Source organism: Psychrobium sp. MM17-31, assembly GCF_022347785.1.
Classification (GTDB): domain Bacteria; phylum Pseudomonadota; class Gammaproteobacteria; order Enterobacterales; family Psychrobiaceae; genus Psychrobium.
On the sequence record NZ_JAKRGA010000004.1, the window covers coordinates 1 to 114475 of the forward strand.

The following is a 114475-nucleotide window of genomic DNA, read 5'->3' on the forward strand; positions in this document are numbered from 1 at the left end:
TAGAGTCAACTGAAGGGCCGTCGGAGACTACGACGTTGATAGGCGGGGTGTGTAAGCGTTGTGAGGCGTTGAGCTAACCCGTACTAATGACCCGTGAGGCTTAATCATACAACACCTAATGTGTTTTGATGTCTCAGAAATTAACGAGATACTTGTTGTGTTGTAAAGAACAGACTATCAGTTTTCGAAATTGTAACTTATTAGACTGGTAACCATAGCAAATTGGTCCCACCTGATCCCATTCCGAACTCAGTAGTGAAACGATTTAGCGCCGATGGTAGTGTGGGGCTTCCCCATGTGAGAGTAGGACATTGCCAGTCACCTATTTAGAGAAAGCCGCTGCAGAAATGTAGCGGCTTTTTTGTTTTCTGTTTGTGAAACGACTTAGCGCCGAAACTCGGCAACATGCTCTTGCGTTGCTCTACTACCGACATCCATGTCGGCAAGCGATCGTTGCTCGCGAATCAACTTGGGCATACCTCGTTTCCTTGAAACTTATTCAAGGGACTTCGGCATGCAATATAGTTACGGTTCTTTCACAAATACTACAACACAGCGTGGGGCTTCCCCAACTTGGTAAACCGAGCTGCGTTAGTCCGCTGGACTAACGGTCTCGGCTTACCTGAGTAGGACGCCGCTCTTACGCATTTCTATAATTACTCAATGTATTATTCGCTCGAAGAATGAGTGACAGTTGCTTCTTCGCAGGTACTTAACTCTGTCCAGGAATTTTAGTTGTTAGCGGCCTTGAGCATTTCTAATGCGTTGAGTGGCTTACTTTGTCGTATTGTGCGTGTTGGTCTCACTGCCGTTCTGCGTTTGAAACCGAGCATTTCGTATAGCTCCCCTTGTTGAACACGCAGTTCAGCACTTGAAATGAGCCCTTGTCGTTGGTATTGCTTGAGTAAGGCATCAATGACAGGTTTGAGTTCTTGTTTCGACATACCTGCCTTGACGCGTTTTTCGCTAAAGAGTCTTAATAAAATCTCGTCTAAGCCGGTTAACAGTGCGTTCCTTGTTTTGTCGTTAAAGATCGAAGGGAAGACTAATTCTGAGTCTCGAATTAGTCCTAATGCTTGGGTGAGTTCCTCTACGATACAGGCGACGAGTTTGCCATGCATCCGAGCTTGGTCGACTGGAATGAAGATGTGGGCAGATGTAATAAAATTACTACGATCGGTTTTCACGTTCGCTAAGCAAATAGCACCGTGCAGGTATTCAACTGCTGATGCGCCTACTTCAGTTTCAACGAGCTCTGATAGGGCTGATTGTCGCGTGAAGTAATAAAAGACATTTGCATCGGACTTGTTATTTACACGCTGTATATCGAATTGCGTAATGTCTCTGAGTTGTTTTATGTGAGCGTTGAGTAATTGGTTGTGTAACTGTTTGTCACCAATTTGATGTTCGACGTAGATTTTAAGTGGTGTATTCCATTTTCTGAGGTTTTGGTTTGGGCTATCGCCGTATTCTGATCCTAAGCCAACTTCGAAAAAACTATCGCTGATATAGCCAAGATCTGGCCAAGCTTTAGTCTTTGCGTATAAGTATTGGGCGGGTATTAAGCTCAATACAACGGCTAATACGCAAGTGAAAACTTTCAATTTTTACCTCAGTAAATGGTGTGTGTTTGTGTTGAATTTACTTTTTATTTACTATGACGAAAATTAACACGTGGGGCAAATAATGAACACGCTTATTTTGATTACTTTTATTAGTACCTTGTTACCATTTTTAGCGAAAATTCCAGTAGCGCTTGCAATGCATCGAAAAGGTGGGTATGACAATCGCCATCCTAGACAGCAGCAATCACAACTCACTGGTTTTGGGGCACGAGCACTTGCTGCGCATCAGAATTCATTCGAAGCGTTAATCATTTTTGGGGTTGCGATGGCTACGGCGATGGCGACCAACACGACAAATGAGGTGGTCATCTATTTGGGAGTCACACATTTAGTGGCGAGGGTACTTTACTGTGTGCTGTATTGGTTTGATATCAACATTATCCGTTCCATAGTGTGGGGCATTGGAACCGTAGCTAGTTTTGCGATTATTTGGCAGTGTCTGAGCTTTTAGCTGTTTGTTCTGCATCTGCGGCTAATGCACGTTGTTGTTTGCGATAGAGGCTCATCTGTTCATAGAAATGGTCCCACACACATGGACAGCAGGCGCCACCGCCACAGCAGTCGTCATCAAGTGGTTTTTCAGGCTTTTCAATTAAATCAGTCATCATTACTTCTTCTTGCAACATTAATGAGTAGTTTAACACTGTTGTGCTGATAATAAAAAAGCCGCCACTACGTTTTGTAGGGCGGCTTTGGAAGCTAGTTAATCGCTTTAATTAGAGGCTTGGGCCTGCTGCTACTAATGATTTACCTTCTTCAGTATCAGTGAATTTCTCGAAGTTATTTACGAAGCGCTTAGCAAGATCTTGAGCTTTTTCTTCCCACTCGGCTGCATCTTGGTAAGTATCGCGTGGATCCAGGATATCACCTTCTACACCCTCAACGTTAGTTGGAACGCTTAGGTTGAAGTGAGGAAGTGTTTGACACTCAGCGTTGTCGATTGAGCCGTCTAGGATCGCATCGATAATAGCGCGAGTAGCTTTGATAGAGATACGCTTGCCAGTACCGTTCCAACCAGTGTTTACTAGGTATGCAGTAGCGCCTGCATCTTCCATACGCTTAGTTAAAACTTCAGCATATTGTGTTGGGTGAAGCGTTAGGAACGCCGCGCCGAAACACGAAGAGAATGTTGGCGTTGGTTCGGTAATACCGCGCTCAGTACCTGCTAGTTTCGCTGTGAAACCAGATAGGAAGTAGTAACGTGTTTGCTCAGGCGTTAATTTAGATACTGGTGGTAATACACCGAACGCATCAGCAGTTAAGAAAATAACTTTCTTAGCGTGACCTGCTTTTGATACCGGCTTAACGATGTTATCGATGTGGTAGATTGGGTAAGAAACACGAGTGTTCTCTGTTTTTGAGTTATCGTCGTAATCGATCTTACCATCGCTATCTACTGTCACGTTTTCTAATAGCGCATCGCGACGGATTGCATTGTAGATATCTGGTTCGTTTTCTTCGCTTAGGTTGATCGTTTTCGCGTAACAACCGCCTTCGAAGTTAAATACGCCGTTGTCATCCCAACCGTGCTCGTCGTCACCGATTAATTGACGCTTAGGATCTGTTGATAGGGTAGTTTTACCTGTACCAGATAGTCCGAAGAATACCGCTGTGTCACCGTCTTTACCAACGTTAGCACTACAGTGCATTGAGGCGATGCCTTTTAATGGTAATAGGTAGTTCATCATTGAGAACATACCTTTCTTCATTTCGCCACCGTACCAAGTACCGCCGATTAGCTGCATGCGCTCTGTTAGGTTAAAGGCAACGAAGTTCTCTGAATTTAAGCCCTGCTCTTTCCAGTTTGGATTCGTTGTTTTTGCACCGTTCATTACCACAAAATCAGGTACGAAAGTTTCTAACTCTTCTTCTGATGGACGGATGAACATGTTTTTAACGAAGTGAGCTTGCCATGCAACCTCAGTGATGAAGCGAACTTTTAGGCGCGTATCTTCATTGGCACCACAAAATGTGTCAACAACAAATAGGCGCTTGCCTGATAGTTGTGTTGAAACTAAACCTTTTAGTGAATCCCAAGTTTCAGGAGTCATTGGTTTGTTGTCGTTTTTACCTTGATCTGACCACCATACTGTGTCGCGCGTTACGTCGTCGCGAACAATGTATTTGTCTTTTGGCGAACGGCCAGTAAAAATCCCTGTATCTACTGATACTGCACCCGATTGCGTCACTACGCCTTTATCATAGCCAGAAAGTGTGGCTTTTGTTTCTTCTTCAAACAGTTGATCGTAAGAAGGGTTGTAAACAATCTCTTGGACGTCGTTAATACCATATTGAGTTAAATCGATAGTGGTATTGTTACCAGCTGTGGCGACGGTCATTTTTTAGCTCCTAAGGGTGGTAAGTTGTATGTAATGGTTACATCAAGGTTTGGTAATCTAGCCATTTGGCTGACGCGATTGTACAGGATCTTAGGGTGTGATTTAAACCACGTATTTAATAAAAATGTCATTAAGTGCTTTACACTGCTTAGGTAATTAGTCTAATGCCTTGTTTGGCTTGGGTTTGAGCTCGATAGCATACTCGAAAAAAATTAATGAAAGTCGAGGTGAAAGTCTTTCATTTTGGTGATTTTAAGGCGTAAAAAAGCCCGATTTTTAAATCAGGCTTTTAGATTGAGATGATAAATTTAATAGTTTGTTAACTGAGTGTAAATTTATTAGTGCAGTTGGTCGCTGTTTTCTGATGGATCGTGAAACAATTGAGCAACATCTTCACTGCCAAATTCGTATTTAGTATTACAGTAATCACAGTGCATTTGGATACTACCTTGCTCAGTAATAATTGCTTCTGCTTCTTCACGGCCAATAGAAATAATTGCCGAACCGCTGCGTTCAACAGAACATGTACAGTTGAAGCTAACATCTTGAGGATCGAAGATGCGCACTTCCTCTTGGTGATACAGACGAGTTAGGATTACTTGTGGCTCTAGTTCAAATAACTCTTCATCTTTAATGGTCGCACTAAGCTGATGCAGGTTATCGTAGCCGTCATCATCTGCTTGGCTTTCTTCTGGTAGGGCTTGCAGCATCATGCCTGCGGCGTTTTCTTCGTTAGCGAATAACCAAAAGTTAGTTTTTAATTGCTCAGATTGGGCGAAGTATGATTCTAGTACTTCCGCGATAGTGTCTTTATCTACCGCAACAATACCTTGGTAACGTTCACCTTGCTTAGGTGTGATGGTAATGACCATGTAACCTTTTTTGAACAAATCGGTTAGTTTATCAGTGGTTACTTCACCAGTGACATTGGCAACTGCACGTAGTTCTTGTTGATCATTACCATTGACAACCATCGCAGGAATTGGACCTTCGCCTTGGATTTGAACGGCGATATCTCCTTCAAATTTTAGCAATGCCGTTAACATTGATGTTGCTGCTAGCAATTGGCCAAGCAATGTATTCACCGCTGCCGGGTAGTCGTGATTGTTAATGATTTCGCGATAAGTGTTAGAGACTTGCGCAAGTTCGCCACGTACGTGGACGTTATCAAATAGATAACGGTTTAATTGATCGTTCATAGTGTTCCGGTGCTATTTAAAACTACTGGTTTTTAAATTGAATAATTTTTCGGCGTTGCTTTTTGTCTGGGCGCTTGTCTGGATGTGGATTATCGAGCGCATGAAGTTTACGTAGTTCGGCATTTTGCTGTCGTTTAGTGACACTTTGCGCTGTTTCTTCGTAAAGCGTTTGTGCGATGGGAGCGCCACGGCGTTGGTCACTTAACTGAAGAATTTCTACTTCTTTCACTTCATTTCCCTGACGCAGGGTAATCATTGCACCAACCTCGACGATTTTACTCGGCTTGCTGCGTTGATTGTTATAAGACACTTTACCCGACTGAATCATGTCACGGGCAATAGAACGTGTTTTATAGAATCTAGCTGCCCACAACCACTTATCTAATCGGACAGAAAGAGATGATTTTTCAGCTAAATTCATGGTGTTCCTACGTCATAAAAAGTTCCGCAAAAATTAACACAATTCGTGTTTTTTTTCTATGCTGATTTGGGGACGATAGATAGCGATTTCAATGGTTGTGACGCAGGCAATAACTTAGTATAGTGTTGTGTCTTTGATAATAATTCGCATATCCAGATTCTTCGTTATGCTAAGTTAGTAATTTTACTGTGATATTTAATGTTAACTATAAATAAAATAATCGCCTATTCGACGAAAAATCTTTCAAAAATTGTTGCCTTAATCACCAGTATCTTGATTATCTTGGCGATTTATTACGCGGCCAAATTGACTTGGTTGGTTTTGACTCCTAATTCTACGCATGCTCCATGGCAGCCGCCTTCGGTCACCCAAGGCGGCAGCGCAACTTCATCGATAAATTTTTCGAACTTTCATTGGTTTGGCAAACCTAATGCTCAGCCAGTTGAAGAGCAACCACAGCAAGAAATTACTGACGCGCCCAAGACATCACTCAATATGACGCTGACAGGCGTGGTAGCTAATAACGATGTGAAACGATCGATGGCGATCATTGAGTATCAAGCAAAACAAGATACTTACGTGATAAATCAGAAGGTCCCATCATCGCGTGCCAGTATTGCTGAAATTCATCACGATCGCGTGATACTTAAAAACAATGGTCGTTACGAAACGCTAATGCTTGACGGTTTTGATTATTCGAAGCCTAAGCCAGCAACTCAAACTAATCGTAAACAACTATCAGCTGGCCCGAAGAAACAATTGGGTAGTAAGTTTTCGAAAACGCGACAAGAAATTTTGGCAGATCCTGGAAAAATCATGGACTACATAGCCATTAGCCCTGTGAGCACTAACGGAAAAGTGAAGGGTTATCGATTAAACCCAGGTCGCAATCCTGAGCTGTTCCGCGCTTCTGGTTTAAAACCGCGAGATCTTGCCGTTGCTATTAATGGATACGATTTATCTGATCCAACACAGTCGATTCGCGTGATGAGTGAATTGCGCAACATGAATAATATTATGATCACCGTTGAGCGCGATGGTCAGTTAACCGATATAGAATTTGCATTGCCATAGCAATGCATCGCCAAGGAAATAATAACATGTCTGGAAAGAGACGCTTTTTCTCACCGAATAAATGTGCAGCCGCTATGTTAATGGCGAGTTTAATGGCACTGCCAGCAACTACTATTGCGAGCCAGTATTCAGCTAGCTTCAAAGGCACCGATATTAATGAGTTCATTAATACTGTTGGTCGCGCACTGAATAAAACTATCATTATTGAGCCAAATGTACGCGGTAAAATTAACGTTCGTAGCTACGAGACCTTTAACGAAGAGCAGTACTACCAATTCTTCTTAAGCGTGTTAGAGGTTTATGGCTATGCTGTGGTTGAGATGGATAACAACATTCTCAAAATTATTAAAGACAAAGAAGCGAAATCATCTGCCATTCCAGTGATTGGCCCTAATGACACAGGTGTTGGCGATGAAATGGTAACGCGTATTGTGCCTGTATATAACGTGCCTGTTCGTGATCTCACCCCTATCTTGCGTCAGCTAAATGATAACAGCGGCGGTGGTAATATCGTCGCGCATGATGCTTCTAACGTGATTATGCTGACTGGCCGTGCGTCAAAAGTGAATCGCATTGTGGAAATGATCCGCCGCGTTGATAAGCAAGGTGACCAAGAAGTTTCTATCGTTAAACTAAAATACGCTTCTGCACCTGAGCTAGTACGCATTATTGAAACCATTATTACCAATACTGGTGGCAGTAAATCTAAATCTGCCAATCAACTTACCCCGAAATTAGTCGCCGACGAGCGTACTAATAGTGTGGTAGTGAGTGGTGAAAAACGCGCGCGGGATCGTGCTGTATCTCTTGTTAAGCGACTTGATAATGAACAAGAAAGTTCGGGTAATACCAAGGTTGTTCACCTGCGTTATGCTCAAGCAAAAGAGGTGGTGAAAGTATTAACTGGCGTTGCTGATTCAATAAAGAATGGCACTTCTTCGAGTAAATCAAAATCTAAAAACTCCAAGCGTGACGTCAACATTCAAGCGCATGAAGATACTAACTCGTTGGTAATCACCGCTCAACCAGATGTCATGCGCAGTTTAGAAGGCGTTATTCGTCAACTTGATTTCCGCCGTGCGCAAATCAATGTAGAAGCTATTATCGTTGAGGTTAGTGAAGGCGACGGTATCGATTTGGGCGTGCAATGGGCAAGTGCTGATGGCGGCATGATCCAATTTAATAATGGTGGTGCAGGCGTTAGCCAGATTGCTGCTGGTGCTATTGCGGCTCGCGATGAAACCGTTCCAGGCTCTACCGTTCGTGATGCGAATGGTGGTGAGACGGTAAATAAAGAAGTCGTACAGCGTGGTGATTACACCTTACTGCAAAATGTTCTAGGCGGCGTAAACGGTGCACTGGCTGGTTTTGTAAAAGGCGATTGGGGCGCGGTTATTCAAGCGGTTAGTGCGGCTTCAACCTCTAATATTTTAGCAACCCCGAACATTACGACGCTTGATAACCAAGAAGCAGACTTTGTAGTTGGTGAAGAAGTGCCGGTAATTACGGGCTCAGCGGCAAGCAATAACAATAGTAATCCATTCCAAACTATTGAGCGTAAAGAAGTTGGTATCAAACTTAAAGTAACACCACAAATCAACGAAGGTGATGCGGTACAACTTAAGATTGAACAAGAAGTTTCTGGCGTTAAAGGCGGCACTGCTGGTACTGCAGTTGATGTTATTTTCTCAAAACGTTCAGTAACCACAACTGTAATGGTTGATGATGGTCAAATCGTAGTTATTGGCGGTTTGATTGATGAAGACGTGCAAGAAACAGAATCTAAAGTACCGCTACTGGGCGATATTCCTGTGTTAGGGCATCTATTTCGCTCGACTAAGAGTAGTAAGAATAAACGTAACCTAATGATTTTCATTAAGCCGACAATTATTCGAGATGCCGCAACTATGCAGCAATTAAGCTCTAGAAAATACAATATGATCCGTGCCGAGCAACTGTCTCAACGAGAAGATGGTATTTCATTAATGCCGTTTACCGACCAGCCAGTAATTAACGAAGATCCTGCTGATATTAAGTTGCCAAAATCATTGCAAGACTTTGTTGATGAGCACAACGAAAAGATGACTGGTAAGCCTACAGAGAAAAACGATGAATAATGACGTGCGAGAAGACGCAGAACTCATCGAAGCGGTAGATGCCAATGAGCAAGACGTTGTCGAGCAAGCTGATGAGATTGTAAGTGCTGGCGAATTTAGTTTTGCGTTCGCTAAGCGTCATCAAGTGTTGCTTGAGCGCGAAGAAGAACGCACTGCTATTTACTATAGTGATGCAACAGAATTAGCTGGCTTAATGGAAGCACGGCGTTTTGTGGGTCATGACGCGCAATTGATTAAACTCTCTTCTGATGATTTTGAGCGTGATTTAACGATCAAGTATCAACACGATACTTCACAGACTCAGCAGTTAGTTGAAGATCTCGGTAATGACGTTGACCTCTTTACCCTGGCCGACGAGCTAACCGAAACTCAAGATTTACTTGAGTCGGAAGACGATGCGCCGATCATCAAACTGATTAACGCAACGCTTAGTGAAGCCATTAAAGAAGGTGCCAGTGATGTTCACATTGAGACTTTCGAAAAGCAGCTGACTATTCGTTTTCGCGTTGATGGTATTCTGCGTGAAGTGCTAAAGCCTAATCGCAAATTGGCTTCTCTATTGGTTTCTCGTATTAAGGTTATGGCGCGTCTAGATATCGCTGAAAAGCGTGTGCCACAAGATGGTCGTATTTCGCTGCGCATTGCCGGTCGCGGTGTTGATGTGCGTGTATCGACAATGCCGTCGAGTCATGGTGAACGTGTGGTATTGCGTTTACTCGATAAGAACCAAGCGCGTTTAAACCTCAAAGATCTCGGGATGACTGAAAGCGTGCGTGAGCGCTTTAACCATCTTATTCACCGTCCACACGGAATTATCCTTGTTACCGGCCCAACAGGCTCAGGTAAGAGTACCACCTTGTATGCTGGTCTAACTGATTTAAACAGTAAAGATCGTAATATTCTGACTGTTGAAGATCCTATCGAGTACAACATCGATGGTATTGGTCAAACACAGGTGAATGCCAAGGTTGATATGACTTTTGCGCGTGGACTGCGCGCTATCTTACGTCAGGATCCCGATGTGGTAATGATTGGTGAGATCCGTGATTTAGAAACGGCGCAAATTGCAGTACAAGCCAGTTTAACCGGTCACTTAGTGATGTCGACGCTGCATACTAACACAGCTGTTGGCGCAGTAACGCGTCTGCAAGATATGGGTGTTGAAACCTTCTTATTATCTTCGAGTTTACTAGGTGTGTTAGCGCAGCGTCTTGTGCGTACTTTATGTGAAGACTGTCGCGAAGAGCACCATGCCGATGAAGCAGAATTAGCTTTATTGGGTAAATCAGAGCCAACCATTATTTATCGACCGAAAGGTTGTGAATCATGTAACTACACGGGCTATAAAGGCCGTACTGGTATTCACGAGTTACTTGAAGTTGATGATGTGGTGCGCGAAATGATCCACAACGGCGCCAGTGAATCTGAAATCGAGCGTCAGGCGCGTACCGTGAGTGCAGGTATTCGCGGCGACGGTGTATCTAAAGTGCTAGCGGGTATTACAACGCTTGAAGAAGTATTACGAGTAACAAGGGAAGAATAGCGTGGCAGCATTTGAGTACAAAGCGCTAAACAAGCAAGGAAAGCAGCTAAAGGGCGTATTAGAGGCTGACTCGTCGCGTCAAATTCGCCAGCAATTGCGCGATAAAGGTTTGATGCCGCTTGAAGTAAATCAAGTGGCTAGCGTGACGACTAAGAAGAAAAGCAGCTTGTTTGCTAAAAAAATTAGCGCCGCTGATCTTGCCCTTGTAACACGTCAATTGGCTACCTTAGTTCAATCATCTTTACCAATCGAAGAAAGTCTGCAAGCCGTGGCTGAGCAATGTGAAGAAGCCAAAGTTAAATCTATTGTGATGGCGGTGCGTAGTCGCGTAGTAGAAGGATATAGCCTTGCCGATTCGATGGCTGAATATCCCGATGTATTTGAAAAACTTTACACGGCGATGGTGGCTGCGGGGGAAAAATCGGGTCATCTCGATACCGTATTAAATCGTCTGGCCGATTACACTGAGCAGCGCCAAGCAATGCGCAGCAAGTTAATGCAGGCGATGATTTATCCTGTCATGTTAACTACAGTTGCTATTGGCGTTATTGCATTATTACTGGCGCTGGTGGTGCCACAAGTGGTGCAGCAGTTCGATCACATGTCACAGGATTTGCCTTGGGCGACTCAGCTGTTAATTACCTTAAGTGATTTTGTCCGCGACTATGGTTTGATAATCGTCGGTTTGATTATTGTTGGTATTGTTTTGTTTAAACAGCGCCTCAAAAATGAAGCATTTGAGCTTAAAGTTCACAAACGCATTCTTAGTATGGCGGTGATTGGTAAAGTGTCTCGTGGTGTTAACACCGCCCGCTTTGCTCGAACGTTAAGTATCTTAACGTCTTCGAGTGTGCCATTACTCGAAAGTATGAAAATTTCCGCTGAGGTATTGGCAAATCAACACATGCGAGCGGCAATTTTAGATGCAGCAAATTATGTTCGTGAGGGTTCAAGCCTGCGCGCGTCGTTGACCCAAACGAAACTATTTCCACCGATGATGCTCCATATGATTGCATCAGGTGAAAAAAGTGGTGAGCTTGAGCAAATGCTCGGCCGCGCCGCTGACAACCAAGATCGAGAATTTGAAGCAACGGCTAATATCGCCTTGGGTATTTTTACTCCGGCAATCGTTGTGACTATGGCAGTCATTGTATTTTTTATCGTGATTGCGATTTTACAGCCAATTTTGGCACTAAACTCGTTAGTCGGGGCTTAGTATTAAATGTTAGTAAGAGAGAGTATTATGAAAAACAACAAGCAAAAACAAGGCGGTTTTACGCTTATTGAATTAATGGTAGTTATCGTTATTTTAGGCCTGCTAGGCGCGATGGTAGTTCCTAGTGTATTTGGCAGTAAAGAAAAGGCTGACTTCCAAAAAGTACGTTCTGATATTGGCCAATACGAAGCGGCGCTTAAGCGTTACCGTTTGGACAACGGCAGTTATCCAACGACAGATCAAGGTTTGGAAGCGTTAGTGAATAAGCCAACAATCGATCCTATCCCGCGTAATTTTAGCGATGAAGGTTATGTTGACCGTTTATTTAACGATCCTTGGGGCAATGAATACTACATGTTAAGCCCTGGTGAGAACGGCAAAATCGACATTTACTCAGCGGGTCCTGACGGTGAAGAAGGTACTGATGATGATATCGGTAACTGGAACATGCACGACAAGCCACAAGAGCAATAAGTAGTTCATTGTGAATCGCGCCCCTATTTCAGCAACTAGACAACAAGGCTTCACCCTAATCGAGGTCCTTATTGTTGTGCTTATTATGGGGCTAGCAACTAGCTTTGTAGTGATGTCGGTTAGCGGCAATAGCCACAAAGAGCAAGTGAAACGCGCCGCGCTGAAAATGGCGGCATTATCGAATATTGCCCTTGATCAAGCTGTGCTATCGGGGCGTGATTACGGCGTGGTATTCGCGCGAGATAAATATCATTTTGTTGAATTAGTCGAACAGCGCTGGCAACCGGCGCAAGACGAGTTACTGCAAGAACAAGAGCTACAAGACATCTTTTTAGAAGCTGAAGTTGAAGGCTTTAGATGGTTACCCGATCAAGAAGACTTTTCATCGAGTGCGCTGTTTACCGAACGCGAAGTTGACCAAGAACAAGATGAAAAAGAAAAACCACATATCCCGCAATTACTTATTCTATCTTCTGGCGAAATGACGCCATTTCGACTGACGTTTGCTGTAGATCCTGAAAAGGTCTTTAACTTAGAAACCAGCGATGCAGAATATTTTGCCGTTGTTAAAGCAAATACGCTGGGCCTGTTGACGGTATTAGATTCCAATGATGAGGAATCTTATGAATAACAATCGAGCCTTTAAGCGCCAACGTGGTTTAACCCTAATCGAAGTGATGGCTGCCTTAGCGATTTTTGCTGTTGCTGCTTTGGCTATTGTTAATGCGGCCGGTGAACACATTCGCAGTTTGACCTATCTCGAACAAAAAAACATGGCGTTGTGGGTGGCTAATAATCATCTCACTCAACTATCACTAGAAGATAAGTTTCCACAGCTTGGTGAAAAGAAAGGCAATGTTGAGATGGCCAATGTCACTTGGTATTGGCAACAGAAGGTAGTGAAAACGCCAGATCCGAAATTTAGGGCAGTGACTATTCGAATTCTCAGTGAAGAAAAAGGCGAATATGCACTGGCTGAACTTACCACTTATATGGTGGCGAAATCATGAAAAAAAATGGTTTCACGTTAATTGAAGTACTTATTGCAATGGCCATTGTCGCCATCATTGGTGTTGCATCGGCACAGGTAGTGTCATCGGTGATTGACAGCGATCAAGCATCGCAAAAGGCAGATAAACGCATTACGCTATTGCAGCGTACCTACCAGACAATTCAGCGTGATATGTTGCAAATGGCGACGCGAAGCGTGCGAGTAAACGGTGGTAAGCCACAAAAACGCTATATTTTTGCGGGTGAAAACGTGCTTGAAAGCGATGAGGATGGCATCGTATTTACCCGTAAAGGCTGGCGAAATCCAGCGCAGATGTTCCCTCGCAGCAATTTACAAGGCGTCGGCTACCGGGTGAGAGATGGCAAGCTAGAACGCTTACACTTTCTCTACCCCGACCAAGCTGCGGGTGTCGAGCCGGAAGTAACCACTCTAATCGAAGGGGTTACTGGTTTTAAAATTGAATATTTTGATGCCAAGAAGTGGCAAAAAGAATGGCAAAAGCCAACGCTGCCTAAAGGCATAGCATTAGATATTACGACTGAGGCTTTTGGTGATATTCGCTGGCAATTTTTAGTGCCCGGTGGCCCAGTTGCTCAAACGGCGCAAGGTGGTAATCCTTGATGGCAACATTAGTGAATCATGGATTTAAGCGCCAACGCGGTGTTGCATTAATTACTGTATTGCTGGTGGTGGCCATAGTGGTGATCCTAGCGGCTAACATGACAGGACGACTGCAATTGCTAATGGGGCGCAGCATTAATATGCAAGCCGATCAGCAGGGCTTGTGGTCGGCAATGGCGGGTGAACAGTTAGTATTTAATGTGCTAGAAGAAGACCATAAGGACGATCCGCAAAAGGTTCACTTGTCGCAGTTATGGGCGCGTGAGGGCATGGTGTTTCCGTTAAGTGATGGCGCCTTGTCTGGAGAAGTTAGAGATTTACATAGCTGTTTTAATGTCAATGCATTAGGCGCTAAAAAAGAAGACAACCAGCAACAACAAAGAAGCCTGCCACAGCGCCAATTTGAAGTATTGTTAAGACAATTAGAAATTGAAGATTACGTTGCGGAAGTACTTTCGTATACCATTGCTGATTGGGTGGACGAAGACAGTCGCATCACGGGGAATTTCGGGGCAGAAGATGAGACTTATTCCAGTCGTCCCGTGCCTTACATAACCGCTAACAGCCCAATAGGGGATATTAGCGAGTTATTGGCTATCGAAGGCATGACGCCGGCGATATATCGTGAAGTGGCTCCGTATTTATGCGCGCTGCCAAATACAGAAAATAAGCTTAACGTTAATACGATTAAAGAAGAGCACGCTCAATTGCTGGTGGCGATGTTTGAAAACAAGATGACTGTTGAAGATGCTAAATCGCTCCTTAGCAGTCGTGATCCAGAAGGGTTTAAATCGGTTGATGATTTTTTTAATAGCCCAGAGATCACCAGCATGGGTAAGCTGGATGACAAACTCAAAGAACAATTTGATATAAAAAGCCAAGACTTTAAGGCGACATTGACTTATACGGTGGAAGATCAGAGTTTTACACTCAATAGCGTGTATCACCGAGACAACGGTGGCAAACTGCATGTGGTCTCACGGCAAATAGGCAATGATAAATAGATCATGAGGAATTTTTAGGTGAGTGAACGTTTAATAATACGTTTAGGCAGTAATGCAGAGGACGCTATCCATTGGCTCCACTATAACGACAAGGCGCAAGAGGTTATTGGCTCTGGATCGTTAAATAGTGCCAGTGAATTAACGCAACTTGCTGGACAGGTTGCCAATGTTAATGTCCAGGTGTTGGTACCTGGCAGTGACATTAGCTATTTTGAAGTGGAAGTGCCAAAGAGTAATCGCCGCCAAGCAATTGCGGCTATTCCATTTATGCTTGAAGATGAGCTGGCCAGTGATATTGATGCGCTACATTTCGTGTATGGCAATGTTAATGACAACCGTCAAAGCGTTTATGTGTGTGAGAAAAGCAAGCTAGCCAATTGGCTCGATTGGTTTGCTGAGGCTGAAATTAGCGTGACGCAGTTTACGCCGGATTATTTAGCGGTGCCGCTAGCTAAAGATGATAGCAATATCAGTGCGCTGCAGTTTGACGAGCAAATACTACTGCGTCTAAATGCGAATCACGGTCTGTGTATTAACGAACAGTGGCTAGAGGTTACCTTAACCATGCTTAGCGGCGAGGAAGAGACTTTGACGCTGGAGCATTACGACATAGCGCAGCAGAATCAACTTGAGTCTCATCAGTGGCATCCACAGCCATTAATGTTGCCAATGCAGCAACTGGCAATGTCGTTGGTTAAATTGCCGTTGAATTTGCTCGTTGGTGAATTTGCACAAAACAAAAAAAGCAATACGCAATGGAAGGTGTGGCGCGGCGTTGCTGTTGCGGCGTCTCTGTTGGTGGTGTTATTTTTCGTTGAACAATTTATTCGCGTCAATCAACTTGAGCAGCAACAAGCGCAGCTTAAACAGCAAACTGAAGATATCTATCGCAAACTCAACCCTAATGTTCGCAAGGTCATTAAACTCAAATCGCGGATGCAGCAAGAACTAAATCAGCTCGCCGGTGGCGGTGGCAGTAATGAACTCTTTGCGATGTTAGAGACCATGAATAGCGCTTTTAACTCGGTGCCTAGCGTTAAACCGAGCAACATCAAATTTGATCAACGTCGCAATGAATTGAGATTGCAGGCTGAGGCGAATTCGTATCAGGACTTTGAGAAATTTAAAGGCTTGTTAGAGCAACAATATACAGTGACAACAGGTGCCATGAATAACAATGGTAGCAAGGTCAATGGCTCGCTAGTGGTTAAGGGGTAGTTATGAAGGATTGGTTTAACGGTTTAGCACAACGCGAACAACGCCTTATTTTGGCAATGTTAGGCGTGGTGATTATCGCAATTGTCTTTTTCGCCTTGATTCAGCCACTGCAAGAGCGCGTAGCTCGCGCTGAATTAAGCGTAAAGCGTAATCAACAATTATTAAGCTGGGTGGAAACGAATGCGGCTAAGATAGTTCAATTGCGCGCCAAAGGTGGTGTGTCAGCATCGGCCAGTGGCTCCATTGAACAACGTATTAATCGCTCTGCGCGCCAATACAAAATTACCATTAATCGTTTACAGCCTCAAAACAAGAAAATGCAGGTGATGATCGATAAAGCGCCATTCAACAGCATTTTACAATGGGTGCAGGCGCTACAGCTCAAGCAAGGACTTACCATTGAAATTGCAGATATTCGTGCCGATGCTCAATCGGGATATGTCAAAACACGTTTGGTGGTGAGTCAGTAAGATGCTTAAAAAGTTAAAAATCGCCTTTGTTTTAGTATTGATTTACATGGTGTTTATGTTGGCTTTATTGCCAGCACGCTTTGTTACCTCGCACCTTGAGCAAAAGAATCTTATGCCACCACAAGTGGCTCTTGGAAATGTTACTGGCACTGTGTGGCAAGGCAACCTATCGTCACTAACCTATCAAGGCGTGGTACTTGATAATGTGAAATGGGAGTTATCGCCACTTTCAATTTTTACGGGCACGATTTCAGTGGACTTCAAAGCGGGTAAACCGCGGAGCGCGATTCGAGCGAGTGGCCAGCTCGCATTTAATAACGAGGGTTTAGCGGCGCATAATTTGTCCATTAAGACATCATTGGCCCCGTTATTACAAAGCTTTCCGTTGCCTTATGGATTAACGAGTACAGGTCGAGTGAATTTAAACATTGCGACTTATCAGCAAGATCAGCCATGGTGTAAAACACTTGATGGCGTGATTAAAGCCGATGATCTTTTGATTAAGAGCGCTTTTGGTCAACTTGCTGTGGCGAACGTGTCTGCCAAACTCAGTTGTCCAAATGGTGTAATGACCGCAGTTATGCAACCTTCGAGTAATAGCTTGGGAATCGATGGTGATATACAGTTAAACAAAGCACGACAATACAACTTGAATGCGAGAGTGCTACCGCCAGCAGATGCATCGCAGGATTACCTCAATGTGTTGAAATTCTCTGGTTCGCCAAATAGCCAAGGGCAGTACGTGTTTAAATACAGTGGCAAACTGTAGTTATCGGAGAGTGTGATGAGTGAGTCAAAATTACCGAAAATCTTGTCTGTGACTACGGCGGCACAAAGCCGGTTGTTTACCATTGAGCAAGTATCTCTTCGATTTTCTAATGGTGTTGAGCGTGAATACGAACGCATGAAGAGTAGTGGTCGTGGTGCAGTTATGGTCATTCCTTTTCTCGATGAGAAAACGCTATTACTTATTAAAGAATATGCTTGTGGCACACATCGCTATGAACTAGGCTTTCCCAAGGGGCTAATTGATCCCGGTGAAACACCAGAGCAAGCGGCCAACCGCGAGCTTAAAGAAGAAATTGGATATGGTGCGAAAAAGTTTACTGCGTTAAAACCGCTGGCGATGGCGCCAACTTATTTTGGTTCGACCATGCACGTGTTTATCGCGCAAGATCTTTATAAAGAGAGACTCGAAGGCGATGAGCCAGAAGAGCTTGAAGTGATAAAGTGGCCGGCAAATCAAGTTGATGAGCTATTGGCACATGAGGATTTTACTGATGGTCGTTGTGTTGCAGGACTACTAATGACCGATCGCCTGCTAGCACTCAGTAGCTAATAAAATGATAAGGGGATGTGATGGATTTAACCGAGTTAACCTTAGCGGTTGAGCAAATCGCCCGTGATGCTGGTGGTGAAATTAAGCGCATCTATGAGCAAGGGCAATTTGAAACCTTCACCAAAGATGACGAATCCCCTGTCACTAGCGCCGACTATGCCGCCAATGAAGTAATTGTCTCGGCGTTGCAATCATTAACACCAAACATTCCCATAGTTTCAGAAGAGTCAGACAAAGAAGCGATTAAAGAGCGTCGCAATTGGCAACGATACTGGCTTATCGATCCCCTCGATGGCACCCAAGAGTTTGTCGCTGGCAGTGGCGACTTTGCTGTTGCCATCGCACTTGTTGTCAACCACATACCGACCATAGGTGTGATATACGCGCCAATTCACGATCGCTGCTACTTTGCTATAAAGGGCGAAGGTGCATTTCGTCGCGATAGTGAAGGCTTGTCGCCAATTAAAGTTGATACTACGCCACGAGAAACTGTTCGTATCGCCGTGAGTCTTCGCCAAGCCAAAGCGTTGGTTGAATCTCGACTCAGTGAGTCTTTTACCTATGAGTATATTGCAATGGGGAGTGCGACCCTTAAAGCGTGTTTAGTGGCGCAAGGCGGCGCTGATATCTATATGCGCATTGGCCCAACAGGCGAATGGGATACGGGGGCTGCACATTGTATTGTCGCGGAGGCTGGTGGTGATATTTTTGATCTGTCAATTAACCGCTTAACCTATAATGAGCGTGAGACGCTTGCTAATCCAAATTTTGTGGTGTGTGGCAACCTCCGTTTACCATGGGCCGATATCGTATTAGATAGTTAACCAACGCGCTTTAATAATTTCGTCTAAACTTAAAGTTTAGGGGACGTTATTTAGGAGTGCGTTTATGACATCAATAACTCAATTTGAATCGCGTTTGAAAGTGATGCAAAACGAGCTCAATGACAAGCTCGCCAGTATCAAAGAAAATGTAACAAAAGCGGCTAACGCGGACTGGAATGAACAAGCACAAGAGCGAGAAAATGACGAGGTGTTAGACGCGCTCGGTAATGAAGTTAGGCGTGAACTCAATTTGGTCAATGGTGCATTACATCGCATTAAACTGGGCGAATATGAGTATTGCGATGACTGCGGTCAAAACATTAATCCATCCCGTTTGGAAATCCTTCCATTTACCCAATACTGCATCGATTGCGCAAACAAGCGAGACTGATTTGCAACTAGCCTTACTGCGCACGGACCGCGCAGTTTCGTCCCTGTGCTTTAGCGATGTTAAGCACATCATCGGCACTTGTGAGTAGCTGTTCACTACTGAGTTTAGGAAGTACTGAAGGCGCTGTTACACCGATACTGACGGACAGCGCAATATCATATCCTTTGTAGTTTACTGTTTGCTCGCTTACGTGTTTTACCAGTTTTTCGGCAAAGCGCAGGGCTGAATCTAACTTAGTGTTGGTGGCAATGATGGCAAACTCTTCACCATCGTAGCGGGCAAAAGTATCACTCTCACGCAGCGTTTCCTTCACCGATTCGGCAAAGGCTTTAAGCACTATATCGCCACATTCATTCCCGTATTTATCATTGATTTGCCTAAAATGGTCTAAATCAATTAGCAGCAGTGAAAAATCGCTTTTGTATCGTTGATATCGTTTGAGTTCGTTTTTTAGCGCTTCAAGCAGATGACGACGATTGCGAATGCCAGTGAGTGGATCATGCGTTGCAAAACGTTGTAGCGCATTACGCGCTTCTTTGTGTTGTTGAATCTCTTCTTTTAACACCCTTGTCCGATCTTCGATGATGAGATCGCGATTGGCTTTCTCAAATTCTAATTGTTTAACTAACCTTCGGATCCCTTTTAGCGATAGCAGGCTAATAGAGGTCATTAATAAGAAAATCGCAACGTGAATAAATAAATTTTGGCGGTGCAAGGGTTTCTCTTGTTCGAGGATTTCACTGATATCGTATGAAATAACAAGGCCGCCCAGTGTATTGTTGGGCTCTAATTGTGATTTTTGATGGCATGAGAAACAACTATCGTTGGCAACAAATGAACTAAAGTAGTGGAACTTGTTACCGATGATTTTTTGAAAATCTCGATTGGGACCAATCTTGTTTTCCAAGATCTGTTTTTGCCAGTCTTTAACCAGATTATCAGGATCCATCGGCTTGAGGCTAATTAGTGAAAGTGAAAACGACGGATCGAAAAAAGATTCGTTGAGTTGTTCAAGCATGCGTCCCACTGATATCTGTGTGAAAACTTTGCCGTCGTCTCGGGTAATAATTTTATGATCTGTATTGAGGTAAGGATTTTCTGGCGTATGTTCGGAGATGGGGACGTAGATTTGTTCGTGTTGTGTGGTCCAGTTGAGGAGAATTTCAACTAATCGTTTACCACCAACGCCTTTCGCTTGAAACGATTTTTCAGTGGATTGCGTAATGATCAACTGATTCCAGCAAAAAGAAATGCTGGTTAACACAAACCAAATTGATACTAATATAACAGTGGCAATGGGGGCTTTAATTAGCCTCATCATTGGTATGCTATCCGCGCTCACGAAATGTCCTTTTGTTATCTAACGTATTATTATAGTCATGGTTAAGGCTGTTTAGCGATGTAAAAATGACAATAATTTTTCCGTACTAAGTGGTAATTTTTGATCTTGTTCCCAATTAAACTGGGGATCGCCTTGTTAACGTCTTGCTATATCGATAGGTTCAAATTACAATAACGCGCTAAATTTTGTAAGCCCTGTTTTTAACAGGGCTTAATTTATGGTTTCAACGTAAGATTTTATGTAAGAAAACAAACTGCGACGCAGGTTGTTTAAGTACAACTATTAGGATAGTGGTAAATGAACGCAACAAATACTGAAAATCAGAGCGGATCGATGGATCTAGTCAAATGGATCCTTGTTATCGGTCTATTAGCGGGTGCCGTTGTTGGTAACTACATGTACGGCGAAGAAGTATCTGTGCTGTATCGCGCACTAGGCGTAGTGGCTGCTATCGGTGTTGCACTTTTTGTGGCAGCACAAACTGAAAAAGGGCGCGAAGCTGTTGCTTTCGCCAAAGAATCTCGCCTTGAAATTCGCAAAGTGGTTTGGCCAACGCGCAAAGAAGCTACTCAAACAACGCTTATTGTTTTAGCGGCTACTGGTGTAATGGCATTAGTACTTTGGGGTATGGATGGTTTGTTAGTGAGAATCGTCGGCTTTATCACAGGCATCGAGGTTTAAGATTATGTCAGAAGAAAAACCAAAATTCAGATGGTACGTTGTACAAGCTTTTTCAGGCTATGAGCAACGTGTACAAAAGACCATGATTGAGCATGTAGCTATTCATGGCATGGAAGATTTATTCGAAGAAATCCTTGTTCCTACTGAAGAAGTAGTTTCAATGAAGTCTGGTAAGAAAACTAAGAGCACGCGCAAGTTCTTCCCTGGTTACGTACTAGTGAAAATGGTGATGAACGAAGACAGCTGGCATTTAGTGAAAAACGTTCCACGCGTTATGGGCTTCATCGGCGGTACTAGTGACCGTCCTGCACCGATTTCTTCTAAAGAAGCTGAGCGCATTTTACAACGTCTTGAAGATTCGGCAGATTCTCCGAAGCCAAGCACGTTATTCGAGCCAGGCGAAATCGTTCGCGTTATCGATGGTCCATTTGCTGATTTTAACGCGACTGTTGAAGAAGTGGATTACGAGAAGAGCCGCGTGAAGGTATCTGTTCTTATCTTCGGTCGTTCTACTCCAGTAGACCTAGAATTCTCTCAAATCGAGAAGGACGCCCAGTAGCGTTGTTATAAGACTTAGTTACGGCGTTAAAAGTGCTCACTTACAGGAGTAGCTCCGCGCTTTTAACTTGTACTAAAGCCTTATAACTTAGCTCAAACGTTCTAATAGAATAAAAAGTTTAAAGTAGGTTGCTCACAAGTTTAATTATTATTGATTAAATAAGTAGCAATTTGCTTGGCAGGGCGACAGATTATCGCTATAATTCGCCGCCCTTAAATTAACGGGGAGCTGAAAATGACTCATTGTGAGTCACTAGTATGTGTTTGAACCCATAATAGGAAATATGAAAAATGGCTAAAAAAGTCGAAGCTTATATCAAGCTACAGGTTGCTGCAGGTGCAGCTAACCCGTCGCCACCGGTAGGTCCTGCTCTAGGTCAACACGGTGTGAACATCATGGAATTCTGTAAAGCGTTCAACGCAGCTACAGATTCTTTAGACAAGGGTGCTCCAGTACCTGTAGTTATCACTGTATACAGTGATCGTTCTTTCACGTTCGAAACTAAGACTCCACCTGCTGCTTACCTTCTTAAGAAAGCTGCTGGTATTAAATCAGGTTCTGGCCGTCCAAACACTGAAAAGTGTGGCACAGTAACTCGTGCTCAGTTAGAAGAAATCGTTGCTACTAAGCAACCAGATCTAACTGGTGCTGATTTAGAAGCTAATGTTAAATCTATTGCCGGTTCTGCTCGTGCAATGGGTCTGAACGTAGAAGGATAAGAATAATGGCTAAATTAACTAAGCGTATGAAGCTTATCCGTGAAAAAACTGATTCACTAAAAGCTTACGAAATCAACGAAGCTGTTACTCTTTTAAAAGAGTTAGCTACTGCTAAGTTCACTGAAAGTGTAGACGTTGCTGTTAACCTAGGTGTTGACCCACGTCGTTCTGACCAAAACGTTCGTGGTGCTACTGTATTACCACACGGTACTGGTCGCACTGTTCGCGTTGCTGTTTTCACTCAAGGTGCAAACGCTGAAGCTGCTAAAGAAGCTGGTGCAGACATCGTTGGTATGGACGATCTAGCTGCAGCTGTTAAAGGCGGCGAGATGGACTTTGACGTAGTTATCGCTTCTCCAGACGCAATGCGCGTTGTAGGTCAATTAGGTACTATCTTAGGCCCACGTGGTTTAATGCCTAACCCTAAAGTTGGCACTGTAACTCCTGATGTTGCTACAGCTGTTAAAAACGCTAAGTCTGGTCAAGTTCGTTACCGCAACGATAAGAATGGTATCATCCATACTACTATCGGTAACGTTTCTTTCGATAACGACAAGCTAAAAGAGAACTTAGAAGCTCTACTAATCGCTCTATCTAAAGCTAAGCCAAGTGGCGCGAAAGGTACTTACATCAAGAAAGTTTCTCTGTCTACGACTATGGGTGCTGGTGTTGAAATCGACCAGTCTACTATCGAGACAAAAGCTGTTTAATACTGCTAAGTATTAGAGTTAGGACGTGATCACAGAAGTTATCTTCTAAAACCTTGTTTTGAACAGGTGACTTCTGTATAATTTTGCGCCCTAACGGGTTGGGATTTGGCTAAAAATTATCGATTTTTAACCAAACTCCCGTCCAAGACCGTAGGTACAAATTTAGTAATAAATTTGTTTAATTGTTTGAAAGCCTTGATATTTATATCTAGGTTGTCAAAGGGCCTACGCAGACGGTGTGAATCCAAACATTCCTATGTTTTGTTTTTTTACCGTGTTCACGCTTTGTATATGGATACAAAGCTTTACTAAAGTTCCGAGTTTTCTCGGAGTGAACCAGGAGTTATGCCAATGGCATTAAGACTTGAAGACAAAAAAGCAATCGTTGCTGAAGTCAATGAGGTCGCTAAAGGTGCTCTGTCTGCAGTAGTTGCTGATTCTCGTGGTGTTACTTTAGGTGCAATGACAGCTATGCGTAAGCAAGCTCGTGAAGCTGGTGTACACGTACAAGTAGTACGTAACACTCTTGCTAAACGTGCTCTAGCTGGTACCGAATTTGAGTGTCTAACTGACACTTTTAAAGGTCCAACTTTAATTGCATTTTCTAGTGACCACCCGGGTGCTGGTGCTCGTATTTTCAAAGACTTCGCTAAAGCTGAAGAAAACTTTGAAGTACTAGCCGCTGCATTCGAAGGCGCTGCTTGTGACCCTGAAGTTCTTGCAACGCTTCCAACGAAAGACGAAGCAATTGCACGACTAATGAGCGCAATGAAAGAAGCTTCTGCTGGCAAACTTGTACGCACTATTGCTGCAATTCGCGATCAGAAGGAAGAAGCAGCAGCTTAATTACTCGTTATCGAGAATTAGTTACTGTTTTATTAATCAATTTATTAGAACGCACACTTCAATTAAGTGGTGTTCACAAACTTAGGAATGTATACCATGTCTGTATCTAAAGACGATATCCTAAACGCTGTTGCTGAAATGTCAGTAATGGACGTTGTAGAACTAATCGAAGCAATGGAAGAAAAATTCGGCGTTTCTGCTGCTGCAGCTGTAGCTGTTGCTGCAGGTGGTGCTGAAGCTGCTGAAGAGCAATCAGAGTTCGACGTAATCTTAGCATCTTTCGGTGACAACAAAGTTGCTGCAATCAAAGCTGTTCGTGGCGCTACAGGTCTTGGCCTTAAAGAAGCTAAAGCTATGGTTGAATCTGCACCAGTTGCAATCAAAGAAGGCGTTGAGAAAGCTGAAGCTGAAGAGCTTAAAAAATCTCTTGAAGAAGCAGGTCTTACTGTTGAACTTAAATAAGGTTAACCCTTATTTGAGTGCCGCTTAGTTAGCATATGCTAATTAAGCGTGAGGCTGGTGATTATTTAATCACCAGCCTTTTTGCGCTAAAAAACATGGTGGATTTCACACTACATACACCATGAGTTTTAAAGCACTTCTTTTACGATGTAAGACCTTGTTTTAAAGGCAATTGTTTGAGTTAGTGTCCAGTCCCTACCAGAGATTATTGGGTAGGTTCTTACCAAAGTGTTGTTATTTTCGAGGTTGTTTAGAGATGAGGCGTCAAGTTGTGCTCATCGAAGTCTAGGCAACAGTTGTCAAACGTCAGCTAATTTGAGGAAACCCATGGGTTACTCTAGTAACGAAAAAAAACGTATCCGTAAGGATTTTGGTAAGCGTCCGCAGGTGGTTGAAATTCCACAGCTTTTGGATATCCAAAAGGACTCTTTCGCCAGATTTATCACAATGGACTCTACCGGTGAGCTAGGTTTAGAAGCCGCTTTTAGATCTATTTTCCCTATCAAGAGCTTTTCTGGTTATGCAGAACTGCAATACGTGAGCTACAAGCTGGGTACACCAGTATTTGACGTTAAAGAATGTCAAATCCGCGGTATCACTTACAGCGCACCATTGCGTGTAAAACTGCGCCTTGTTTTATTTGATCGCGAAGCGCCTAAAGGCACGATCAAAGATATCAAAGAGCAAGAAGTTTACATGGGTGAAATCCCATTAATGACCGACAACGCGACTTTTGTTATCAATGGTACAGAGCGTGTTATCGTTTCTCAATTACACCGTTCTCCTGGTGTATTCTTCGACCACGATAAAGGTAAGACTCACTCTTCTGGTAAGATCTTACACAACGCACGTGTAATTCCTTACCGTGGTTCTTGGTTAGACTTCGAGTTCGATCCAAAAGATGCTGTATTCGTACGTATCGACCGTCGTCGTAAGCTACCTGCATCTATCATTCTTCGTGCTATGGGCATGGAGACAGAAGAAATCTTAGATTTATTCTTCGAAACTACTGGCTTTAAAGTTAAGCGTGGCAAGATCGTTATGGATCTTATGCCTGAGCGCCTGCGCGGTGACACTGCTGTATTCGACATCAAAGATGACGAAGGCAATGTAATCGTTGAAACGGGTCGTCGCATTACTGCACGTCACGTTCGTCAAATGACTAAAGCTAAGTTAACGGCTGTTGAAGTACCAACAGAGTACGTGATTGGTAAAGTAATTAACCGCACGCACGTAAACAAAGACACTGGTGAAGTTATCATCAACGCCAATGATGAAATTACACTAGAAAATCTAGCTGCATTATCTGAAGCTGGCATCAAAGAATTCGACACTATCTACTTCAACGATTTAGATAACGGTCCATTCATGTCTGACACCTTGCGTATCGATTCTTCAACTAACCGTTTAGAAGCGCTTGTTGAAATCTACCGCATGATGCGTCCGGGCGAGCCGCCAACTAAGGATGCTGCTGAAGGTCTATTCGACAACTTATTCTTCAACGAAGAGCGTTACGATCTGTCTAAAGTTGGTCGTATGAAATTTAACGCTCGCGTTGGTAGCGACGTTGATCTAAGCACTGGTACGTTAGATAAAGACGATATCATCGCTGTGATGAAGACGCTTATCGACATCCGTAACGGTAAAGGTGACGTGGATGATATCGATCATCTTGGTAACCGTCGTATCCGTAGCGTTGGTGAAATGGCTGAAAACCAATTCCGCGTTGGTTTAGTACGTGTTGAGCGTGCGGTTAAAGAGCGTCTATCTCTAGGTGATCTTGGCGATGTAATGCCACAAGATCTAATCAACGCTAAGCCTATTTCTGCAGCTGTTAAAGAATTCTTCGGTTCTAGCCAGTTATCTCAGTTCATGGATCAAAATAACCCATTATCTGAAGTAACTCACAAGCGTCGTATTTCTGCGTTAGGCCCAGGTGGTTTAACACGTGAACGCGCAGGCTTCGAGGTTCGAGACGTACATCCGACTCACTACGGTCGTCTATGTCCTATCGAAACTCCTGAGGGTCCAAACATCGGTCTTATCAACTCGCTAGCATCTTACGCGAAAACTAACGATTACGGTTTCTTAGAAACACCATACCGTAAAGTTGTTGACGGTAAGGTAACTGACGAAGTTGCATTCCTATCTGCTATCGAAGAAACAAACTTCGTAGTAGCACAGGCGTCAGCGGTTATCGATAAAGATAACAACCTAGCTGAAGACCTAGTTGCTTGTCGTCACAAAGGTGAGTCTACCTTTATGACAAGCGATCAAATCGATTATATGGATGTATCTCCACAGCAAATTATCTCTGTGGCAGCATCGATCATTCCATTCCTAGAGCACGATGATGCGAACCGTGCATTGATGGGTGCGAACATGCAACGTCAAGCCGTTCCAACATTAAAAGCTGATAAGCCGCTTGTTGGTACTGGTATGGAAAAAACTATCGCAGTTGACTCTGGTGTAACCATTGTTGCTAAGCGCGGTGGTGTGGTTGATTACGCTGATGCATCTCGCATTGTAGTTAAGGTTAACGAAGATGAGTTAGTTGCTGGTGAAGCAGGTATCGATATCTACAACCTAACTAAGTACACACGTTCTAACCAAAATACTTGTATCAACCAACGCCCAACGGTAATGGCTGGTGAAGTTGTGGTTAAAGGCGACGTAATGGCAGATGGTCCATCTACAGATATGGGTGACTTGGCACTTGGCCAAAACATGCGTATCGCGTTCATGCCTTGGAACGGTTACAACTTTGAGGATTCGATCCTAGTATCTGAGCGTGTTGTTCAGCAAGATCGTTTCACGACAATCCACATTCAAGAGCTAACCTGTATTGCTCGTGATACTAAGCTTGGTAGCGAAGATATCACTGCTGATATTCCAAACGTTGGTGAAGCGGCATTAGGCAAGCTAGACGAGTCTGGTATCGTTTATATCGGTGCTGAAGTTAAAGGCGGCGACATCCTAGTAGGTAAAGTAACGCCTAAAGGTGAGACGCAATTAACGCCAGAAGAGAAGCTACTACGCGCTATCTTCGGTGAGAAAGCATCTGACGTTAAAGACAGCTCATTACGCGTTCCTAACTCAGTTAGCGGTACTATTATCGACGTTCACGTATTTACTCGTGACGGCGTTGAAAAAGACAAGCGCGCGCTTGAAATTGAGCAAATGCAGCTTAAAGAAGCGAAGAAAGATTTATCAGACGTATTCACTATCTTAGAAGATGGTATTTTCGAGCGTGCTGAGAAACTTCTACTAGCTTCTGGCTTTAGCCAAGATCAGCTAAATGCTATGCCACGTCGTGAGTGGTTAGAGCAAACGCTATCTGACGAAGCTTCGCAAACTCAATTAGAGCAAATCGCAGCGCAACACGCTGAGACTAAAGCTGATTTCGACAAGCAATTTGAAAACAAACGCTTGAAGATCACTCAAGGTGCGGATCTGCAACCTGGTGTTCTTAAAGTTGTTAAGGTTTACCTTGCTGTTAAACGTCGTATCCAGCCTGGTGATAAGATGGCGGGTCGTCACGGTAATAAGGGTGTAATCTCTAAACTGTGTCCTGTAGAAGACATGCCACATGATGAGACTGGTCGTACAGTAGATATCGTACTTAACCCGCTGGGTGTACCGTCTCGTATGAACATCGGTCAGATCTTAGAAACTCACTTAGGTCTAGCAGCGCGCGGTATCGGTGACCAAATCACTGAAATGCTTGCAGAGCAACGCAAAGTTAGCGAATTACGTGATTACATCCAACGTGCTTACGCACTGGGTCAATGTGATCAGAAAGTTGATATCAGCGAGTTCAGCGACGAAGAAGTTATTCGCCTAGCGAAGAACTTACAAGGCGGTCTGCCAATGGCTACCCCTGCGTTCGACGGTGCAGCAGAATCTGAAATCAAAGAAATGCTAAAACTGGCTAAATTACCAGAGTCAGGTCAGCTAACATTATTCGACGGCCGTACTGGTGAACAGTTCGAGCGTCCAGTAACTGTTGGTTACATGTACATGCTGAAACTAAATCACTTGGTTGATGACAAGATGCATGCTCGTTCTACTGGTTCTTACTCACTAGTAACTCAGCAACCACTAGGTGGTAAAGCTCAGTTCGGTGGTCAGCGTTTCGGTGAGATGGAGGTATGGGCACTTGAAGCATACGGTGCTGCCTACACCCTACAAGAAATGTTAACTGTTAAGTCTGATGACGTTAACGGTCGTACTGAAATGTATAAGAACATTGTTGACGGCAAGCACGAGATGAATCCTGGTATGCCGGAATCGTTCAACGTATTGTTGAAAGAAATCCGCTCTCTAGCGATCAACATCGAGCTTGATGAAGAGTAAGCCCAAACTAGCTAATATAGTTTGAAATTCGAATTTATGGCACGCACTGGTGCGTGCCCTAACTCCACTAGGAGATAAAAGTGAAAGACTTACTGAAGTTTCTAAAACAGCAGAACAAAACCGAAGAATTTGATGCGATCAAAATCGGTCTTGCTTCTCCTGAACAGATCCGTTCTTGGTCATTTGGTGAAGTTAAAAAGCCAGAGACCATTAACTATCGTACCTTCAAGCCTGAGCGCGAAGGTTTATTCTGTGCGCGTATCTTTGGTCCAATCAAAGATTACGAGTGTTTGTGTGGTAAATACAAGCGTCTGAAGCACCGTGGTGTTATCTGTGAAAAGTGTGGCGTTGAGGTAACTCAATCTAAAGTTCGTCGTGACCGTATGGGTCATATCGATCTTGCTAGCCCTGTTGCTCACATCTGGTTCTTAAAATCATTACCGTCTCGTATCGGTCTATTACTAGACTTAACACTTCGCGATATCGAGCGCGTACTTTACTTCGAATCTTTCGTAGTAACTGAGCCGGGTATGACAGATCTTGAGCAATCACAGATCTTAACCGAAGAAGAATACTTAGACGCCTTAGAAGAGCACGGTGACGAGTTCGAAGCTAAGATGGGTGCAGAAGCGGTATTAGCGCTACTAAGCCAGCTAGATCTTGCTCACGAGATTGAAGAAATGCGCGAAGAGCTGCCTTCAATTAACTCTGAAACTAAGCGTAAGAAGATCACTAAGCGTCTTAAATTAATGGAAGCCTTCCACGAATCAGGTAACAATCCTGAGTGGATGATCATGACTGTATTACCAGTTCTTCCACCAGATCTACGTCCATTAGTACCACTAGAAGGTGGCCGCTTTGCAACGTCTGATCTAAACGATTTATACCGTCGTGTAATCAACCGTAACAACCGTCTAAAACGTCTATTAGACCTAGCTGCTCCAGACATCATCGTACGCAACGAAAAGCGTATGTTACAAGAGTCTGTTGATGCGCTATTAGATAACGGTCGTCGCGGTCGTGCTATCACAGGTTCTAACAAGCGTCCTCTGAAATCACTTGCCGATATGATCAAAGGTAAGCAAGGTCGTTTCCGTCAGAACTTACTTGGTAAGCGTGTTGACTACTCTGGTCGTTCGGTAATCACTGTAGGTCCTACTCTACGTCTACACCAATGTGGTCTACCTAAGAAGATGGCACTTGAGCTATTCAAGCCATTTATCTACGGTAAATTAGAATCACTAGGCATGGCGACTACCATCAAAGCTGCGAAGAAAATGGTAGAGCGCGAAGTAGGTGAAGTTTGGGATATCCTATCTGACGTTATCCGCGAACATCCAGTAATGCTTAACCGTGCACCAACACTTCACAGATTAGGTATCCAAGCGTTTGAGCCGGTACTAATCGAAGGTAAAGCAATTCAATTACACCCATTGGTTTGTGCGGCGTACAACGCTGACTTCGATGGTGACCAAATGGCGGTACACGTACCGTTAACAATTGAAGCGCAACTTGAAGCACGTGCGTTAATGATGTCGACTAACAACATCTTATCGCCAGCGAATGGTGAGCCGATCATCGTACCTTCTCAGGACGTTGTATTAGGTCTTTACTACATGACACGTGATTGTGTTAACGGTAAAGGCGAAGCGATGGCATTTAGCGATATCGACGAAGTAGAAAAAGCATACCGCACTGGTCACGCTCAACTACACGCTCGTATCAAAGTGCGTATCACTGAGTACGTTCGTGATGAGAACGGCGAATTACAAGAGACTGTATCACTACGCGATACAACTGTTGGTCGTGCATTATTCTCACGCATCATGCCAAAAGGTTTATCTTACAACTTGTTAGATGAGCCATTAGGTAAGAAGCAAATTTCTAAGCTACTAAACACTTGTTACCGTGAAGTAGGTCTGAAAGATACTGTTATCTTTGCTGACCAACTAATGTACACAGGTTTTGGTTACGCGACTATGTCTGGTTGTTCGGTTGGTATCGACGATATGGTTATTCCAGACGAGAAGAAAGCGTTAATCGAAGAAGCACAAGCAGAAGTTGCAGAAATCTCTGAGCAGTTTGCTCAAGGTCTTGTAACTGCTGGTGAGCGCTACAATAAAGCAATCGATATTTGGGCTGGTACCAACGAGAAAGTATCGAAAGCGATGATGGATAACTTATCGACTGAAACGGTTATTAACCGCGATGGCGAAGAAGAAACTCAACCGTCATTTAACAGCGTGTTCATGATGGCTGACTCGGGCGCTCGTGGTAGTGCTGCTCAGATCCGTCAGCTAGCTGGTATGCGTGGTCTGATGGCTAAGCCGGATGGCTCAATCATCGAAACGCCAATCATTGCGAACTTCCGTGAAGGTCTAAACGTACTTCAGTACTTCATTTCGACTCACGGTGCTCGTAAAGGTCTAGCGGATACCGCACTTAAGACAGCGAACTCTGGTTACCTAACACGTCGTCTAGTAGACGTTGCCCAAGATTTAGTTATCTCTGAGCAAGACTGTGGTACGCACGAAGGTCTAATGATGACACCATTAATCGAAGGTGGTGACGTTGTTGAGCCGCTACGCGAGCGTGTATTAGGTCGTGTAGTTGCAGAAGACATTATCAAGCCAGGCACTGAAGACGAAGTACTTGTTGAGCGTAACGTTATGCTTGATGAGAACCTAGTAGACATGCTTGAAGCTAACTCAGTTGACCAAGTGAAAGTACGTTCTATCATCACTTGTGACTCTGACTTTGGTGTATGTGCTAACTGTTACGGTCGTGACCTAGCGCGTGGTCACCTAATTAACATGGGTGAAGCCGTTGGTGTTGTAGCTGCTCAATCAATCGGTGAGCCGGGTACACAGCTAACCATGCGTACGTTCCACATCGGTGGTGCGGCATCTCGAGCGTCTGCAGAAAACAACGTTCAAGTGAAAAACGCTGGTACTATCAAGCTCCACAACTCTAAGCACGTTACAAACAGCGATGGCAAACTAGTTATCGTTTCTCGTTCTTCTGAGTTAACAGTTATCGATGAGATGGGTCGTGAGAAAGAGCGCTATAAAGTGCCTTACGGTACTATCTTAGAGAAAGGTGAAGATCAAACAGTAACTGCTGGCGAAATCGTAGCAAACTGGGATCCGCATACGCATCCAATCATCACCGAGGTACAAGGTAAGATCCAATTCGTTGACTTAATCGATGGTATCACCATGGATAAGAAGACTGATGATCTAACTGGTCTATCTTCAGTAGTAGTTATCGACGCTGCACAACGTACAGCCGCTGGTAAAGAAATGCGCCCAGCTGTAAAACTTGTTGATGACAAAGGCAACGACGTACTAATCGCTGGTACTGACGTTCCTGCACAATACTTCTTACCAGGTAACGCAATCGTTAACCTAGAAGATGGTGCAATCGTAAACGTTGGTGACGCGTTAGCACGTATTCCACAAGAAAGCTCGAAGACTCGTGATATCACGGGTGGTCTACCTCGCGTAGCCGACTTATTCGAAGCACGTAAGCCTAAAGAGCCTGCTATTCTTGCTGAAGTTAGCGGTACTATCTCATTTGGTAAAGAAACTAAAGGTAAGCGTCGTCTAGTTATCACCCCAGCAGATGGTGGTGAGCAGTACGAAGAAATGATTCCTAAGTGGCGTAATCTAAATGCGTTCGAAGGTGAGAAGGTTGAAAAAGGTGAGGTAATCGCCGATGGTCCTGAGTCACCACATGATATTCTTCGCTTACGTGGTATTACACACGTTGCGAACTACATCGTGAACGAAGTGCAAGACGTTTACCGTCTACAAGGTGTAAAAATCAATGATAAGCACTGTGAAGCAATCATTCGTCAAATGCTACGTAAGTGTACTATTACCTTCGCTGGTGACAGTAACTTCCTAGTTGGTGAAACACTTGAGTACTCTCAAGTTAAAGTTGCTAACCGTGAATTGGAAGAGCAAGGCAAAGAGCCTGCACGTTTTGAGCGTAACCTAATGGGTATCACCAAAGCGTCGCTTGCAACTGAGTCATTTATCTCAGCGGCATCGTTCCAAGAAACAACACGTGTTCTTACTGAAGCAGCAGTTAGCGGTAAGCGCGATGACTTACGTGGTCTGAAAGAAAACGTAATCGTTGGTCGTCTGATCCCTGCTGGTACTGGTTTCGCTTACCACGAGAAACGTCGTGCGGCGGCAGTAGAGCCTGAAGTGACTAAGATTGACACTGATGAAGCTGAAGCTAACTTAGCTGATTTACTTGGTAGCCTAGGTGGCGACGAGTAATTCTTACTAAGCTGTAGCTAAACAAAAACCCGTTGATGAAAATCAGCGGGTTTTTTTATGCCTGCCAATCCGTTAGAGTGGACTACACTCAAACTTCAAAATAATAAAAAGAATAGGATTATCACTTGAGTTTTTTAAGTTCACGGAAGATCAAACTCCCCTCAACAGCGCCAAGCGCTTTAGCTCTTAATCGTACAAAGCACGGCATCATGGAAATTAATGGCAATGACTTGTCCGATCTATTGTGGGGCAGTGGTTATGCTCACGCTGTCGATCGCTATACCCAATTACTTTTGATGCGAATTATTGGCCAAGGTCGTTTATGTGAGTTATTAGAGGACTCGGATGAAAATTTGGCAATTGATACCTTCTTTCGCAAAGCCAACTGGCACAATAATCTAACCGATGAAGTCGATAAGCTAGAGCCTTATGCTCGGGAAATGAGCCAGCGCTATTGTGATGGTATTAATGAAGGAGTTAAGCGCAAAGGCATGTCCATGCTAAAAATCCTTGGCTACAAGCCAGAATTATGGACTATTGAAGATTCTATTTTAATTTCTCGAATGACTGGCTACTTAACGCTGGCACAGTCACAAACGGAAATCGAACACTTCTTTGTCGAATGTGTCCAAGCTGGCGTTGACCATGCGCGACTCGCCGAGTTGTTTCCAATTGGCGATCAGCAAATCGATTTTCAATTACTCAATAAAATCCAGTTAACGGATTCAATTATTCCCTCCCATATTCTATGGAACAGTGTATTGCCACGAATGATGGCTTCCAACAATTGGGTAATTAGTGGCGAGCATACGTACAGTGGTAAGCCAATACTCGCTAATGATCCACACCTAGAAGTAAATCGCCTACCCAATGTTTGGTGTGAACAAATTCTCAATTGTCCTACTCAGCGCATTAAAGGTATGGGGATGCCGGGGCTCCCCGGAATCGTTATTGGCCGCTCCAACGAGCTTGCTTGGGGCGTCACTTATTCATTTATGGATAGTGTCGATAGCTGGATTGAGCAATGCAGGGAAGGTAAGTACCTTCATGATGATGGATGGCTAGACTTTGCTACGAGGAAAGAAGTAATAAGGCGTAAGAAACACCCTGAGCAGCAAGTAACTTTTTATGATAACAAGCACGGTGTGTTAGCTGGCGATCCTAATGTAGAAGGCCACTACTTAGCGACGCGTTGGAGCGGGGCAAATAGTGGTGCGCAATCTCTGCAAGCTGCCATCGAAATGTTTGAAATTTGTGATACCAAATCGGCATTATCGATTCTGGGAAAAGTCGAGTCAGCATGGAACTGGGTTGTCGCTGACAACGAAGGTAATATTGGTTATCAAATGTCTGGCTTAATGCCAAAGCGCCGAGATGGATGGAACGGATTTGTTCCTAGTGTTGGCTGGCATAGTGAAAATGATTGGCAAGGCTATGTGGATATCAAAGACTTACCTCGTAGCTTTAACCCTGCGTGCGGCTTCCTAGTTACTGCTAATAATGACTTGAACGAATACGGCAAAGCGTCTCCTATTAATATGCCGATGGGCAATTATCGCGCCAAACGTATTGCTGATCTGATTGAGAAAAACCAGCAACATGATGTTGCATTAAGTCAGCAAATTCAGCTCGATGTTTACTCTCAACAAGCTGAGCAGTTTTTAGCTATATTACGACCTTTAGTGCAATCTCAGTGTAATGATTCACCATTATCTAGCATCATCGCAGATTGGGACTGCTGTTATGATATGGAGTCTCGAGGCGCTGTGATATTCGAGGTTTTTTATCACAACTTGAGGCAGCAAGTTTTCGCTGGCTCTCAATTCGGGCTGGGAGCGAGCGTAGGAAACTATTTGGCCAGCGAAACCGGTGTTTTCATCGATTTCTACCAACAGTTTGATGGCGTATTACTCAATCCAGAATCGGCGTGGTATGAAGGCACAACGCAAGCCGACGTTTTTATCGCCGCGTTTAAAGCGATTAATTCCAATGAAGTAGATAAAACATGGCAGCAGGTGAATAGTGTCAGTTTTTCAAATATTTTAGTGGCCGATAAAATGCCGTCGTTTTTAGGTGCCACTACCAAGCCAATCCCATTACGTGGCGGCCGAGCAACGCCTTCTCAAGGACAAATTTATCGCAGTGCAAATAGGAAAACGAGCTTTGCGCCAACAATCCGCGTAATTGCTGATATGAATGAAGATGTCTTACACACTTCATTGGCAGGTGGACCGTCAGATGATTTCACATCAAAGTGGTACTGTAATGAACTCGACGACTGGCTTAACGGTCGATATAAGCAAGTAAAATAGCGTGAGCCCAGATTAAATAAGGAAATAGTGTGGAAAAATTAGCAAATCATTCATCGTTAATGATCAAACAGCAAAAAGAGTGGGGGGAAATCATTACCGGATTTGAAACCCTCAATAAATATGTCATTAGCGACGCAGCGGGTGGTCAGCTCTATTTCGCAGCCGAACAAAAAGGTTCGTGGTTGGCGCGCCAATTTTTTAAAGCCAGTCGTCCATTTACTTTGGCTGTGCTCGACGCCAATAGTCAAAAACAAATGACGGTTAGTCGACCATTTCGCTGGCTATTTCCTGAAGCAACGATTTACGCGCAAGACGGTAAAACCTTAGGGGTTGTGAAAAAACACTTTTCATTAATCAGTAAAAAGTACAGTCTATTTGACGCGCAAGGTCGCGTTATCTATACCCTTAAAGGACCGCTACTCAAGCCATGGACATTTAACATCCGCCAAGGCGAGCGTGATGTCGGAAAAATTACTAAAAAATGGAGTGGCTTACTCAAAGAGAGCTTTAGTGACGCTGACAATTTCGGGGTGATCTTTCCCGATGATGCGGATGTAGAAACCAAAGCTTTTATTCTTGGTGTGGTGTTCTTGATCGACTTTGTGCACTTTGAAAATAAAGGCGACTAGCGTCGCCTTATACATTCAACAATTATAAATGCTCAGTTAGGAAGGGAGGTAAAATATCAAACGCCGGCACATCTTCCGGAAGGACACTCCACTCAGGCGCATAAGCAGTGTAGATCAACATCGCCGGTTTTAATCCGCTTTGATCGTCCAGTGTCGATGCGGCAATGGAATAAAAACTACCCACTTCAATTTCCGCGCAAACTGTTACACCGCAGGTTTGGCAAAAGTTGTATCGCGTTTCTCGACCTGAATCACCTGTGCGTGTAAATACCGCTGGCAGTCCCTTGGTGAACGTAAAATTGTCTTTGTGTGCCCACACTCCGAACCATTTATCAGAGCCGGTGTGTAATTGGCATTGCTTACAATAACAAAAAACAGTGTTTAGAGGCTGTCCGGTAAAGGCGTATGTAATTTGCCCGCAGGCGCAACCACCTGTTTTATGCTTCATGGTTAACTCCGTTAAAACATCAAGAGTTACAAAACTATCAGAGACTCGAATTCTGCGCGAGAAATATTTTTATCTTCGAGACGATCGAATGCCTAAAAATACGATCTCCTTCACGCTCAAAACTGGTTATTTCTTGACTATTGCGCCCGATGAGCATAGAATTTCGCGTCCCCATTTTTTGGGGATAGATTTTTCACCTAACGGGCTCGGGAAACTGAGCTAAATTCAACTAACTAGGAGCTATAATGGCAACAGTTAATCAACTAGTGCGCAACGCTCGTACAAAGAAGGTATCAAAAACAAACGTACCTGCTTTAGAAGCTTGTCCACAACGTCGTGGTGTATGTACTCGTGTATATACTACTACACCTAAAAAACCTAACTCAGCACTACGTAAAGTAGCTCGTGTTCGTTTAACTAACGGATTCGAAGTAACTTCATACATCGGTGGTGAAGGTCACAACTTACAAGAGCACAGCGTTATCTTAATCCGCGGTGGTCGTGTTAAAGATTTACCTGGTGTTCGTTACCACACAGTTCGCGGAACATTAGACTGTTCTGGCGTTGCTGATCGTCGTCAAGGTCGTTCTAAATACGGTGCTAAGAAGCCTAAGGCTTAATTAGCTCTCCGCAGTAAGGCCAAGCAAACGAAACTTAAGTAATAACCTGTTTTGGGGTAACCTGAATCATATTGGAGAATTAAGATGCCAAGAAGACGCGTCATAGGTCAACGAAAAATCCTTCCAGATCCTAAATTTAAATCAGAGATCCTGGCAAAATTCGTAAACATCGTAATGGTTGACGGTAAGAAATCAACTGCTGAAAAAATCGTTTACGGTGCATTAGACATCGCTGCTGAGAAATCAGGTAAAGGCCATGTTGAATTATTTGAAGAAGCATTAGAAAACGTATGCCCAACGGTAGAGGTTAAGTCTCGCCGTGTTGGTGGTTCTACGTACCAAGTGCCTGTAGAAGTACGTCCTGTACGTCGTAACGCACTAGCTATGCGTTGGTTAGTTGAGTTCTCGCGTAAGCGTGGTGAAAAATCTATGGCTCAACGCCTAGCTGGTGAATTAGTAGATGCACTAGAAAACAAAGGTGCTTCTGTTAAGAAACGTGAAGACGTTCACCGTATGGCTGAAGCGAACAAAGCATTCGCTCACTACCGTTGGTAATAAAATTGGTGGCTGGCTAAGTAACTTAGTCAGCTACTTTTGTTTTGCACGTGCAAAACATTGCAGTATTAATCATTCAATCTAGTTTTAGCTAGAAAGAATAAAAGGGAAACTATTTTGGCACGCACTACCCCAATTGAGCTGTACCGTAACATCGGTATCGTTGCCCACGTTGACGCTGGTAAAACAACGACAACAGAGCGCGTTTTGTTCTACACAGGTCTTTCTCATAAGATCGGTGAAGTACATGACGGCGCTGCGACTATGGACTGGATGGAGCAAGAGCAAGAACGCGGTATTACTATCACGTCTGCTGCGACAACAACGTTCTGGTCAGGTATGGACAAGCAGTTCAAAGAACACCGTATTAATATCATTGATACTCCGGGACACGTTGACTTCACTATCGAAGTTGAGCGTTCTCTTCGTGTTCTAGATGGCGCTGTAGTGGTGTTTTGTGGTTCATCAGGCGTAGAGCCTCAGTCAGAAACCGTATGGCGTCAGGCTGACAAGTACGAAGTACCGCGTTTGGTATTCGTAAATAAGATGGATCGCACGGGCGCAAACTTTGAAGTGGTTGTAGACCAAATTCGAAACCGTTTAGGTGCGACCTGTGTACCTATGCACTTAAACATCGGTACAGAGGAAGACTTCAAAGGCGTTATTGACCTTATTAAGATGAAGGCCATTAACTGGAACGAAGATGATCAAGGTGCCACATTCAATTATGAAGAAATTCCAGCAGATCTTTTAGATCGCGCTCAGGAGCTTCATGAAGAGTTAGTTGAAGCTGCGGCTGAAGCTAACGAAGAATTGATGGATAAATACCTTGAAGAAGGCGAGCTGTCTGAAGAAGAGATTAAAGCTGGTCTACGTCAACGTACTCTTGCAAACGAAATAGTACTAGCCACTTGTGGTTCGGCGTTTAAAAACAAAGGTGTTCAAGCAGTACTCGATGCTGTAGTGGACTTCTTACCAGCGCCAACCGAAGTTAAGGCCATCACTGGTGTTGATATGGATGACAACGAAGTTGTACGTCCGTCAAGTGATGACGAACCTTTTGCTGCACTCGCATTTAAGATTGCTACCGACCCATTCGTGGGAACGTTGTCTTTCATTCGCGTCTACTCAGGTGTTGTTGAGTCTGGTGCTCACGTCTTTAATTCTGTTAAACAGAAACGTGAACGTCTAGGCCGTATCGTGCAAATGCACGCTAACGATCGCAACGAGATCACTGAAGTTCGAGCTGGCGATATCGCCGCCGCCATTGGTCTTAAAGATGTAACAACAGGTGATACTCTATGTAGCCCAGATCACAAAGTGATTCTAGAGCGCATGGAGTTCCCTGAGCCAGTAATTGCGATTGCTGTTGAACCAAGAACAACAGCCGCCCAAGAAAAAATGGGGATTGCGCTAGGTAAACTAGCCGCTGAAGATCCATCATTCAGAGTTGAAACGGACGCCGAAACAGGCCAAACCGTTATCTCTGGTATGGGTGAACTACATCTAGATATTATCGTAGATCGCATGCAGCGCGAATTCGGCGTTGATTGTAACGTCGGTAAACCTCAAGTTGCCTACCGCGAAACTATCCGTAACAGCGTTACTGCTGAAGGTAAGTTTGTTCGTCAATCAGGCGGCAAGGGCCAATACGGCCATGTTGTTCTGAAGATGGAGCCACAAGAAACTGGCGCTGGCTATGAATTCGTTAACGAAATCGTAGGTGGTGTTGTTCCTAAAGAATACATTGGCGCCGTTGATAAGGGATGTTCTGAAGCAATGAACCAAGGTGTTGTTGCTGGTTTCCCAATGCTAGATATTAAAGTGACTTTAGTAGATGGTTCATATCACGACGTTGATTCCAATGAGATTGCCTTTAAAGTGGCAGGCTCAATGGGCTTTAGAAATGGCGCGTTAGATGCAAACCCTGTATTACTTGAGCCGGTAATGAAGGTTGAAGTAACGACACCAGAAGACTGGATGGGTGATGTTGTTGGCGACTTAAACCGTCGTCGCGGCATGATTGAGGGGATGGAAGATGGTGTTGCTGGTATCAAACTAGTATTCGCTAAGGTTCCTTTGTCAGAAATGTTCGGTTATGCTACCGATCTACGTTCTGCAACTCAGGGCCGAGCTTCGTACTCGATGGAATTTTTCGAGTATGCTGAAGCACCAAAGAACATTTCTGATGCTGTAGTATCAGGAAAAAGATAAATAACTTATTAGTCGATTAAAACAATCGGCTTAACACACTATAAAGGTAATTGTCGTGTCTAAAGAAAAATTTGACCGCTCCAAGCCGCACGTTAACGTTGGTACTATCGGCCACGTTGACCACGGTAAAACAACTCTAACTGCTGCTATCACTAAAGTACTAGCTGAAACTTACGGCGGTGACGTAAAAGCATTCGATCAAATCGATAACGCTCCTGAAGAAAAAGCACGTGGTATAACAATCTCTACTTCACACGTAGAGTACGACACTCCAACTCGTCACTACGCACACGTTGACTGTCCAGGACACGCGGATTACGTTAAAAACATGATCACTGGTGCTGCTCAAATGGACGGCGCTATCCTAGTAGTAGCTGCGACTGATGGCCCAATGCCACAAACTCGTGAGCACATCCTACTTTCTCGTCAAGTTGGTGTACCATTCATCATCGTATTCATGAACAAATGTGACATGGTTGACGACGAAGAATTACTAGAATTAGTAGAAATGGAAGTTCGTGAACTTCTATCTGAATACGAATTCCCAGGTGATGACCTACCAGTAATCCAAGGTTCAGCACTTAAAGCTCTAGAAGGTGATTCAAACTGGACTCCTAAGATCGTTGAACTAGCTGAAGCGCTAGATTCTTACATCCCAGAGCCAGAGCGTGACATCGATAAGCCATTCCTACTTCCAATCGAAGACGTATTCTCAATCTCAGGCCGTGGTACTGTTGTAACTGGTCGTGTTGAGCGCGGTATCATCAACGTTGGTGACGCAGTAGAAATCGTTGGTATCAAAGAGACTTCAGAGTCAACTTGTACTGGTGTTGAAATGTTCCGTAAGCTTCTTGACGAAGGTCGCGCTGGTGAGAACGTTGGTGTTCTTCTACGTGGTATCAAGCGTGAAGAAATCGAACGTGGTCAAGTACTTGTTAAGCCAGGTACAATCACTCCACACACTAAGTTCGAATCAGAAGTATACGTACTAAGCAAAGATGAAGGTGGTCGTCACACTCCATTCTTCAAAGGTTACCGTCCACAGTTCTACTTCCGTACAACTGACGTAACTGGTGCTGTAGAGCTTCCAGAAGGCGTAGAAATGGTAATGCCAGGTGATAACCTTAAGTTTGTTGTTGAGCTAATCTGCCCAATCGCAATGGACGAAGGTCTACGTTTCGCTATCCGTGAAGGTGGCCGTACAGTAGGTGCTGGTGTTGTAGCACGCATCATCGACTAATATTTGGCATAGCCGAATATATCGATTAAAAAGGTCACTTCGGTGGCCTTTTTTTATGTTCAGGATGAACGGTATGCCGCGAAGCCATGGATGGCTAGGAGCGGTAATGCTCCTAACGCGCGCTAATCTGCGGCTCTCAAAAGTCAGCAATGGACGAATGTCTTAGGTTTGGTTATCTGAGATCGTGGTCGTACAGTAGGTGCTGGTGTTGTAGCACGCATCATCGACTAATATTTGGCTTAGCCGAATATATCGATTAAAAAGGTCACTTCGGTGGCCTTTTTTTATGCCTCGAGAAAAGTTCTACGCACGAAGCTAATCTGCCGCTCTCAAAAGTCAACAATGGACGAAGGTTAATATATCGTTACTTCAGATAACCACCTACACTTTGAATCGGAGTTGGATTGCTATCAACCGTAACCCATGCGGCGATTCCAGTGATAGGACTCGAGCTTATAGGTTTTGCTAACTTACTTGTAATAGAAAACGTACCGTTGCTTCTGTTAAGTGGTAACTGTTGAAAGCTTAATACGACGAAATCATGTCTTAATAATTTCCCCTCATTTTCACCACGCTTTATTTTGTCGAACAATCCAAATCCGAGTTGCGCAATGTTAAGTGTTAGCTTTTTATCACTTGGATGATGCTCTTCGAACTTTGCCTTAAAGGATTGTTCGTTGATTTCTAGAGAGAGTTCTCCAACTTTCACTGGTGATCTTATTGGTAGCGTCTGACCGTAGAACCATCCATTCCAACCTCGACCGTTTATTACAAAACCAGGTGTTGCGACAACATTAGTATTGCCAAGATCCTTATAAATACGTTGCCGTTGTGTGAATTCTCCTGACGCATAAGGATCCGGCCATCCTAAATTATCCCAATAATCAACGTGGAAATTAACTGGAATGGTGCGTTTCCAAAGTGCATCGTTGTCCATAAGTTTGCTTAGCCACTTTTCCGCCGGTGGGCAGCTACTACAACCTTGTGATGTGTAAAGCTCTAACAATTGGACCTGCTCAATACCACTGCGAAAAGTTTGTAACGTTTGCGCGATTGATAATTTTGAACAGGTTAACAATAGTATTAAAAATATTAGTCTCAATGTTAAGTCCTCCTGATTATCTTAAGGACAATAGCATGTAAGGTGAGTGGAAATTTCACAGCTTTATCACGCTGGCTACGAATATAGGATGATTGCGCCCTTGTTCATAACATACTAGTATAAATTTTATTCACGTAATCTTTTGGTAGTGGAGTTAAAATGGACTTGTCGAAAACCGCATTATTGTTGATTGGCTTTCAGAATGATTATTTTCACCCTAAGGGAATTTTACATAATGTATTCGAAAATAAAGTACAACTCGATGCTGTGCTCTCCAATACCTGCAAAATTATTGAAGCTTTCGCTAGCAGTGAAGCACTGATTATTGAAACGCCAATTAATTTTACCCCAGACTATAGCGAATTAGATGACCCTATAGGTATCTTAAAAATCATCAAAGATAACGGTGCTTTTGTTAAAGATGATTTTGGGTCACAGGCCATCCCAGCCATTCACGACAACGAAGCGTCAATTGCATGCCTTCCTGGAAAGAGAGGATTAAACTGTTTCTCAAATACCGCACTTGAGCAAATGTTACGTGAACAAGCGATTGAAGAAGTTATTATTGTCGGCGCTGTTACTTCGTTATGTATCGATACGGCGGGTCGTGAAGCGATGGACCTCGGGTTTAAAGTCACTATATTATCGGACTGTATATTAGGGAGAACAGACGTCGAGCAGCAGTTCTACTTAGAACACATTATGCCGCTGTATAGTAGGGTGCAAACTTCTCAAGAGTTAATTGAATCGCTGAGCAGTATTGATGAGTGTTAGCAATCATCTAAGTGTCAATGAACAGCTGGCACAGGCACAAAATAAGCTGATAGAACACCTTTCCCATTCTGAACGACGTTATTCAGAATTGGTTGATAATCTAAAAGATACGGTGTTCCAGATTAATAGCGACTATGAATGGACCTTTCTTAACATCGCTTGGGAGCGAGTCACGGGATATACATTAGCTTCCACCAAAGGCGAGTCTTTTTTCGCCCATTTTCATCAAGAAGATAGAAAGCAGTGCAAAACACTGATGAAACAAGTTGTATCTGGTGAATTGAGTGAGGTCTCAGTTCAGCTTCGTTTCTTTGCAAAAGATAACTCGCCACGCGTCATGGAATTATCCTGTCGCCCAATTAAAGATGAACTTGGTAATCACAACGGATTTTCAGGCACACTAAGTGATATCACACAACGCATAAACGCTGACAAGAAAATTCGCCATATGGCTTTTCACGATACCTTGACAGGACTCGCGAATAGACGATTACTGGTGCAAGATATCGAACGAGCCCTCGACCACGAAAATACTCTACAGTCTGTGCTCATTTATCTTGATTTGGATGGATTCAAAGGAATCAACGATACTCACGGTCACCTCGTTGGTGACTATGTGCTATCTGAAGTTGCGAGACGCTTGCGATATGAGTTCAAGGATTTAACGAGTTTAATCGCGAGAATTGGCGGCGATGAATTTGTTGTACACCTCCAGATTACTCAAAAGGCTCATAGTGAAACACAGAAGCAACTTGAGAAAATTACCGCATCTCTGCAGCAAACGATTAATGAACTCTATTGCTATAAACAACTCACCACTCAACTGACGTCGAGTATTGGTGTGGTTATTTTGCAAGACACTGCGATGAATCACGATAATGTACTAAGCTTGGCTGATGCGGCAATGTATCGCTCCAAGCTTGAGGGTAAAAATACGATTCGATTCTACGATAAAGAATTTGAAGCGCAGCAACGAGCAGAGCAAAAGTTTCGCAATGAACTCACCGAAGCGTTCGAGCAAGAACAGTTCGAGCTATATTACCAACCTCAAATCGACATCAAGCAAAATGAAATCGTCAAAGTTGAAGCCTTGATTCGTTGGCGTCACCCTGACAAAGGCATTATCTATCCGGACAACTTTATCGACCATCTCGAAGAGTCGGGGTTGATAATAGATGTTGGTGGCTGGGTTCTGGAGCGTGCGTGCTATCAGTTAGACCAGTGGCGCTCGATGGGAATCGACAATATTCGTGTATCTGTCAATGTCAGTGCGGTTCAATTTAAAGCGGGGGATTTTGTAGACCGTGTTCAGCGTAGTCTATCTAAATACAACATCCCGAGCCACTCGCTAGAAATCGAACTAACAGAGAGCGTCGCCATTGCCGATATGAACGATTCCACTGATAAGATGCACAAGCTTAACCAACTAGGCATTCTTATAGCACTTGATGATTTTGGCACTGGCTATTCGTCTCTGGCTTATCTCAAATACTTGCCGGTACAAACCATAAAGATCGATAAGTCATTCATTCATGGGGTGCCAGACGACGGCTACGATGCTGCGATTGTTGAGTCCACGATGTTAATGGCTAAATATCTCGGACTAAACGTGGTCGCGGAAGGTGTCGAAAACCCGAAGCAGCTCAACTTTTTGAAAAATCACGATTGTCAGCTTTACCAAGGTTATCTTCACAGCAAACCTTGTACGCCAGCAGAACTTGAGAACTTGCTCAAAGTTTCGGAACACGTTTAATCCATAATCTCAACCATATGTAAAAAGTCGTTGATTTAATCTGCAATTTACGTATACTGCGCGCCATTCGTTGTCTATATCACAACGCGTCGAAGCGAAGTTTGCTTTGATATTAAAAGACTTGCGTTTGCCAAAAAATGAGCATATAATTCGCGTCCACTTAATGACTAGTCATTTTTTAAATGGTTAATCTATTAAGTGCCCAATCTTTCTGAGATTGGTAACAACAGCGGCTCCGATAGGGAGTCGAACTTAACTAAATTAGCTTTCTCCTCTCTTATCTAAGAAAGGTAGATTAGCTTTTTTGTCGTGTAAATTTTGATTGGAGTTTGGTCTAATGCAGAACCAAAGAATCCGTATCCGCTTGAAGGCTTTCGATCACAAACTGATCGATCAGTCTACTGGTGAGATCGTGGAAACGGCTAAGCGCACTGGTGCTCAAGTTCGTGGTCCGATCCCTTTACCAACACGTAAAGAGCGTTTCACTGTATTGATTTCACCGCACGTAAACAAAGATGCGCGTGATCAATACGAGATCCGTACTCATAAGCGCCTAATCGACATCGTTGAGCCAACAGAAAAAACTGTTGACGCTCTAATGCGTTTAGATCTGGCTGCTGGTGTTGATGTTCAAATCAGCCTAGGTTAATCCTGGGACGGTAAGAGGTTATAACAATGGCTATTGGTCTAGTCGGTCGTAAAGTTGGAATGACTCGTATCTTCACTGAAGATGGCGTTTCAGTTCCAGTGACTGTTGTTGAAGTAGAGACGAACCGCGTTACTCAAGTTAAAACTCTTGAAAACGACGGCTACCGTGCACTTCAAGTAACTACAGGCGCTAAAAAAGCAAGCCGCGTTAACAAACCAGAAGCAGGTCACTTTGCTAAAGCTGGTGTTGATGCAGGCCGCGGTCTGTGGGAATTTCGTCTAGGTACAGACGAAGGCAATGATATCGAAGTTGGCGCTGAGCTAAACGTTGATGTTTTTGCAGAAAATACAAAAGTAGATGTTACTGGTACGTCTAAAGGTAAAGGTTTCGCTGGTGTTATCAAGCGTTACAACTTTGCTATGCAAGACGCTACTCACGGTAACTCTATTTCTCACCGTGCCCCTGGTTCTATCGGTATGTGTCAAACTCCTGGACGTGTGTTCAAGGGTAAGAAAATGGCCGGTCACATGGGTGCAGAAAGAGTTACAGTTCAGAGATTAGATGTTGTTCGCGTTGACGCTGAAAACAATCTTCTTCTGATCAAGGGCGCGATTCCTGGTGCAAACAACGGCACTGTTATCGTTAACCCTACTGTTAAACCATAGTTAGGAGATAGTAATGGAATTGGTATTGAAAGACGCGGGTAACGCTCTTGAAGTTTCAGAAGCTACTTTTGGCCGTGAATTTAACGAAGCTTTAGTTCATCAAGTAGTTGTAGCTTACGCTGCAGGCGCTCGTCAAGGTTCTCGCAAGCAAAAAACTCGCTCTGAAGTGAGTGGCGGCGGTCGTAAACCTTGGAAACAAAAGGGCACTGGTCGTGCTCGTGCTGGTACAATCCGTAGCCCAATCTGGCGCTCGGGTGGTGTTACTTTTGCTGCTCGTCCACAGGACCACAGCCAAAAAGTAAACCGTAAAATGTACCGCGCTGCACTACAATCAATCTTCTCTGAGCTAGTTCGTCAAGATCGCTTAGTAGTAGTTGAGAACTTCGCTGTTGAAACGCCAAAGACTAAAGAATTAGTTGCAAAACTAAAAGAATTAGAACTAAAAGACGTTTTAATCGTTACTGAAGAAGTAGAAGAGAACTTGTTCTTAGCAGCTCGCAACTTATACAAAGTTGACGTTCGTGACGTTGCAGGTTTAGACCCAGTATCACTAGTTGGCTTCGATAAAATCGTAGTTACTGCTGCTGCAGTTAAACAAATCGAGGAGATGCTAGCATGATCACTGAAGAACGTTTATTAAAAGTTCTAGTAGGTCCACATATCTCTGAAAAGAGTACGTTGACTGCTGAAAACAATAACACCATCGTTTTCAAAGTAGATAACACTGCGACTAAAGCTGAAGTTAAAGCTGCCGTAGAGAAACTATTTGAAGTTGAAGTTGACGCTGTTCGTACCTTAAATGTTAAAGGTAAGACTAAGCGTACTGGTGCTCGCATGGGTCGTCGCAACGACTGGAAAAAAGCTTACGTAACGCTCAAAGAAGGTAGTGATATCGACTTTGTTGGCGGTGCTGAGTAATCGAGGAGTATTAAGATGGCTATAGTTAAATGTAAGCCTACCTCTCCGGGTCGCCGCCATTTAGTTAAGGTAGTGAACTCAGAGCTGCATAAAGGTAAGCCTTATGCACCTCTTCTAGAGAGCAAAAGCAAATCTGGCGGTCGTAACAACAACGGTCGTATTACAGTTCGTCACGTTGGTGGTGGTCACAAGCATCACTATCGCGTTATCGATTTTAAACGTAATAAAGATGGCATCCCTGCAACAGTAGAGCGTTTGGAATATGATCCAAACCGCAGTGCAAACATCGCACTAGTACTGTACAAAGACGGTGAGCGTCGTTACATCCTAGCACCTAAAGGCTTAAAAGCTGGTGATACTATCGTTTCTGGTATGGAAGCTCCTATCAAAGCGGGTAACACTATGCCAATGCGTAGCATGCCACTAGGTTCTGTGATCCACAATATTGAAATGAAGCCTGGCAAAGGTGCACAAATTGCACGTTCTGCTGGTACTTATGCTCAGTTAATCGCTAAAGATGGCGCTTACGTTACTCTACGTTTACGTAGTGGCGAAATGCGTAAAATCTTAGCAGATTGTCGTGCTACCTTCGGTGAAGTTGGTAACGCTGAACATATGCTTCGTCGCCTTGGTAAAGCTGGTGCAAACCGCTGGCGTGGTGTTCGTCCTACCGTTCGCGGTGTTGCGATGAACCCAGTAGATCACCCGCATGGTGGTGGTGAAGGTCGTACCTCTGGTGGTCGTCACCCTGTAACTCCATGGGGCGTACCTACTAAAGGCTACAAAACTCGTAAGAACAAGCGCACTGACAAGTACATTGTCCGTCGTGCTTCTAAGTAATTTAAAGAGGAATTACTATGCCACGTTCTCTCAAGAAGGGTCCTTTCATTGACCTACACTTGTTAAAGAAGGTAGAGACAGCTGTGGAAGCCGAGAGCAAAAAGCCTATTAAGACTTGGTCTCGTCGTTCAATGATCATTCCAGATATGATTGGATTGACCATCGCTGTCCATAATGGTCGTCAGCACGTTCCAGTTTTCGTAACCGAAGATATGATCGGTCACAAGCTGGGTGAATTTGCACCAACTCGTACTTATCGCGGCCACGCTGCTGATAAGAAAGCGAAGAAATAGGGAGTAGAAGATGGAAGTTTTAGCTAAACATCGTTATGCCCAGATTTCTCCACAGAAAGTACGTCTGGTAGCAGATCAAATTCGCGGTCTATCAGTTGCAGAAGCAATTGACATCTTAACTTACAGCCCTAAAAAAGCTGCTACATTAGTTAAGAAAGTGCTTGAGTCAGCAATGGCTAACGCAGAGCACAATGAAGGTGCCGACATTGATGAGCTAGTAGTAGCTAAGGTTTTCGTAGACGAAGGCCCAACTATGAAGCGCATCATGCCTCGTGCTAAGGGTCGTGCAGACCGTATTCTTAAGCGTAGCAGTCACATTTCTGTGATTGTTTCAGATAGCTAGGAGTAAGCAATGGGACAAAAAGTACATCCTAATGGCATCCGCCTAGGTATCTCTAAGCCATGGAATTCTACTTGGTACGCAGAGTCTAAAGATTTTGCAGATAACCTAAAGGGTGATCATCTGGTTCGTAAGTTCTTAGAAAAAGAACTTGCTAAAGCCTCTGTATCTCGCATCGTTATCGAGCGTCCAGCGAAAAGCATTCGTGTAACTATTCACACTGCTCGTCCTGGTGTTGTTATCGGTAAGAAAGGCGAAGATGTTGAAAAACTACGCAAAGAAATCACCAAAATTACTGGTGTTCAAGCGCAAATCAACATTGCAGAAATTCGTAAGCCTGACCTAGACGCTAAATTAGTAGCTGAAGGTATCGCTAGCCAACTTGAGCGTCGTGTTATGTTCCGTCGTGCTATGAAGCGCGCTGTACAAAACGCTATGCGTCAAGGTGCTAAAGGTATCAAAGTACAAGTTGGTGGTCGTCTAGGCGGTGCTGAAATCGCACGTTCAGAATGGTATCGTGAAGGTCGTGTACCTCTACATACTCTTCGTGCAGACATCGATTACGCAACAGCTGAAGGTCTAACACAATACGGTATCCTAGGTATCAAAGTGTGGATCTACAAAGGTGACGTTTTAGGTGGTCTTCCACTTAAAGTTGAAGAGCCTAAGAAGCCAGCTAAGCGTAAGCCACGCAAATAGGAGACTGAATCATGTTGCAACCTAAACGTATGAAGTTTCGTAAAATGCACAAAGGCCGTAACCGCGGTGTAGCTAAAGGATCTGAAGTTTCTTTCGGTGAATTTGGTCTAAAAGCGGTTGGTCGTGGTCGTCTTACTGCTCGTCAAATCGAAGCTGCGCGTCGTGCAATGACACGTCATATTAAACGTCAAGGTAAAATCTGGATTCGTGTATTCCCAGACAAGCCAATTACCTCTAAGCCATTAGAAGTTCGTATGGGTAAAGGTAAAGGTAACGTTGAATACTGGATCTGTCAGATTCAACCAGGCCGCGTTTTATACGAAATGGAAGGTGTTCCTGAGTCTCTAGCGCGTGAAGCGTTCGAGCTAGCAGCAACTAAACTTCCTATGAAAACTACTTTTGTAACTCGGACGGTGATGTAATGAATACAGTCGAACTGAGAGAAAAGTCGGTAGAAGAGCTAAATGCAGAGCTTTTAAACTTGTTACGTGAGCAATTTAACTTACGTATGCAAAACAGCACTGGTCAGCTTGCTCAAACTCACTTGTTAAAGAATGTGCGTCGCGATATCGCACGTGTTAAAACCATTCTGAACCAGAAGGCAGGTTAATTATGAGCGATAAAATCCGTACTCTTCAAGGTCGCGTAGTTAGCGACAAAATGGACAAATCTATTGTTGTCCTAATTGAACGTCGTGTTAAGCATCCTATGTATGGCAAGTTCTTATCTCGCTCTACTAAGATCCACGCTCATGACGAGACTAACCAATGTAAAGAAGGCGATGTAGTGACTATCCGTCAAACTCGCCCTATCTCTAAGACTAAGTCTTGGACATTGGAAGCAATCGTTAAGCAAGCTTAATTATTAAGTAGTCTTAATTGCTAAAAAGCGACCTTCGGGTCGCTTTTTTTATACCTAGAGTTTTTCTCGTATGATTTGTAGTGATAACTAGATGACATTTTGGTCGAGCTGCCAATGCATCGCAAACTGATGAGCCCGCTCTCTCGGGAGCGCTTCAGCATAATACCACCCCTGTATCACATCTACTTTTAGTTCATTGACCCAATCTTTCTCATTGGCGTTTTCAACGCCCTCCGCCACAACCGTTAGATTAAGCTCTTTAAACATTTTCACTAATTGCCTATAGATGCTTCGGCCTTTATTGGTGGTGCAACGTTCTAAAAATGAGCGGTCAAGTTTAATGATGTTTAGATTGAGTTTAGACAGTATCGATAGATTGGAGTACCCCGTCCCGAAGTCATCTAACGCAACTTTGACACCAATGGCGTTTAGCTTGTCGATATGTTGGTTGATCATATTTGTGTTTTCGAGATAGTTAGATTCAATGATTTCGACGGTAAGCTGATTTGGGAACGCCGTGAAGTTATCGCAAATCAAGTCGATTAGCTCGCGATTGAGTAAGCTATCTGGGCAGAGATTAATACTGATCCGGGGTGAAAATTGTCTCTTGCGCCATTCTGTTAAATCTAACGCTGCTCTTTCTATCACCCAGCGATCGATCGTTTCCGAAATGTGATTTTCATATAAGGTTGTGAGGAAATATGGGTTTTTCACGTTACCTTCTTTATCACGGAGTCGCATTAGGCTCTCATAGCCATAGAGGCTATTTGTTGTCGTGTTGATTTGAGGTTGATAGTAGAGTACTAAATCCCCTTGGCTAATTTCTTCTAATGTGTGCACGAGAAAGGTATCGTCATCAATCGCTTGGTGTTTGTAATTAAAGTGGCGTGATTCATCCTTATTGGCGACTTGTTGTGGCAGTGACAGTGACTCGTCAAAATTGATAAGTGCTGTATCAACCGCTCGATAGCGATGGCTCATGTTGACAAAGGGAATATAAATAAGTGTATTAAGAGCGATTAGGCACAACTGAAAGAATATGACTAAGAAGCTTTCACTAATAATCCAGCTCTGTATAAAGAATGGCATACTCCAAGACACCGTACCTCCGTTATAGGGGAGCCAGCCGTTCGAGAGAAATTCGTAGGCGATGGTGTAATTTAAAATTGGACACAGAACAAATGGAATGAAGTAAATGGGGTTAAGTACAATTGGTAACCCATATAGGATCACTTCGTTCATATTAAAAAGTGTAAACGGAATGCTCAGCCGAGCGATGGAGTTTTCGTGATCTTTACGGCGCTTGATCAATATCGCGATGACCAAACCAAACATACCACCAACGCCACCAAGGAATACAAAAGTATCGAAGAAAGATATCATCGACATGTTTGGTAGAAACTCTTCATATAGAAAAGAATTGCCGAATAACGAATCAAAAGCGTTTGAACCATGTACACCGACTAACCAAAAAAGGCTAGTGAGCAATTGCCTAATTAACCCCTTCGCATATAAATCTCGCTCTTCTATGAAGTTACTAAAAGGCGAAAAAGTCCAATCTATAACCACAGCACCATACGGGATGACCAAGTAAAGAGTCGCAAAGACTAGAATAAAAGGCGTTACCATTTGAATGTTGATGCGTAGAAAACGGCTGATTCCGAATAGACTAACCGTTGTTAATTTTAGGACGCGGAAATAAAAGCGAAGTAAATAGCTACTAAGAGAAGGAATTAGAATCGCATAAATGGTGGCGTGAGAGGAATGAATAACGATGGCCCCTTGTTCAATTAATACGTAGTTGCCGTGGGTGAGAAAACACACTAAACCGAGCAAAGAGCCGCCTATCGGGTTAACGCCCAAATTTTTTGAGAGATAAAAGCCAATACTTATCACCATCATGATGGGGTAAATCATTAAAATGATTGAAAGCTCTTTACTGAAGGATTCGAGATTAATATTACTGAGCGCAAAATCTTGAACGGCGTAGGCATTGAAATGAGTCACTAAACTTTGCACCACTAAAAAGCTGGCCGTTAGTGTTAAGAAAGCAATAAGAGTAATGAAAGCTTCTCGTAAACTAAGCAGGTAGACGCTGTTGACCACCTTAACGAGATGAGCGTGCAGCATTGGCTTTAATCCTTTAACGATAATTTACCCTGTTAAATAATAGACGAAGATCCTATTGCTGCTTTTTTTCCTTAGAAGTTAGCCTTAATCAATTCGCTATATTGAGACTTTGTGATCTCCATCGTTCATTTAGTGCTGTATAATTTGTGTTCACTAATCGTCAAATCCCTTAACTGCTTGTTTATGAAATAGATCGGCTAAATATTGTACGGCTGCTGCTAAATTGAACTTAGCCTTTCTATATTTTTTTTACTTTGTTATACTATCGCGCCTCTTAATGGGAAGAGGTCCATATCAATCGGTATGGATTAGTTAAATTAGCGGAGCATATAACATGATCCAAATGCAATCTAAACTTGACGTAGCTGATAATTCAGGTGCACGTCGAGTACAATGTATTAAGGTTCTTGGCGGTTCACACCGTCGTTATGCGCGCGTTGGTGACATCATCAAAGTTTCTGTAAAAGAAGCAATTCCTCGCGGTAAAGTGAAGAAAGGTGATGTAATGAACGCCGTAGTTGTTCGTACGTCTAAAGCTATCCGTCGTGCAGACGGCAGTGCTATTCGTTTCGACAACAATGCAGCTGTAATGTTAAATGCTAACTTACAGCCTGTTGGTACTCGAATCTTTGGTCCAGTAACGCGTGAACTACGTACAGAGCAGTTCATGAAAATCGTTTCTCTGGCTCCAGAAGTACTGTAAGGAATAGAATCATGGCAGCGAAAATTCGTCAAAATGATGAAATCATTGTTTTAGCCGGTAAAGATAAAGGCAAGCGCGGTAAAGTTTTAAAAGTGCAAGCTGACGGTAAAGCAATTGTAGAAGGTGTAAACATCATCAAGAAACACCAAAAGCCAAACCCACAATTGGGCGTAGCTGGCGGTATTGTTGAGAAAGAAGCACCAATCCAAATGTCTAACATTGCACTTGTAGATGCCGATGGCAAAGCAAGTCGTGTTGGTTTCCGACTAGAAGACGGCAAAAAAGTACGTTTCTTCAAGTCTAATAATGAACTAGTTTAATTCGGAGTTAACGATGGCGAAACTGCATGGTTATTACAACGAGACTGTAGTTAACAAACTAAAAGAAGAGTTTGGTTACACCAGTGTCATGCAAGTCCCTCGGATTGAAAAAATCACCCTAAACATGGGTGTCGGTGAAGCTCTTGCTGATAAAAAAGTATTAGAGCACGCAGTTAAAGATATGACTGCAATTGCTGGTCAAAAACCAGTTGTCACTGTAGCTCGCAAATCAGTTGCTGGCTTTAAAATCCGTGAAGGCTACCCTATTGGTTGTAAAGTGACCCTACGTGGCGAACGTATGTGGGAATTTTTAGAGCGTTTAATCTCTATCTCAATTCCTCGTATCCGTGATTTCCGTGGTTTATCAGACAAGTCTTTTGACGGTCGTGGTAACTACAGCATGGGTGTACGTGAACAGATTATCTTCCCTGAAATCGATTACGATAAAGTAGACAAAATCCGTGGTATGGATATTACCATTGGTACTACTGCATCAACTAACGAAGAAGGTCGAGCTCTGTTAGCCGCATTCAACTTCCCATTCCGCAAATAAGGTGTAGGGTTATGGCAAAGCAATCAATGAAGGCCCGTGAGGCCAAACGCGCTAAATTAGTAGCGAAGTATGCTGAAAAGCGTGCTGCTCTGAAAGCGATTATCAGCAGCGTAACTGCTTCTGAAGAAGAAAAATGGGATGCAGTATTAACACTGCAATCTTTACCACGTGATTCAAGTAAATCTCGTGCTCGCAACCGTTGTAACGTTACAGGTCGTCCACACGGCTACCTACGTAAGTTCGGTATGAGTCGCATCAAGACGCGTGAAGCGGCGATGCGCGGTGAAATCCCTGGCTTGACAAAAGCCTCTTGGTAATCGGAGTAAGCTAATATGAGCATGCAAGATCCTATCGCGGATATGCTAACACGCATCCGTAATGGTCAGAAAGCAGCAAAAAATGCTGTTTCTATGCCATCTTCAAAGTTAAAAGTAGCTATCGCGAAATTACTTAAAGAAGAAGGTTACATCACTGACTACGCTGTTTCTGGTGAAGTTAAGCCAGAATTAGAAATCACTTTAAAGTATTTCGAAGGCAAACAAGTTATTGAAACTATCCAACGTGTGAGCCGTCCTGGTCTTCGCATTTATAAGGGCAAAGACGAGCTGCCAAAAATCATGGCTGGCATGGGCGTTGCTGTAGTTTCTACTTCTAAAGGTTTGATGACCGACCGTGCAGCGCGTAAAGCGGGCATGGGTGGCGAGATCATCTGTTACGTAGCTTAATAAGGAGTTTACAATGTCACGTGTCGCAAAAGCACCCGTTGCAATTCCTGCTGGCGTAGAGGTATCTCTAAACGGTCAGGAAATCACTGTTAAAGGTGGTAAAGGTTCACTAACTCGCGTTTTCAATGACGCAGTAGCTTTATCTGTTGAAGACAATGCTGTTACATTCGCACCTGCTGAAGGTTCGGTTGACGGTTGGGCACAAGCTGGTACAGCTCGCGCTCTAGTTAACAACATGGTTAAAGGTACAAGCGAAGGTTTCGAGAAGAAACTTGAGCTAGTTGGTGTTGGTTACCGTGCAAAAGTTGCTGGTAAATCAATCGACCTTTCACTTGGTTTCTCTCACCCTGTAGTTCACGAACTACCAGAAGGTGTGACAGCTGAGTGTCCAAGTCAAACTGAAATCGTTCTTAAAGGCGTTGACAACCAAGTTGTTAACCAAGTTGCTGCTAAGATCCGCGCTTACCGTCCACCAGAGCCATACAAAGGTAAAGGTGTTCGTTACGCTGATGAGCATGTACGCCGTAAAGAAGCTAAGAAGAAGTAGGTAAATACGATGGATAAGAAAACATCTCGTTTGCGCCGCGCTACTCGCGCCCGCGCAAAAATGGCAGAACTAAACGCTACGCGTTTAGTTGTACACCGTACATCTAGCCATATCTACGCTCAAGTAATCGCTGCAGGTTCTGGCGACGTAGTAGCTAGCGCTTCTACAGCTGAAAAAGCGATCCGTTCTGAACTAAAGAGCACTGGTAACGTTGAAGCAGCAACTCTTGTTGGTAAAACTGTTGCAGAGCGTGCTGTTGAAAAGGGTGTAACTGCTGTTGCATTCGATCGTTCAGGTTTCAAATACCACGGCCGCGTAGAAGCATTAGCAAATGCTGCTCGTGAAGCTGGTCTGAAATTCTAGGAGTTAGATCATGGCAAAGTTTGAAGAACAACAACAAAGCGACATGGCTGAAAAGCTAATCGCTGTAAACCGTGTATCTAAAGTAGTTAAAGGTGGTCGTATCTTTAGCTTCACAGCATTAACTGTTGTGGGTGATGGCGCTGGTAAAATTGGTTTTGGTTACGGTAAGGCTCGTGAAGTTCCTGCTGCAATCCAAAAAGCAATGGAAAAAGCTCGTCGTAATACAATCACGGTTAACCTAAAAGGTACAACCCTACAACACGCAATCAAAGGTAAGCACTCAGGTTCGAATGTTTACATGCAACCAGCTTCTGATGGTACTGGTATCATCGCTGGCGGCGCAATGCGTGCTGTATTAGAAGTTGCAGGTGTACAAAACGTACTATCTAAAGCTTACGGTTCTACTAACCCGATCAACATCGTTCGCGCAACGTTTAACGCTCTAGAAGGTATGAAAACTCCTTCTGCTGTAGCTGCTAAACGTGGTCTAAGCGTTGACGAGATCATGGAGTAAGAAATGGCTAAGAAAACAGTTAAAGTAACTCAGGTAAAAAGCTCAATCGGCCGTTTACCTAAGCACAAAGCTTGTTTAGCAGGTCTTGGCTTACGTCGCATTAATCACACTGTTGAACTAGAAGATACTCCTTCAGTTCGCGGTATGATTAATAAAGTTTACTACATGGTTAAGGTAGAGGATTAAGACATGCGTTTAAATACTCTTTCACCAGCTGCTGGCTCTAAAAAAGTAGCTAAGCGTGTAGGCCGTGGTATCGGTTCTGGTCTTGGTAAGACTGGTGGCCGTGGTCACAAAGGTCTTAAGTCACGTTCTGGCGGTAGTGTACGTCCAGGTTTTGAAGGTGGTCAAATGCCTTTAAAACAACGTTTACCAAAATTTGGTTTTACTTCACGTAAAGCATTGGTAACTGCTGAAGTACGTCTACACGAGATCGCTCAAGTATCGGGTGACGTAGTTGAACTAGCTAGCCTAATGGAAGCTAACGTTATTACTCGTAACATTAAGTTTGCTAAAGTAGTACTTTCGGGTACTATTGAGCGCCCAGTGACCGTTAAAGGTCTACGTGTAACTAAAGGCGCTCGCGCAGCTATCGAAGCTGCCGGTGGCAAAATCGAGGAATAATAGCTGATGGCTAAACCAGGAAAAGATATGCAAGGTGCACAAGGTGGTCTTTCTGAATTGAAGGCACGCTTGTGGTTTGTTTTTGGCGCGATTATCGTGTTCAGAGCAGGCTCATTTGTTCCAATTCCTGGTGTTGACGCCGCAGTATTAGCCCAGCTGTTTGAACAGCAACAAGGAACCATCCTGAGCATGTTTAACATGTTTTCAGGTGGGGCCCTTGAACGTGCCTCTATCTTCGCTTTAGGTATCATGCCGTACATTTCTGCAAGTATTATCATGCAGTTAATGACCGTGGTACATCCTGCTATGGCAGAGCTAAAGAAAGAAGGTGAAGCTGGTCGTCGCAAGATCAGTCAATACACCCGTTGGGGTACGCTAGTGTTGGCAACCTTCCAAGCAATTGGTATTGCTACAGGGTTGCCAAACCTCATACCAGGACTTGTAGCAGATCCAGGTTTCCAGTTCTACTTCGTAGCTGTAGTGAGCTTGGTGACAGGTACAATGTTCCTAATGTGGTTAGGTGAGCAAATCACAGAGCGCGGTATCGGTAACGGTATCTCAATCTTGATTTTTGCCGGTATCGTTGCCGGTCTGCCATCAGCACTAGGTTCAATGGTTGAGCAAGCGCGTCAAGGGGATCTAAATCCACTACTGGCATTATTATTGGCCGGAATTATGTTCGCCGTCACATATCTTGTGGTGTTTGTAGAGCGTGGACAACGTCGCATTGTGGTAAACTATGCGAAACGTCAGCAAGGACGTAAAGTTTTTGCAGCGCAAAGCACACATTTACCTCTGAAGGTAAACATGGCGGGTGTTATCCCACCAATTTTTGCATCAAGCATTATTTTATTCCCAGGTACTCTGGGTCAATGGTTCGGTCAAACTGAGGGTTTAACTTGGATGGCTGACTTGTCATTGGCAATTGCGCCAGGACAACCGTTGTATTCAATGCTTTATGCAGCTGCTATAATCTTCTTCTGCTTTTTCTACACGGCGTTGGTATTCAACCCACGTGAAACAGCTGATAACTTGAAGAAGAGTGGTGCATTTGTTCCAGGAATTCGCCCTGGTGAGCAAACATCGAAATATATCGATAAGATAATGACACGTTTAACCTTCGCAGGTGCGTTGTACATTACCTTTATTTGTTTGGTACCAGAGTTCATGACCATGTCTATGAATGTACAATTTTACTTCGGTGGCACATCGCTACTGATTATGGTTGTAGTAATCATGGATTTCATGGCTCAAGTTCAGACCCATCTGATGTCTCATCAGTATGATTCGGTCATGAAGAAAGCTAATCTTAAAGGTTAGCCTTTAAGATAGTATTATTGGAGTAATGATATGAAAGTTCGTGCATCAGTAAAGAAGATCTGCCGTAACTGCAAGGTCATCAAACGCCACGGTGTTGTACGTGTTCTATGTTCAGAACCACGTCATAAACAACGTCAAGGCTAATAAAATTTGAGCTTGCATCAAGCGTAGTTGTGCTTGGTGCAAGTTTTATTTGCAAACTGGCAGGGGTTCGAGTATCCTAACGGGCTTTTCGACCCCAGCCCATTAACTTAAGGAGTGCTATAGTGGCCCGTATCGCTGGCATTAACATTCCTGATCATAAGCATACAGTAATTGCACTGACGTCGATTTACGGCATCGGTCTTACTCGCGCACAGGCTATCTGTGCATCTACGGGTATTGCTGAAGATGTGAAGATCAAGGAATTAGACGAAACACAATTAGATACACTACGTAACGCTGTAGGTGAGTTCACTGTTGAAGGTGACCTACGTCGTGAAGTATCTATGAACATTAAACGACTAATGGATCTCGGTTGTAACCGCGGTCTGCGTCATCGTAAGAGCTTGCCTCTACGTGGACAGCGTACTAAAACGAACGCTCGTACTCGTAAAGGTCCTCGTAAACCAATTAAGAAGTAGGCGGGATAAATAATGGCTAAAACTCCATCACGTTCTCGTAAGCGCGTACGCAAGCAAGTCGCAGACGGCATGGCACACATCCATGCTTCTTTCAACAACACAATCATTACGTTGACTGATCGCCAAGGTAACGCTCTTTCATGGGCAACTTCTGGTGGTTCTGGCTTCCGTGGTTCTCGTAAATCTACCCCGTTCGCTGCACAGGTTGCTGCTGAGCGCGCTGGTGAAGCTGCGAAAGAATACGGTTTAAAGAACATTGAAGTATTCGTAAAAGGTCCGGGACCAGGCCGTGAGTCTGCAATCCGCGCATTAAACGCTGTGGGTTACAAGATCACTAACATCACTGATGTTACTCCTATCCCGCACAATGGTTGTCGTCCACCTAAGAAACGTCGCGTTTAAGACATTCTTAGGCCAGTAGGAGAAAGAACATGGCAAGATATTTGGGTCCAAAACTCAAACTAAGCCGTCGAGAAGGTACTGACCTTTTCTTGAAAAGCGGCGTTCGCGCAATTGATTCTAAGTGTAACATCGAGCAAGTTCCTGGTGTTCACGGTGCGCGCAGAACTCGTTTATCAGAGTACGGTATTCAATTACGTGAAAAGCAAAAAGTACGTCGTATGTACGGTGTATTAGAAAAGCAATTCCGTAATTACTATAAAGATGCAGCACGTCTAAAAGGTAACACAGGTGAAAACCTACTAGTTATCCTTGAAGGCCGTCTGGATAACGTTGTTTACCGCATGGGCTTTGGCTCAACTCGTGCTGAAGCACGTCAGTTAGTAAGCCACAAAGCTATCATGGTTAACGGTAAAGTAGTAAACATTCCGTCGTATAACGTTAAGCCTAGCGACGTTATCAGCGTTCGCGAAAAATCTAAGAAGCAAGCTCGTATTGCCGCTTCTTTAGAGTTGGCCGCACAACGCGAGCCAAGCGCTTGGGTAGAAGTTGACACCACTAAGTTCGAAGGTACTTTCAAACGCCTTCCAGAGCGCAGTGATTTGTCTGCGGAAATCAATGAACAGCTGATCGTCGAGCTTTACTCTAAGTAGAGCTAATAATAAGAGAGGACACAATGCAGGGTTCTGTTACAGAATTTCTAAAGCCACGACTTGTCGATATCGAGCAAGTCAGTGCTACACGCTCAAAGGTTATTTTAGAGCCATTAGAGCGTGGATTTGGTCATACACTAGGTAATGCGCTACGTCGCATTTTATTATCGTCAATGCCTGGTTGTGCCGTAACTGAAGTTGAGATTGACGGCGTACTTCACGAGTACTCTTCGAAAGAAGGTGTTCAAGAAGACGTACTGGAAATCTTACTAAACCTAAAAGGTTTATCAGTTAAGTTGGAAGGTAAAACTGAAGCTATGTTGACACTCACGAAGAGTGGAGCAGGCCCTGTGACGGCAGGTGACATCACCCACGACGGTGATGTTGAAATCGCAAACCCTGAGCATGTAATTTGTCATCTTTCTGAAGATGGTGAAGTTAACATGCGCATTAAGGTTGAAATGGGTCGTGGTTATGAGCCAGCAACAGCTCGTCAAACTGACGAAGACGAAGAGCGTCCAATTGGTCGTCTTCTAGTTGATGCTTCTTATAGCCCAGTTGTTCGTATCGCATACAACGTTGAAGCTGCTCGTGTAGAACAACGTACTGACTTAGATAAGTTAGTTATCGATATGACAACCAATGGTACTCTAGATCCTGAAGAAGCGATTCGTCGCGCTTCAACGATCCTTGCTGAGCAACTAGATGCATTCGTAGATTTACGCGATGTAACAGAAGTTGAAGAGAAAGAAGAGAAACCAGAGTTCGATCCGATCCTGCTGCGTCCTGTAGACGATCTTGAACTCACAGTTCGTTCGGCTAACTGTCTGAAAGCCGAAGCTATTCACTACATTGGTGATTTAGTACAGCGTACCGAAGTTGAGTTGTTAAAAACTCCTAACCTTGGTAAGAAATCGCTTACTGAAATTAAAGACGTCTTGGCTTCACGCGGTCTGTCTTTAGGTATGCGTTTAGAAAACTGGCCACCGGCTAGTATCGCTGACGCGCTATAATCAGCAGTCTAGTTAATTGTCGAACAAGATTTAGTTAAAAGGATAAGGTCATGCGCCATCGTAAGAGTGGACGTCAACTGAACCGTAACAGCAGTCACCGTCAAGCTATGTTTCGTAACATGGCGGTATCTTTGCTAGAAAACGAAGTTATTAAAACAACTTTGCCAAAAGCAAAAGAACTGCGTCGCGTAGTTGAACCATTAATCACACTCGCTAAGAGTGACAGCGTTGCTAACCGTCGTTTAGCATTTGCCCGCACACGTGATAAAGCGGTTGTAGGTAAATTATTTACAGACTTAGGCAAACGTTATGAAGATCGCCCAGGCGGTTATACTCGTATTCTTAAGTGCGGCTTCCGTGCAGGTGACAATGCTCCAATGGCATACATTGAGCTAGTTAACCGCCCAGTAGTTGAGAAAGAAGAAGAGTCTGCAGAAGATTAATTTCTTCTGATTAGATGATATCTAATCTCTAAAAACCCGGCTTTATAGCCGGGTTTTTTTATGCCCGAAATTTGTGTTAAGTTGCTTAAACTTCTCATACTCACGGAGCAAGACAATGATTGGATACGTAACCTTAGGTACAAATGATTTAGCCAAAGCCGTCGCCTTTTACGATGAGCTTTTTGCCACTATTGGCGCGGGACGTTTTTTAGAAACAGACCAATTTGTGGCTTGGGCACCTTCGCCCGATAAACCAGGTGTCTCTGTAACTAAGCCGTTTAACGGTGAAGCCGCTACGGTCGGTAACGGGGTAATGGTTGCGCTAGTGATGGACTCTCCAGAGCAGGTCGATGCATTTTATAACAAGGCTATTGAGTTAGGTGCAACCTGTGAGGGGAAAGCTGGCCCTCGTGACGATATGCCGGGCTTTTATGCTGGTTACTTCCGAGATTTGGACGGCAATAAATTGAACGCCTTTCATATGGCGATGTAGCTACCGCTGAGATAAAAATTTAAGACGAAAAAGCCGCCCGCTATTGCAAAAGAGTTCAATGCATTAGGGGCGGCTTTTTTATTGGCTTGTATAGGCTATTTAAAGAGACTTAACCCTCTTTAAGCCACATTGCTACGTCTTTAGCGTAATACGTTAAAATACCGTCTGCTCCGGCGCGTTTAAAGCATAATAATGATTCCATCGCGACTTCTTTCTCATTGAGCCAGCCATTTTGTGCTGCGGCTTTGTGCATCGCGTATTCACCACTGACTTGATAAGCAAACGTCGGCACACCAAATTCAGTTTTAACGCGGCGTACAATATCTAAATAAGGCATGCCTGGTTTTACCATCACAGTATCGGCGCCTTCGCTGATGTCTAATGCAATTTCATGCATGGCTTCATCTGAGTTAGCAGGGTCCATCTGGTAATTCTTCTTGTTACCGCCTTTAAGGTTGCTAGCAGAGCCTACAGCGTCTCTAAATGGCCCATAGTAGGCGCTAGCGTATTTGGCCGAGTAAGCCATAATTTGTGTGTTTACGTGGCCAGCTGCTTCTAGTGCATCACGAATGGCGCCGATGCGACCATCCATCATATCTGATGGTGCAACCATGTCTGCGCCCGCTTCTGCGTGAGATAGAGCTTGCTTTACTAACACTTCTGTCGTGATATCGTTTAGGACGTAGCCGTCGTCGTCGATAATGCCGTCTTGACCGTGAGTGGTAAAAGGATCAAGTGCAACATCAGTGATCACGCCTAGCTCCGGACAAACTTCTTTGATGGCACGAACTGCTTTTTGCGCTAGCCCTTGTGGATTGTAGGCTTCTTCGGCGTTTAAGGTTTTATGCGTTTGCGGCGTTACCGGGAAAAGGGCGATGGCTGGTACACCAAGTTCTACCAATTCTTGTGCTTCTTTAACCAGTAAATCGATAGACAAGCGATTTACACCCGGCATTGATTCTACCGCCTCGGTGCGATTTTTACCTTCAACCACGAACATCGGGTAAATAAGATCATCTACGCTCAGCGTATTTTCCGCCATAAGGCGGCGGCTAAAATCATGTTTGCGCAAGCGGCGCATGCGGCGCTTTGGATAAGCACTGTTGATAATGTTCATACTAACCCTTTTCTTTATTGGTTAACTGAGTCTTGAAACTCTTGGAATGTTTTAATGTTGTTTCGACCTGATTCTTTTGCGTGATAGAGCGCTTGGTCAGCTTGCTCAAAGAGCTGGCTATCGCCTGTTTGAGCATCTATGAATAACGTTGAAACACCGATACTTACGGTAACTTGTAAATCGATGGCTTCGGTTTTTATCACGGTGTCGGCAATTTTTTGGCGAATGACCTCTGCGACCTTACATGCGCCCGTTTGGTCGGTATTAGATAGCAATATTGCAAACTCTTCACCACCATAACGGCAGACATAGTCATTAGGTCGTTTGAGTATGCGGCTCGCTATTTGGGCAATTTTAATTAGTACTTGGTCACCTGCTAAATGGCCATGGGTGTCATTAACTAGTTTGAATTTATCGGCATCTAGCAATAGTAATGATAACGGCGTTTGTTGACGACGACTAAGGCGGTATTCGGCGAGTAAGCGTTGATCAAAGAACTTACGATTTTTAACACCAGTTAATGCGTCATTGGTGGCTTGCTCTTCCAGTTGGCGATTGGTTTCCTGCAGCTCACGCAAGGTTACATTGAGCTCGAATGTTCGTTCGTCAACAATGGCTTCCATTGTTTGTTGATCTTCTTCGTGTTGCTCTAGCTCATAGCGCGCTTGTTCGAGTTGTTCTTGGCACTCTTCTAACGCAAAGGCTTGTTTGTCATAGGCCTGTTCTTTTTGTTGTATTAGAGCACGCAGAACTAATGCGCCCCATAGAATAAATTGCAGGCTATAGACTCCTGACGCCAAGGAGATGACGATGGTCGGCATCGAAATAAGCCCAGAATAATATGAAGCTTTTAATAGCAAAGAAACTATAAACGCAAACCAAGCACCCAGAAGTAAAGGATGAATGTCCTTAGTTTTACGATGCAATATCGCCAATAAGCTCAGCATTAATAATAAAACTGCGATAAGCAATACAACTGAAATGATAACTGCGATGAACGTTGGAAGTGCAAATAGAATTGCTGAACAGATCAATATCGAGTGAGCTAACCATTTGAACGTTTTGTTGTAGTTTGAGTATTCGGCTAAAGCGACCGATGCTAGGTACTTAGTTAGCTTAATCGCACACCATGCCGTAAGTAGAAACAACGGTGGCATAATTAAATTTTGAATCCACGGTAAATTTCCCCATAGAAAAATCGACCCGATGCCTTCTAGCGATAAGATACTTAAGCCACCAAACAGCATGAAACCGAGGAAATATAGATAAACTGGTTGCTTCTCTCGGTAATGCAAACTAATGGTGGCAAGTATCATTATTAGAATGACGCCACAAATTATGCCCGTAAATACGCCGTGATTATGTACACTTTCAAAGCTTTCTGTGCTGTTGGTAATCGCTAACGGAATGACTGAAGCCGCTTCATCTTGATATTTTATATAAACCTCTATTGAGCTGCCTTGTGTTTTTGGCAGCGGGAAGAACATCGTTGGTGTTGCAATCGGGCGTAGATTTGTTGCTACAGAATCTCCCGCAATGTAACTTTTAACGCTGTCCTCTTTAACTATATAGATGTCCAATCGATCAACTAAAGGGTTGTCTATTTCTAGATATAGGGGCTGTGATTGGCTATGCGGCGGTAGCTCGACAGATAGTTTTAGCCAATAATGTCGCTCTATTAAACCATATGGCGTAAATTGCTCAGCACTGAGCCATTGTTCTGGAGCTAGTCGCTTTACTTGTATAAAGCTAAGCTCGCGATTGTCGCTAGCGTAGTATTGAACTGGAACATTATCGAGGTTGATACGCAAATTGTCTTTTGCAAGTACTAATTGAGGCATCAAAAGAACACATAATATAATAATGCGCATTAACGCGGTAATCATAGTGTTCCCTTACTTAAATTGAAAAAGGCTAGGCTGTTGTTATAGCAATTTTCTCGTAACAATGCGACAGCTTGATTACGCGCTGCCGCAACGGTATCGGCGATGTGATAGAGGTTTGCAGGTCTATTGTTGCGAGACTTAGGTTTGGGCTTAATGTTTCGCGGCATTAAGTACGGTGAGTCTGTTTCCAAAAGCAACCTGTTATCGGGAATTGACGGTACGCTTTCAAGCAAGTGCAAGCCACGGCGCTCATCGCAAATCCAACCTGTGATGCCAATATGGCAATCGAGTTCGATATAATCCAATAACTCTTGGTGTGAACCTGTAAAACAATGGACGACAACTTGTGGCAGTTGGCTGCGGTATTTACTCAATATTTCCATAAAGGCGTCGTGGGCATCTCTTTGGTGCATAACCACCGGCATTTGTAGTTCAACGGCTAGTTGAAGCTGGGCGTCAAATGCGGCACGTTGTTGATCACGTGGTGAGAAATCACGATTAAAATCTAACCCGCATTCACCCAAGGCGACAATTTCTGGTCTCGACGCTAATTCTGTTAGGGTATTAATGCTGTTATCGTCAAAGGTTTTAGCATCGTGTGGATGAATGCCAGCGGTAGCGTAGATTGTATTGGGGTAGTCTTGAGCAAATTTTAATGCTTCTAAACTGCCCTCGATGCTACAGCCTAGCGCAAGCATTTTGTCTACATCTGCAGTTATTGCTTGTTCGACAATTTCCTGTGTTTTGTCGCGCAAAGGGCTGGCACCAAAATTAACGGCAATATCAAAAAGTGGTGCCATAGACTGTGATGCCATGTTCGCTATGCCTCGCTTTGTTCGTCTTGCTCATCCTCACGGCCGCGATAGAGGGAGGCGACTACAATGCCGACTTCGTAAAGAAGCAGCATGGGAATGGCGAGCATTGATTGGGAAATAATGTCTGGCGGCGTTAACAACATGCCGATGACGAAAGCGCCTACGACGACATAAGGGCGTTTTTCACGTAATTTTTGCGGTGAGGTTACACCAGCCCAACACAGCAGAATAATTGCAATTGGGATCTCAAAGGCAAAACCAAAGGCGAAGAATAATTTGAGCACGAAGTTGAGATAGCTTTCGATATCGGTAGCAATAGTCACCTCATCAGGTGCAACGCTGGTAAAGAAGCCAAAGATCACTGGGAACACAAGGAAATACGCAAAGGCAATGCCCGCGTAAAACAAGATAGTGCTCGATAGTAACATCGGCAACACAATGCGCTTTTCGTGTTTGTAAAGCGCAGGGGCAATAAAGGCCCAGATTTGATGCAGTACAAAGGGAATTGCCAAGAAAAATGACAACATCATTGTTAGCTTAAATGGCGCAAAAAACGATGATGTCACGCCAGTTGCTATCATGGTAGTGCCTTCTGGCAGGCTGTCTTTCAGAGGCTGCGCGACATAGGCGTAAATGTCGTTGGCAAAATATACCAAGCAGAAGAATATCACCAAAATACTCGCCACAGCTTTGAGTAAGCCATTGCGCAATTCAATTAGATGACTAATGAGTGGTTGTTGCATTGATGACATGGCTATTCTTTAGTGGTCTTGGTGGTATCTACCGCAGGTTCTGACGATTTAGTATCGCCGTTATACGGTTGATTTACATCTTGTGCTGCTTGTTGCAATGTAGCGATTGACTCTTTGAGTTCGTCGGGAATGTCTTTGCTGTTGATGTCTTGATTGATGCTTTCGGCTTTCTTTAAATCGCTGTGCAGCTTTTCAATTTCTAGCTCTTGCTCTAATTCATTCTTAACATTTTGCGCTAAACGGCGCATAGTTCTTATCCAGCCGCTGACGGTTCTGACAGCGGTAGGTAAGCGCTCTGGGCCAAGGACAACTAATCCTATAATACCGATGAGAATAAGCTCCCATAACCCAATATCGAACATCGACTATTAAACCTGTTCTTTGTCTTTAGCTTTTGCTGGCTCTTGTTCGCTAGACTCTTTTACGTCTAGAGATTCTGTTTTCTTAGCGTCGTCTTCTTGCATGGCTTTTTTGAAGCCTTTCACTGAAGAACCTAGATCGCCACCTAGATTACGCAGTTTCTTGCTGCCAAAAATTAAAAGCACTAAAACGGCAACAATTAACAATTGCCAAATACCAATGTTTCCCATGGTGTCTCCGAATAATTATAATAAATTGTCACTTTGACATTTTACTCGCGTTTTACGCGAACTGTATAGCTGAACTTTATAAAAATTTAGCCAGTACCACAAATACTACCTTGTCCAATTGGTATTAATTGAGATATCGGTCTTTACTATGCCACGCTTTGATCCAACAAAACAGACTCAATCCACCGCTGATTATACAGGGAAGCTCTATTCCTTGATTGACATAAAGCAAGGTTGCGCTAATGCCGCTGGTGGCAGCAAGAATTTGCCAAAACTGGCTGCGCTGCGCCAATTGCTGGTTGCGCAGTAATCGTTGCTGATTTTGCTGCCAAATGGCTTGTTCTTTTTGGCTTCGCTTAAGGTTGTCGTATACCAAATTTGGCAGCTCTGGCATTTTTTCAACCCAGAATGGTGCATTGCTTTTTACCGATTGGTAAAGGGCTTTAGCGCCCATTTGTTCCTTAATCCAGTTCTCTAAGAAGGGCTTGGCGGTTTTCCACAGATCGAGCTCTGGATAGAGCTGACGTCCTAAGCCTTCGATATAGAGTAGGGTCTTTTGCAGTAGTACTAACTGAGGCTGTACCTGCATATTAAATTGACGCGCCGTGTCAAACAGGCTGACTAGCACATGACCAAAGCTAATTTCGGCCAGCGGTTTGGCAAATAGTGGTTCGAGTACCTGACGGATCGCAAACTCGAATTCATCGACATTGGTGTCACTTGGCACCCAACCCGAATCGACGTGTAAGGTGGCTACTTTGCGATAATCGCTATTGAAGAATGCAACAAAGTTTTCGGCTAAATAGCGTTGATCTTCTTTGTTAAGCGTGCCGACGATGCCACAATCGATACCGATGTATTGTGGATTTTGTGGATTTTCACGCGAAACAAAAATGTTGCCTGGGTGCATATCTGCATGGAAGAAACTATCGCGGAAAACTTGTGTGAAAAATACTTCTACGCCGCGCTCCGCCAGCAATTGCATATTGGTGTTTTGCGCATTGAGCTGTGCTATATCTGCCACTGGAATGCCGAAGATGCGCTCCATCACCAGCATATTGTCAAAACAGTAATCGCTGTAAGTCTCTGGAATATATAGGGCTTCAGAGTCTATAAAGTTATTACGCAGCGTTTGAGTATTAGCAAGCTCTTTGGACAGGTTGAGCTCGTTTAAAATGGTGCGGCGATATTCTTTGACGACTTCGACTGGACGGAGGCGGGCGCTTTGTTTTGGCAGAACTTTCGTTAGCAAGGTCGCAAAGGTAAGCATTAAGTCGGTGTCGCTTTCGATAATAGAAGCTATATTAGGACGAATTACTTTAACGACCACTTGTTGGCCATTGCTCTTGAGGATGGCGCAATGTACCTGCGCGATAGAAGCGCTAGCAAGAGGCTTTTCCTCAAAGTCATCAAACACTTCATCGATGGGACACTGTAAATTCTCGCTAATTAGTGCCATCGCCGCTTTAGACTCGAATGGCGGCACATTGTCTTGCAGTCGTCCTAGCTCTTTCGCTAGTTCATCTGATAGCAAGTCACGACGCGTCGACAGCATTTGCCCAAATTTTATATACACCGGACCTAAGGCTTCTAGGCACAAACGCAGGCGTTCAGCTTGTGATTTATCTTTGTGTTTATTGCGCAACCAAAAGAAACAGTGACGGCCAAACTTTACGTACCATGGTAGCAAGTGCCATGGCATAAATTCGTCGAGGCCATATTGCAGGAACTGTTTGTTGATGGTGTAAAAGCGGCGCAGGCTGTTGAGTGTCATGCACGATCCTTTAATGCTGCGATTTGTGCTGAGATTTTTTCGATATCGTGGCCAAGTTGTTCTACTTGGTCACTAAAGTGAATAAATTCGAGTTTTCCAACTAAAATATCGCCTTCGTGAACTAAGTAATCACTGACATTATTTTTAATACGTTGACTGTGTTTAGCAAAGGTTTGTCCGGCATTTTTAAGGCCTTGGCCCGTGCGATAAGCCATTACGTCGCCGACGTAGTGTGATAGGTGTTCTTGCCAGTCGATATCGAGTTTGGTGAGTAAGTCGGCGAAAGCTTGTAGAGCCTTGATATCGCCTTGGATAACTAGTTTATCGTCTTTGATAAGTTCGCTAATGTTGCCACTATTTTTCAATTCCAACAGGGCGCTAAAATTTAACGATAGTTGGGCGGCAATGTCACCTTCGTATTGCCCTAAGACTTCGACATCGCTGGTGGTAAAGTGAAAAAATAGCGGCTGTTTTAGTTCGCTAATATCTAGCCCAATAGTTTGTCCTAGCAGCGCTTTTTTGCGCAGGGCACTCTTTTCGTCAAGCGTTAGTAATTTATTAATGGACGCTTCGACGCCTGCGCAAATTAGGCTAGATAATGGCATAGACTTTCCTAGAATTTGTAACCGCGGTGCAAGGCAACAATACCACCAGTGAGGTTGTAATATTGTGCTTGTTCGAAGCCTGCATTTTCCATCATTCCCTTGAGGGTATCTTGATCAGGATGCATGCGAATTGATTCGGCGAGGTATTTATAACTTTCGCTGTCGTTAGCAACAACTTTACCCATGGTTGGTAGCAAGTTGAAGCTGTACATATCGTAGGCTTTTGAAAGTAATTCATTACTTGGTTTAGAGAACTCTAATACCAATAAACGGCCACCCGGTTTTAACACACGGTACATCGAGCGTAGCGCTTCGTCTTTATCAGTAACGTTACGCAAACCAAAAGCAATGGTGATTAAATCAAAGGTATTGTCAGGAAATGGCAGCGCTTGCGCATTGGCTTGCACGTATTCAACGTTAGAAACCACGCCTAAATCGCGTAGTTTATCGCGACCAACTTTAAGCATCGAGTCGTTAATATCGGCTAGGATCACTTGGCCTTTGTCGCCAACAATGCGTGAAAACTTCGCGGTTAAGTCACCAGTACCACCGGCTAAATCTAGCACTTTTTGTCCTGGGCGCACGCCAGAACAGTCGATAGCAAAACGCTTCCATAAACGGTGAACACCAAATGACATTAAGTCGTTCATGATGTCGTACTTGGCGGCAACTGAATGGAAAACATCGGCAACTTTAGCTTGTTTTTCAGATGTTTTTACTTGCTCATAACCAAAGTGCGTGGTGTCGTTAGCGTTTTGACTCATGGTGTTTACTCATAAAATAATTTAGGCGTTAGTGTACTCCAACGCCACGGCTTACGAAACACTCAAAATGAGAAAATTCCGTAGCTTTCAGCACATAATGCGCCTACAATCTGCGCCATTCTATTGCCATGAGTTTATCGCCGTGCAAAACGACCAATTTAAGCAAGGATTATTCTTTGCATTTGCCGCCTATTTTATGTGGGGTTTGGCACCAATCTATTTTAAAGCATTAGACGGAATCGGCGCCGTCGATATTCTGCTGCATCGGGTGGTTTGGTCATTTGCCTTTATCTTGTTAATCATCATGCTGGTAACGGGGTTTGGCAAGCTTAAGAAACTGTTTAAAGATCCGAAAAAACTCGTCTTACTCGGTGCTACCTCACTGCTTATTGCCTTTAACTGGCTACTGTTTATCTGGGCAGTAAATAACGATCATATGCTGGATGCGTCTTTGGGGTATTACATCAATCCATTGCTTAACGTCTTGTTAGGGACTGTGTTCTTAGGAGAGCGTTTACGTAAGTTGCAGTGGACGGCTGTTGCGATTGCCTTTGCGGCGGTGATGGTGGAAGTGATTGCCTTTGGCGCTATTCCTTGGATTTCACTGGCACTGGCCAGTTCGTTTGGTGTCTATGGCTTAATGCGTAAGAAGATTAATATTGATGCCATCAGTGGTTTATTCGTCGAAACCTTATTCTTGCTGCCGTTCGCATTGATTTACTTATTGCTTATCGACAGTAGCTCGCTGTCATTTATCGATGGCGACTGGGCCTTTATCGCGCTAATTGTCTCTGCTGGTATCGTGACTACTTTACCACTGTTATCGTTTTCGGCGGCTGCTATTAGAATTCCGCTATCAACCTTAGGCTTTATCCAATACATCGGGCCAAGTTTAATGTTACTGCTCGCGGTGTTTTATTACGGCGAAGCGTTCGAGCTGCAAAAAGCTTTGACCTTCGGTTTAATTTGGCTGGCGTTAGTGGTTTATACCTTTGACAGCGTTCAAGCTGGAGTGAAGGCGAGAAAACTGAGAAAGGCTGCAGCTAACGAGTGTTAGTTAGCTGTCAGTACGTGCTATTTCTTTTGCGCTTGCCACTCAAAAAAACGCTGTGGATAGTCGGTAAAAACACCGTCAGCGCCCATGGCTTCAAACTCACTAAATAGCCTTGGATCGTTAACGGTATAAATCAGTACTTTTAAGCCGCGCTGGTGTGCGTCGTCGATGATTTCTTGATTGACGGACTCACTACACAAGTTGATTGACCACGCTCCTAAATCTTGGGCGAATTTAGCGTAATCTATCATTACGCTGGCACAAAGGGCGCCTGTTTTAATGAGTGGTTGAGTTTCTTTGATGTCGCGCAGTGCGTGATGATAGAAGCTAGAGACCAAGAAATCGTCATAGTGCCAGCCACGCTCAATGAAGTATTCAATGAGTTTAATAGTTGGCAGCGCGCTGGCGCGATCTTTAAGTTCGATATTAATTACCGCACGACGATTAACCTGTTCGATGACTTCACTCAGTAGTGGAATGCCTTGCAAATTTGACGATTGAAAATCGCGTAATTGGCTTAGATCGTGTTGATAAATATGTCCTTGGCCATTGGTGGTGCGCTCTAGGTATTTGTCGTGAATTACCACTAACTCACCGCTATGCTGGCGAATATCTATCTCAATCCATTTAGCGCCTTGAGTAAGAGCAATTTCTATCGATTCCAGTGTGTTTTCTGGCGCATAACCACGGGCGCCGCGATGACCAATACAGAGCATTTTTAGTTACTCCTCGTTAAAAGGAAAATAAGTTGGCGCATCGCCAGTTTGCCAGCATGGGATTTTCTTCATCACATTGGCAAAAGGGGCTGATGATAAGAAGCCTTCTAACCACGGTTTAAGGTGAGGGTAGTGAGCACTATCAAACCATGCTTTGTCGACATGAGCGAATTGGCGCACGAAAGGAAAAATCGCAATATCGCCATAGCGCATGTTATCGCCAAATAAATAAGTACTCTTTGTAAGTCGCTGTTCTAACTGTTGTAAAAAGGCCTCGCCTTGCTGGCGGTAATCGGCTTGTGTGAGTTCAGGAAAACGGTCGAAATATTTGTATTTATCTAAGGCTTTTTTAAACACATTGTCGTTGCTATCAATTAGCGCGAGTTCATCGCTGCTTGGTACTGTTAGCGTCGGGTTCGAGCCGTGAGTAACTGCGTAATCCATCACTTCTAAGCTTTCTTCGATAACTTGGCCGCTCGTATCTATTAATACGGGAACTGTGCCTTTTGGTGAGGCGGCAAGCATTTCTGCGGGCTTATTTTTTAATATGAGTTCGCGAATTTCTACGCTGACATCGTTTAACGCAAGTGCCATTCGAGCACGCATAGCATAAGGACAACGGCGAAAACTGTATAAGATTGGATGTGATTGCATAATAAGATCTGAGAAATTGAACGCAGCGTAAGTTTATATCAATTGTTCCCTGTCAGACTAGAGAATATGAGGCGAATGTTAACTGGATGTAATTATTTGATTATTCGACTAATAGCGATTGATATGAGAACGAGAATAATTCACAATAATCTCATCTAATACTTTTTTATGGATAGTTTTTCGAATTGGACGCAAACATTTCATTAGATTCTTTATTGAGTATTATCGAGCAGAAAAGTTACGGCGTTGAATATCAGCCGATTATTTCGGTCGATGGACAGACGATCATGGGATATGAAGCGCTCTCTCGCTTTTATCACAATGAACAGCGTATTCCACCCGATTTGGTATACGCCACGCTTCACGATAGCCCATTTACTTTGCATCAAGTAGAGCTGGCGCAGAAGAAACTGCAGTTGGCACACGCCCCTAAAGACAAGCTGTTATTCGTAAACTTAGATCAGGATTCTTATTTTGCTGGTGGTAATAGCACAGAGCATGACAATGCTTATTTGGCGCTGTTTAGGGATTTTAATGGGCCGCTAGTTGTTGAGTTGATTGAAAATTCTGAAATCAATGACGCCAAAATGAGTTTGCAAATGATTGTCGAAATGGCCAATCATAAGATTAAAACCGCTATCGATGATGTTTGTAATGAGCACTCAATGTTATCGACACGGGTTCTGGAAGAAGTTGACTTCATTAAATTCGATCGTTTGGTGGTAAATAACCAACACAACCCAGTGTTTATGAAGCTTGTTGAGGCGCTAATTAGTTATGCCAAGAGTACTGATAAAAAAGTGATTTTAGAAGGGATAGAAACGCCAACCGATTTAGCATTTGCCAAATCGATTGGGGTGGATTTTGTGCAGGGGTTTCTATTTAAGACGCAGTTTATAAGTGTTCGAGGTTAACTCAACACTTCCAAGCGTGCGTAAGCCACCATTAGCCAGCGACTTTCGCCGTCGTCAAAGCTCACTTCAACCCGCGCTTGGGCGTCGCTGCCTTCGTAGTTGACGATAATGCCATCACCAAACTTGGTGTGGTTAACTCGTTGACCCAATGCCAAGCCCGTTTGATTAAACTGCTGTGGCGTTTGTTCAAAACGGTTATTGGCGGTTTGTGGTGCTGACACGCTGGTGGTCAATCGAATTTCGTCTTTAAGCTCGCTTGGAATTTCTCGTAAGAAGCGCGATGGTTTGTGGAATTTCTCTTGTCCAAACAAACGGCGTGATTCGGCGTGAGTGATGTAAAGCTTCTTCATGGCGCGAGTAATGCCTACATAAGCTAGGCGGCGCTCTTCTTCCATTTTGTCAGCTTCTTCCATGGTGCGCTGACTTGGGAACATGCCTTCCTCAACGCCTGCGATAAATACTAGTGGGAACTCAAGGCCCTTAGCGCTGTGCATTGTCATCAGTTGTACGGCATCTTCGTACTCGTCGGCTTGTGATTCACCCGCTTCAAGGGCGGCATGGGATAAGAATGCATTTAATGGCGTCATGTCTTCGGCGTCATCGGGAATGATGAAATCGTTCATGGCCGTTAATAGCTGATCCAAGTTCTCGATTCTGTCTTGGCCGCGTTCGCCTTTTTCGGCGAGATACATGGTGCGTAATCCGGTGTGCTGAATAACAAAGTCTGTCATCGAGCGCAGCGACATTTCAACGCTGTCATCTTCCAGCTGATTAACCAGCTCGATAAAGCCCTTAATAGCATTAGCAGCGCGTCCGGTTAAGATTTTCTCACGCAATAACAATTGGCTGGTTTGCCACAGCGTCATGCCTTGCTGTCTGGCGTTATGGCGCAGCTTTTCAAGTGTCGTCGCACCGATACCGCGCGCTGGAGTATTTACCACACGTTCGAATGCTGCATCATCATCGCGATTGGCAATCAGGCGTAGGTAGCCCAGAGTGTCTTTGATTTCTAAACGATCGTAGAAACGTAGGCCGCCATAAATACGGTATGAAAGCTTGTGAGCCAGCAGGGCTTCTTCAATCACGCGCGATTGAGCGTTGCTACGATATAGAATGGCGACTTCTTCGAGATTGCCACCGTGCTCATGCCATTCATTGATTTTGTTAGTAATAAAACGTGCTTCGTCGATTTCGTTAAAGGCGGCATACACTGAAATAGCTTCGCCTTTGTCACCATCCGTCCACAGCTTTTTGCCAAGACGCTCTTGGTTGTTGCTAATGACCGCATTGGCGGCGTCGAGGATGTTGTGAGTCGAGCGATAGTTCTGCTCTAACTTAATGGTTTGGGCTTGCGGAAAATCGGTGAGAAAACGCTGCAGGTTTTCAACTTTAGCACCACGCCAACCGTAAATCGATTGGTCGTCATCACCAACAATCATCAGGTTATTGTTGCCACTAGCCAACATCTTCACCCACGCGTATTGGATGTTATTGGTATCTTGGAATTCGTCCACCAAGATATTGGTAAAACGGCGCTGATAATGGGCGAGTACTTGCGGATTGTCGACCCATAACTCGTGGGCGCGAAGCAATAATTCGGCGAAATCTACAAGTCCTGCGCGATCACAGGCTTCTTGATAGGCTTGATAAAGATCTTTAAGGCGCTGCTCGTAAGGATCGCCGTAACTGTCGATGTGTTTAGGGCGCAGACCTTCATCTTTGTGGCTATTGATGTAAGAAATCACTTGGCGCGGTGGGTATTTCTTTTCATCGAGATTAAGCGATTTCAACAGGCGCTTAATCATGCGTTGCTGATCATCAGAGTCTATTACTTGGAAATTTTGTGGCAATTTGGCTTCTTGATAATGCATGCGCAGCAGGCGATGGGCGATACCGTGGAAAGTACCAATCCACATTTTACCTAGCTGATCACCAAGTAACGTCTCAACACGATGGCGCATCTCACGGGCGGCTTTGTTGGTAAAGGTTACCGCTAACATCGAAAAACTAGAGTGCTGCTCAACGCGCATTAACCATGCAATACGATGTACCAAAACTCGGGTTTTACCACTACCGGCGCCAGCTAATACTAGCTGTTTGCCCGGTTTCGCCGCCACCGCTTCACGCTGGTATTCGTTTAAGCCATCAAGTAAAAGTGAAACATCCATAAGCCATCAATCGCCGTAAAATACAATGGAGGCAACTATAACAAATACTGTATATAAATACACTTTCTTGTTGGTGCAAACGTTCTCGGAATTTAACTTGCTTTTAACATTGTGTTTTAGTAAATTTTCTTCCCTTCATATTACTGGCAAGGAAGTTAGGATGCAGAAGTTCCTATTCTTAATTTTTACACTTTTGTGTATTACACCCATTCAAGCGAAAAATATCCCAATTACTGAATTTAATAAGATGCCGATGGTCGCACAACCTTCGGTTTCTCCAGATGGTAAAAATATCGCGACTATTGTTAATAGTGAAGACAAAACCCAAGTTGCGATAATTCCTTTTAATGATCCCTCTAAAATGAGCATTATTGTTGCTTTAGGGGGGGATAAGTTCAGAATCGATAGTATCGACTGGGCAAATAACCAAAGAGTTCTAATTACAGTAAGTCAACCATTTAAGGCCTATAACCTGCAGCTTAGAACATCTCATATTTATTCTGCTTCACTCGATGGTAAAGATGTAATCGAGCTGAAGAAAAGATTACACCGAAAGGCGACAGCTGAAGAGTTTTATAGAAACTCTCCTAATTTATTGAGTTTATTGAAAGATGAGCCAAACCACATCTTGGTGACTATTAATGATATTCGAGACAATAATTATTCGTCGGTATTTAAAGTTGATATTCGTGATAGTAGTTACGAAAAATATTTACCAAATGGAAAATTGATTACTAGTTGGAATGTCGATTCTAAAGGTCAAGTATTAATGGCCTATGGAATTGATGATGATCGTACAACAGATAAGAGATATTTCTATACTAGAAAAGACAGTAAATCGGATTGGAAACTTATTAAGGTTTCGGAAGGCTATACGACAGAAACTTTTTCGCCAAAATTGTATGACCCTAAAACTAACAGCGTTATTGTGAAAAGCGATTATAAGCTGGGGAAAGATGCATTATGGCGTTACGATATTGTTTCTGGCGAATACTCATTATTAGGTGAAGCACCAGGAAATTATGATATTGAAGATGCCCTATTTGTTGAGGAAAATGGCGAACGAAAAGTAGTTGGTTTCAGCTATGTGGATAATTATTTAAAGCGAGTTTATTTTGATAAGTCTAGTGAAACTTTAAATAAGCAAGTTGCTGCTATTTTTAGCAAAAAAAGTTTGAAAGCTAGTTTGTATCATTGGAATAGTGATAAAACACGTTACATAATATCTACCATTAGTGATACTAAACCTACACAATATTATCTGTTTGATAAGAATAATCCTAAAATTGTCCCATGGTATGGTGCTTTTCCTGGGTTGGCGAAGGAAAAACTAGCATCAGTATCTCCTATTCAATTTCAAGCGAGAGATGGGATGCAATTATATGGCTATTTGACGTTGCCTAACGGGGTTAATAATCCACCTTTGATTGTTCATCCCCACGGTGGGCCCTACGGAATAAGAGATACGCAGTATTTTAATCCCTTTGTCCAATTATTTGCGAGTCGAGGTTACGCGGTTTTGCAAGTAAATTATCGTGGTTCAGGTGGCTATGGTAATGCTTATCATACAAGTGGCTATGAGCAATGGGGTAAAAAAATGCAAACTGATTTAATCGATGGCCTTAACTGGGTAAAAGAACAAGAATTAGCGAACACTACAAATGCCTGTATTGCTGGTGGTAGTTATGGTGGCTATGCGGCCTTAGCTGCTGGTTATCAAACACCTGATTTATTTAAATGTATTGTCAGTATTGCGGGTGTAGGTGATATGACAGAACAAGTTAAAATGTGGCGTAAAAAAGGATTGAGAAGTTACATTCAAAATGCGGTAAACCCGAATGATGAAAATTTGCAAGGTATTTCTCCTCAGTTCCATGCTGATAAATTTAAAGCACCAGTGTTATTAATTCATGGTCAAGTGGATACGCGCGTGAGTTATCGTCAATCAGAAAAAATGTATGAAGCATTACAAGCGGCAGGGAAAGATGTTGATTACAAGTTGTTTAAGTTTGGAACTCATTATCTGAATGACGCTGTAAACAGAAGAGAAGCAATGGACTTGATGATCGACTTTATCGACGAGCATTTAAAATAGATTCAGTATTTAATTGATGTAGAAGGCCTTAATTGAAAGATTAGGGCCTTTTTTATTAGCGTAGCCCTGTCAGTCGAGAAAACTCTGTTATCTCAAATGTCGGCAGCTGCTGTGGTTTTTTATAGTGACTTAGTGGGCGCTGGTGGACGTTAAGCCAGCCGCTTTGCCAGTTGGCGTCATTGCTGCCAACGATGTCTGAAACAGGGTGGTCGCCAATATACAGAATATCTTTGCCGCTTAAGCCTAATCGTTTTTCTGCTGCTACAAACATATCTGCTGCGGGTTTCATGGCGATAGCAGGCCTGGTGTTCAGGCTAGGATGAAACGCAAATTCAAACAGCTCACTAATGCCCATCTTGGTAATATCTGCGTTGCCATTACTGATCACAAAGAGGCGAAAGTGCTGTTTGAGCAATTTTAAGGTGCTAATGACTGACTCGCTTACGGTGATGTCATTACGTGCCGCTAGAAACACTTCCATCGCTTGATTCGCCGCAGTTTTAGCTTGTTCTTGAGCATAGCCACAGGCAATAAAACCTTGGATTAGCGCTTTATTGCGGGCGAGGGTGACATCTTGCTTTAAATGCGGCTGCTCTTTCGCAAGCAGAAGGCGAATTCGAGTCCAGTCTTCGATAGTCAATGCGGCGGTTTTGGGATGGTTAGCCACTAGAAACTGATGTAATTTTGCTTCTGCTGCTAGTAATACAGGGCGGTTGTCATACAGGGTATCGTCGAGATCGAAGCCTATGGCCTTAGGGCGAGTGAAATCTTTATAAAATTGCATCTTGGCGTTATCACCTTATTTCTTTTTCGCTTTGGCGCGCGGGTGGGCGGCGTCATACACTGAGGCTAAATGGCCGAAATCGAGTTGGGTATAAATTTGAGTGGTGGATAAATCGCTGTGTCCCAGCATCTCTTGCACTGCACGTAAATCACCGCTGCCTTCGAGCATGTGAGTGGCAAAAGAGTGGCGCAGTTTATGGGGATGAACACTGGAATTGAGTTGTTGCTCCTCCGCCCATTTCTTAATGCGAGTTTGTACGCTGCGATGAGAGATACGGCGTTTCTGTTTGCTAACAAATAGCGCCATTTCGTCATGGGATGCAAATTCACCGCGAATCTTGAGCCATTGCTTAAGACAATTAATGGCGGTGGTGGTGACGGGTACGACTCGCTGCTTGTTACCTTTACCCGTGACTGTGACTAATTGTTCGGGGTAGCTGATGTCATGTAAGTTAAGGTTTACTAACTCCGCTAAACGCAAGCCGCTTGAGTAGAAGAGTTCCATCATGGCGCGATCGCGAATAGCCAGTGGCTCGTCGCCTTCAACGTCTAGCAATTGAGTTACTTCATCGACATTAATATTTTTCGGCAATGGTTTGGCTTGCTTGGGGGCGCTAATGCCAACGCTGGGATCTTGGGCAATGATATCTCGCGCCACTAAAAACTGACAAAAACTGCGGATTGCCGAGAGGTTGGCAGCAATCGAACGCGGTGATACTCCACCTTGGCGTAGGCTCGCCACCCATGCCTTGATGTGATTGCCTTGTAGCTGTTGCCAGTTGTTTAATCGATTATCTAGATGTGTGAGTAAGCTAGTTATCGCCCGCTGATAATTGGTAAGGGTGTGATTAGACAGTTGTCGCTCATTGGCGATGTAGTCTAAGAATTTATCAACAGGCGCTTGCATGTGGTTAGTGTTACTTGATGAGTAAACGCTGTACTAAACTGGCGATCAAACGCGTTAGTTGCATCAGCAATAAGTTATCCATTTCTGGTTGGAAATGGTTAGCGTCTTCGCTGCTAATGGCTAACAGGCCAAGTTCACCGCTTTTACCTAAGGCGATGAGTGCTACTGAGCCCGGCTCTGGGTGATCGAATAGCAATTGCTGCTCTTGTTGGTTAATGCGGCCAAAATAGTGATAACCACGGCCAAGGCGTTGTACTAGCAAGTTATCTAGCTCGCTGCGATTGACATAGAGCATCGCTGGCACGTGTTGATCAAATAGCTTAAACGACACATGAGTAAGGCCAAGCTCGCTAATAAAGTGCTGATTTAACTTGTCGTTAATAGCAATAAGATCGTCGCAATTGAGTAAGTCGAAAAACAACGCAGCAAATTTTTTGTATAGCGCTTGGTTTTCGGCGGCAATTGCCATCAGCGAGGTAATTTCATCTTCTAACGCAACAATTTTCTCGCGCATCATGCGCTGTTGGCGTTGCACTAAAGACACTGTGCCTTCTTGTTGCTGGCTAACTTCCATATAGTTGAGTAAATGCGGATACTTGGTGAAAAAGCTTGGATTTTCACGCAGGTATTCTTCAACTAGGTTGTCATCGAGTAGTTGGGCTAAATCGTCAACTTGGTTCATAGTCGGATCTGCCCGTCATACACATGAGTTGCTGGGCCTGTCATCTTGAGCTGGCTGCGGTCGCCACGCCAAAAGATTTTTAAAGTGCCGCCGGGTAAATCGACAGTGACGTTTTCATCCAGTAAACCTTGAATTTGGCCGATAGCTACTGCTGCACAAGCACCTGTACCGCAGGCGCGAGTCTCGCCTACACCGCGCTCGTAAACACGTAGTTTAATGTGTTTGCGAGAAATGACTTGCATGAAACCGACATTGGTTTGCTCTGGAAAACGTTCGTGATTGGAAAGCTGTGGCCCCAGTTCATCAACCGGCGCTTTAGTAATATCATCGACTGTCATTACACAATGGGGATTGCCCATAGAGACAACGCCACAGAATGACGTTTGATTGTCGGTACGTAGAATGTAGGTGGCTTCTTGCTTGTTAGCTTCAAACGGCACCTTGGCTGGATTGAATTGCGGCACGCCCATCGATACGGTGATTAAGCCGTTGCGTTCGTGCTTGAGTTGTAGCTTGCCGCCCTTACAGCTAACGCCAAGGCGATAGCGATTGCTCAAACCTTTCATGCGCACAAATTTGGCAAAACAGCGAGCGCCGTTGCCACAGTTTTCTACTTCGCTACCATCTTGGTTAAAGATGCGGTAATGAAAATCGAGATCGGGATCGTAGGGTGGTTCCACCATCAATAGTTGATCGAAACCAATACCGGTGTTGCGATCAGCGAGTTTGATGATTTGATCTTTGCTGAGAAACACATTGTTTGATGTGGCATCGACCATCACAAAGTCGTTGCCCAAACCATGCATTTTTGAAAAGTGTAATAGCATATTGCTTCTTATCGTTATGCAATCGAGGATAACTCTCCAGCAAACACTGCCTGCTTGCTGGGATGATAAGCTATCAGTCGATTGATTTAGCTTCGCCTCGCCACAAGTCGCTTAAAGTTTCGCGTTGGCGAATTTGGATGGCGCGATCGTTATCGACCATGACTTCAGCAGCTTTGACACGAGAATTATAGTTCGATGCCATGGTAAAGCCATAAGCACCGCTAGATCGCACCGCAACATAGTCTCCGGCGTTGACGGCTAAATCACGTGATTTACCTAAAAAGTCGCCAGTTTCGCAGATAGGGCCAACCACATCGTAGTTTTTGGTGGTGGCATCAGTTTGTTGCACGGGAATGATCTCTTGCCATGCACTATATAACGCTGGCCTGATTAAGTCATTCATTGCCGCGTCAATAATGGCAAAATTTTTGTCGGGCGTTTCTTTTAGATACTCCACTTTAGACACCAAGATACCGGCGTTTGCCATAATGGCACGGCCCGGTTCGAAGATAATGGTCAGGTGCTCGCGCCCCTTTAAGCCTTCGGCGAGTGCTGCGGCATATTCGCGTGGCGCTGGTGGATTCTCGTCTTGATAAGTCACCCCTAAACCGCCGCCGACATCGATATGACTCACATCGATGCCATGGCTAGCTAACTCGTCCACCAAAGCAAGCACTCGTTGTAAGGCATCGGTGAATGGTGCTAAATCGGTTAGCTGTGAGCCGATGTGACAATCAATGCCTTTTACCGCCAGCGATGGCGATTGTTGGGCAAACTGATAGGCGGGCAGGGCATCAGCCATGGTGATGCCGAATTTGTTTTCTTTGAGACCCGTTGAAATATAAGGGTGAGTCCCCGCATCGACATCGGGGTTTACGCGAATAGAAATTGGCGCAACCTTATTCATGTCGGCGGCAATGGCGCTGATACGCTCCAACTCCGGTACTGATTCTACGTTGAAGCAGTAGATGCCAACATTAAGCGCATAGCGAATTTCATCTTCTGATTTACCTACGCCTGAAAACACCACTTTTTGTGGGTCGCCGCCAGCTTCTAGCACACGCGCTAGTTCGCCTTTAGAAACAATATCAAAGCCCGAGCCCATCTTGGCCATGGTATTTAGGATAGCGAGGTTGGAATTGGCTTTGACTGCATAACAAATGAGATGTTTTTGCTCGCCTGCGGCTTCATCAAAGGCGCGCCAATGACGTTCGATAGTCGCGCGTGAATAAACATAAAGCGGTGTGCCATATTGCTCTGCTAGTTGCTGCACTGGTAAGTCTTCGGCGAATAGCTCGCTGCCTTTGACGTTAAAATAATCCATTATTTAGCCTCTTTCTCTTGCTCCGCTGGTTGATTTGTTGTCGGGGCTTGTTCTTCGTAAAGCGGGCCTTTTTGACCACAACCGGCGAGTGAGGCTAACAATAATGCGCCAATAACGTATTTTGACATGGTTTTCTCAGTGCTAAATATTTCAATTGCCCATATAATACCAATCAGCAAAGATAATTGCTCATTTTTCGCGGTTTAAATGAACTCTAGCTGCGTTATTTATTTTTCATATAGAGCGACTATATATCAAAATAAATGCCTTGCCATAGCTCATTTCTCCTCGCTACAAAATTGATCACTTACTTGTCCCGATTGGTATAATCGCCAACAAACACAAAAGCAAGCTTTAGAGGACGATATGAACGACAGTCAGTTTCACCAAATAGTCGATGATTTCTTAATTGCCATCGAAGAAGCGCTAGACGATGCCATGGTTGATTTTGATTACGAAACTTCAGCCGGCGTTTTAAAGCTAGTATTTAGCGATAAGAGTCAGATTATTATTAACCGTCAAGAGCCATTGCATCAGATTTGGGTGGCGACTAAATTCGACGGTCACCACTTCGAATTACGCGATGGTCAGTGGATTGATAATCGCATCGGCGACGAGTTAGTGGATTTAATTCAAACCAGTATCGAGCGTCAGTCAGGCGTTGTTGTTGATTTAAGTGGTGTACTGTAAATGACCATTGATGCAATAGTAAAAAATCCACAGGGCGCAGCCGATGCCGTGGTGATTTGGTTACACGGTTTAGGCGATTCAGGCGCTGGTTTTAGCGAAGTCGTGCCAGTACTAAAGCTAGATAGCGACCACAAGATTAAATTCATCTTCCCTAATGCCCCAGAGCAAGCGGTAACCATCAACAATGGTTTTGTGATGCGTTCGTGGTACGACATTAAAACCATGGATTTAGATGGCCGCGCCGATATTCCAACATTAGAGCAAAGCGAGCAGCTTATTGTTGAGCTTATCGAAGAGCAAATTGCGGCGGGCATTAACCCATCACGCATTATCTTGGCGGGTTTCTCACAAGGCGGCGTGTTGTCGCTATACACGGCACTGCGTCTTAAGCACAAACTCGCTGGTGTAGTTGCGTTATCGTGTTACCTTGCCCATAACGACTTGCCGTTTGAAGGGGCACAGGGTGTGAATAAAGACACGCCAATCTTTAGCTCGCACGGCGAGCAAGATTCTGTAGTGCCATTTGCAGCAGGTAAAGATGCAGCGCAGCGTTTATCAGCGGCGAATTTCGATGTGACTTTCTCGCAGTATCCAATGGAACACAGTGTGTGTATTTCGCAACTGGAAAAACTTGGACGCTGGATTACTGAAAAACTTAGTTAATGTGCCCAGGTGTTTAAGATAGGAACCATCCGCTATTTATCGCTTTAAATGATTCATTGACCAATAGAAAAATCAGGGATGATTTTTCAGTATTTGCCGCAGGGATGCGGATCAAATACGGTATTGAACAGGCAATTAATTATTTAAAATTAGGCGATAAATCTGCGGCAGCCCTTCTTTTGGTTACTTTTCTTTGGCTGTTGAAAGAAAAGTAACTGATGTGCCTCATACGATGTTAAAAGGATCGTAGTATCTATTAGGCACATCATTCGGTGTGATAAATTTATTATTTAGTTTACAGGCATCACCCTAACCCCAAATAAATCTACCTTATTCACTGGCCCTTTGATTCCACCTGAACCGGCGTAGCTGTGATTGTTCTTTAAATAACTCATATTAAAGAAATCGCTTAGCTCTATGCTGTATTCACCAGCTTTTAAATTAACTAATACAGGCGTTGAATAGGCTTTAGCTGCTTCATTGTGAGGCATTTGTACCACGCCTGTTTTTACGACTGTTCCTTGCTTGTCACGCACCGTTAGCCATTTCACGCCAGCGGTAATGCCGGTGTTAATTTGATGCTGCATGTTGTGATATTGCATCGACAACGCATATTTCCCTGCACTTTTTACTGAGAAGTCGATAGCGAGTTTATCTGCTGGCGCTCCCCAGTTTATGGCCGTGCCATTGCTTGGTGTAAATAACTCACCTTGATTTTGACACTGCACAGGGGAATGATGGGATACATTACCTGATGATTTAAAGGTGGCGCTGATGCTGTAACAGGCCTGATTCATCGCGCTTTTTTCCGACCATACAAGGTTTTGTTGTGACTGCGCTAATTTACCGTTGCGATAGATTTGGTAATGGACTTGTCCTGACTCATCGTTGTTGGCGATGGTTATATTGTTGAGGCCATCTTTTACAGCAAGTGTAAATTCAGGTGTTTTAGGCGCGAAGCTCAACGGATCTTTCGGGCCTGTTTTGGCGTCAACTAACATTAACCTATTAGATGATGCACCCGCCGCGATAAGTGATACCTCAATGGCATTTTCGGCAGTCAGATTACTATCCGTGATAGTCTCTTTCGTGAATTCTTTACCGTTTAGCATAAGTTTACCAACTTGGTAGATACCACGTGCTTGTTCATCAAATGGAGGTAGCTTGAGACTTAGGTTAATCTTTTTACCGTGCCATGTAAGGTTGCGCAATGCGATATCAGTTTGTTGTTGGAAAAACGCCTTGTGTAGATGGGTGGTTAGCATAGGCGCGATGACTAAGCCATCGCGGCTGCTTTCGATACCAAATAGCGATTCTATTACCATATTCAGATAGCCAGCCACCGACCACAATTGGCGTTTCGAGTTGATCGCAGGGCCAGACAGGGCTGGATTTTCTTTCTCAAGCCACATGGCTTGCGCCGAGAGCCATTCGAGGTTTTCCATGTTGGATAAATTCAGTGCCGCACCGCGGATCAGGGTGTCATAGGCGCTGTTGGCTACGGCGGCGTTATTACCGATTTTCGCCGCTTTAAGGCCATAAGCAGTAACGAATGGCCAGATGGCGCGATTGTGATAAACGCCGATGTCTGGTTGCTGCGGAAAGAGTACTGGTGCACCTAAATTTCCGTGTGGGTAGCGGTTTAAAATACTCGCAGCTTGTTGCTCGCTCGCAATGCCTGTGATGATGGCGAGTGATTGGCCGAGCCAGTCGAATTTGGCTAGCGGTGTGTTATCAAAATGTCCTGCCGTTAGGCTGCTATACATGCCGTAATCGCTAAGCCATAGTTTTTTGTTGATGGCATTTTTAAGTTCTTTTTGCCATTGGGCATAGCGCTTAGCAAGAACTGGTTTATCAAGCTCAATTGCTAATTCTTTGGCAAGTTTGATGGCTTGGTAATGCCCGGCATTGGTTGAGATAGATTTGCTGGTGGCCATGGACGAAAGATCGTCTTTGATCCACGGCGCATAGCTTTGTTCGCGCCAATCTAAGAAAGACTGCTCGCCATTGTAGAGGCCAGTTGTTTTATCAAAGGCTACCTGGCGGTCGATTTCTATGGTGTTGCTTAGTGCTTTGAATGCGGTCGCTGCGAATTCTTGGCGGGCGTTACCCGTATGGTTGTTCAGCGCAGATTCTGCGCCAAATGCCCATGACACACGGTCGGTACTGATCGGCCAGCTGCCACCACTGCCTGTATCTTGAATAATCTGTAGGCCGTCGTCGCTGCCTGCGATAACCTCTGCTTTAGGTACGCTGTTGCGATAAGGCGAGAGTTTAAAATTAAGAGAATTGGTAACGCGTTGCGGATCTAATAATCCCAAGCTTAAATGGGCTGAATAGGCGAGATCGCGGGTCCAAACGTAATTCCATTTCTCACCTGTCTCGAAACACTGACAAGCGATAGCGTTGCCGTGGTTGTAATTGTTATCGCGAATGACGTCGACGCTATCGAGTTTCATTTCATCGACAGCTAGCGCAAATAGTGCATCAAAGGCGAGGTTACCTGTGCGGCTATAGGGAAGATTTTCGTCTTCGCGATAGACTGAGAAAGAGGGTACGGGATCGCGTAATATCGCTGTGGTTTCCTGTACGTATTCTTTAAGTTCGCCGACGTTCTTGCTTGAAAAAGTGACAGTTTCAGTTTGATTGTCGAAGGTTTTAAAGCTGAGCTGTTGTGTCTCACCCTGATGAGGCGCGATATCCGCAGGATAGACGTGGTCGGTTTTAGCAATAGTGAGCTTAAATGGTTGCTCATTGGTGTCTAAGGTCAGCTGATATTGTCCCGGCGTGGTCACCATTAAAAAAGATTTTCCAGCGGCTTTATCACCACTCACCGAATAACTTGCTTGCTTGTCTAGTACATCGAGAGTAGTGTCGCTCTCTGCTTGCACTACAAATTCTTGCGACCAGCTATCGGTGGCAAACTTAAACTCAAACACACCGTAACTTAGACGCACTTTTGTCGTTAGTACACCTTGGTTATTAATAAGTTTGTCTTTGGTGCCCCAGCCATTAAAGCTACCGCGAATATAGAGCTGTGGTAGTTGCTGGTGATTAGCTTGTTGTGAAGTCGTTTGTTCGGCATGTTGAGAGCTAACAGCCGTTGTTGAATCACAACCAGTGAGCGCATACGCTATCGCAGAAGCAATGGCAAGACGTTGAAATGATGGCGACCAATCCATATTGGAAAATCCCTGAATTATTATTATGCAGGTGATAATGCCGAAAACGGGGCGAGTTTTTAAATGAATACGTATGCGGATAATTCAGTGCTTAGCCTCATGTCATTAATGGGACATGAGGCTAAAGGATTAATTACCGTAGTACACTGGTAATAGATTTACTTCATATCTTTTGGCATATAGCCACCAAGTATCAATATCATCTTTGATAGTATAGAGATGGCAATCTTGCTCGAGGAGAGTTTGGTCTATGTAATCCAACACCTTTTCGTCATTTTGTGAAAACTCAAAATCGGGAATTAGTCTAAATGGCAAATGCATGACTTCGACGCCGAAAAAAGTTATTTCAATTTCTCCGTTATCAATAGAGCCAATTTCACCTGAAAACTTTATTTTTATTTGGCCTGATACATCATGCTTTTCACGCGAGATTGACTCTATATCTGCAAAGCCTTTTAAAGCTCCAAGATATTTGTTTATTTCCGACTCTCCCATAGTAACTCCGTTCATTATTTTTTCGGAGCTACATGATACAGCGACGTCATTCCCGCAGAGATATGATCATTGACATGACAGTGATACATCCAGGTTCCTGGGTTATCGACTTTCATATCTAGGGTTTTCATTGATGCTGGTAATAGCTCGACTACATCGGTGCGGCGGCCGTTAATCAGACCTGTGTGGCCGTGCCAATGAGGAGTGTGGAGATCTACTTCAGTACCAAGAGCGATTAGATGCCAACGTACTTTGTCGCCGTCTACCATGTTTAGACCCGGTAAATTAGCGAACAGGTAACCGTTGATCATGTGCATTAGGTTGCCTTCAACAAACTCTTCATCTTCCGCGTCAACATCTTTGCCGATGTAGTTTTTAATGTTGTCGTCTAGGAAGTGGCTTTCGTTTTCGTCCATCACTGTGTAGAGATTAACGAACTCGCGATCGATATCTTTTGGTGTGCCATCTGGGTTAGCCATGCCTTTGGCGGTCACGATAATGGCGCCAACTAAGCCTGAGTTTGAATCGGCAATGCTGTCGACATGCGAGTGGTAAACCCAAACGACAGAGCTGTTATCCGCAGGACCTGGTCCTGCTGTTTCTGGCACCTGCCAAGTGTAGGTAAAGGTGGTGCCCGGCATAACTTTGTCGTCGCGTTTTTGCGATTTGCTAGTGTCGTCGTTAGTTGGTGCACCTTCGTTACTCTTGGTGTAAAACACGCCGTGTGGATGAATGCTGTATGGCAGTGAACCTTTATTTTTGAAGACTACCTTGATGGTGTCGCCAACCTCGGCGCGAAATAGCGGGCCGAGCAAGCCAAGGTGCTCTTCGTGAGCTGGGCGTTGCTTGATGGTGCTAAAAGTGCCATCGGTGTACTCGCGATAGATGGCTTTCTTGTATTTACTGCCGATGGTTTTATTGCTCGTCTCGACAAAGACCTTTTGTGAATCTTTTAATGGCATTCCCATCATTAAATTGAAGTGTTTCGGCGCATAGTCCCACTCGATCTCTTCGGCGGCAACATAATAAACACGCTCAACGGCGTGCGCACTCAAGCTAAGCACGGTTAACGCACCTAGCATGAGTAATTGAATGAATTTAGTCATAGCAAACAGCTTATGTGGTTGGAAAGGCAGTTACTATATCAATAATGAGAATGAAAATGGCTATTATTTGATTGAAACTTGCGTTAGAGCAATTTGTGCTAAAACAACTCTTCGGCTTGACGATCGAATGGTTCGATAATGATGACGCTATTTTCAACTTTTATGCGATTAAATTGCGGTAAGTTAAAACTGATATCGAGTTTTTCTTGGCTCTTGTTTTTTTGCTCTTTGGTAAAGGTGTAAAAACGATAAATTTCTCGCAGCAAATCCATTTCGTTTTGTTGATCTTGCCAGTAGCTGGACAAGTGATTGTTTTCGTCAAGAATGTAGACCTTGATGCCTTCTTTGCGCTGTTCGAGGAAAAATTGAACATAACCGATACTGGCGTGTTCGTAGATTAAACGTTTGACTTTGCTGGTGGTTGGTTGCTTACTCGGAACTTGAGTAAGCGCCGTTTGACTGAGGGTCTTATAGAGCTCAACGGCATTGCTAATCGCCTTGTATTCGACCTTTTCTCGATGGAAAAACAGGCCATAAAGCTTGCCGGCAACGACTATGGATTTTACTTGGATCCCTTCCTTGCTGGATTTACGTTGAATTTCAAAACACTCACGCAGTAAAAACGATACTTGATCCCGTAATAAAATACTGTGGCGTTTAGATACGCTCAAAATACTGATTTCTGGTGTACTGCTACTCGAACGAATTAGCGTAAATAGATGACTAAGGAGTTCTAGTATCGCGGTATTACCATTAAATACCATAGCATGATGCTCGTTCCAGCTATTGCGATAAGCAAGGTCTATTGACGAAACTAAGCTGCGCTTCTGGCGGCCGATGGAAAAAATATTGCTAATGAGCCAATCCATCATTTGGGTTTGTCCTTCAAACTCCACTGTTGCGTCATCAAGCATATTTATGATGATAGAAACTTCGTCAATTTGGCTCGACTGTACCAAGGCATTTTTAGTCGCGAGTTTATCGCCTGTAAATTGCTCGGCGAGATGAGCGAGTGCGCGATTTACCTTGTAGCTGTATTTGGCGTTATCACTGGGTAAGCGCACCTGCGTCGTCGGACTGATAAGTTGGTTGATTGCTGCCCACATCAGCAATTTTATAATGTGGGTGTCTTTGTGAATAATGTAATCTTTGCCAAATACTGGCGGCTGACTCAGTAGTAGCCAAATACGGTGGCCGCTGTCGTCAATGCCGCGACGCAAGTAAAAGTTGTTATTGGTGTGCTTAACACTGCGAATGGGCGCTAGTCGGTTGATTTTGGTTTCAGAATGCTGATATGCCGAATAGAGTTTGCGACTAAGAATAGTCAGCTCTTGGGGATACATCGCTTCGTCGACTTGATGGGATTTAGCTAACTCTTTCATTAATTGGTAGCTTTCTAACAACGCAGAGACTAGCGCTTGATGATGTTGTTGGCTATCAACTGGGCTCCAGCGAGCTTGTTTGTCTAGATGAGCAATGTGTTCGTCGCTAAACTGCCACTGTGCGACGAGTTCTTTAAGTTGTTGCTGCTGGTAATTTAGCGTTTGGCCTTGTTTGATAAAACTCAGCGCAGGTGCGCATTTGAGATAAAAACATTCCCTGACTAGTTTTAGTCGCTTGTCATCTCCTAATCGCTGTAAATGGCCACTAATGCGATTTAGCAACAATAGGTAGTGATCGCTAAACTGATTAGCAAGCATCAGTTGTTGCCATTCCACCGATAGTAATTGGGTATTGGGAAAATCACTAAAATAAGATTCTAACAACAGCGCCTTTAACAGCGATTTCTCAGGGGAATCGATGCCTTTATAAAGCTGCCACATCATGGCACCAAAGTATTCTTGTGCAGGAATGCTGGTGGGATGGCCAAGATCAATGGCGCTAATGCTGTTGTCTTGTGGCGACAGATGCCAACGAATTGGCTTGCCCGCGAGGGTGATGGCCGAGCGGTAGAATTCGTCGAGCAATAACCAATGCTGAGCGCTGCCACTAGATTCTTTGTCAAAGCCCGATTTTATGCCTTGCTCGAACTGATTTTCAGTAACTAAAAACAGATGCAGTTCTACACCAATTTGCTTCGCCCATTCCTCAATAAGGTGGCATTTTTTTACTATGTGTTCCCGTGTTTGAGGTGACAGATTGTCACAAAGACACAGCCACACATCCCAGTCAGATTTAATACTTTGCCCTAAACTACCAAGGCTTCCTATGGTATACAGCCCACAATAGAGTTCTGTGTTTGGTGCTGTTGATAGGGAAATATCGATATTAAAGAAATCTTTGGCGAGCTTTTGTGCGGGTTTAGTGAGTTTAAAGTCAGCAATAGTTCCGCCTGAGAATTCTGCGACATAACCGGGAAGACCATCGATATTTTCGTTAATTAACAGTGGAAGTAGGTGAGCGAGCTGGCTATTTTCAACGGATAGTTCTCGAAAAATATGATTGATATGCAACGTACGTTGCGGGCAGGTGGCCGCAAAGTCTTGTCGTAGTTGATAGTGTTCAATCATTTATTTTTACTCTAATTATTTAGATGGACATTCTAGCGAAAAAAGGAGCACAAAATCTATCTTGATAAGATTTCGTTTTTATCTATACCCGTAGTCGTTGGAGGTGCTTGAAATTATAGTGAGAATAAAAGGTTAGCTACAAGGCGCGCGATTGAGCAATAGCTGGCTATTGGGATTGAGCGCACAGCTACCGCATCCTGCTCTCGCGAAGTACCTCCGTCCATAGAGGCAACGCAGTAGATGGCCTTTTAAGCCACTATAAAACAAGCATCTTCATTGATTATGGGTATATAGATCCTTTATGATATTGCTTCTCTATTTGCAAAAGGAAGTGTTCCCGTGCAGCTTAAAATTAAAATAGATTTAGGCCCAGACGACGCTGTTAGTGCATCGCAGCCGGCACCTTTTGATCCTGTAAAGATAAGAAATTTCCTACTTGTACTCATTCTGTTATCTAGTTTGGTTTGTACCATGGCCTACAGCATGTGGCCGGCGGGCCAGTCGAATACTGAGCCAATGCCTGAAAATGACATAGGTACCTTAGGTGTTTTACCCATTATTATGGAAGATGAAGAGCCGCCAAAACAGCCGCTGGTTGGTGAACATGACCAGCCATTTCCAATTGAAGACGATACCGAATTAGAGCCGAAAGAGGATGTAATACCTCAAAAAGGCAATACGCCACTCATTGAGAAGGCGGCAACTGAGAAAAAAGTGCCATCGCAATTAGCGTCAGTAAAAAATACATTGCTAATGGCTACGCCTTCACCTGCACAGTCTGCTGCCGTTAGCACTCAACCAGCTAGTGACAATAAAGTATCGGTTACTGAGCCTGTAGTTGCTACTGATGCACTAAGCGAGGTAGTTGCAAATAACGATTCAATTCATGTGCCTCGTGCCCAATTGACATCGGCGATTGCAAAACGAGAACCTATTGATCGTCTGTCTAGCTTGAGTTTAAGTGAGCACAAGAAGCTGTTTTATTTCACCCAAATTGATCGCATGAAAGATAAGGTTGTTTACCATCGTTGGAGCTTAAATGGCAAGGTAATGGCTGAGGTAAGCTTATCGATTGGTGCCAATAAATGGCGTACTTATTCGAGCAAAACTTTCAATCGAAGCATGTTGGGTCGTTGGCAAGTTGCAGTAGTCGATGATCAAAATCAGGTGCTAAAAGTTACTGAATTTGATGTGACTCAGTAAAACAGCCGAAAAACCGCTATATTTTTTACCAATTAGATTGGTGGTGATATCATTGCCGCCAATTTACTATCACTCTTTTTGGAATCTTTATGTCTGTAGATATCGTGCGCATTGCGACTCGTCAAAGTCCGTTGGCGTTATGGCAAGCTGAATTTGTAAAAGCACAGTTAGAGCACTTTCACCCTAATATTAAAGTAGAGTTGGTTACCATGGTAACCAAGGGCGATAAGATTTTAGACACTCCGTTAGCCAAAGTTGGCGGTAAAGGGTTATTCGTAAAAGAGCTGGAAACAGCCATGCTAGAAGGCCGTGCCGATATCGCAGTTCATTCGATGAAAGATGTACCGGTGGAATTTCCTGAAGGCTTGGGCTTAGAGGTGATCTGTGAGCGTGAAGATCCTCGCGATGCCTTTGTTTCCAACAAATACAAAAATCTAGATGAATTGCCACAAGGCAGTGTCGTTGGTACTTCTAGTTTACGTCGTCAATGTCAAATTCGCGCGGCGCGTCCTGATTTAGTTATTCGCGATCTTCGCGGCAATGTTGGTACGCGTTTAGGTAAATTAGACGCTGCCGAATATGACGCAATCATCCTTGCTGCAGCTGGCCTTATTCGCTTAGAAATGCCAGAGCGTATTGCATCATTTATTGAGCCTGAGCAATGTTTACCAGCTGTTGGCCAAGGTGCGGTCGGTATTGAATGTCGTTTGGATGACGAGCGAATTAAAGAATTGTTGGCACCGCTAGAGCACACTGAAACACGTCAACGCGTATTGGCCGAGCGTGCACTTAACAAGCGTTTAGAAGGTGGCTGTCAGGTGCCAATTGGTAGCTATTGCGTGATTGACGGCGATAACTTTTGGTTACGCGCACTAGTTGGTAACCCTGACGGTAGCGTGATGTTAACTGAAGAAGCACGCGGTACTTTAGCCGACGCCGAGCAAACGGCCATCGATATGGCTGATAAGTTATTAGACCGCGGCGGCAGAGAGATTCTGCAGCAGGTTTATGCACAAGCATAGCCCTAGACAGCGACGTGTCTTAATTACTCGCCCACAAGCAAAGTCTCAGCAACTTGAGGCTTTGTTGGCGAGCCATCATATTCCCTGTATTTCTTATCCATTAGTCCAATTTTTACCTTCTATTGCATCGCAAATCGAGCAAGTTATTGCTGACGCAGATATAATAATTGCGGTGAGTGAGAATGCTGTTTCTCACACGGATAATCAGTTATCACAATGGCCCCAACAGGCGGATTACTTTGCAGTAGGTAAAGGAACGGCGCAGCAATTTTTGACCTTGAATATCAAAGCGAAAGCTCCGGTATTGGCTACTTCCGAAGGGCTGTTAGCACTCGATGATTTAGCTGATGTTAATGGCAAGCGTGTTGTTATTTTACGCGGCAATGGTGGGCGAGAGCTTATTGCACAAACGCTTGTTAAACGCGGCGCTACGGTGGAATACCTTGAGACTTATCAACGTCAATTGATCGCGATGAATGATGGGGATTGCGTTTTGCAATGGCAACAGCATCAAATAAACACTATAGTGGTGACTAGTGGCGAGATATTGCAGCATTTGTGGGAAAACATCGGCGAAATGCAGCAAACTTGGCTAAAATCACTATCTTTAATTGTTCCGAGTGAGCGTATTGTGAAAATAGCGCGTAAACTTGGCTTTGAATCGATTGAGTTAAGCGAAGGCGCTGATAACCAATCAATTTTAAAAATTCTATTGAACGAGTGTTAAATGACTAAGACTAATGATGACGCATCGAACAACAAAGCTGACGAAAAGGCTATTGAAGAGCAACAGACTGTCGACAATACAGAGCAGCCAAATACGTCTGAACCATTAGCCGAAAAAGAGCCGTCAGCGGACAAAAAGTCTTCCGCTAATGAAAAGTCATCGGTAGATGAAAAACCAGTTAATGAAGAAGAGCTATTGGTAAGTCAAAAGTCATCATCTGATAATGAATCTTCTGCTCAGGAACCCTCGCTTGATGAGAGCAAATCATTAGCCAATGAAACAACAGAATTAGATAATGTCGCGTCGTCAGCCGTAGGTAAAAACGAAGCAGCGACTAGCGCTGGCACAGCACAAAAAATGGAATCAACAGTGGTCACTCAAAAAACACCTATTAGTAAACTCGCCGTTTTATGCTTAATTTTGATCTTAGCGCTAGCTGGCGCAGCGGGATATGGCGTCGATCAATACCAAAAGCTCCAATTGGCTCAACAAGACACCATTGATTCACTGGTTGCTAAGCAAAACAGCGTTTTAGAGAATGTGAATCAACAGCTGCAACAGCAACAAGCATTAAATCAATCGTTAACCAGTGAGTTGAACGATAAAGTTGCTGCGCAGCTTGCAGGTCAAGAGCAAACTCAAGCCCTTATTAATCAAAAAATTGCCGAACTATCGGGACGTCGCCCAAGTGATTGGTTACTGGCAGAGGCAAACTACTTAGTTACCATGGCTGGCCGCAAACTGTGGCAAGAAAAGGATCAAAAAACCGCTGCGGCGTTGTTAGTGACTGCCGATAAACGCATCGCTGAAATGCATGATGAGTCATTAATTGAATTACGCCGCGCCCTCGCCAAAGACATCGCGACACTGTCTGCATTACCACAAGATCGCAGTCAGGATATCGCATTAGCTATCGATGGTTTAATAACTCAAATCGACAACCTTAAACTCAATACAGTTACCTTGCCGGATGCAGTTCAAGAAGAAGCGCCAGCGGCCGCAGAAGATTCGTGGCAAGAAAACCTGAAGCAAACATGGTATGGCTTTGTCGATGGTTTAATTACAATTCGCAAGCGGGAAAGTAATGTGGTGCCGTTAATGTCTGCCAAACAGCAATGGTATTTAGAGGAAAATCTAAAGAATAAATTGGTTCAGGCGCAGCTAGCGGTTTATCGCAAACAGCAACAGGCATTCATCAGTGCTATCGAAGTGAGCAGAACCTGGGTATTACAATTTTTCGATCGCGAAGACAGCGCAACGACATTTATGCTCGAAGAATTAGAAAAATTAGAAAAAGTTTCGATTGAGGTGAACTATCCGCGTGATTTACTGAGCCGTAATTTGATTGCAGATGAAGTAACACGTCGCAACATTAGCTCAGCACAAGGTTTGGAGCGTTAATATGATTCGAGTCTTGATATTTTTACTCATAATCGCGTCAGGCATTTTGATTGGTCCATCGCTGATGGGACATGACACTTACGTATTGGTAGCTGTGAATGGTTGGACTATGGAAACCAGCCTTGTCGTTATGGTCATGATGATTATCGTGTTTTACGCTGCCTTGCAAATCGCTGAATGGGCGCTTGTAAATACTATTGCTATGTGGGGACGCACCCGCCATTGGTTTGGCTGGCGTAAAGAGCGTATTGCACAACAAAAAACGATTGATGGTGTATTAGAGTTTGCCGCTGGACATTTCTCTCAGGCAGAGCAGCTTAGCGTAAATCATGTTAAATACAGTAAAGAGCCACTGTTAAACTATTTTACTGCGATAAATGCTGCAGCGACGCAAGGTAAGGTAGAACAGCGTGATGAATATCTTACACAGGCATTGGAATTTGCACCGGAGAACACTGCACTAATTGCAACTAAACTGCGTTATCTTGTTGAAGAAAAGGATTTCGAAAGTGCGCAAAAGTGGTTGGAGCAACAACCTGACAAAGTCGCTCAACATGATGATTTATTGCCGCTCAATATTCAAGTACGTGAACATTTTCAGCAATGGACACAAGTTGCACAACTCAATGATATTTTGTTTAAGCACAAGCGTCTGACTGCACCTGAGCATCAGGAAAGAGTGCGTCACTGTTACGTTCAGCAATTAGCGGCACTTGCAGACAGTGATCTAGAAACGATTAACCAAAGTTACAAATCTATCCCTAGAAAGTACCGCAATCATATCGACATCTTTTGCCAGTATGCTAAGTTAGTTATTAAATTTGATCAGGCGGCGCTGATCGAGAAAGAATTGTTTAAACGACTGAGTAAAGAGCTAAGTGCTGGCTTGTTAGGTGTGGTTGAGCAATGCCCCACACAACTCGCAACAGCTTGGTGTGAACGTCTTGAAAAGTTAGATGCCTATCAATCTGATTCGGCCTTTATTGATGTTATTGTTAGACTGAAAATTATGCAGCGACAATGGAAAAATGCTAAAGAATGGCTGCAACAAGCAATTCAAATCGACCCTTCGGCACACCGCTATCAACAACTAGCACAGGTCCAGCAAGAGCTAGGTGAGAGCAGTGGCGCTTTAGATAGCTTCAATAAAGCGTTGAATTATCGCCAAGCGAAGTAACAGGGAAGTAAGTCAATGAAAGACAACTCGAATTTTGACGAGTCAGTTAAAACGCTGAAGAAAACTATTCCGTTAATGATGAAGTACAGCGTACCGGTTAACCCAACTAACTACGCGCTGTGGTATACCTATGCTTCTAATGAAGTGCCTAATCTTAATCGCGAGTTAGAATCGGCGCTGAAGTTATATAACACCTGCCCAACCTTCCGTGCTGAGCAACTGTATTCAAAGCACGTTAAAAACGAAGCTGTCGATCAAGCTCGAAACTTGCAACAGTCTATCGACAAAATGATGGGTAAAGTTGGCGACTCTATTGGAAATACGCAAAACAACGCTAAAAGCTTCGAAAAAGAGATGTCTTTATGCCATGAGGAATTGGCGGTTTTAGATGCCATTGAAACACCAATGACACCAGAAGCAGTTTCCGGTTTTGTTAGTGAATTACTCTCAAAATCGATGGCGATGCGCGACAATGCTAAGTCCTTAGGTGATAGCCTCGAAAAAGCTCAGCAAGAGATCAAATCTTTGCGTATGGAGCTAGCAAATAGTCAGCAAGATGCATTATACGACGCATTAACCGGCTTATTAAATCGACGAGCATTTGAACAAGAGCTCGACGGTTTGATTGAGCTACCAAATGCGCATGCTTGCTTAATCATTGCCGACATCGACCATTTTAAAGCGTTTAATGATGAGCACGGTCATACCATGGGAGATCAAGTGTTAAAAGCCGTTGGTAAGCGTTTAGCAATTTCTTGCTCTAATGGTGCATTAGCATTCCGCTATGGTGGTGAAGAATTTGCTGTCTTAATTCCTAATTCTACTATCGCTAAAGCTCATGATATGGCAGAGAAAATCAGATTGTCGATTGAACGTTTGATTATTAAGGATCGCAAAACTGGGGAAACTGTCGCCAATATCACTTGCTCATTTGGTGTGGCAGCAATTCTAAAAGACAGAGATGCAATTGACTCAATTAACCTCGCTGATGAGCGTTTATATAACGCAAAACAGCAAGGCCGTAATCAAGTCGTATCAACTGCTTAGTGAGTTAGTTTATTAAATCTATGAGTCATTAATGCGGCTGAAATTGTTAGGCCGCAGATAATGGCAATCCAGTAACCTTGCACACCCCAGCCACCAAATTCCGCCAACACATAGCCGATTGGAAAGCCAATTAACCAATAGGCTACCATGCAGATATACATCGGTATTTTAGTATCTTTCATACCACGTAGCGCGCCGCTGGCATTGACCTGTACAGCGTCTGATAGCTGGAAGATAGCCGCCAAGATAATAAGCTGACTGGCCACTGCGAATACCAATTCATCTGACGTAAATACCGCGATGAAATGCTGGTGAAATAATACCATGCAGGTGGCGGTGAACAGTGAGATAAATACGCCAAACCAAATACCCATGAATCCCGTCTGACGCGCCTGTTCCGGATCTTTACGGCCAATGTGATAGCCGACTCGTGCCGTCACGGCAATTGATAGACCAAGTGACAGTGTATAGGCTAGCGCTGAGATATTGATAGCAATTTGATGACCCGCGATATCAGGCACCGAGTAACGGCCGATCATTAAGCCAACTGCACCAAATAAGGCAACCTCAAGACCTAGACCAATCCCCATCGGTGTACCGATTTTCAGAATTTCAGTATAGTCTTCAAGACGTGGTTTTAACCAAGTATTAAACAGGTTGAAGCCGTGATAGCGGGCCGAGGTGAGAGTGTAGATAACTAGTGAAATTGCCATTATCGACCACACTACGAGCGTCGCCCAAGCGACTCCAATAGCGCCCATCGCAGGCACGCCCCAGCCACCGTTAATAAACCAATAGTTGCAGGCAACGTTAAACGGTAGCGCGATAATGGAGCAATACATGATGGCTTTAGTTGCGAACATTCCTTCGTTACAAAAGCGCAATGCAAAAAAGAAGTAAAGTGGAAATACGCCCCACGCTAAAACACTCAGGTAACCGCTCGCTAGCGGAATGATCTCCTCGGTTATGCCAATCGCCCACATTAAGGGTTCAAGAGACACTAAAATGATTGCACTAGGCAGTGCCAAAATGAGCGACATTATTACGCCCGTTTGGAAAGCGCGTTTTACACCGTGTTTGTTTTCCTCGCCATTGTATTGCGAGGTTATTGGACTTAATGCTAAGAAAATACCAATGATAAAAACGATAATTGGATTGAAAATACTTACACCGATCGCTACCGCTGCAAGTGCATCCGCACTGTATTGTCCAGCCATTATGGTATCGATAACACCAAACGACATTTGAGCGAGTTGCGCTAAAATGGCGGGAATGGCAAGTTTGATTAGTTGATTACTTTCGGCTTTGGCACTTGGAGTAAAAAACTGTGCGAGGTGTTTTTTCAATCGAGTATGCCCCTATAAATATTAGTATCTGTAAATTGCGATAAGCTGGCTATTATCACTTAAGTTTCTATTGGTGTCATTGTTTCAATTTAGCTATTTTTCCGCCATAAATCCGTCACAAAAGACACGTAGGATGTGCGCCTGAAATTTGAAATTACTTGTAACATTTGGTCTGAGCACTTCGACTTTAATCTATGGTAAGTTGTTTTTTACGTATTGATTATCTTGGTATTAGTAATTATTAAATTAAACACATTTATGAATAATGATGATAATCGCGCGAGTGTAAATTTATCAGTTTTCATTGAACTTGTAGAAACTATTAAGGTCGAAAATCTCACGGTAACCATGGAACAATAGCGTATGAAAAAATTCACTAAAAACTCCATTAAGCAAATCGTTAAATATGTAAAAATCTTCTTTGAAGGCACGTTGAAAGTTGAAAGTTTAGGTGTATTTCAATTTCAACAAGGTTTATTGAAAGCGCCTTGCAATGCAAATGAACAACAGCAATCTTTTGTAAGTCAAATTAATCAGCTTATCAAGTCGCGACAACCCGTTGCGCAGTGGGAATAGATGTATCATATCCCCACATTAAAAAAGCCAATCATTCGATTGGCTTTTTAGTTTCTAGTCTTTCATTTGTTGAACCAAATAGTATCCAAAAGCTACCTAGTGAATCGTGCCACTGCGGCGATCGATGCTCAGGTGTTGATGGCTTAACTGTTGGTTATAACAGTTAAGCTGGATTTTTGGCTGAGCACTAGCCGTTGCTTTAAATAAGAAGGTTAGGGCGCTCGTGCGTTTTGCCGCGAGTTGCAGACGCTTTAAATCACGATTATCGATTTCTCCTGGCCAGCCTAAGACGGCGCTTGAGTTACCTGACATCAGTGCTTGTTCCATCGCCCATAGTGCATCGACTTGATCTTTCGGATGAACTAATAGTACGCGAGAAGTATCAATGCCATTGCTCTCTAGTAGTGGTTTCAATCCTGCCTTTGGCGCACCAACTAAAACAATCCAGCGACCCTGTTGGCTTAATTTAGTCAATGTTGGTAATAGGATATCTAGCTGTTCACTAATAGATTCAGAGCTAATCACTTCGTTAATGGTTTGCGATTGCCAGCCACCGTGAGCGAGAGATTGGTCGATATAATCGATACCAGAACTCATTGAGAAAGTGTTGCTGTCAAAGTTAGTGTTCATTACTAATGATTTCATTGCCATGCTCCATTTCTAATTACGCCAACAGCTAAGCCTTCGATCTCAACTGATTGATATTCTAAATCTACAACTATGGTTGAAAACTCTGGGTTTTCAGGGTGAAGTAAAATCTTGTTCTCTTGGCGCTCAAAGCGCTTAACGGTGACATCATCTTCGACACGGGCCACAACTACTTGGCCTTCGCGCACTTGATTGGTTTTGTGAACAGCCAGTAAATCGCCGTCCATAATGCCGATGTCTTTCATACTCTCACCGTTTACGCGCAGTAGGTAATCTGCGCTTGGATGAAACATATTCGGGTCAACTTGATAATGCGCTTCAACATGCTCTTGCGCCAAGATAGGTTCACCAGCAGCCACTTGACCGATAAGCGGTAAGCCTGCTTCTGGCTCAGGATCATTCGCAGCTTCGACTAAACGGATACCGCGTGAAGTGCCGGGAATAATTTCGATAGCACCTTTTTTGGCAAGAGCTTTTAAATGTTCTTCTGCAGCATTAGCCGATTTGAAGCCTAGCTGTTTAGCAATTTCGGCACGAGTAGGAGGCATGCCAGTCATGGAAATATTATCTTTGATGAGCTGTAAAATTTCTGCTTGTCGATTAGTTAATTTTTTCATGCTGATGCCTTTCACTGAATATGTTTACTAAACTGTTTTTCTATACAGTATAACTGTCAGTATATACAGTGATATCCATTGTGCAATCATTAATCAGCAATTATTTGTAATTTCTTTGGCGAGAGAACACTAATGGATAACAAAAGTTATTGATATTAATAACCTTTATTGAGGTTTACTGTCGGCGGTAAAATTTCATTTTTTCGATAGTTACCAATATTATCCGCCACAATTTTCGCAGCTGTACAGTGGTTTGTGGGTGCAGATATGTGTGGCAATACAGTAGTTTTTGGGTGATGCCAAAGCGGTGACCGGGCTGGCAGAGGTTCTATATCGAAGACATCGAGTACCGCGTGATTGAGGTGCTGATTGTCCAGTAATTTGAGTAAAGCATCATGATCGATAATACCGCCGCGTGAGAAGTTAATGATACTCGCGTCTTGTGGCAGCAAGCTTAGGGTTTCGCTATTGAGTAGGTGCTTAGTCTCCGGTGTTAGAGGCAGCAATGAAATTAAGATATCTGTTTTAGCTAGCATTGCCGTTAGACCGTCTTTACCTGTGTAGTTAGTGACTTTATCAATGGTTTTTGGCGATCGCGTCCAACAACTTAATGTGTAATTCAGCTTACCTAACAAAGACAGCGAAGCTAGGCCAAGTTCACCAGCACCTAATACACTTACCCGCATTTGTTTCGAATTGACGTTAGTGAGTTGTCGCCATTCTCGTTGCTGTTGTTGCCGCTGATAACTTGGCATATTGCGTTGTAAATACAGCGTCCAAGTGAGCACAGACTCCGCCATAATTTGGGCGAGCTCAGGATCGATAAGACGTACTAGTTGCACACCATCGGGCAAGCCCGTTTTTACTAGATTCTCAACACCTGCCCACAAGCTATGTATCCACACTAGGTTGGGAAAACTACGTAGCACCTTAGGGTCTGGGTTAGCGACGATGGCAATATCGACTTCGGCGCATTGGCTCGCTGTTAGCTGATGGGGAAAATAAATGCTCTCCGAGCTAAGTGTTTGTTGTAATAACTCAAGCCATTGTTGCTGCTCTGTGGTTGGCAGCTGGCTAACAAAAACTATTTTCCCCATAAATCCTGCTATTGTTTTGGTGGGCGGTACGAGAATTCGAGGCGATTACCGCTTGGTTCGCGAATCATCATATGCATTGTTGGACCACCATACGCTGGCTCTGGTGCGAATTCAATGATCACGCCATCTACCGTTTTTACCTTCTCAAATAGTGCGTTAAGCCCTTCCAATGTCTCTACCGTAAAGGCGAGATGATGTAAACCAACGTTGTTTTTGCGATTGAAGGTTACGGTTTTTTTAGGATCTTTGGTTTGCCATAAGGTTAAAAACATCTTGCCGTCTGAAACGAACTTGGCTGGGTACTTTTCATCGCCTCCGACAAGTTTCCATTTCAACACATCAGTAAAAAAACGCGTTGATTTATCGAGGTTTGATACGGTTAGTCCAACGTGATTAAAGCCAGAGGTTAATGGCTTATCATCGGCGTTCACCGATGTAATAACGCTAAAATAGGCGGTTAAAATGATTGTGAGTAGTTTTATCATGGCGCTCTAATAGGCTAATTGGTTGATGGTGAAATAACAGACCCACAGAGCACCAATATTCATTCGTGATTAGGAAGATTTATTCGCGACGCGCTCTTCAAACGACTTGAGAGTTTGCTTGAAAAAGGCCAGACGAGGATCCTTTAGTTTTTTCGCCACACTCACTGCTTGAAGGTGTGCTTCCATTGCCAGCTCGTTTTTCCCCAAGCTTTCATAAGCATCGGCAAGACTGTCGAAGGCGTTCGCTTCGTTAGGACTTAGCTCTGTCCAACGCTTGAATACTTCCATCGCTTCTTGGTGGCGATCATCGCCTAGTAACACATAACCAATGCCGCGAAAGCTATTAACGTTGCGGTTTAAGTCCGGCTCTGGATGAATCGTAAAACCGTGTTTTTTAGATAAGCTGTGATAGTGAGCTTCAATATTTTTTAAAGCGTTGCCGGGTTTGGCGATCAAGTCGCGAAAAATCTCTAACTCGTTGCGGGGAAAGTTTAGTTTAAGCGCCGATACCAACGCTGGAATTGCCATCGAGTAGTGTTCGGTGTTTGGTAAAAACTCTAACTTAAAGCGCTCCTTCATGAGTGGCGAGACGAATTGTTTGAGGCGCTTGGCGTTACCAGCGTGAGCTGGATTTTCGTCAAAATCAGATTGCGCCGAGGCAATGTAAAGTGAACGCTTTAGCTGTGGGTTGGCTTTAAGGCTAGTGACTAAAGAATCGAGTAGCGTTGATTTTTCGTCGTATCCTAGCGCGAAAATATCGACGGCAGCGAAAAGGTAATGGGCGTCGAATAACTCGGGTGCTTTGATAAAACTATCGAGAGCAATAATAGCCGTTGGTGACATACCTATTAGTACGCGATAGTCATTGGTGCGATAGTTCGCATCAATATACGGAATAAGCTCTTGTTTGATAAAGTCTAAATACTGCTGGTTTTGATGGGCAGTATTGTTGATACGCCAGCCAGAATCCTTGGTGTCTAACTTCGGCAGGTAACGCCAGACGTTTGGTGTGTGCAGCGCCACGACTATTGCTTTGGGCATTGCCGCTGTATTTCCCATGTGCGACACAACACCACTGACGCTTTGCGATAACGTCCAGCCATCTAGGGTGTAGATAACAGGATAATTTATCGTGCTGTGTTTGTCATAATTTTGCGGTAAATAGACATCAATACGGTGATCGACTTGCAGTGCTTTTGAGGCAATAGTGATTTGGTTACCGTAAGGCAATGCTTGACTTGTGGTCGTGATATTCTCAGAGTTATTAGCTGCTTGGCTTGGTGGGGCCATTGCGCCTAACACTGTTACTGCGGTCAATATTATCGGTAGTGATAGCGATTTAAACATGGTAGTTTCCTGTGTCATGTATTTGGAGTTTTAGATAATACAAATTGACTCGGTAAAAACCTGACAGCGAGCTGATTTGTAGATGATTTATCGCTGAATCAATTGTTTATGGAAAGATGAGATGAAGTGGCTCACGTTATTATTTACGTTGTGGATTACATTATTTGCAGGTCAGGCGACGGCAAAAAGTGCTGTTTCGCCGCTTACAACTAATGATTGCAAAACGCTCCAGCAAAGCGCTGTTATTACCGCGAATAATCCAGTGAATTGTCAGCGTTTAAGGCGAGTCACATTCGATTTTATTGGCTTTGATGGCAATGGACATCGCGGGCAGGTTACCGTGTTAGATATCGCCGCGCAGCAAACAGCGAAATTATTCAAAACGCTGTTAAAAGCTGGTTTTGCACTAGAACAAGCGCAGTCAATGGCCAATTATGGCGGTGATGATCAGCGCTCGATGGCGCAAAATAATACCTCAGCCTTTAATGGTAGGGCTATTACCAATGGCAAGCGTTGGTCTCTACACGCTTATGGCGCTGCGATTGATATTAATCCCGTACAAAACCCATTTGTTGATATTGCAAAAGACGGCGCTGTGGTTGTTAGTCCAACCGAAGGCGCTCGTCAGTTTCTTAATCGTCTAAATGTCAGACCGAGCAAACCACAACGACAGGGCATGGCGGAAGATGTCGTGGATGTGTTTGCACTGCATGGTTATTTCATTTGGGGCGGGGATTGGAATTACCCTATCGACTATCAACATTTTCAACTCGGTCCACGACGCTATGTGGAAACCTTGGCAAAATTATCTCCACAACAAGCTGCAGAACTGTTTAACAACAATGTTAACCGCTTTAAGCAATGTTGGCAGCAACATCAAAAGCTGGACAAAAGCCAGCGTCGTCAAACCTGCATTGAATTAATTTTGCCGCAGTTGAAAAGGAAATAATTATGTTTTCTGCAGGAAATATAGTGTCTTCAAATACCTGTAAACGGTGTAAGTTAGAATATCCAACTCGTCAGAATAAATGTCATCACTGTACTGGATTATCTGATGACAAAGCGGCGCAGTTAGCAAATTCCTATTATGCAGAATTACATAAAAGTAATCGCAAGCTCAGGCGAACAATGCTCATCGGAATGTTGGTGGTTATTAATATTCTATTGATAGGCTTTATGCTTATTTAAATAGTATTACCGCTTTGGTGCCCTGCGGAGAATTGGCATTGATTACCAGCTTCCATTGTTGCCGTTCACACAAACGCCTTACAATGCTTAAGCCAACGCCTGATTTCTCCATTACATTGAGCTGACTCTTTTCACTGTTCTCAAATCCCTCGCCAGTATCAGTCACTATGATCATATTGTCAGCGTGACTAACCGTTATTTGGCCATCGTTGGTATGCTGCAGCGCGTTGCGGATCAGGTTGTCTAATATGATAGATAAATAGGCTTTGTGGGTGGTTACCTCGACACTCGGTTCTACATTGTTTATGCACTCGAGTTGTTGATTTCGTTTTAGATAATCATGCTTGGCAAAAGCTTGGCTAACCAGATCATGGAGATTAAAAGTGACTGGAGCTTCGCTATTGTCTTCTTCGCGGCCAAGCATTAAAAAGGTCTCAATCAAGTGAGTCATGTCTTTATTTGAGCGTTCGACGCGTTTGATAAAATTGTGCACCTTGCCTTGCTTTCCTTCGGGGGTCGATAAGGCGAGCTCGATGGCGGCGCGACTACTGGCAACAGGCGTTCTTAGCTCATGGCTGGCATCGCGGGTAAAGGCTTTTTCACGTTCAACAAATTCTCGTGTTCTAGCAGCAAAAGAGTCTATCTTGTTGGCAAGGAGAGCAATTTCGTCGTTAAAGTATGAGTCTTTGCTCAGTGGGGATTTATCGAGATCCATATTGTCCACCGATCTTGCCAAGCGGCTAAGTGGTGATACCACAGTCATCGCTAGCATAATTCCTATCAGCAACCCAATTAGCATGATTAGCGCTAACATTTCTAAAAACATGTTTTCGACTGCTTCTTCTGAATAATTGTCGTAATTGCGAAAGGTGCTAACGTCGACTAAATAATAGAATTTCTCGGGTGAATTGTGGTGTATAGTCGCTTCTAAAATATGGATGGTAATCTCGTCTTTACCGAATTCATAAATGGTATAGCCTTGTGGGGTATCAAAAGCTGGTCCTAGGTTGTGAACGTCGATGAGTTTGTTAGCACTAAACTGACTATCGGGGAAAAAAGTCGCGAGCTTGGCAATCATTTTTTGCTCTGTTGTCACTTCAATATCTGCGGTGGTTAATTCACTAATATCCAATGTTGGATTAGCGCGGTAGCGATCTATAAGCTGGTGGGCTTCTTGGGTGATATACCAGTTAAACAATTCATCAGAGTTATACTTTAAACCGATAAAAGTAACCCGACCGTAACACAGGGTGACAATGATTGCGAAGGCAATACAGGCGAGGATAAAACGAAATTTTATACTTTGTAAAAAGTTCATGAGATGCTAAATCCTCGGCCTTTGGCGGTTTTTATGAGTGCATGCTGATAAGGCTTGTCGATTTTATTACGCAATTTGTAGATGTGACTGCGCAATGAGTCGCTGTCTGGTAGTTCATCGCCCCACACATGATGTTCGAGATCTTCTCTTGGTACCACTTGTGGTGAGCGTTGCATCAATAGTACTAGCAGCTTGTAAGTATTGGGAGATAGGGTAATGAAGTCGTCGCCGCGTTTTACTTGCTCTGTATTGAGGTCAACGGTGAGATCGCCAATCGATAGTTGATTGCTAAAACCGAGGTGACGCTGGTGAATAGCCAGGATGCGCGCTGCTAATTCACTTAAATCAAAGGGTTTAACGAGGTAATCATCCGCCCCAGCGGAAAAACCAGTGAGTTTGTCTTCTAGCGTGTCGCGCGCCGTCAAAAACAACACAGGTGTGAAGTCGTTGTGCTCTTTACGCAAGGTGCGACAAAGAGTTAAACCATCCATTTGTGGCATTGCAATGTCAAACACATACATATCGTAGTTATTATCAAGTGCCGCAGCCAATCCGGCTTTACCGTGCCACGCGAGATCGCAGGTGTGATCTTGCATTTCTAAATAATCAATGATGCTGGCTGCAAGATCGGCGTTGTCTTCCACTAGTAATATGCGCATTCTAAAATCCCATTGGTTGATATACCTAAGCTCTGAAGATCAGTATCTTGAGGTGGCTTGGGTATAACTCATTATAACCACATTTGGCGTGACGCTAACGTGAAGTTTCGTTGAGTTATCAATCACGTTGTGTTCACGGTTGACCACGTAGAATCGCAGCGTCAAAAATTGTATTTAATTGTGTCTTGAGGAAATTATGCGTGCTCTGATAATTAACACCTTGTTGCTAGCATTTGCTTGTAGCAGTTTTATTGCTGTCGCGAAATCAACCGAAGTTGAAGTCATTTATGCGAAACTGCAAGCTAAAAGTCTTGAAATTACACTAAGTGGTAACGTTCAAGCGCAAAATGATGCGCAACTTGCCACGCAAGAGTCTGGTGTCGTGCAATCTATTCTGGTGGATGCTGGCGACAACGTGACTAAAGGGCAGGTGTTATTGACCTTAGATGACTCTCTAGCTGTTATCGAACTAGCACAATCGCAGGCTGAGGCTAATTCAGCAGCGATTAAATACAAAGAAGATCAGCGTTTGTATAATGAAATTGTTGGTTTAGCCAAAAAAGAAGTGGTGGCAAAAACACTATTGGCAGAGCGTAAATCGAATGTGGCGAACAGCAAAGCTTTGTTGACTCAGGCGCAAGCAAAGGTTAAACGCCAACAAGCCGTCGTTGAACGTCATCAATTACGCGCACCATTTGACGGTACTATCGCCGCACGCAACGTTGATTTAGGTGAATGGGTTAGCCCGCAAACCCGCGTATTGCAATTGGTATCAGCTCAGTCTCTACGCGTATTTGTCGATATTCCGCAAGAGCATTTTCACGCAATTCAAGCAAGTGATGTTGTGCCAGCGGTAGTGACGCCTGATTTTGTATCGAATGAAGTGATGAACTTAGAGTTATCACAAGTTAACGGCGTGTCAGATCAAGCGAGTCGTACTTTCCAAGGTCGTATCGATTTACCTGCTGACTCACCGTTGGTGTCAGGCATGTCAGCCAAGGTGAGTTTAATGTTGCCATCACAGCAAAGCGCACAAGTTAACTTACCTAAAGCGGCACTTAAGCGTCATCCAGATGGCAGCTACAGTGTTTATTCGGTCATTAACAATGCTGTGAAACGCCTTAGTGTACGCCTAATTAGCAGTAACTTTGACAAGGTATTGGTGCAAGGCGTGCCAGACAATGCGGCAATCATTACTTCCGGTAGCGAGTTACTTGCTGATGATATGCCAGTGACTGTAGTAAGCAACAAAGGGGCTTAATCGTGTTTAAAGCTGTAATAGGCCGAGGCACCTTAGTTGCCGTTGTTGTTGCTATTGTCTGTATCTTAGGGATCGTCGGCTCCCTAAAAATTCCAGTACAGATGATTCCTGATCTCGAAGTGCGCACCATTACCGTGCGTACAGGTTGGGCGGGTGCTACGCCACAAGATGTTGAAAAAGAAATACTTATTGAGCAAGAACGCTACTTACGCAGCTTGCCAAACCTTAAGCGCATGACGTCTTATGCATCTATGGGCAGCGCCCGCATCGAGCTTGAATTTCCATTTGGGGTTGATGTTAACGATGCGATGATTAACGTCAATAACGCGTTAAGTCAGGTGTCGTCGTATCCAGATAACGTTGATCAACCGCGTTTGATTTCCAGCTCATTCTCTAGCAATGCCTTTATGTACTTCTCGTTAAAACCAGAGAAGGGCAACCCGCTTGGTCTAGATATGGACATGATGCGCGATTACGCCGAAGATTTTGTTCGTCCGCGCATGGAAAGTGTACCTGGTGTATCTGAAGTCGGTGTTCGTGGCGGCGCGGCGCGTCAAATTCAAATTAAAATCGATCCATCTCGTTTAGCTCAGCGTGGCATTAGCTTAAGTGATGTGCGCGGCGCTATTCGCAATCGCAACCGCGATGCCTCAGCGGGTGATATTGAATCAGATCACGAACGTTATTTAGTGCGCGTTATCGGTCGTGTTAACAGTGTCGAGGCACTGGAAAATGTCATAGTTTCACGTCAAAACAACATCAATATTCGTCTTAAAGACGTTGCAGACGTAGGGCTAGATCACTATGAAACACGTAGCCTGTCATTTCTCGATGGCGAACGAACAATTAGCCTTTCGGTACGCCGTGAAAGTGGCTCTAACGTTATCGCAATTAAAGAAGGCATGTTAAAGGTTGTAGAGCGTGTGAATCGCGATTTACTCAAACACAATGGCCTTGAGTTAAAGCTGGTGGGCGACGATGTTGAATACGTACAAAGTTCACTGTCTAACGTGTGGTTTAACCTGATTTTAGGTGCCTTACTGGCAGCTGGCGTGATGTATTTCTTCTTGCGCTCTGGCAAGGTCACTTTGATTGGTGTACTGGGTATTCCAATCTGTACCATCGCTGCTTTCCTTGGCTTGATGATGTTTGACCGCACCATTAACGTGATTTCATTAGCGGGTGTGGCCTTTGCTATCGGTATGACGGTGGATAACACCATTGTAGTGATGGAAAGCATTATGCAGGCGCGTAAGAAATATCAATCGAGTTTCGAAGCTGCAGTTGAAGGCGTAAAAGATGTATGGCCTGCGGTATTAGCTTCTACAGCGACGACTATTTTGGTATTTGCGCCAATCTTGTTCGTACAACAAGAAGCTGGTCAGCTTTACTCTGATATCGCTATTGCGATTTCTGGCGCTATTATCGCCTCGATGCTGGTGGCTATTTTCGTAGTGCCTGTGACTATCGCGAATTTTGGTAAAACTAAGCAAGTTGTTAAACAATCGCTGCAACTTTCCGATCGTTGGCTTAAATTTGTCGGCCTTTTCATTAAAGATAAATCACGCGCCATGACTACGGTTGCGGTATTTGTTATTGGTACCTTGGGCTTGGCTTACATGTTAATGCCAGCTGCGGAATATTTGCCAGAAGGTGAAGAGCCGAAGGCATTTTCCATGATGATCGCGCCGCCAAGCTACAACTTAACGGCGATGAAGAAGATTGGCGAAGAACTTCGTGCTGAGTTCGACCAACATGTTAATGCGGTGAGTGACAAGTTCGACAATGGCGAAACAGATATGCCACCACTGAGCTATTACTCGATGTCGGTGTCATCTGGCAGCATTTGGTTACTAAGTCGTCCTGTTGATGCGGCTAACATTCAAGCGATGATGGATGCGATTACCAAGCGCTTTAGAAGCTACGACAAGATGCGCGCATTCTCGTCGCGTGGCTCGATTATCTCTAGTAATGACGGTGGTACTCGCGCCGTTGCAGTAGATATTTCTGGTCCGAATATTGTCGAGCTATACCAAGCGGCAGAAGCGGTTTATCAAGAAGCCAATGTGGTATTTGATAATCCACAAATCAACTCAGAGCCGGGATCGCTTAGCTTAGATCAGCCGATGATCGAAGTTCATCCTCGTTGGGAGCGTCTTGCTGAGCTGGGAATTAGCAATGGCGAGTTAGGCTACGCCATTTCAGCGTACAGCGACGGTGCTTATGTCGATGAGTTTATCCTTGGCGACGACAAAGTTGATATCTTTATGTTCTCTAACGCGGGTAATAAGCAAAACCTTGAGCAGCTAGCGAACTCAACTATCATGACACCTGCTGGTAAGGTAATGCCGTTAAACGCATTGGCTGATATGCAAGCGAGTTATTCGAGCGACAGCCTACGCCGTATCGATGGCAATCGTACGGTGTCGGTTTATATCATTCCGCCACGTGAAGTTGCGTTAGAAACCGCCGAAGAAATGGTGCGTACACAGTTGATTACTCAACTGCGCCAAAGCGGTAAGATTGCTCATGGTATTAACCTAACCATCAGTGGAGCAGCGGATCAATTAGAGGCGACTAAGGCGTCATTATCGTCGAACTTTATCGTTTCTATTATCCTGAGTTACTTGCTGTTAGTGGCTATTTTCACTCACTGGCGTTATCCGCTATTTATCCTAACGACTATTCCGTTAGGCATGGCAGGCGGTTTACTTGGCTTAATCGCGGTAAATGGTGTCAATGGTGCGTTAGGGCAGCTTGGTTTATCGAGTTATCACCAGCCGCTAGATATGATCACCATGCTTGGTTTCTTGATTTTATTAGGTACAGTGGTGAACAATCCGATCTTGATTGTTGATCAAACTCTTAAGAACCTTAAACAAGCAGGAACTTCGGTAGTTGATGCGGTAAAACTCGCGGTAGAAAAACGCTTAATGCCAATCTTGATGTCGACTTCGACTACGGTATTTGGCCTCGCGCCATTGGTACTAATCCCGGGGGATGGTACTGAGTTATACCGCGGCGTTGGCGTGATCGTATTAAGCGGTATTATCTTTTCAACACTACTGACGCTAAGCTTCTTACCGGCGTTATTGGTGAGTGTGATTAAAGAAAATAATAACTAAAAGTACATAAGTATCAAAAAAACGTTTACTTATAAATGCAATCAATTATCATTCTCGGTAGTTGATTGCATTTTTATTTAGTATTCGGTGAACAAAAACTCTTCCAACACTCAAGCTTATCTTAGTCATCGCGATGCATTAGTAAATTATGCCACGCCAATTACTGGTTGCCGTGCGCGGGCAGAAGACATCGTTCAAGAAGCATTTTTGAAAGTGATTCCTCACGAATCAACTCAGAAAAATGCTATTGCTTACCTATACCGCACCGTTAGAAATCTAGCGATTGATATGGTCAGGCGCTCTGTGATGGAAGATAAGCATCAAGATGCTGAGAAAATTAGTTGGCTCGAACCAACCAGTAGTAGTGATCCAGAACAAATGAACTCGCAACGCGACGAGTTACAATCCATCGCACAGGCTATCGCTGCGTTGCCAAATTCTGAGCGCCGTGCTATCGAAATGCATCGCTTGAACGGTCAAAGTATGGCTGAGATAGCCCAAGAACTGGGCGTATCAATTGCAACAGTTCATCGCCTTATCCGTAGTGCTCTTGCAACAATTAGTGGCGCTTTAGACGAGTCTACGTCATGATATTTACTCTTGCTTTTTCAACTGCCAATTTTTCAATAGCGTATCTATGAGTGACTTAACAAACAACAATCAACATTGTGATCGTGTAATTCGCCGTCAAGCGGCGGACTGGTTGCTTATTATTGAAGGCGACGCTAATGACGAACAATTCCATCAGTGGAATGATTGGCTACAGCAGTCTGAGCGTCATCAAGAAATTTGGCAGCAAACTTATAGATCATGGCAATTGATGGCGAAGTTGTCCCTTGATGATGTTCAGGCGGCAGAGCCTACGACGACTAAACCGCCTAAAATCCGTCGCTTGGCATGGACGACATTTGCAATAGCGGCGAGCTTTTTAGTCGCCGTTTTATCACCATCATTGATACTTTATTGGCAAGCCGATGAAATGACCACAACTGCACAAACCCGTTTAATTACATTAAGTGATGGCAGCCAAGTGACGTTAGGAGCTAATAGTGCTATTGCAGTGAATTATTCTGAACAGCAACGGGCAATTACCTTGTTAAAAGGGCAAGCATTTTTTGATGTAAGCCATAATAAGCAGCGCCCATTTATTGTGACGACTCCCCAAGCTAACGTTGAAGTTTTGGGCACCCAGTTTGATGTTGAAGCGCTTTCTAGTCATGCTTATGTCGCGGTTGCCAGCGGTTCTGTTGGCGTGACGAACAATCTACAGTTGGAAAAAATACTGTCACCGGGTGATCTAATGAGCGTAGCTAATGATGGAGTTATGGCTAAACTTCATGTGCCAGTAGAGCAAATTGCTCCTTGGCGCGAGCAGCGTTTATTTGTGCAAAGCCGAACAATAGCAGACGTTGTTGATACGGTGCGTCGATATTATGACGGCATTATTATCGTTACCAATGATACTCTCAAAACTAAGCGTGTGACAGGCTCTTATCAGCTGTCTCAGATAGACAATGTGCTCGATGCTGTAGTACTGCCACATGGCGGTAAAGTGACAAAAGTCGGTCCGATGATCAGAGTTATTTCATTATCTAAATAGTTTTTCTTAAAAAAGTATCTCTTTTTGAGAAAAAAATTAATCCGCCAATCGTTTATATCCTAAACACGAATTATTCGTATTAAATTTAGGGGGTAGTTGATGATTGGTGTATTAACCAGATTGCGTTGTATTTTTCTGGTGATAATGTTTTGCGGTGCTTCAGTGGTTGCCAGCTCTGTTGAAGCCGTCACATTACAGTTTGATATTCCCGCGCAGTCTTTGCCTAGTGCACTGGATCAATTTTCTCGTCAAAGTGGTTATCAGGTTTCTTCAGCCAGCGGCGTGTTAGAGCGCAAAACTTCTCGTGCGATCAAAGGGCAATACAGCATTGAACAGGCTATTACGCTGATCCTTAACAATCAATCGCTCGATTGGTTCATTAGCGGCACCAATATCCTTATTACGGCTAGAACCAATGGCGGTGTTAGTAGCACCGTATTACCAACGGTAAAGGTGCAAGGCAGCTCCGTCAATCGCGCTTCTGAGCGTGTGTATGAGGCAGCTGCCTCACAATCTCATATTACTCAAAAGGAAATTCAACGCACTCGCGGCTCTTCGGTGGGGGATATTTTTCAAAGCGAAAGCGGTGTTTTAGTTGGCGAAAACCGCAATTCAGGCGGACTCGACGTTAATATTCGTGGCATGCAGGGGCAAGGACGAGTGCCTGTTTTGCTCGACGGTAGCCGTCAAGAAACTACGGTTTATCGCGGATATGCTGGGGTGGCTAGTCGTACTTATATTGACCCCGATCTCATTGGCGGTATTGATATTCACAAAGGCCCTGAATTATCTGCTCAAGGTAGCGGTGCTACTGGTGGCGTGGTTAGCGTTAGAACATTAGACGCTAGCGACCTCATTGCAGGTGACGGCGATTTTGGTGGTCGAGTTAGAATGGGCCTGATGGGAAACACGACTAACGGAGCAGTCGCTCCGGGCACTGAATCAGGGTTTAATCCTGTTGGTGGTGATAATGGTGCCTATCGGATTAATTGCAGTTCACCGTCGTTGTGTGAAGGCCCTTATGACATTAACAAGGCCTTTGGTTCGCCAGATACACTAGATCGTCCGGATTTACTTGCCTTGAAAAGCTGGTCGGCGAATATCGCTTTTGCTAAACGATTTGAAAAAGTCGATCTCATTCTTGCTTACGCTGAACGCGAGCAGGGCAATTATTATTCTGGCAGTGATGGGCCTGCACCAACGTTAGATATTTCAAATCAAATCAATCGCGGTTTTTGGACTGAAGTGCGTCCTGAGCTGACCGGAGTTAGTCGCTTTCGCGCCGAGGAGATGATTGCTAACAGCAATTATCAAAGTCAATCTAGCTTGGTAAAAGGACAGTTTTATCTCAATGACTATCAGACATTAAAGTTAGGTTGGCAAAGCTACGACAGTACTTACGGTGAGCTAATGCCTTCACAACTTGTTTGGTTTGGGCAAGTGCGTCAGACGCCTGGCAGTACGGTTAAGGCCAATACTTACACCTTGCGCTATAACCATCAATCTGAGGCCAGTGATTGGTTAGATTTAGAAGCCAATATATGGAAAACAGACACCCAAAGTACTAACCACAGTTATAGCGCAGATATTAGCGGTGGTTTGGCTGAAACTGAAGATTATCAGCGATGGGGTGGAGACTTTACTAATACCAATCGCGGTGACACTTGGCGCGTGTCATATGGTGTGTCTTGGCAAGAAGAAAAAATCGATACAAAACCAATTGAAGGCAATGCCACTGCGTTTGGTCGTGACGGTACGCGCAGTGAATATGGTGCTTTCATCAATGTTAATTGGCAACCTATTCCTACAGTTAATATCAATACTGGGCTTCGTTATACTCGTTTTGACGTGCTTGACAATAAGCCTGTTGTCGTTAGTGAAGGCAGTGAGTTTTGTCAGATAATTGCTGGAACACAAGAGTGTCAGACATTACGTAATGAGAACGATTATTCTGGTAGCGCACCAGTGCTAAGTATGGCGTGGCAGGTTAGTGATACGTGGCAATTGTATGCACGCCATTCTCAAGCCTTAAGAATGCCGAGTTTATTCGAAAGCTCAGCGGGATTCTCTACCCAGCCTGCGTTAGATGTCACATTAAAGCCTGAACATGCCAAAAATAATGAAATTGGACTCAACGGTATCAAGGACAATTGGTTAATTGCAGACGATCGTTTTCGCATTAAATTCGCTTACTTTAGAAATCGCACCGATGATTATTTAACGCGCACCTCGCCCAACCTTTGGGAAGATGAGTCTACGCGTATTTTCTTTGTTACACGTAACATTGACAGCGTTAAGTTTTATGGCAGTGAATTGAGCGCAGAATATGACGCAGGGCGCTTCTATGTCAAAGTTGGCGCGACGCATTATCA

The 114475-nt window shown here is 43.9% G+C and carries 119 protein-coding genes and 2 rRNA genes (1 of these 121 cut by a window edge); 82 read left to right on the forward strand and 39 right to left on the reverse strand.

Annotation, left to right across the window (positions count from 1 at the left end):
• Together MHM98_RS12690 and rrf are read left to right on the forward strand one after the other, a co-directional pair.
• A 23S ribosomal RNA gene (locus MHM98_RS12690) occupies nt 1–108 on the forward strand; the annotation flags it as partial.
• A gap of 96 nt (nt 109–204) precedes the next feature.
• A 5S ribosomal RNA gene (gene rrf / locus MHM98_RS12695) occupies nt 205–320 on the forward strand.
• Between the two features lie 411 nt (nt 321–731).
• Here the strand turns inward: rrf and MHM98_RS12700 are convergent.
• On the reverse strand, nt 732–1604 hold the full coding sequence (locus MHM98_RS12700) for a DUF2927 domain-containing protein (protein WP_239439723.1): 873 nt from the start codon (nt 1602–1604) through the stop codon (nt 732–734).
• 82 nt (nt 1605–1686) lie between these two features.
• On the opposite strand from MHM98_RS12700, the gene MHM98_RS12705 reads away from it, so the two are divergent.
• Nucleotides 1687–2076, forward strand: coding sequence for an MAPEG family protein (locus tag MHM98_RS12705; protein WP_239439724.1), 390 nt, complete (start codon nt 1687–1689; stop codon nt 2074–2076).
• Here the strand turns inward: MHM98_RS12705 and MHM98_RS12710 are convergent.
• From MHM98_RS12710 to hslR, 4 genes are all read right to left on the reverse strand, one after another.
• Nucleotides 2051–2230, reverse strand: a complete 180-nt coding sequence (locus MHM98_RS12710) for an oxidoreductase-like domain-containing protein (protein WP_239440113.1) — start codon at nt 2228–2230, stop codon at nt 2051–2053. The genes MHM98_RS12705 and MHM98_RS12710 overlap by 26 nt on opposite strands.
• 111 nt (nt 2231–2341) lie before the next feature.
• A complete protein-coding gene (gene pckA / locus MHM98_RS12715) occupies nt 2342–3964 on the reverse strand; it encodes a phosphoenolpyruvate carboxykinase (ATP) (protein ID WP_239439725.1) in 1623 nt (540 codons plus the stop codon).
• Between the two features lie 338 nt (nt 3965–4302).
• Nucleotides 4303–5163: an Hsp33 family molecular chaperone HslO gene (gene hslO / locus MHM98_RS12720; RefSeq protein WP_239439726.1), complete on the reverse strand. Its 861-nt coding sequence runs from the start codon at nt 5161–5163 to the stop codon at nt 4303–4305.
• Between the two features lie 22 nt (nt 5164–5185).
• Nucleotides 5186–5584, reverse strand: coding sequence for a ribosome-associated heat shock protein Hsp15 (gene hslR, locus MHM98_RS12725; RefSeq protein WP_239439727.1), 399 nt, complete (start codon nt 5582–5584; stop codon nt 5186–5188).
• Nucleotides 5585–5782: 198 nt separating this feature from the next.
• Between hslR and gspC the strand changes: the two genes are divergently transcribed.
• The 15 genes from gspC (at nt 5783) to MHM98_RS12800 (ending at nt 18887) form a co-directional block, all read left to right on the forward strand.
• The gene (gene gspC, locus MHM98_RS12730) at nt 5783–6658 is read left to right on the forward strand and encodes a type II secretion system protein GspC (protein ID WP_239439728.1); all 876 of its coding nucleotides are present in this window, start codon (nt 5783–5785) and stop codon (nt 6656–6658) included.
• Nucleotides 6659–6732: 74 nt separating this feature from the next.
• Nucleotides 6733–8775, forward strand: coding sequence for a type II secretion system secretin GspD (gspD, locus tag MHM98_RS12735; protein ID WP_239440114.1), 2043 nt, complete (start codon nt 6733–6735; stop codon nt 8773–8775).
• On the forward strand, nt 8768–10318 hold the full coding sequence (gene gspE / locus MHM98_RS12740) for a type II secretion system ATPase GspE (RefSeq protein ID WP_239439729.1): 1551 nt from the start codon (nt 8768–8770) through the stop codon (nt 10316–10318). Before gspD ends, gspE begins: the two co-directional genes overlap by 8 nt.
• Before the next feature lies 1 nt (nt 10319).
• Nucleotides 10320–11534, forward strand: coding sequence for a type II secretion system inner membrane protein GspF (gene gspF / locus MHM98_RS12745; protein ID WP_239439730.1), 1215 nt, complete (start codon nt 10320–10322; stop codon nt 11532–11534).
• A gap of 27 nt (nt 11535–11561) precedes the next feature.
• Complete coding sequence (gspG, locus tag MHM98_RS12750; RefSeq protein WP_239439731.1) at nt 11562–12008, forward strand: type II secretion system major pseudopilin GspG; 447 nt, start codon at nt 11562–11564, stop codon at nt 12006–12008.
• A gap of 10 nt (nt 12009–12018) precedes the next feature.
• Nucleotides 12019–12639, forward strand: coding sequence for a type II secretion system minor pseudopilin GspH (gene gspH / locus MHM98_RS12755; protein ID WP_239439732.1), 621 nt, complete (start codon nt 12019–12021; stop codon nt 12637–12639).
• On the forward strand, nt 12632–13018 hold the full coding sequence (gene gspI / locus MHM98_RS12760) for a type II secretion system minor pseudopilin GspI (RefSeq protein ID WP_239439733.1): 387 nt from the start codon (nt 12632–12634) through the stop codon (nt 13016–13018). Before gspH ends, gspI begins: the two co-directional genes overlap by 8 nt.
• A complete protein-coding gene (gene gspJ / locus MHM98_RS12765; protein ID WP_239439734.1) occupies nt 13015–13641 on the forward strand; it encodes a type II secretion system minor pseudopilin GspJ in 627 nt (208 codons plus the stop codon). The genes gspI and gspJ overlap by 4 nt, the downstream gene beginning before the upstream one ends.
• A complete protein-coding gene (gene gspK / locus MHM98_RS12770) occupies nt 13641–14645 on the forward strand; it encodes a type II secretion system minor pseudopilin GspK (protein WP_239439735.1) in 1005 nt (334 codons plus the stop codon). The genes gspJ and gspK overlap by 1 nt, the downstream gene beginning before the upstream one ends.
• Before the next feature lie 18 nt (nt 14646–14663).
• Complete coding sequence (gene gspL / locus MHM98_RS12775; RefSeq protein ID WP_239439736.1) at nt 14664–15863, forward strand: type II secretion system protein GspL; 1200 nt, start codon at nt 14664–14666, stop codon at nt 15861–15863.
• A gap of 2 nt (nt 15864–15865) precedes the next feature.
• On the forward strand, nt 15866–16333 hold the full coding sequence (locus tag MHM98_RS12780) for a type II secretion system protein M (protein ID WP_239439737.1): 468 nt from the start codon (nt 15866–15868) through the stop codon (nt 16331–16333).
• A gap of 1 nt (nt 16334) precedes the next feature.
• Complete coding sequence (locus MHM98_RS12785) at nt 16335–17102, forward strand: type II secretion system protein N (protein ID WP_239439738.1); 768 nt, start codon at nt 16335–16337, stop codon at nt 17100–17102.
• Between the two features lie 15 nt (nt 17103–17117).
• Nucleotides 17118–17672, forward strand: coding sequence for an ADP compounds hydrolase NudE (nudE, locus tag MHM98_RS12790; RefSeq protein ID WP_239439739.1), 555 nt, complete (start codon nt 17118–17120; stop codon nt 17670–17672).
• A 20-nt stretch (nt 17673–17692) separates the two neighbouring features.
• Nucleotides 17693–18496: a 3'(2'),5'-bisphosphate nucleotidase CysQ gene (gene cysQ / locus MHM98_RS12795; protein ID WP_239439740.1), complete on the forward strand. Its 804-nt coding sequence runs from the start codon at nt 17693–17695 to the stop codon at nt 18494–18496.
• Between the two features lie 64 nt (nt 18497–18560).
• The gene (locus tag MHM98_RS12800; protein ID WP_239439741.1) at nt 18561–18887 is read left to right on the forward strand and encodes a TraR/DksA family transcriptional regulator; all 327 of its coding nucleotides are present in this window, start codon (nt 18561–18563) and stop codon (nt 18885–18887) included.
• Between the two features lie 13 nt (nt 18888–18900).
• Here the strand turns inward: MHM98_RS12800 and MHM98_RS12805 are convergent, their stop codons facing one another.
• On the reverse strand, nt 18901–20229 hold the full coding sequence (locus tag MHM98_RS12805; protein WP_239439742.1) for a diguanylate cyclase: 1329 nt from the start codon (nt 20227–20229) through the stop codon (nt 18901–18903).
• A 297-nt stretch (nt 20230–20526) separates the two neighbouring features.
• On the opposite strand from MHM98_RS12805, the gene secE reads away from it, so the two are divergent.
• The 10 genes from secE (at nt 20527) to MHM98_RS12855 (ending at nt 35792) form a co-directional block, all read left to right on the forward strand.
• Nucleotides 20527–20910: a preprotein translocase subunit SecE gene (gene secE / locus MHM98_RS12810; RefSeq protein WP_239439743.1), complete on the forward strand. Its 384-nt coding sequence runs from the start codon at nt 20527–20529 to the stop codon at nt 20908–20910.
• Nucleotides 20911–20914: 4 nt separating this feature from the next.
• The gene (gene nusG, locus MHM98_RS12815; RefSeq protein WP_239439744.1) at nt 20915–21469 is read left to right on the forward strand and encodes a transcription termination/antitermination protein NusG; all 555 of its coding nucleotides are present in this window, start codon (nt 20915–20917) and stop codon (nt 21467–21469) included.
• A 290-nt stretch (nt 21470–21759) separates the two neighbouring features.
• Nucleotides 21760–22188 (forward strand): 50S ribosomal protein L11, encoded by a 429-nt coding sequence (rplK, locus tag MHM98_RS12820; protein WP_239439745.1) that lies wholly within the window; start codon nt 21760–21762, stop codon nt 22186–22188.
• 5 nt (nt 22189–22193) lie between these two features.
• Nucleotides 22194–22898 carry a 50S ribosomal protein L1 gene (gene rplA, locus MHM98_RS12825; protein ID WP_239439746.1) on the forward strand — a complete coding sequence of 235 codons (705 nt, stop codon included), beginning with the start codon at nt 22194–22196 and terminating at the stop codon, nt 22896–22898.
• Nucleotides 22899–23249: 351 nt separating this feature from the next.
• Nucleotides 23250–23744: a 50S ribosomal protein L10 gene (rplJ, locus tag MHM98_RS12830; RefSeq protein WP_239439747.1), complete on the forward strand. Its 495-nt coding sequence runs from the start codon at nt 23250–23252 to the stop codon at nt 23742–23744.
• A gap of 96 nt (nt 23745–23840) precedes the next feature.
• A complete protein-coding gene (rplL, locus tag MHM98_RS12835; RefSeq protein WP_239439748.1) occupies nt 23841–24206 on the forward strand; it encodes a 50S ribosomal protein L7/L12 in 366 nt (121 codons plus the stop codon).
• 327 nt (nt 24207–24533) lie between these two features.
• Nucleotides 24534–28562, forward strand: coding sequence for a DNA-directed RNA polymerase subunit beta (rpoB, locus tag MHM98_RS12840; protein WP_239439749.1), 4029 nt, complete (start codon nt 24534–24536; stop codon nt 28560–28562).
• A gap of 80 nt (nt 28563–28642) precedes the next feature.
• A complete protein-coding gene (gene rpoC / locus MHM98_RS12845; protein ID WP_239439750.1) occupies nt 28643–32851 on the forward strand; it encodes a DNA-directed RNA polymerase subunit beta' in 4209 nt (1402 codons plus the stop codon).
• A gap of 125 nt (nt 32852–32976) precedes the next feature.
• Complete coding sequence (locus MHM98_RS12850; RefSeq protein ID WP_239439751.1) at nt 32977–35163, forward strand: penicillin acylase family protein; 2187 nt, start codon at nt 32977–32979, stop codon at nt 35161–35163.
• Nucleotides 35164–35192: 29 nt separating this feature from the next.
• Complete coding sequence (locus MHM98_RS12855; protein WP_239439752.1) at nt 35193–35792, forward strand: phospholipid scramblase-related protein; 600 nt, start codon at nt 35193–35195, stop codon at nt 35790–35792.
• Nucleotides 35793–35814: 22 nt separating this feature from the next.
• Here MHM98_RS12855 and MHM98_RS12860 read toward each other — a convergent pair whose 3' ends face one another.
• A complete protein-coding gene (locus MHM98_RS12860; RefSeq protein WP_239439753.1) occupies nt 35815–36240 on the reverse strand; it encodes a GFA family protein in 426 nt (141 codons plus the stop codon).
• Nucleotides 36241–36485: 245 nt separating this feature from the next.
• Between MHM98_RS12860 and rpsL the strand changes: the two genes are divergently transcribed.
• From rpsL to tuf, 4 genes are all read left to right on the forward strand, one after another.
• On the forward strand, nt 36486–36860 hold the full coding sequence (rpsL, locus tag MHM98_RS12865) for a 30S ribosomal protein S12 (protein ID WP_101215760.1): 375 nt from the start codon (nt 36486–36488) through the stop codon (nt 36858–36860).
• Between the two features lie 84 nt (nt 36861–36944).
• Entirely contained in the window at nt 36945–37415 is a 471-nt protein-coding gene (rpsG, locus tag MHM98_RS12870) for a 30S ribosomal protein S7 (RefSeq protein WP_239439754.1), read from the forward strand.
• Between the two features lie 117 nt (nt 37416–37532).
• A complete protein-coding gene (fusA, locus tag MHM98_RS12875) occupies nt 37533–39629 on the forward strand; it encodes an elongation factor G (protein ID WP_239439755.1) in 2097 nt (698 codons plus the stop codon).
• A gap of 55 nt (nt 39630–39684) precedes the next feature.
• The gene (tuf, locus tag MHM98_RS12880; protein WP_239439756.1) at nt 39685–40869 is read left to right on the forward strand and encodes an elongation factor Tu; all 1185 of its coding nucleotides are present in this window, start codon (nt 39685–39687) and stop codon (nt 40867–40869) included.
• A gap of 364 nt (nt 40870–41233) precedes the next feature.
• Here the strand turns inward: tuf and MHM98_RS12885 are convergent, their stop codons facing one another.
• On the reverse strand, nt 41234–41971 hold the full coding sequence (locus MHM98_RS12885) for a DUF1223 domain-containing protein (protein ID WP_343229217.1): 738 nt from the start codon (nt 41969–41971) through the stop codon (nt 41234–41236).
• 159 nt (nt 41972–42130) lie between these two features.
• Between MHM98_RS12885 and MHM98_RS12890 the strand changes: the two genes are divergently transcribed.
• From MHM98_RS12890 to rpsQ, 13 genes are all read left to right on the forward strand, one after another.
• Complete coding sequence (locus MHM98_RS12890; protein WP_239439757.1) at nt 42131–42745, forward strand: cysteine hydrolase family protein; 615 nt, start codon at nt 42131–42133, stop codon at nt 42743–42745.
• Complete coding sequence (locus tag MHM98_RS12895) at nt 42735–44498, forward strand: GGDEF domain-containing phosphodiesterase (RefSeq protein WP_239439758.1); 1764 nt, start codon at nt 42735–42737, stop codon at nt 44496–44498. The genes MHM98_RS12890 and MHM98_RS12895 overlap by 11 nt, the downstream gene beginning before the upstream one ends.
• Before the next feature lie 337 nt (nt 44499–44835).
• Nucleotides 44836–45147, forward strand: coding sequence for a 30S ribosomal protein S10 (gene rpsJ / locus MHM98_RS12900; RefSeq protein WP_239439759.1), 312 nt, complete (start codon nt 44836–44838; stop codon nt 45145–45147).
• A gap of 26 nt (nt 45148–45173) precedes the next feature.
• On the forward strand, nt 45174–45812 hold the full coding sequence (gene rplC, locus MHM98_RS12905; protein WP_239439760.1) for a 50S ribosomal protein L3: 639 nt from the start codon (nt 45174–45176) through the stop codon (nt 45810–45812).
• Nucleotides 45813–45825: 13 nt separating this feature from the next.
• Nucleotides 45826–46431, forward strand: coding sequence for a 50S ribosomal protein L4 (gene rplD, locus MHM98_RS12910; RefSeq protein ID WP_239439761.1), 606 nt, complete (start codon nt 45826–45828; stop codon nt 46429–46431).
• Nucleotides 46428–46730: a 50S ribosomal protein L23 gene (rplW, locus tag MHM98_RS12915; RefSeq protein WP_239439762.1), complete on the forward strand. Its 303-nt coding sequence runs from the start codon at nt 46428–46430 to the stop codon at nt 46728–46730. Before rplD ends, rplW begins: the two co-directional genes overlap by 4 nt.
• Nucleotides 46731–46745: 15 nt before the next feature.
• The gene (rplB, locus tag MHM98_RS12920; protein WP_239439763.1) at nt 46746–47570 is read left to right on the forward strand and encodes a 50S ribosomal protein L2; all 825 of its coding nucleotides are present in this window, start codon (nt 46746–46748) and stop codon (nt 47568–47570) included.
• 17 nt (nt 47571–47587) lie between these two features.
• Entirely contained in the window at nt 47588–47863 is a 276-nt protein-coding gene (gene rpsS / locus MHM98_RS12925; protein WP_239439764.1) for a 30S ribosomal protein S19, read from the forward strand.
• Between the two features lie 10 nt (nt 47864–47873).
• Nucleotides 47874–48206: a 50S ribosomal protein L22 gene (rplV, locus tag MHM98_RS12930; RefSeq protein WP_239439765.1), complete on the forward strand. Its 333-nt coding sequence runs from the start codon at nt 47874–47876 to the stop codon at nt 48204–48206.
• A 9-nt stretch (nt 48207–48215) separates the two neighbouring features.
• Nucleotides 48216–48902: a 30S ribosomal protein S3 gene (gene rpsC / locus MHM98_RS12935; protein ID WP_239439766.1), complete on the forward strand. Its 687-nt coding sequence runs from the start codon at nt 48216–48218 to the stop codon at nt 48900–48902.
• A gap of 11 nt (nt 48903–48913) precedes the next feature.
• On the forward strand, nt 48914–49324 hold the full coding sequence (rplP, locus tag MHM98_RS12940; protein ID WP_239439767.1) for a 50S ribosomal protein L16: 411 nt from the start codon (nt 48914–48916) through the stop codon (nt 49322–49324).
• Nucleotides 49324–49512 carry a 50S ribosomal protein L29 gene (rpmC, locus tag MHM98_RS12945; protein WP_239439768.1) on the forward strand — a complete coding sequence of 63 codons (189 nt, stop codon included), beginning with the start codon at nt 49324–49326 and terminating at the stop codon, nt 49510–49512. Before rplP ends, rpmC begins: the two co-directional genes overlap by 1 nt.
• A 2-nt stretch (nt 49513–49514) precedes the next feature.
• The gene (rpsQ, locus tag MHM98_RS12950) at nt 49515–49763 is read left to right on the forward strand and encodes a 30S ribosomal protein S17 (protein WP_239439769.1); all 249 of its coding nucleotides are present in this window, start codon (nt 49515–49517) and stop codon (nt 49761–49763) included.
• Nucleotides 49764–49850: 87 nt separating this feature from the next.
• Here the strand turns inward: rpsQ and MHM98_RS12955 are convergent, their stop codons facing one another.
• Nucleotides 49851–51893 (reverse strand): EAL domain-containing protein, encoded by a 2043-nt coding sequence (locus MHM98_RS12955; RefSeq protein ID WP_239439770.1) that lies wholly within the window; start codon nt 51891–51893, stop codon nt 49851–49853.
• 334 nt (nt 51894–52227) lie between these two features.
• Here MHM98_RS12955 and rplN point away from each other — a divergent pair, with 334 nt between their 5' ends.
• The 18 genes from rplN to MHM98_RS13045 all read left to right on the forward strand — a co-directional run bounded on the left by rplN (nt 52228) and on the right by MHM98_RS13045 (nt 61186).
• Entirely contained in the window at nt 52228–52596 is a 369-nt protein-coding gene (gene rplN, locus MHM98_RS12960; RefSeq protein WP_239439771.1) for a 50S ribosomal protein L14, read from the forward strand.
• A gap of 11 nt (nt 52597–52607) precedes the next feature.
• Nucleotides 52608–52916: a 50S ribosomal protein L24 gene (gene rplX, locus MHM98_RS12965; RefSeq protein ID WP_239439772.1), complete on the forward strand. Its 309-nt coding sequence runs from the start codon at nt 52608–52610 to the stop codon at nt 52914–52916.
• A gap of 13 nt (nt 52917–52929) precedes the next feature.
• A complete protein-coding gene (rplE, locus tag MHM98_RS12970) occupies nt 52930–53469 on the forward strand; it encodes a 50S ribosomal protein L5 (RefSeq protein ID WP_239439773.1) in 540 nt (179 codons plus the stop codon).
• An 11-nt stretch (nt 53470–53480) separates the two neighbouring features.
• Complete coding sequence (gene rpsN / locus MHM98_RS12975) at nt 53481–53786, forward strand: 30S ribosomal protein S14 (protein ID WP_239439774.1); 306 nt, start codon at nt 53481–53483, stop codon at nt 53784–53786.
• Between the two features lie 15 nt (nt 53787–53801).
• Complete coding sequence (gene rpsH, locus MHM98_RS12980) at nt 53802–54194, forward strand: 30S ribosomal protein S8 (protein ID WP_239439775.1); 393 nt, start codon at nt 53802–53804, stop codon at nt 54192–54194.
• A gap of 13 nt (nt 54195–54207) precedes the next feature.
• On the forward strand, nt 54208–54741 hold the full coding sequence (gene rplF / locus MHM98_RS12985; protein ID WP_239439776.1) for a 50S ribosomal protein L6: 534 nt from the start codon (nt 54208–54210) through the stop codon (nt 54739–54741).
• Nucleotides 54742–54750: 9 nt separating this feature from the next.
• Entirely contained in the window at nt 54751–55104 is a 354-nt protein-coding gene (gene rplR, locus MHM98_RS12990) for a 50S ribosomal protein L18 (RefSeq protein WP_239439777.1), read from the forward strand.
• 10 nt (nt 55105–55114) lie between these two features.
• Nucleotides 55115–55618 (forward strand): 30S ribosomal protein S5, encoded by a 504-nt coding sequence (gene rpsE, locus MHM98_RS12995; protein WP_239439778.1) that lies wholly within the window; start codon nt 55115–55117, stop codon nt 55616–55618.
• A 3-nt stretch (nt 55619–55621) separates the two neighbouring features.
• Nucleotides 55622–55804: a 50S ribosomal protein L30 gene (rpmD, locus tag MHM98_RS13000; protein ID WP_101213186.1), complete on the forward strand. Its 183-nt coding sequence runs from the start codon at nt 55622–55624 to the stop codon at nt 55802–55804.
• A 3-nt stretch (nt 55805–55807) separates the two neighbouring features.
• The gene (rplO, locus tag MHM98_RS13005; RefSeq protein ID WP_239439779.1) at nt 55808–56242 is read left to right on the forward strand and encodes a 50S ribosomal protein L15; all 435 of its coding nucleotides are present in this window, start codon (nt 55808–55810) and stop codon (nt 56240–56242) included.
• A 6-nt stretch (nt 56243–56248) separates the two neighbouring features.
• Entirely contained in the window at nt 56249–57562 is a 1314-nt protein-coding gene (gene secY, locus MHM98_RS13010) for a preprotein translocase subunit SecY (protein WP_239439780.1), read from the forward strand.
• A 30-nt stretch (nt 57563–57592) separates the two neighbouring features.
• Nucleotides 57593–57706 (forward strand): 50S ribosomal protein L36, encoded by a 114-nt coding sequence (rpmJ, locus tag MHM98_RS13015; protein WP_239439781.1) that lies wholly within the window; start codon nt 57593–57595, stop codon nt 57704–57706.
• A gap of 122 nt (nt 57707–57828) precedes the next feature.
• On the forward strand, nt 57829–58185 hold the full coding sequence (gene rpsM, locus MHM98_RS13020) for a 30S ribosomal protein S13 (RefSeq protein WP_239439782.1): 357 nt from the start codon (nt 57829–57831) through the stop codon (nt 58183–58185).
• Between the two features lie 12 nt (nt 58186–58197).
• Nucleotides 58198–58587 (forward strand): 30S ribosomal protein S11, encoded by a 390-nt coding sequence (gene rpsK / locus MHM98_RS13025; protein ID WP_101213181.1) that lies wholly within the window; start codon nt 58198–58200, stop codon nt 58585–58587.
• 29 nt (nt 58588–58616) lie between these two features.
• The gene (rpsD, locus tag MHM98_RS13030; protein WP_239439783.1) at nt 58617–59237 is read left to right on the forward strand and encodes a 30S ribosomal protein S4; all 621 of its coding nucleotides are present in this window, start codon (nt 58617–58619) and stop codon (nt 59235–59237) included.
• A gap of 23 nt (nt 59238–59260) precedes the next feature.
• A complete protein-coding gene (gene rpoA / locus MHM98_RS13035; RefSeq protein ID WP_239439784.1) occupies nt 59261–60250 on the forward strand; it encodes a DNA-directed RNA polymerase subunit alpha in 990 nt (329 codons plus the stop codon).
• A 50-nt stretch (nt 60251–60300) separates the two neighbouring features.
• A complete protein-coding gene (rplQ, locus tag MHM98_RS13040; protein ID WP_239439785.1) occupies nt 60301–60693 on the forward strand; it encodes a 50S ribosomal protein L17 in 393 nt (130 codons plus the stop codon).
• Nucleotides 60694–60808: 115 nt separating this feature from the next.
• Nucleotides 60809–61186 (forward strand): VOC family protein, encoded by a 378-nt coding sequence (locus MHM98_RS13045; RefSeq protein WP_239439786.1) that lies wholly within the window; start codon nt 60809–60811, stop codon nt 61184–61186.
• Nucleotides 61187–61295: 109 nt separating this feature from the next.
• Here the strand turns inward: MHM98_RS13045 and hemB are convergent, their stop codons facing one another.
• The 9 genes from hemB to ubiE all read right to left on the reverse strand — a co-directional run bounded on the left by hemB (nt 61296) and on the right by ubiE (nt 69489).
• Nucleotides 61296–62303 (reverse strand): porphobilinogen synthase, encoded by a 1008-nt coding sequence (gene hemB, locus MHM98_RS13050; protein ID WP_239439787.1) that lies wholly within the window; start codon nt 62301–62303, stop codon nt 61296–61298.
• Between the two features lie 14 nt (nt 62304–62317).
• Complete coding sequence (locus MHM98_RS13055) at nt 62318–64144, reverse strand: diguanylate cyclase (protein WP_239439788.1); 1827 nt, start codon at nt 64142–64144, stop codon at nt 62318–62320.
• 41 nt (nt 64145–64185) lie between these two features.
• Nucleotides 64186–65004, reverse strand: coding sequence for a TatD family hydrolase (locus MHM98_RS13060; RefSeq protein WP_239439789.1), 819 nt, complete (start codon nt 65002–65004; stop codon nt 64186–64188).
• Between the two features lie 5 nt (nt 65005–65009).
• The gene (gene tatC, locus MHM98_RS13065; protein WP_239439790.1) at nt 65010–65756 is read right to left on the reverse strand and encodes a twin-arginine translocase subunit TatC; all 747 of its coding nucleotides are present in this window, start codon (nt 65754–65756) and stop codon (nt 65010–65012) included.
• 2 nt (nt 65757–65758) lie between these two features.
• A complete protein-coding gene (gene tatB, locus MHM98_RS13070; protein WP_239439791.1) occupies nt 65759–66118 on the reverse strand; it encodes a Sec-independent protein translocase protein TatB in 360 nt (119 codons plus the stop codon).
• A 6-nt stretch (nt 66119–66124) separates the two neighbouring features.
• Nucleotides 66125–66346 carry a twin-arginine translocase TatA/TatE family subunit gene (gene tatA / locus MHM98_RS13075; protein WP_239439792.1) on the reverse strand — a complete coding sequence of 74 codons (222 nt, stop codon included), beginning with the start codon at nt 66344–66346 and terminating at the stop codon, nt 66125–66127.
• 124 nt (nt 66347–66470) lie between these two features.
• Nucleotides 66471–68120 carry a ubiquinone biosynthesis regulatory protein kinase UbiB gene (gene ubiB, locus MHM98_RS13080; protein ID WP_239439793.1) on the reverse strand — a complete coding sequence of 550 codons (1650 nt, stop codon included), beginning with the start codon at nt 68118–68120 and terminating at the stop codon, nt 66471–66473.
• The gene (locus MHM98_RS13085) at nt 68117–68725 is read right to left on the reverse strand and encodes an SCP2 sterol-binding domain-containing protein (RefSeq protein ID WP_239439794.1); all 609 of its coding nucleotides are present in this window, start codon (nt 68723–68725) and stop codon (nt 68117–68119) included. Before MHM98_RS13085 ends, ubiB begins: the two co-directional genes overlap by 4 nt.
• Nucleotides 68726–68733: 8 nt before the next feature.
• Nucleotides 68734–69489, reverse strand: coding sequence for a bifunctional demethylmenaquinone methyltransferase/2-methoxy-6-polyprenyl-1,4-benzoquinol methylase UbiE (gene ubiE, locus MHM98_RS13090; RefSeq protein WP_239439795.1), 756 nt, complete (start codon nt 69487–69489; stop codon nt 68734–68736).
• A 142-nt stretch (nt 69490–69631) separates the two neighbouring features.
• On the opposite strand from ubiE, the gene rarD reads away from it, so the two are divergent.
• Nucleotides 69632–70546, forward strand: coding sequence for an EamA family transporter RarD (gene rarD / locus MHM98_RS13095; protein ID WP_239440116.1), 915 nt, complete (start codon nt 69632–69634; stop codon nt 70544–70546).
• A gap of 17 nt (nt 70547–70563) precedes the next feature.
• Here rarD and MHM98_RS13100 read toward each other — a convergent pair whose 3' ends face one another.
• A complete protein-coding gene (locus tag MHM98_RS13100) occupies nt 70564–71259 on the reverse strand; it encodes a glycerophosphodiester phosphodiesterase family protein (RefSeq protein WP_239439796.1) in 696 nt (231 codons plus the stop codon).
• A 6-nt stretch (nt 71260–71265) separates the two neighbouring features.
• Entirely contained in the window at nt 71266–71913 is a 648-nt protein-coding gene (locus tag MHM98_RS13105) for a glutathione S-transferase (RefSeq protein WP_239439797.1), read from the reverse strand.
• A gap of 185 nt (nt 71914–72098) precedes the next feature.
• On the opposite strand from MHM98_RS13105, the gene MHM98_RS13110 reads away from it, so the two are divergent.
• The gene (locus tag MHM98_RS13110) at nt 72099–72827 is read left to right on the forward strand and encodes an EAL domain-containing protein (RefSeq protein ID WP_239439798.1); all 729 of its coding nucleotides are present in this window, start codon (nt 72099–72101) and stop codon (nt 72825–72827) included.
• Here the strand turns inward: MHM98_RS13110 and uvrD are convergent.
• Nucleotides 72824–74995 carry a DNA helicase II gene (gene uvrD, locus MHM98_RS13115; protein WP_239439799.1) on the reverse strand — a complete coding sequence of 724 codons (2172 nt, stop codon included), beginning with the start codon at nt 74993–74995 and terminating at the stop codon, nt 72824–72826. The genes MHM98_RS13110 and uvrD overlap by 4 nt on opposite strands.
• Before the next feature lie 160 nt (nt 74996–75155).
• Between uvrD and MHM98_RS13120 the strand changes: the two genes are divergently transcribed.
• Nucleotides 75156–77090 (forward strand): S9 family peptidase, encoded by a 1935-nt coding sequence (locus MHM98_RS13120; protein WP_239439800.1) that lies wholly within the window; start codon nt 75156–75158, stop codon nt 77088–77090.
• A 55-nt stretch (nt 77091–77145) separates the two neighbouring features.
• Here the strand turns inward: MHM98_RS13120 and MHM98_RS13125 are convergent, their stop codons facing one another.
• The 6 genes from MHM98_RS13125 to MHM98_RS13150 form a co-directional block, all read right to left on the reverse strand.
• A complete protein-coding gene (locus MHM98_RS13125; RefSeq protein WP_239439801.1) occupies nt 77146–77874 on the reverse strand; it encodes an HAD-IA family hydrolase in 729 nt (242 codons plus the stop codon).
• A 15-nt stretch (nt 77875–77889) separates the two neighbouring features.
• Nucleotides 77890–78780: a tyrosine recombinase XerC gene (xerC, locus tag MHM98_RS13130; RefSeq protein ID WP_239439802.1), complete on the reverse strand. Its 891-nt coding sequence runs from the start codon at nt 78778–78780 to the stop codon at nt 77890–77892.
• A gap of 10 nt (nt 78781–78790) precedes the next feature.
• On the reverse strand, nt 78791–79462 hold the full coding sequence (locus tag MHM98_RS13135) for a DUF484 family protein (protein WP_239439803.1): 672 nt from the start codon (nt 79460–79462) through the stop codon (nt 78791–78793).
• Nucleotides 79459–80289, reverse strand: coding sequence for a diaminopimelate epimerase (gene dapF / locus MHM98_RS13140; RefSeq protein WP_239439804.1), 831 nt, complete (start codon nt 80287–80289; stop codon nt 79459–79461). Before dapF ends, MHM98_RS13135 begins: the two co-directional genes overlap by 4 nt.
• A gap of 73 nt (nt 80290–80362) precedes the next feature.
• Entirely contained in the window at nt 80363–81613 is a 1251-nt protein-coding gene (gene lysA, locus MHM98_RS13145) for a diaminopimelate decarboxylase (RefSeq protein ID WP_239439805.1), read from the reverse strand.
• The gene (locus MHM98_RS13150; RefSeq protein ID WP_239439806.1) at nt 81613–81741 is read right to left on the reverse strand and encodes a lipoprotein; all 129 of its coding nucleotides are present in this window, start codon (nt 81739–81741) and stop codon (nt 81613–81615) included. The genes lysA and MHM98_RS13150 overlap by 1 nt, the downstream gene beginning before the upstream one ends.
• A 238-nt stretch (nt 81742–81979) precedes the next feature.
• On the opposite strand from MHM98_RS13150, the gene cyaY reads away from it, so the two are divergent.
• Nucleotides 81980–82303: an iron donor protein CyaY gene (cyaY, locus tag MHM98_RS13155; RefSeq protein WP_239439807.1), complete on the forward strand. Its 324-nt coding sequence runs from the start codon at nt 81980–81982 to the stop codon at nt 82301–82303.
• The gene (locus tag MHM98_RS13160; protein ID WP_239439808.1) at nt 82304–82966 is read left to right on the forward strand and encodes a dienelactone hydrolase family protein; all 663 of its coding nucleotides are present in this window, start codon (nt 82304–82306) and stop codon (nt 82964–82966) included.
• A 290-nt stretch (nt 82967–83256) separates the two neighbouring features.
• Here MHM98_RS13160 and MHM98_RS13165 read toward each other — a convergent pair whose 3' ends face one another.
• The 4 genes from MHM98_RS13165 to MHM98_RS13180 form a co-directional block, all read right to left on the reverse strand.
• Nucleotides 83257–86148 carry an esterase gene (locus tag MHM98_RS13165; protein WP_239439809.1) on the reverse strand — a complete coding sequence of 964 codons (2892 nt, stop codon included), beginning with the start codon at nt 86146–86148 and terminating at the stop codon, nt 83257–83259.
• 129 nt (nt 86149–86277) lie between these two features.
• A complete protein-coding gene (locus MHM98_RS13170; RefSeq protein ID WP_239439810.1) occupies nt 86278–86658 on the reverse strand; it encodes a hypothetical protein in 381 nt (126 codons plus the stop codon).
• Nucleotides 86658–87749: a multicopper oxidase domain-containing protein gene (locus MHM98_RS13175; RefSeq protein ID WP_239439811.1), complete on the reverse strand. Its 1092-nt coding sequence runs from the start codon at nt 87747–87749 to the stop codon at nt 86658–86660. Before MHM98_RS13175 ends, MHM98_RS13170 begins: the two co-directional genes overlap by 1 nt.
• Before the next feature lie 98 nt (nt 87750–87847).
• Complete coding sequence (locus MHM98_RS13180; protein WP_239439812.1) at nt 87848–90259, reverse strand: class I adenylate cyclase; 2412 nt, start codon at nt 90257–90259, stop codon at nt 87848–87850.
• A gap of 339 nt (nt 90260–90598) precedes the next feature.
• Between MHM98_RS13180 and MHM98_RS18955 the strand changes: the two genes are divergently transcribed.
• From MHM98_RS18955 to MHM98_RS13210, 6 genes are all read left to right on the forward strand, one after another.
• Nucleotides 90599–91462, forward strand: a complete 864-nt coding sequence (locus tag MHM98_RS18955) for a DUF2914 domain-containing protein (RefSeq protein ID WP_239439813.1) — start codon at nt 90599–90601, stop codon at nt 91460–91462.
• Between the two features lie 89 nt (nt 91463–91551).
• On the forward strand, nt 91552–92484 hold the full coding sequence (gene hemC, locus MHM98_RS13190; protein WP_239439814.1) for a hydroxymethylbilane synthase: 933 nt from the start codon (nt 91552–91554) through the stop codon (nt 92482–92484).
• Nucleotides 92471–93211, forward strand: coding sequence for a uroporphyrinogen-III synthase (locus MHM98_RS13195; RefSeq protein ID WP_239439815.1), 741 nt, complete (start codon nt 92471–92473; stop codon nt 93209–93211). The genes hemC and MHM98_RS13195 overlap by 14 nt, the downstream gene beginning before the upstream one ends.
• Nucleotides 93212–94612 (forward strand): uroporphyrinogen-III C-methyltransferase, encoded by a 1401-nt coding sequence (locus MHM98_RS13200; RefSeq protein WP_239439816.1) that lies wholly within the window; start codon nt 93212–93214, stop codon nt 94610–94612.
• A gap of 1 nt (nt 94613) precedes the next feature.
• A complete protein-coding gene (locus tag MHM98_RS13205; RefSeq protein ID WP_239439817.1) occupies nt 94614–95789 on the forward strand; it encodes a heme biosynthesis HemY N-terminal domain-containing protein in 1176 nt (391 codons plus the stop codon).
• 15 nt (nt 95790–95804) lie between these two features.
• Entirely contained in the window at nt 95805–96836 is a 1032-nt protein-coding gene (locus MHM98_RS13210) for a GGDEF domain-containing protein (RefSeq protein WP_239439818.1), read from the forward strand.
• Here MHM98_RS13210 and MHM98_RS13215 read toward each other — a convergent pair.
• A complete protein-coding gene (locus MHM98_RS13215; RefSeq protein WP_239439819.1) occupies nt 96833–98182 on the reverse strand; it encodes an MATE family efflux transporter in 1350 nt (449 codons plus the stop codon). The genes MHM98_RS13210 and MHM98_RS13215 overlap by 4 nt on opposite strands.
• Before the next feature lie 363 nt (nt 98183–98545).
• On the opposite strand from MHM98_RS13215, the gene MHM98_RS13220 reads away from it, so the two are divergent.
• Complete coding sequence (locus tag MHM98_RS13220; protein ID WP_239439820.1) at nt 98546–98758, forward strand: DUF1107 family protein; 213 nt, start codon at nt 98546–98548, stop codon at nt 98756–98758.
• Nucleotides 98759–98854: 96 nt separating this feature from the next.
• On the opposite strand, the gene MHM98_RS13225 is transcribed toward MHM98_RS13220, so the two are convergent.
• From MHM98_RS13225 to MHM98_RS13245, 5 genes are all read right to left on the reverse strand, one after another.
• Entirely contained in the window at nt 98855–99403 is a 549-nt protein-coding gene (locus MHM98_RS13225) for a SulA-like leucine-rich domain-containing protein (RefSeq protein WP_239439821.1), read from the reverse strand.
• On the reverse strand, nt 99400–100023 hold the full coding sequence (gene lexA, locus MHM98_RS13230) for a transcriptional repressor LexA (RefSeq protein WP_239439822.1): 624 nt from the start codon (nt 100021–100023) through the stop codon (nt 99400–99402). Before lexA ends, MHM98_RS13225 begins: the two co-directional genes overlap by 4 nt.
• A 155-nt stretch (nt 100024–100178) precedes the next feature.
• Complete coding sequence (locus MHM98_RS13235; RefSeq protein WP_239439823.1) at nt 100179–101120, reverse strand: glyoxylate/hydroxypyruvate reductase A; 942 nt, start codon at nt 101118–101120, stop codon at nt 100179–100181.
• Nucleotides 101121–101128: 8 nt separating this feature from the next.
• Complete coding sequence (locus MHM98_RS13240) at nt 101129–101605, reverse strand: VOC family protein (RefSeq protein ID WP_239439824.1); 477 nt, start codon at nt 101603–101605, stop codon at nt 101129–101131.
• A gap of 69 nt (nt 101606–101674) precedes the next feature.
• A complete protein-coding gene (locus tag MHM98_RS13245; RefSeq protein WP_239439825.1) occupies nt 101675–102952 on the reverse strand; it encodes an alpha/beta hydrolase-fold protein in 1278 nt (425 codons plus the stop codon).
• A 121-nt stretch (nt 102953–103073) separates the two neighbouring features.
• Here MHM98_RS13245 and MHM98_RS13250 point away from each other — a divergent pair, with 121 nt between their 5' ends.
• Together MHM98_RS13250 and MHM98_RS13255 are read left to right on the forward strand one after the other, a co-directional pair.
• A complete protein-coding gene (locus MHM98_RS13250; RefSeq protein WP_239439826.1) occupies nt 103074–103901 on the forward strand; it encodes a M15 family metallopeptidase in 828 nt (275 codons plus the stop codon).
• Nucleotides 103902–103903: 2 nt separating this feature from the next.
• Complete coding sequence (locus MHM98_RS13255) at nt 103904–104140, forward strand: hypothetical protein (RefSeq protein ID WP_239439827.1); 237 nt, start codon at nt 103904–103906, stop codon at nt 104138–104140.
• Here MHM98_RS13255 and MHM98_RS13260 read toward each other — a convergent pair.
• Both MHM98_RS13260 and MHM98_RS13265 read right to left on the reverse strand, forming a co-directional pair.
• On the reverse strand, nt 104133–105458 hold the full coding sequence (locus MHM98_RS13260; RefSeq protein ID WP_239439828.1) for a HAMP domain-containing sensor histidine kinase: 1326 nt from the start codon (nt 105456–105458) through the stop codon (nt 104133–104135). The genes MHM98_RS13255 and MHM98_RS13260 overlap by 8 nt on opposite strands.
• Nucleotides 105455–106117 (reverse strand): response regulator transcription factor, encoded by a 663-nt coding sequence (locus MHM98_RS13265; RefSeq protein WP_239439829.1) that lies wholly within the window; start codon nt 106115–106117, stop codon nt 105455–105457. The genes MHM98_RS13260 and MHM98_RS13265 overlap by 4 nt, the downstream gene beginning before the upstream one ends.
• A 196-nt stretch (nt 106118–106313) precedes the next feature.
• Here MHM98_RS13265 and MHM98_RS13270 point away from each other — a divergent pair, with 196 nt between their 5' ends.
• From MHM98_RS13270 to MHM98_RS13290, 5 genes are all read left to right on the forward strand, one after another.
• Entirely contained in the window at nt 106314–107378 is a 1065-nt protein-coding gene (locus tag MHM98_RS13270) for an efflux RND transporter periplasmic adaptor subunit (protein ID WP_239439830.1), read from the forward strand.
• 2 nt (nt 107379–107380) lie between these two features.
• Nucleotides 107381–110503 (forward strand): efflux RND transporter permease subunit, encoded by a 3123-nt coding sequence (locus MHM98_RS13275; protein ID WP_239439831.1) that lies wholly within the window; start codon nt 107381–107383, stop codon nt 110501–110503.
• 87 nt (nt 110504–110590) lie between these two features.
• Nucleotides 110591–111094: a sigma-70 family RNA polymerase sigma factor gene (locus MHM98_RS13280; protein WP_239439832.1), complete on the forward strand. Its 504-nt coding sequence runs from the start codon at nt 110591–110593 to the stop codon at nt 111092–111094.
• Between the two features lie 46 nt (nt 111095–111140).
• Nucleotides 111141–112103, forward strand: a complete 963-nt coding sequence (locus MHM98_RS13285) for a FecR domain-containing protein (protein WP_239439833.1) — start codon at nt 111141–111143, stop codon at nt 112101–112103.
• Nucleotides 112104–112202: 99 nt separating this feature from the next.
• Nucleotides 112203–114475: the 5' portion of a TonB-dependent receptor gene (locus MHM98_RS13290; RefSeq protein WP_239439834.1), read on the forward strand. Its footprint extends 412 nt past the window's final position; only the first 2273 of its 2685 coding nucleotides appear in the window; the start codon lies at nt 112203–112205; its stop codon lies off the right edge, out of view.

What these genes read in the sequence shown, in the direction of transcription:
- MHM98_RS12705 (WP_239439724.1), top strand. Translation starts at nt 1,687, where the DNA reads ATGAACACGCTTATTTTGATTACTTTTATTAGTACCTTGTTACCATTT.
- MHM98_RS12710 (WP_239440113.1), bottom strand. Translation starts at nt 2,230, where the DNA reads ATGACTGATTTAATTGAAAAGCCTGAAAAACCACTTGATGACGACTGC.
- pckA (WP_239439725.1), bottom strand. Translation starts at nt 3,964, where the DNA reads ATGACCGTCGCCACAGCTGGTAACAATACCACTATCGATTTAACTCAA.
- hslO (WP_239439726.1), bottom strand. Translation starts at nt 5,163, where the DNA reads ATGAACGATCAATTAAACCGTTATCTATTTGATAACGTCCACGTACGT.
- hslR (WP_239439727.1), bottom strand. Translation starts at nt 5,584, where the DNA reads ATGAATTTAGCTGAAAAATCATCTCTTTCTGTCCGATTAGATAAGTGG.
- gspC (WP_239439728.1), top strand. Translation starts at nt 5,783, where the DNA reads ATGTTAACTATAAATAAAATAATCGCCTATTCGACGAAAAATCTTTCA.
- gspD (WP_239440114.1), top strand. Translation starts at nt 6,733, where the DNA reads ATGTTAATGGCGAGTTTAATGGCACTGCCAGCAACTACTATTGCGAGC.
- gspE (WP_239439729.1), top strand. Translation starts at nt 8,768, where the DNA reads ATGAATAATGACGTGCGAGAAGACGCAGAACTCATCGAAGCGGTAGAT.
- gspG (WP_239439731.1), top strand. Translation starts at nt 11,562, where the DNA reads ATGAAAAACAACAAGCAAAAACAAGGCGGTTTTACGCTTATTGAATTA.
- gspI (WP_239439733.1), top strand. Translation starts at nt 12,632, where the DNA reads ATGAATAACAATCGAGCCTTTAAGCGCCAACGTGGTTTAACCCTAATC.
- gspJ (WP_239439734.1), top strand. Translation starts at nt 13,015, where the DNA reads ATGAAAAAAAATGGTTTCACGTTAATTGAAGTACTTATTGCAATGGCC.
- gspK (WP_239439735.1), top strand. Translation starts at nt 13,641, where the DNA reads ATGGCAACATTAGTGAATCATGGATTTAAGCGCCAACGCGGTGTTGCA.
- MHM98_RS12780 (WP_239439737.1), top strand. Translation starts at nt 15,866, where the DNA reads ATGAAGGATTGGTTTAACGGTTTAGCACAACGCGAACAACGCCTTATT.
- MHM98_RS12785 (WP_239439738.1), top strand. Translation starts at nt 16,335, where the DNA reads ATGCTTAAAAAGTTAAAAATCGCCTTTGTTTTAGTATTGATTTACATG.
- nudE (WP_239439739.1), top strand. Translation starts at nt 17,118, where the DNA reads ATGAGTGAGTCAAAATTACCGAAAATCTTGTCTGTGACTACGGCGGCA.
- cysQ (WP_239439740.1), top strand. Translation starts at nt 17,693, where the DNA reads ATGGATTTAACCGAGTTAACCTTAGCGGTTGAGCAAATCGCCCGTGAT.
- MHM98_RS12800 (WP_239439741.1), top strand. Translation starts at nt 18,561, where the DNA reads ATGACATCAATAACTCAATTTGAATCGCGTTTGAAAGTGATGCAAAAC.
- secE (WP_239439743.1), top strand. Translation starts at nt 20,527, where the DNA reads ATGAACGCAACAAATACTGAAAATCAGAGCGGATCGATGGATCTAGTC.
- nusG (WP_239439744.1), top strand. Translation starts at nt 20,915, where the DNA reads ATGTCAGAAGAAAAACCAAAATTCAGATGGTACGTTGTACAAGCTTTT.
- rplK (WP_239439745.1), top strand. Translation starts at nt 21,760, where the DNA reads ATGGCTAAAAAAGTCGAAGCTTATATCAAGCTACAGGTTGCTGCAGGT.
- rplA (WP_239439746.1), top strand. Translation starts at nt 22,194, where the DNA reads ATGGCTAAATTAACTAAGCGTATGAAGCTTATCCGTGAAAAAACTGAT.
- rplJ (WP_239439747.1), top strand. Translation starts at nt 23,250, where the DNA reads ATGGCATTAAGACTTGAAGACAAAAAAGCAATCGTTGCTGAAGTCAAT.
- rplL (WP_239439748.1), top strand. Translation starts at nt 23,841, where the DNA reads ATGTCTGTATCTAAAGACGATATCCTAAACGCTGTTGCTGAAATGTCA.
- rpoB (WP_239439749.1), top strand. Translation starts at nt 24,534, where the DNA reads ATGGGTTACTCTAGTAACGAAAAAAAACGTATCCGTAAGGATTTTGGT.
- MHM98_RS12860 (WP_239439753.1), bottom strand. Translation starts at nt 36,240, where the DNA reads ATGAAGCATAAAACAGGTGGTTGCGCCTGCGGGCAAATTACATACGCC.
- rpsL (WP_101215760.1), top strand. Translation starts at nt 36,486, where the DNA reads ATGGCAACAGTTAATCAACTAGTGCGCAACGCTCGTACAAAGAAGGTA.
- rpsG (WP_239439754.1), top strand. Translation starts at nt 36,945, where the DNA reads ATGCCAAGAAGACGCGTCATAGGTCAACGAAAAATCCTTCCAGATCCT.
- MHM98_RS12890 (WP_239439757.1), top strand. Translation starts at nt 42,131, where the DNA reads ATGGACTTGTCGAAAACCGCATTATTGTTGATTGGCTTTCAGAATGAT.
- MHM98_RS12895 (WP_239439758.1), top strand. Translation starts at nt 42,735, where the DNA reads ATGAGTGTTAGCAATCATCTAAGTGTCAATGAACAGCTGGCACAGGCA.
- rpsJ (WP_239439759.1), top strand. Translation starts at nt 44,836, where the DNA reads ATGCAGAACCAAAGAATCCGTATCCGCTTGAAGGCTTTCGATCACAAA.
- rplC (WP_239439760.1), top strand. Translation starts at nt 45,174, where the DNA reads ATGGCTATTGGTCTAGTCGGTCGTAAAGTTGGAATGACTCGTATCTTC.
- rplD (WP_239439761.1), top strand. Translation starts at nt 45,826, where the DNA reads ATGGAATTGGTATTGAAAGACGCGGGTAACGCTCTTGAAGTTTCAGAA.
- rplW (WP_239439762.1), top strand. Translation starts at nt 46,428, where the DNA reads ATGATCACTGAAGAACGTTTATTAAAAGTTCTAGTAGGTCCACATATC.
- rplB (WP_239439763.1), top strand. Translation starts at nt 46,746, where the DNA reads ATGGCTATAGTTAAATGTAAGCCTACCTCTCCGGGTCGCCGCCATTTA.
- rpsS (WP_239439764.1), top strand. Translation starts at nt 47,588, where the DNA reads ATGCCACGTTCTCTCAAGAAGGGTCCTTTCATTGACCTACACTTGTTA.
- rplV (WP_239439765.1), top strand. Translation starts at nt 47,874, where the DNA reads ATGGAAGTTTTAGCTAAACATCGTTATGCCCAGATTTCTCCACAGAAA.
- rpsC (WP_239439766.1), top strand. Translation starts at nt 48,216, where the DNA reads ATGGGACAAAAAGTACATCCTAATGGCATCCGCCTAGGTATCTCTAAG.
- rplP (WP_239439767.1), top strand. Translation starts at nt 48,914, where the DNA reads ATGTTGCAACCTAAACGTATGAAGTTTCGTAAAATGCACAAAGGCCGT.
- rpmC (WP_239439768.1), top strand. Translation starts at nt 49,324, where the DNA reads ATGAATACAGTCGAACTGAGAGAAAAGTCGGTAGAAGAGCTAAATGCA.
- rpsQ (WP_239439769.1), top strand. Translation starts at nt 49,515, where the DNA reads ATGAGCGATAAAATCCGTACTCTTCAAGGTCGCGTAGTTAGCGACAAA.
- MHM98_RS12955 (WP_239439770.1), bottom strand. Translation starts at nt 51,893, where the DNA reads ATGCTGCACGCTCATCTCGTTAAGGTGGTCAACAGCGTCTACCTGCTT.
- rplN (WP_239439771.1), top strand. Translation starts at nt 52,228, where the DNA reads ATGATCCAAATGCAATCTAAACTTGACGTAGCTGATAATTCAGGTGCA.
- rplX (WP_239439772.1), top strand. Translation starts at nt 52,608, where the DNA reads ATGGCAGCGAAAATTCGTCAAAATGATGAAATCATTGTTTTAGCCGGT.
- rplE (WP_239439773.1), top strand. Translation starts at nt 52,930, where the DNA reads ATGGCGAAACTGCATGGTTATTACAACGAGACTGTAGTTAACAAACTA.
- rpsN (WP_239439774.1), top strand. Translation starts at nt 53,481, where the DNA reads ATGGCAAAGCAATCAATGAAGGCCCGTGAGGCCAAACGCGCTAAATTA.
- rpsH (WP_239439775.1), top strand. Translation starts at nt 53,802, where the DNA reads ATGAGCATGCAAGATCCTATCGCGGATATGCTAACACGCATCCGTAAT.
- rplF (WP_239439776.1), top strand. Translation starts at nt 54,208, where the DNA reads ATGTCACGTGTCGCAAAAGCACCCGTTGCAATTCCTGCTGGCGTAGAG.
- rplR (WP_239439777.1), top strand. Translation starts at nt 54,751, where the DNA reads ATGGATAAGAAAACATCTCGTTTGCGCCGCGCTACTCGCGCCCGCGCA.
- rpsE (WP_239439778.1), top strand. Translation starts at nt 55,115, where the DNA reads ATGGCAAAGTTTGAAGAACAACAACAAAGCGACATGGCTGAAAAGCTA.
- rpmD (WP_101213186.1), top strand. Translation starts at nt 55,622, where the DNA reads ATGGCTAAGAAAACAGTTAAAGTAACTCAGGTAAAAAGCTCAATCGGC.
- rplO (WP_239439779.1), top strand. Translation starts at nt 55,808, where the DNA reads ATGCGTTTAAATACTCTTTCACCAGCTGCTGGCTCTAAAAAAGTAGCT.
- secY (WP_239439780.1), top strand. Translation starts at nt 56,249, where the DNA reads ATGGCTAAACCAGGAAAAGATATGCAAGGTGCACAAGGTGGTCTTTCT.
- rpmJ (WP_239439781.1), top strand. Translation starts at nt 57,593, where the DNA reads ATGAAAGTTCGTGCATCAGTAAAGAAGATCTGCCGTAACTGCAAGGTC.
- rpsK (WP_101213181.1), top strand. Translation starts at nt 58,198, where the DNA reads ATGGCTAAAACTCCATCACGTTCTCGTAAGCGCGTACGCAAGCAAGTC.
- rpsD (WP_239439783.1), top strand. Translation starts at nt 58,617, where the DNA reads ATGGCAAGATATTTGGGTCCAAAACTCAAACTAAGCCGTCGAGAAGGT.
- rpoA (WP_239439784.1), top strand. Translation starts at nt 59,261, where the DNA reads ATGCAGGGTTCTGTTACAGAATTTCTAAAGCCACGACTTGTCGATATC.
- rplQ (WP_239439785.1), top strand. Translation starts at nt 60,301, where the DNA reads ATGCGCCATCGTAAGAGTGGACGTCAACTGAACCGTAACAGCAGTCAC.
- MHM98_RS13045 (WP_239439786.1), top strand. Translation starts at nt 60,809, where the DNA reads ATGATTGGATACGTAACCTTAGGTACAAATGATTTAGCCAAAGCCGTC.
- hemB (WP_239439787.1), bottom strand. Translation starts at nt 62,303, where the DNA reads ATGAACATTATCAACAGTGCTTATCCAAAGCGCCGCATGCGCCGCTTG.
- MHM98_RS13055 (WP_239439788.1), bottom strand. Translation starts at nt 64,144, where the DNA reads ATGCCTCAATTAGTACTTGCAAAAGACAATTTGCGTATCAACCTCGAT.
- MHM98_RS13060 (WP_239439789.1), bottom strand. Translation starts at nt 65,004, where the DNA reads ATGGCATCACAGTCTATGGCACCACTTTTTGATATTGCCGTTAATTTT.
- tatC (WP_239439790.1), bottom strand. Translation starts at nt 65,756, where the DNA reads ATGTCATCAATGCAACAACCACTCATTAGTCATCTAATTGAATTGCGC.
- tatB (WP_239439791.1), bottom strand. Translation starts at nt 66,118, where the DNA reads ATGTTCGATATTGGGTTATGGGAGCTTATTCTCATCGGTATTATAGGA.
- tatA (WP_239439792.1), bottom strand. Translation starts at nt 66,346, where the DNA reads ATGGGAAACATTGGTATTTGGCAATTGTTAATTGTTGCCGTTTTAGTG.
- ubiB (WP_239439793.1), bottom strand. Translation starts at nt 68,120, where the DNA reads ATGACACTCAACAGCCTGCGCCGCTTTTACACCATCAACAAACAGTTC.
- MHM98_RS13085 (WP_239439794.1), bottom strand. Translation starts at nt 68,725, where the DNA reads ATGCCATTATCTAGCCTAATTTGCGCAGGCGTCGAAGCGTCCATTAAT.
- ubiE (WP_239439795.1), bottom strand. Translation starts at nt 69,489, where the DNA reads ATGAGTCAAAACGCTAACGACACCACGCACTTTGGTTATGAGCAAGTA.
- MHM98_RS13100 (WP_239439796.1), bottom strand. Translation starts at nt 71,259, where the DNA reads ATGCTCTGTATTGGTCATCGCGGCGCCCGTGGTTATGCGCCAGAAAAC.
- MHM98_RS13105 (WP_239439797.1), bottom strand. Translation starts at nt 71,913, where the DNA reads ATGCAATCACATCCAATCTTATACAGTTTTCGCCGTTGTCCTTATGCT.
- uvrD (WP_239439799.1), bottom strand. Translation starts at nt 74,995, where the DNA reads ATGGATGTTTCACTTTTACTTGATGGCTTAAACGAATACCAGCGTGAA.
- MHM98_RS13120 (WP_239439800.1), top strand. Translation starts at nt 75,156, where the DNA reads ATGCAGAAGTTCCTATTCTTAATTTTTACACTTTTGTGTATTACACCC.
- MHM98_RS13125 (WP_239439801.1), bottom strand. Translation starts at nt 77,874, where the DNA reads ATGCAATTTTATAAAGATTTCACTCGCCCTAAGGCCATAGGCTTCGAT.
- xerC (WP_239439802.1), bottom strand. Translation starts at nt 78,780, where the DNA reads ATGCAAGCGCCTGTTGATAAATTCTTAGACTACATCGCCAATGAGCGA.
- MHM98_RS13135 (WP_239439803.1), bottom strand. Translation starts at nt 79,462, where the DNA reads ATGAACCAAGTTGACGATTTAGCCCAACTACTCGATGACAACCTAGTT.
- dapF (WP_239439804.1), bottom strand. Translation starts at nt 80,289, where the DNA reads ATGCTATTACACTTTTCAAAAATGCATGGTTTGGGCAACGACTTTGTG.
- lysA (WP_239439805.1), bottom strand. Translation starts at nt 81,613, where the DNA reads ATGGATTATTTTAACGTCAAAGGCAGCGAGCTATTCGCCGAAGACTTA.
- MHM98_RS13150 (WP_239439806.1), bottom strand. Translation starts at nt 81,741, where the DNA reads ATGTCAAAATACGTTATTGGCGCATTATTGTTAGCCTCACTCGCCGGT.
- cyaY (WP_239439807.1), top strand. Translation starts at nt 81,980, where the DNA reads ATGAACGACAGTCAGTTTCACCAAATAGTCGATGATTTCTTAATTGCC.
- MHM98_RS13160 (WP_239439808.1), top strand. Translation starts at nt 82,304, where the DNA reads ATGACCATTGATGCAATAGTAAAAAATCCACAGGGCGCAGCCGATGCC.
- MHM98_RS13165 (WP_239439809.1), bottom strand. Translation starts at nt 86,148, where the DNA reads ATGGATTGGTCGCCATCATTTCAACGTCTTGCCATTGCTTCTGCGATA.
- MHM98_RS13170 (WP_239439810.1), bottom strand. Translation starts at nt 86,658, where the DNA reads ATGAACGGAGTTACTATGGGAGAGTCGGAAATAAACAAATATCTTGGA.
- MHM98_RS13175 (WP_239439811.1), bottom strand. Translation starts at nt 87,749, where the DNA reads ATGACTAAATTCATTCAATTACTCATGCTAGGTGCGTTAACCGTGCTT.
- MHM98_RS13180 (WP_239439812.1), bottom strand. Translation starts at nt 90,259, where the DNA reads ATGATTGAACACTATCAACTACGACAAGACTTTGCGGCCACCTGCCCG.
- hemC (WP_239439814.1), top strand. Translation starts at nt 91,552, where the DNA reads ATGTCTGTAGATATCGTGCGCATTGCGACTCGTCAAAGTCCGTTGGCG.
- MHM98_RS13195 (WP_239439815.1), top strand. Translation starts at nt 92,471, where the DNA reads ATGCACAAGCATAGCCCTAGACAGCGACGTGTCTTAATTACTCGCCCA.
- MHM98_RS13200 (WP_239439816.1), top strand. Translation starts at nt 93,212, where the DNA reads ATGACTAAGACTAATGATGACGCATCGAACAACAAAGCTGACGAAAAG.
- MHM98_RS13205 (WP_239439817.1), top strand. Translation starts at nt 94,614, where the DNA reads ATGATTCGAGTCTTGATATTTTTACTCATAATCGCGTCAGGCATTTTG.
- MHM98_RS13210 (WP_239439818.1), top strand. Translation starts at nt 95,805, where the DNA reads ATGAAAGACAACTCGAATTTTGACGAGTCAGTTAAAACGCTGAAGAAA.
- MHM98_RS13220 (WP_239439820.1), top strand. Translation starts at nt 98,546, where the DNA reads ATGAAAAAATTCACTAAAAACTCCATTAAGCAAATCGTTAAATATGTA.
- MHM98_RS13225 (WP_239439821.1), bottom strand. Translation starts at nt 99,403, where the DNA reads ATGAAATCATTAGTAATGAACACTAACTTTGACAGCAACACTTTCTCA.
- lexA (WP_239439822.1), bottom strand. Translation starts at nt 100,023, where the DNA reads ATGAAAAAATTAACTAATCGACAAGCAGAAATTTTACAGCTCATCAAA.
- MHM98_RS13235 (WP_239439823.1), bottom strand. Translation starts at nt 101,120, where the DNA reads ATGGGGAAAATAGTTTTTGTTAGCCAGCTGCCAACCACAGAGCAGCAA.
- MHM98_RS13240 (WP_239439824.1), bottom strand. Translation starts at nt 101,605, where the DNA reads ATGATAAAACTACTCACAATCATTTTAACCGCCTATTTTAGCGTTATT.
- MHM98_RS13245 (WP_239439825.1), bottom strand. Translation starts at nt 102,952, where the DNA reads ATGTTTAAATCGCTATCACTACCGATAATATTGACCGCAGTAACAGTG.
- MHM98_RS13250 (WP_239439826.1), top strand. Translation starts at nt 103,074, where the DNA reads ATGAAGTGGCTCACGTTATTATTTACGTTGTGGATTACATTATTTGCA.
- MHM98_RS13255 (WP_239439827.1), top strand. Translation starts at nt 103,904, where the DNA reads ATGTTTTCTGCAGGAAATATAGTGTCTTCAAATACCTGTAAACGGTGT.
- MHM98_RS13260 (WP_239439828.1), bottom strand. Translation starts at nt 105,458, where the DNA reads ATGAACTTTTTACAAAGTATAAAATTTCGTTTTATCCTCGCCTGTATT.
- MHM98_RS13265 (WP_239439829.1), bottom strand. Translation starts at nt 106,117, where the DNA reads ATGCGCATATTACTAGTGGAAGACAACGCCGATCTTGCAGCCAGCATC.
- MHM98_RS13270 (WP_239439830.1), top strand. Translation starts at nt 106,314, where the DNA reads ATGCGTGCTCTGATAATTAACACCTTGTTGCTAGCATTTGCTTGTAGC.
- MHM98_RS13285 (WP_239439833.1), top strand. Translation starts at nt 111,141, where the DNA reads ATGAGTGACTTAACAAACAACAATCAACATTGTGATCGTGTAATTCGC.